Genomic DNA, 115,343 nt, shown 5'->3' on the forward strand with positions numbered 1-115,343 from the left:
AGCGGATACGGTCTTCCCTGTCGCGGATGGCGATCAACACCTTGCCCAGCCGGCTCCTGAGAATGAAGCGGCCCGCCAGCACCGCGCACAGCAGCAGCACACAGGTGACGTAGTACATGATCAGCGTCGCCGTGTTGCTCTGGACGCTGTACCCCATGAAGGTCGGCAGATTAGTGATGCCGTTGACGCCGCCCGTATACCCTTGCTGGCCGATGATCACGATCGACATGATCGACGCCAGCGCCAGCGTGACGATCGAGAAATACACGCCACCCACGCGCTTCCTGAAATTGGCATAACCCAGCACGAATGCGATGACCGTCGGGATGATCAGGATCGCCGGGAGTGCGAACCATCCGTGCTCGAACGGGGCCCACCACCATGGCAGCTTGTCGATGCTGTTCCACGTCATGAAATCGGGCACGGGTGGACCGCTGCCCCCGAACACGGCGGCCGCCGGATCGTTCGAACTCGCCTCGAGCTTCATGTACATCGCCATCATGTAGCTGCCGAGCCCGAAGAAGATACCCTGGCCAAGACTGAGAATGCCGCCATAACCCCAGGTCAGGACGAGTCCGACGGCACAGAATGCGAAGCTCAGATATTTCGCGAAGAGGCCCAGACGGAACGCGCCCGTCAGCGCCGGGATTGCAATCAGCAACAGCAGCGCCAGGATCAGGACCGAATACTTGTCCAGCAAGAGCGCGCCGCGCCAGCCGGCAGGCGTTGCCACTGCGTTCGTTGCGTCTCCGCGTGTCGAAGAGAGAGGAAGATCTTTCATGTTTCTGCGTTGCCTCGATTTCAGTGTGTCCGGTGGACCGGAAGTCAAAGCGCCAAAGCTTGCGTACGCCTCTGTATTGCGCTTTGATCGCCTGCGGACGCGGAAAAAAAAGCCCGACAGCCAGGGCTAACCTGGCTGTCGGGCTTTTTGGCCGATGTCACCCGAGACGCCTTTGTCTCGGGTGACGGAATGGATGTGAACGCACGGGTGAAACCACCACCGGTGCGCTCGGCGCGAGGGGACTATCGGCGGACCGACCGTACACTCACGCGCTTTTTGTTTTGCAAGAGCCGTGCCATCGGCAATCGGCAGTGCTGGCCGGTGTCATTGCTGGAAACGGGTGAAGCGGGATCACCAAGCTGGGGTTTATGCGCACATTAGTCGTGCGCACTACGCTTCATTCTGCACAAAGAAGGAAAGTCGATACACATCAGAAATGCAAACTCTCATGCGCCTTGATGATGATTTCCGCGGTCGCTTCGAGTGACTGCCGCTGCTCCATCGCGCGCGAACGCAACAGCTCGTACGCGTCCGGTTCAGTCAGCTTGCGTGAGCTCATCAGGATCGATTTGGCGCGCTGGATTTGACGCTGGTCGGCGAATTTTTCCGCGACGCGTTGCGCATAGCGCTCGAGCGCCAGGCGGTTTTTATGCTGATGAAGCGAGACGGCGATCGCAGTCAGTACGCCAAACGAGCGCACCGGCGAAGGCACCGTGCAATAAGCATTCAATTGCATGACCACGTCGATGAAAATCGGATTCTCGTAGCTGACGACCGGGATCACGGGTGGCGCATCCGGGCCCTCGAGCCACGCCGGCTTGCACGCCAGCGCCTCTGGGCGCACCGCTATGAAGACAATATTGGTCTCCGCAGGAAGCACCGCCGGTGCGGGCCAGAAACGGCACACGCGGCAGCCGATACGGCGTAGCTGCGCCAGCAACTCCTCGCCGTCCTGGTCGAGCGGATGGATAGCCACGACCTTCAGCGAGCGAATATCGCGAAGGCCCTGAGGCGTGTTCGGCAAAGGATGGCGTTTCATCGCTACACCTCCTGACGGTTTTCGTCTCGCGCATTGAAGACGAACAACTGCGTCGACCAGTCTCTTGCGAGTGACAATGTTTTCATCTGCGTTCGGCCCGCAGGGAAGGTTCGGTATGAAGTGATCCGGCGATCGGCCGGTGCACCTTGGTGAAGCGCGGCGGCGTTGCCGGAGCCCGGTCGCGCCAACGGGCGAAAGCTGTGCCACCGCCCTCGTCCGCTTTTCACGGCGACTCATACGCGCCGCCAAATCGGGAGCGCCAGAGCTTGATGCCGGCCAAGATACTGGCGCCATCCGCCTATATAAGCGGACTGTCAGGCACGGACAACCGGCGAACAGGCTTGCGCTCTTGCGTTCAGCCTCCGGCTGTTGGCAACTCCCTGCTCGCCTGGATTCGCCGAACCTTCGCTGACGCGTAGTATGCACACGACGTTATTGTCATGCAATATTAATTCCTGCCGTGAAACCTCACAATCATGCCGCAGCGCTTGCCGGTCTTGCGATGTTGGTAATAATAAGGCCACTCCGGTCGGCGCCCGCGGAGAACACACCGGTCGCGATGGAAAGCCGGCAATAGGCGTTTCGGTTCTGTCGCCGTAAGGAAGGCGGGCGTGCATAAGCAATTTATAATGTTATTTTCGCCCGCACCGCGAGATGGGATTCGAGTTCCCGTGTTCTGGGGTTAGCGTTCGGGCTGGTGCCGCTGTGCTTGCATCCCGGCCTAAAGATCCAGCACGAGTTCGCGGCTTGACGCCCTCGATACGCATGTAGTCAGATATTCCTGCTTCTCGTCGTCGCCGAGAATGCAGTCGTTGTGCTCGACCTCGCCCGATAAATATCGCACCTTGCATGTGCCGCACAATCCGGCCCGGCACGAAGTTTCAATCGCTACGCCCGCCTCTTCCAACGCATCGGCAATGCTCTGGTCGCCTGACACCGGTATCTGCTGGCCCGTGCTGGCAATCTTCACAATGAACTCGCCCACAGCCGCCGCAACGGTTTCGCTCACGGCCCGTTCGGGCGCCTTGAAATGTTCGAAGTGAACCGTTCCGGGCGTCCAGTGCCCGGTCGCCGCAGCGCACGCTTTCATAAAGCCACCGGGACCGCAGTAATAGACGTGCACGCCGGGCGCGGTCTCGTTCAACAAGCGCTTTAAATCCAGTCCCTTTGAAGGATCACCGTTATCGAAATGAAATTGCAGCTTGCCGCTTGCATGCATGGGTGCAAGTTCGGCCGCGAATGCCGTACAGCTTTCATCCTTCGCGCAGTAGTGCATTTCATAGTCGATGCCCACTTCTTCCAGCCGATGCGCCATCGATTTCAATGGCGTCACGCCAATACCGCCGGCCAGCAGAATGACCTTGCTGGCATCGGCGGCGAGTTCGAAGTTATTGCGCGGATAACTGATGCGCACCTTGTCTTGCACGCGCAATCTGTCGTGCAACGCTTTCGAGCCGCCCCGGCCCGATTCGTCACGCAGTACCGCGATCACATAGCGATGACGCTCGTTGGGTGAATTGCTCAACGAGTATTGACGGACGAAGCCGTCGTTCAAGTGGATATCGATGTGCGCGCCCGCAGTGAACGCGGGTAACGCTTCGCCTGATGGATCAACGAACTCATATGAGTTGATGCCCCTGCCTTCGAAGCGGATCTGGCGCACCATCAACTCAAGGATGCGAGCGTCCGCCGGTTTATCTGAACTTGCCATTACCATTTCCTTGCACGACCTGGCCCGCAGGTCTTTATAAGGGCCGGGGAACTCGCGTTGCCCGGCCCCTTCCAGGAAGATCCTTTCAACCCTTGACCGACGCCTCGAGCGCATCGAACTTTTCACGCACAAACGCGGCCCGCTCTTCGCCCTTCAGCGTCTCGCTGTCCGTCAGGATCGCGACGATACGCTTCGTCACAGTGCGGCGATTCGCCACCTCCTGTTCGACGGTCTCGCCTTCGGGGATATCGAACACATTGCCCGAGCAATAACTATTCGGCGCGCCCGCGTTGGCACGGAACCATTCAGCAAAGTTATCCGCCGACGCGGCCGGGTTCGTACCCCGTACCGCATCACGCAGCATCTTGCGGAACAGGAACAAGCCGGCGTCGAACTTCGTCGGATTCTCCAGCGCATGCACGGCGATCGGCCGCTGGCTGATGATGGCCTCGTAATCGCCGGGCGCGTACTGAGCGTCCTTGTAGTTCTCGCGCTCGCGATGGTTCGGCGGAATGGGCGGCAAGTCCTCCAGCTTGTATTTGCCGAAGCGCTCAGGACGACGCATGGCAACTTGCCCTTCAAGGAAGTCGATCGACTCGTAGCCGACCAGCGATTTATCGCAGATACCGCGCGTATCAATGCCCGGCCCCATCACGCGCCAGCCGATCATCTTGCTGTTTTCATCGTCGACAGGAACGGTCCAGCGAATGATGTGGAAGCGGCTGAACAGCTTCTTCTTCGAACCATCTTCCGACGTATAGGCATGCAGGCTGAGATTAGGCAGGACCTGATGCTGGACGCGCACGAACAGCCTGTCTTTATCGACCCGGCGTGCCCCCGCGCAGGCAAGACTGCGGCCTTGCTGCACCGGCACGAAATGCATGTCGGGCGCGACTTCCATGGACTTCGCGCCGACTTCGTCGAACGTCGTGCCCTGGTACTTGCCGTTCACCACATTCTTGCCTGCGTGGAGAGCAGTCGGATGGTAGTTGTCCGCGGCGTTGTCCTGAACCTGCAGCCAGTTGCAATGCTGGAAGTTGCTGTAGGCCACGAGTTCATCGCCGGGCGCGACGGTGAAGTCACCTTCCCATTCCGGGAACGGCGGCTCCTTGTCGGGCGGCCCCATGTACGCAAACACCAGGCCGTTGCGCTCGACAGCCTTGTACGCGCCCTGCTGGATCGAGCACGCATATTTCTCGGCTTCCTTTTCTTCACCATTCGGAAACGGTACGTGAAGACAGGTGCCGTCCACGTCGAAGACCATGCCGTGATAGCAGCACTTGATACCGTGCTCCTGGATCGCTCCATATTCCAGCGATGCCCCGCGATGCACGCAATGCGCATGCAGCACGCCCACGCGACCGCTGCCATCGCGAAACGCGACCAGCTCTTCGCACAGGATCTTCAGGAAGCGCGGGGTATCGGTGAGTTCGATCGACATGCAGACGGGATGCCAGAACGCCCGCATGTATTCACCCATCGGTGTGCCGGGGCCTGTCTCGGTCAACTCCGGATCGTGGCCCGGAACCTTGCTGGTGTAATAGCCGCCAAACGGCACCAGCTTCTTCTGTACCACGCCGCCACCTGCACTTTTCTGACCTTCTGCTTTGTCTGACTTGATGTTCATGGGGATCCTCTGCTGGGTTTATCCATCGTGCCGAGCCGGGTTGTGGTCCGTCTCGCTTGTCTTCGTTCTCTTCATGCTTTAAATTCTGAACTCCGAACTCTGTATACAAAGATACAATTCGCAATGCCGGCCTGTCTCTACAGGTAAACGCTTGGTGCCCTTGGTTTCCGCTATCCAGTCAATCCGTTTGACGCTGTCCGGCACCAGCCTGTAACCTGTTGAACTCAGTATCCAAACTTATCGAGAGCCATCATGGTCGCCAAACTTCTGAAGCTTCAGGCACGTACCGACTATGTCGATGAAGTCTATAAAGTGCTGCTCGACGCCATCAGCGAAGGATCGCTCGCACCGGGAACCCGCATCACGCAGGAAGAAATTGCCGAGCAGCTTGCCGTGTCCCGGTCGCCCGTCTTGCAGGCGCTGCGCCTGCTCAAGAAAGACGGGCTCGTGCAGGACGCGCCGGGGCGCGGACTTCTTGTCACCCCGCTCGATCCCACCTGGATCGCCCATCTCTATGAAATCCGCGGCGCGCTCGATTCCCTCGCCGCGGGTCTTGCGGCGCAACGCGGCGCGAGACTCGATAAAGCGTTGATCACGCAAGGCCGCCGCGCGTCGAAGGGCGACGACGTGAAAGCCATGATCGACACAGACTGGGCTTTTCATTCCGCCATCTACCTCGCATCGGGCAATCCGTTGATTGCGGAAACCGCGCATCTTCATTGGGTTCATCTGCGACGTGTGATGGGCGCCGTGCTGCAATCGTCGGCTCAACGCAAATCCATCTGGGATGAACACGCGGCGATTGCCGAGGCCATCGCCGCAGGCGACGCACACCGTGCCTCGGAACTCACCGACCTCCACACCAGCCGCGCTCGTGAGAACCTGGTACGACGGCTGGGTGAAGTGTTGGGCGAAGAACTCGAGGACGCGGCGCACTTGCGTTGAACAACCCGTTTTAAGCCCGTGTCTGCGCGCCACTTTCGATCACGTGTTCCATGTTCTTCAACGCTTCGCGCTTGCGGCTGTTCACGAGTTTGGCGGGCACTGTGAACACGAGCGCGCTGCCAATGATCAAGCTCACCGCGAGCCCCAACACGCCGTTTCCTGTTGATCCCGTCGCGGTCTGGATCAACCCGATCACATAGGGGCTGACCACACCCGAGATGCTGCCTACCGAGTTGGCAACAGCCAGCCCGGCCGCTGCGGCCGCACCGCCCAGAATGGCTGGCGGCAGGACCCAGAACTGCGAGATCGTGGTCATCACACCCATCGTGCCGACGGTCAGTGCAATCATTGCAATCGGCGTGGAATGCGCATAAGAGACGCTGAAATACAGCCCCAACGCTCCCACAATACCCGGCAACGCAAGGTGCCAGCGGCGCTCGCCGCGAGCATCCGAACTGTGGCTGACGAGCAGCATGGTGACGGCCGCCGCGGCATAGGGAATGGCACTCAGCAGGCCGATGTCCAGCGGATCGGCCACGCCACTCGCCTTGATCAGCGTAGGTAGCCAGAAGCTCACGCCGTAGAGGCCCATCGTGAAGAAGAAATAGATCAGGCTGAGCAGCAAGACCTTCGGATGCAGCAGACCATCCTTCACGGAATGCAGCACGTGCGCCGAACGTTCCTCAATCAATGCGCTTTCAAGGAAGGCTCGCTGTGGTACGGAGAGCCACTTGGCATCGCTGACTTTGTCGTCGAGATAGACCAGCGCGATCAGCCCGAGAATCGCCGTCGGAATGCCTTCGAGCACGAACAGCCATTGCCATCCGGCAAGCCCATGCGCGCCGCCCATGTGGTTCATGATCCAGCCGGACAGCGGACCGCCGACTACTCCCGACATGGGGATACCGGTCATGAACAACGCCGTCACCTTGCTGCGTCGTGACGAGGGGAACCAGTACGTGAGATAGAACAGGATTGCTGGAATGAAACCCGCTTCCGCCACGCCGAGCAGGAAGCGCACGATGTAGAAACTCGTTGGCGTGGTGACGAACATCATGCCGGCAGAGATGATGCCCCACGTGATCATGATCCGCGCGATCCAGCGCCGGGCGCCCACTTTCAACAACAGCAAGTTGCTGGGCACTTCGAACAACAGGTAGCCGACGAAGAACACGCCCGCGCCTGCGCCATAGACGGCATCGCTGAAATTGAGGTCCTTGAGCATTTGCAGCTTGGCAAACGCCACGTTGATGCGGTCCAGATAAGCGCACAAATAACATAGGAACAGGAACGGTAATAGTCGCCACGTAATCCTGGAAAACGTGGACGCTTCGTCGCGTTTGCTGAATGCGGCCGGACTAGCTGGATTCATGTCTTGTCTCCTGGGGACGGATAAAACGGGACGCCAGCCCTCTCTTGACGGTGGCTGTGTCGTCCCTGCCTAAAGCGATACGGGCTGCATGAACTACGTTTAAAGCATGGCGCGATCAATCAGTCGAACATGTCGGGCTGCTTGGCGATGAGGTCATTCCAGATCGTCTGGAAATGCAGCCAGCCGATGTATTCGCTACCCACATGCTCGCGGCTATAGCGGGCGCGTTCCGGCGTGACGAGCCTCGGCGCAACGCCGGTTGCATCGATCAACAATTGCTGCTGGCAGCACCGTTCCAGCGCAATAAACCAGAACGCGGCGGACTCTATGCTGTGACGGCTCGCCGTCAGCAACCCGTGATTCTGGTGAATGGCCGCTTTCACGCCCTTGAATGCGTTCGCGACTTTGTGACCCGCCTTCACTTCGACCGCGACCTGACCGGCTTCGTCGCCGATCACCACGTGGTCTTCGAAAAATGCAGCGGCATCCTGCGTAATCGGCTCGAGCTTTTTGCCGAGCGCCGCGAACGCGGTGCCATATACCGTGTGCGCATGGCACATCGCCACAATGTCCTGATGCATTTCGTGAACGGCTGCGTGCAACACGAAACCCGCCCGATTGATCGCATGATTGCCTTCGACCACACGCCCTTCGTGATCCGCGCAAATCAGGTTCGACACTTTCACTTGCGAGAAGTGAATGGCCATCGGATTCGTCCAATACAAGCCGGGGTCTTCGGGATCGCGCACGGTCAGGTGACCGGCAAAGCCGTAATCGAAGCCCTGTTGCGCGAACGCCCTGCATGCTCCGACCAGGCGTTCCTTCAAGTGCTGCCGTTGCGCCGCCGCGTTCGCGAACGTGGGCAACTCCGGGAAGATCAGCTCTTCCTGCTCCGGCTGATAGATCGATACCTTGCCCTCCTTCACCAGCTTTTCCGGCGCGTCGGGACGCGCTTCCATGACAGCTGCCATTTGTTTATCTCCTGTAGAACAAGTGGGATTGTTTTCAGGGCTTAATGGTCGTCCGCGTGACCCTCATTGACAAACGATGACTGTTCATAGAAAGATGAACAGGATTCATGCATTGACGAAAAACATTCCAACGGAGACGGCACGCGCATGCGACGGATACCGAATTTCGTGCTGCTGCGCGCTTTCGAAGCGGCTGCACGACTCGAAAGCTTCACGCTGGCAGCGGAGGAATTGCATCTGTCGCAGTCCGCGATCAGTCATCAGGTCAAGGAACTGGAGACGTATTTCGGCTTGCCTTTATTTCATCGACGCAACCGGCGCGTTGAAACCACGGCCGAAGGCAGAAGGCTTTTCGACAGCCTCGGGCGCGTATTCGATGTAATCGAGGCCGCGTGCAGCGAAGTCGCTTTATCGCCGCAGGCACAGGTATTGGCCGTTCATTGCGCACCGAGTCTTGCGGTGAAATGGCTCGGTCCGCGCCTGCCTAAATTCATGCAGGCACATCCCGACATCACGATCCGGCTGTCATCGGGCGCGGAGCCGATCGACCTTACGCGCGTGCATGAAGTCGATATCGCCATCTCTTACGGCATGGCGGTCGAGCGTCCCGGTCTGCACGTGTACCCGCTAGGCGCGGAGCGGATCGTGCCAATGTGCTCACCCGCCATGTTGCGCGAAGGGGTTTCTCTCGAGCAACAGATTGTCGACTTCACGCTGATCGATTCGCAACTCAGCAGAGTGACCTGGCGAGACTGGTTCACGCTGAACGGACTGGCGTTCCCGAACAAGCCTCGCCCTTCGTTTGATCGCGGAGCACTGGCCATATCGGCCGCGGTCGACGGCATGGGTATCGCGCTGGAAACCACGCGTCTCGCCGAACGGGAATTCGCGCGCGGGGAACTGATCGAGTTCGGCGAAGGACACTTCAAACCCTTCCTGCGCGAGACGCATTTCCTGTCGTACCGAACGAACGAACGCAACCTCGACAAGGTCAAGTTGTTCAGGCTCTGGCTCGCCGACATAGCGGGAATGACTGCACAGTGGCAAGCCGATACCGCGTTGTAAGCGGCTCTCGCCACGAATGTGGTTTCATTCCACGGCCTCATTCCTGATATTGCATTTCTAAATATAAAAATGCAAAATAGGGCGCATGGAAAACACCCGCAGTTTTATCTCTGATGCGCGGTTGACGACCGGTAACGCGTCTCTTCGTTTTGTCGACCTGCCGGGCATATTCGGGGAAACGCTCTACCGCCTACCCGTCGTGCTGCGCCTGCTGCTCGAGAACGTGATTCGAAATATGAGTGGCGATGAGCGTCGGCTTGCGGTCGAGGGCATCGTTAACTGGCTGGAAAGTGGCACGAGCGAGGTTGAGATCGCTTTCCAGCCTGATCGCGTGCTGATGCACGACACGACCAGTACGCCGGCGCTGGTCGATATCGCCGCCATGCGCGACGCGCTGGCCGAAGCCGGGGCAGACCCGGGCGCGCTCAACCCCGTTCTTCCGGTCGACGCCTCGGTCGATCACTCCCTGGCAGTCGAGTATTTCGCCCGGCCTGACGCCGCGCCAATGAATCTGCAACAGGAACTTCGCCGCAACGCGGAGCGCTACCGCTTCCTGCGCTGGGCATCGCGGGCATTGAGCGGAGTACGCATCCATCCACCCGGCACCGGGATCATGCACACCATCAACCTGGAGCAACTGGCGACCGTCGTATCGGTCCAGGAACGCGACGGTGAGTCTTGGGCTGTCCCAGACACGCTGATCGGTACGGACAGCCACACGCCCATGATTAACGGCATTGGCGTGCTTGGTTGGGGCGTGGGCGGCCTCGAAGCGCAGACCGTGATGTTCGGCATGCCGGTCATGCAGCGCATTCCGGACGTGGTGGGTGTGCGCCTGACGGGTGCGCTCAAGCCTGGGGCGCTTGCTACCGACCTGGCGCTGACGGTGACGCAACGGCTGCGAGAGATTGGTGTTGCCGGCGAATTCGTCGAGTTTTTCGGTCCGGGCGTCGCCACGCTGACTGCTGGTGAACGCGCTGTCGTGGCGAACATGGCGCCAGAATATGGCGCTTCCACGGGCTTTTTCCCCGTCGACAACACCACGCTGGATTACTTGCGCGCGACCAACCGCAACGCCGCTGCGATTGCGCTCGTCGAAGTGTTCGCCAAGCGGGCAGGTCTGTGGTTCGATCCTTCTGCGCAGCCGGTTTTCACGCGCACCATCGAGATCGACCTGAACGCGATCGGCATGCATGTCGCCGGTCCGCGGCGCCCCCAGGATCTGCTCGATTTCTCTGCCACATCGGCGGCACTCGAAACGTTAGCGTTCGTGCCTGAGGCCAATGTGCCCGGCATGCCGAAGCACCCTGTCGCAATCGCTGCCATCACAAGTTGCACGAACACGTCGGACCCGGCCTTGCTCATCGCTGCCGGGCTCCTGGCCCGCAAAGCGCGCAAGCTGGGCCTGACAGTGCCGGGGTGGATCAAGGCTTCGCTTGGGCCCGGCTCGCCCGCAGCGGCGTTGTATCTGGAGCGCGCCGGGCTGATTGACGATCTGTCGGCACTGGGTTTCGATATCGTAGGTTATGGCTGCACCACGTGCATCGGCAACTCGGGCCAGCTCACCGAACCCGTGAAAGCCGCGCTGGCAGCCAAGGCAATTTATCCGGTCGCCATGTTGTCCGGGAACCGGAATTTCCCTGGCCGCATTCATCCCGACCTGGATCTCGGCTTCGTCATGTCGCCGCCGCTGGTCGTTGCATTTGCGCTGTCGGGCGACGCGCAAGCTGATCTCAGCCGCGACCCTCTGCAGACCACACCGGACGGCACACCAGTCTTCCTGAGCGATCTATGGCCTACGCGAGAAGAGGTCGCGACGCTGCTTGAACAGGCGGCGGAACCGGCCGATTATCCGCGCGCGTTCGCGATCGCCAGCGCGAATCCCGCGTGGCATGGCATTGATGCTCCTACCACCGCGCAGTTCCCGTGGGACCCGCGATCGAACGCGCTAAGGCGTCCGCCGTTCGCAGCCGTGACCGAAGGCACGCAGTTGGGAACGTACAGCGCCTACCCATTGCTCGTCCTCGGCGACGACATTACGACCGACCATATCTCGCCCGCCAGCGCCATCCCGAAGGACAGCTTCGTTGCGGACTTCCTCGTTGCCCGTGGCGATGACCGCGACGACCTGAACGTCTTTGCATCGCGTCGCGGCAACTGGGAAGTCATGATCCGCGCGGCGTTCTATAACAAGTCGCTGGTCAACCTCCTGCAACCCGGCGCGCCGGTCGCCCATACGCTGCACGTTCCGAGCGGCGACATCAAGCCGATTCACGAAGTCGCCGCGCGGTATCGAGCGCAAGGCGATGCTGTCGTGCTCATCGCAGGCGAACGATACGGCACGGGTTCTTCCCGCGACTGGGCGGCAAAAGGCCAGCGCCTGCTTGGAATTCGCGCCGTGCTGGCGGCAAGCTTTGAACGGATTCACCGGTCGAACCTGATCGGCATGGGCATCTTGCCGCTTCGATGGCCAGCAGGTATCAACCCCGCCACGCTGAACATCCAGCCCGGTGACAAGGTGGAAGTGAACGCGCCGCCCGATACCCTCGCGCCGCGTTGCAGGGTCGATGTAAAGATCGTGAGGGCGGATGCAAGCGTCGAATCATTCGCCGTCACGGCTGCAGTCGAAACGCAACTGGAAGTCACATTACTGCGCTGTGGCGGCGTCATTCCGCTTATCTTGCAGAAGACCCTGGCGGCTCAAAGCGAAAAAGAGAAGCATGAACGATAGATCGATAGCCGCCCAAATCGTCGAGTGGATCAGGACAGAAGAGATGGAAATGGGCAGTCATCTGCCCGCGCAGAAGATAGCGGACCTTCTTCGGCTGTCCCGCTCGCCGGTCAACGAAGCCCTCTCGCTGCTGCATGAAAAGGGCGTGCTGAGCCGCGAGCGCAATCGCGGATTTTTCGTGGCAGACCTTGCGATTGAATGGGTGACGGAAACCGCCGGCGCGACCGGTTTGAGTGACCCGGACGCGGTCACGAACGCGTATTTCCGCATAGCCGATGACCGCCTGAAAAGTGCGTTGCCCGACGAGGTGTCGGAGCAAATGCTGAAGACCCGTTACGGCCTCACGGCGACGCAGCTCACGGCCGTTCTGGGACGCATCGCGCAGGAAGGCTGGGCCGAGCGCAAACCGGGATATGGATGGCAATTCTCGACCATGCTGACGACGCCCGACAGCTTGATGAAATCGTACCGCTTGCGTCTGGCGCTCGAACCGGCGGCGCTTCTTGAGCCCGGTTACCGGCTGGAGCCCAAAGTGCTTGAGCGCTGCCGCGCGGCGGAACGGCATCTGCTCGACGGCGGTATCGAGACGGACACAGCGGATCAGTTGCACGATCGCGGCGTCCGCTTTCACGAATCGCTGGTCGAGGCGTCCGGCAACGCGTTTTTTATCGACACGATCAAGCGCGTGAACCGCGTACGCCGACTGCTTTCATATAGATCGATGCAGCACCGCGGGCGGTACAAGAAACATTGCAAGCAGCATCTGCATATCCTGGCGCTGCTTGAGAAGGAACGTAACGAAGAAGCCTCCGAGGCGCTGCGCGAACATCTTCAACACACGCTCGACGCACTTTCGCGCATCGGCGACATTCTCAAACCCTAGGTTCGGTTTACGCCAACCTTCCATTGCTCAAGACTCCATGACAACCGACTCATCCGTGCTGTCCGCTTTCGCTCCCACCGGCACGCTGCGCGCGTCCATCAACCTGGGCAATCCGATTCTCGCCAACAAGGATGCCGTCACCGGCGAGCCGGCCGGTGTTTCTATCGACCTGGCGAGGGAACTCGGCAAGCGGCTGGGTCTGTCCGTGGATCTCGTGGTCTTCGATACCGCCGGAAAATCGGTTGAAGCAGTCAGCGACGAACGCGCGGATATCGGGTTCTTTGCAATCGATCCGGCGCGAGGAGCAAGCATTGCGTTCACTGCGCCGTATGTGCTGATCGAAGGTTTTTATATGGTCCGCAGCGACTCTGCAATACAGCACAACAGCGAGGTCGATAGCGCCAATACGCGCGTCGCGGTCGGTAAAGGCAGCGCTTATGATCTGTTTCTATCGCGGGAACTGAAGCACGCACAGATCGTTCGTGCGCCTTCGTCGCCCACCGTGGTACAGACGTTTCTCGAACAGGAGCTGGAGGTCGCAGCAGGCGTAAAACAACAACTCGAAAGCGATGCCGCCAGAACGCCGGGCCTTCGATTGCTCGATCAACGCTTCATGGTGATCCAGCAAGCAATGGGGTTGCCGAAGAGCCGTGGTAATGCCGCGGCTGACTATCTCCGGCGTTTCGTGGAAGAGATGAAAGTCTCGGGCTTCGTTGCGGACTCGTTGCAGCGGCACAAGATCAACGGTGCATCGGTGGCACCCGCGTCCTGATCATGTGCGTGTGGCTGTCCACGCATCAACGCGGCCAAGCACGCGAAGATATGGCGATTCAATCACGCGCATGCACCTCTCAACAAAGCCACAGCCGAACGCGCCCAACGCGATAAGTTTTCCTTTCACGGAATATCATGGTTGCAGTTGACGATTAAAAAATTGGTCAATTATTTAATCTGGCTTCCTAACTTATTATTCAATCCCCTTCCCGGCTGAGCACGGCATCTGATAGGGGCAACAATGCCGCAATCCTATGTCGAAAAAATTTCGAAAGAAAGAACACTTCTGACGATCATGATCTGCATGCCCGATACCCTGTTTTCCCTTGCTGCACGATCACTCTCGCCCAACGTCAAGACACATCAATAAACGCGTGTCTAGTGCTGTTTTCCCGGGCGATCCGAATATCGGCCGCCGATCGGCAGGACTGCTCTTCCCAACGCGAATATGAGCTTCTACGATCGCTTCCTATCCATTCATCGCATGGTTGTAGCGTTGTGCAATCCCCTTCCCGAAGGACTTTTTGATGGCAATTCCCGCGTCTCCCACCCCTCGCCAGCTTGTAGCGCGCCGCGTGGGAAATCGTTGGGCTTCGTCCATGAAGCGCGCAGCAATGACGGGGGCGCTGGCAGTCCTGGCGGCCCTGCCCGCCAGCGGATGGGCACAGCCAAGCGCCGCTGCCCCGACGTTTCCTGAAATCCGTTTTGCCATCAACACCGACACCACGACGTCCATGCCGGGCAACGTGTTACGCAATACATTTACGGACGAGATCCTCGCTAACGTGGTTGAGTCGCTGGTGGCGCTCAAGGGCGACTTGTCGGTGGCGCCCGTGCTTGCTGACAGTTGGGACATTTCGCCGGACGGAAAACAATACACGTTTCACTTGCGTCACGGCGTGCTGTTCCACAACGGCACGCCGTTCACCTCCGCCGATGTCAAATGGAGCTACGAGTACTTCATGAAGCCGCAGTCCGGCTACGTCTGCCGCGGCAACTATGACGGACACCGGGGTCCGAAGGTGCTGGCCGTGACCACACCCGATCCGCATACCGTGGTGTTCGAACTGGACCGGCCGTCCGCACTCTTTCTCACTCACATGACGGAACCGCGCTGCCCGCTCGCCATCCTGAGTCCTGCAAGCCTCGACAAGAACGGCGCGTGGCTGAAGCCGGTGGGAACCGGTCCGTTCGTATTCAGCGAGTGGAAACAAGGGCAGTACGTCCTGCTGAAACCGTTCGCGCAATACCAGTCACGCACTGAGTTGCCAAGCGGACTGGCAGGCGCGAGTCATGCGCGGGCGAACGTGCGCTTCGTGGCCATTCCGGACGAGGCGGCGCAAGTCTCCGCGCTCATGTCCGGACAGATCGACGAGATGAACATATCGGAGAACAACCTGCCGCCCGCCGATCCTCACTGGCATGTGATCGTAGGACCGGGAGCCGATCCCGCTGCGTTGCTGATGCAAACACACGACCCCTTGCTTGCCGATGTCCGCATCCGGCGCGCAATCGCGCTTGCTGTCGATCTGCCGGGCGTGGTGAACGCGGTCAGCGGCGGCCTGGCGCGCTACAACTCATCGCTGACCCCGGATGCCGAAGCGTTCTATACCTCCGGCGACGCAGTAGGATATAAACAGGACCTGCCCGAGGTCAAGCGTCTGCTCGCGGCAGCCGGTTATGCGGGCCAGACGCTGACGCTCGAAACCAATCGCCGTTATCCGCACATGTACTCGGCCGCGGTGTATATGCAATCACTGCTCTCGCAGGCGGGGATCAACGTGAAGTTGCTGGTAGTCGAATGGGGCACCCAGGTGAACGACTTCCGCTCGGGGCATTTCCAGTTGATGTCCTTTGGTTACTCGACGCGCATCGAGCCTGCGCTGATGTATGGCGATGTACTTGGCGACAAGTCCAGGAATCCCATGGTGCAATGGGAGAACCCCAAGGCGCGCGCGCTGCTGCGCAGTATCGACGGCGTGACCGACCCCGCCGCCCGAAAGCGGATCTTCGAACAGTTGCACCAGATGATGATGGACGACGTGCCCATGATCGTGCTGTACGACTCTCCCGATCTGACACTTGTGAGCGACCGGCTGCAGGGGGTCACGACCTGGCCCCTGCGCCTGAAGCGTTTTTCCAACGTGACGAAGAACTAGGCAAGCCGATGCTCAGCTACATCATCAAGCGACTATCGATGGCGGTCCCGACAGTCTTCATCGTGACCCTGCTCGTATTCGGCATGATTCGCGCCATTCCCGGCGACCCGGCTTCGCTCATGCTCGGCGACCTCAACGACCCTGTGCTGCTGCAGCAAATGCGCCATTCGTTTGGTCTCGATCAGTCCATCCCCGCGCAATTCGCGATCTGGGTTTCGCATCTGCTCTCGGGCGACTTCGGTATGTCGATCGTTCGGCATCAGCCTGTGCTGGAACTGATCCGCGAAACCTTTCCGGTGACCGCCGAGATCGTGCTTGCGGCTACTTTCCTCGCGTGTCTGATCGCGATTCCCGCCGGCTTGTTCGCTGCCTGGATGCAAAACCGCCGTGGCGATCTCGCGGTGGTCATGGGCAGCATCATGCTGGTATCCATACCGAGTTTCTGGGCCGGCATCATGCTCATCTGGTTGTTCGGCGTGAAGCTGCACCTGCTGCCTACCTTCGGCTACCAATCGTTTTCGCAAGCAGGCTGGGGATCGTTCAAATACCTCGTGCTGCCGGTCATAGCGGTCACGCTGGGAGAAATCGCGGTCGTGACACGCATGATGCGGGCAAGCAGCATCGAGGTCCTGCGGCTGGAATATATCGCTCACGCACGCGCCAAAGGTTTGTCGGAACGGCGCGTGCTGTTGCGCCATACGCTACCTAACGCGTTCGGTCCCACCCTCACCGTGATCGGTCTTGTGCTCGGCCACCTGCTCGCGGGAGGCGCCGTGATCGAGACGGTATTCACGCTGCCGGGCATGGGCCGCCTGCTCGTGGAAAGCATTTATTCGCGCGATTATCCCGTCGTGCAGGGATGCCTGCTTGTGATCGCGCTGCTGTATGTGCTGACCAATCTTGTGGTCGACCTGCTGTACCCGATCTTCGATCCACGCCTCAAGCTCTGACTCGCCCATGCCCTCCTCTCCCAAGCGCGCCCGGCGCGCCAACCTCGTGATCGGAGCCGTACTTGTCGGCCTTCTGCTGCTCATCGCGGTGGTCAATCTCGTCTATACGCCCTACGGTCCCCTCGACGTGAATATTCATGCGCGTTACGCGCCGCCGTCGCTGCATCACTGGTTCGGCACCGACGAATTCGGCCGTGACATCCTGTCCCGGATCATGTCGGGCGCTGGCGTCAGCACTACTGTCAGCGTCTGCTCCGTGCTGTTCGCGCTGCTCGCCGGAACATCGATAGGCGCCGTCTGCGGTTACGCGGGCGGATGGTTCGACCGGCTGGCGGCCATGTTGATCGATGCACTGATGGCGTTCCCTGGCTTACTGCTCGCACTGGGCATCATGACGGTCGTCGGGCCGTCGAAATGGGGCGTGGTGGTCGCGCTCGGCCTGGCTTATACGCCGTCAGTCAGCCGCATTGCGCGCGGCGCGGCGCTGTCTTTGCGCCAGCGCGACTTCGTGGTCGCGTCGCGAACCATGGGCAATAGCGGCGCATGGACCCTTCTTCGCCATGTCCTGCCGCATTGCGTGGCGCCGTTGCTGGTGTTTTCCACTTCACTGTTCGGCTCGGCGCTGCTTGCCGAAAGCGCGCTCAGTTTTCTCGGACTCGGCGTGCCCGCGCCCGAGCCGACCTGGGGCGGCATGCTTGCCGACGGGCGCACGGCTATCGATCAGGCGATCTGGGTCGTGCTATTTCCGGGCGCGGCTATCTCGCTTGCCTTGTTCGGCATCAATCTGTTCGGCGATGGCGTGCGCGATCTGCTCGACCCGCGCATGAAGGGGGGAATGTGATGACGGCTCCTGTTGAACACCCACTGCTGACGGTGAGCAACCTGACCATCGGTTTCCCCGACAAGACAGGCGCGATCAAACAGGTCACGCACGACGTGAGCTTCACGTTGAACGCAGGCGAGTCGCTTGCACTTGTGGGCGAGTCCGGCAGCGGCAAGACCATGGTCGGCCGCGCGTTGCTCGGCTTGCTGCCCGAACGTGCGGAGATCGTCTCGGGGACCATCAGCTTCGAGGATCGTGACGTCCTCGGCAATACGCCGGCGCAATGGCTGGCTACGCGCGGCACGGGCATTGGCATGGTGTTTCAGGAACCCATGGTCTCGCTCAATCCGGCCATCCGCATTGGCGACCAGTTGACGGAGGCGCTCATGCGGCGGCGTTCCATCGCGCGCGACGCGGCCCGTTTGCAGGCTATCGCCATGCTCGAACGGGTTCGCGTGCGAGATCCGGTCGGCTGCATGAAACGATATCCCCACGAGTTTTCCGGCGGCATGCGGCAACGCATCCTGCTCGCCGCGGTCATGTTGCTGCGCCCCAAGCTTCTCATCGCGGACGAGCCGACGACAGCCCTCGATTGCGTGGTGCAGAAAGAAGTGCTCGACCTGATGATCGAACTCACGCGCGAGGAAGGCACCGCGCTGATCTTCATCAGCCACAATCTTGCGTTGGTAACGGCTTATACGGAACAAGTGCTCGTGATGCAACGCGGGGCCGTCATGGAAACCGGCGCGGTGGCGACGGTACTGGCACGCCCCTCGCATGAATACACGCTGAAGCTGCTCGAAGCGCTGCCAAGGCGAGCCGATACCGAGGACGCGTTGAGCCCACCAAGCTCGTCCGCTCCGCCGGTCATCGAAGTGAAGGACGTGGCGATCGATTACCGGGTGCCGGGCTTGTGGTTCAGGAAGATTCTCGCGCGGGCCGTGCATCCGACATCGTTCAGCGTGCAGGCGGGTGAGACCGTGGCGATCGTCGGTGAATCGGGCAGCGGGAAAACCAGTATCGCCAAGGCGATCCTCGGGCTTGCGCCCACCGCGCAAGGGCAGATTCTGCTCAACGGCCGGCAGTTTCTCGACGCGGGGCATGAGGCCATGCAGGCCGCGCGCCGCTCGGTCCAGATGGTGTTCCAGGATCCCTACTCCTCGCTCGATCCACGCATGCGGGTCGACGCGCTCATTAGCGAGGCGCTACGCCTCGACAAGACCCTGAGCCGCGCGCAACGCGCCCAGCGGGTCGCGGACGCGCTGGATGACGTGGGCCTGGGCGAGTTCGCCAATCGCCTCGTCCATCAGCTCTCCGGCGGCCAGCGCCAGCGTGTGGCGATTGCACGCGCGTTGGCGAGCAGACCTGCCGTGATCATCGCGGACGAGCCGGTGTCCGCGCTCGATGTCACCGTGCAGAAGCAGATCCTCGACATGCTCGTTTCCCTGCAGCAGCGCTACCGGTTTGCGTGTCTGCTGATATCGCATGATCTCGGCGTGGTCGAGCAGATTGCCGACCGCGTGCTGGTGATGTTCCGGGGCCATATTGTTGAAGAGGGAACGCGCGATGCCGTCTTCGATAACCCGGTGCACCCCTACACCCGCAGACTCCTGCAAGCCGTGCCCGAGCTGCGAGGCAATCGCGATGATGGCTTCAAGGTCATCACGCGAACCGTGCCTGACGACATCGATCCGTCCCGCAAGTATTTCAACGCCGAGCTCGCGGGACGCGACATGCCTGTGCTGGTCGACGTCGCAGCGCCTGCGCTCAGGTCCACACCAACTTTTGTGGATCACCGCATCGCGCTTGAAGCAGTGCATTCGTCATGACGCTGATCCAGCTTCGGGCATTTTGTTCGGTCGTCGAACAAGGCAGTTTTCGTGCGGCAGCAAGAGCGCTCGACATTGCGCAAAGCACACTAACGCAGGCGATCCAAAGCCTCGAAGCGGAGCTGGGCGTCATTCTGCTGAACCGGTCGCATCAAGGCATCAGCCTGACCGCTCTGGGTGAAAACTTCCTGGTCCGTGCCAATGCGATCATCCGCGACTGCGAGCGTGCCACGCAGGACATGAGGCCTTTGACGGAAGAACCGCAGGGACACATCGCACTCGGCGTGACCTCCGAGCCGCTTGCGGAATTCCTGCTGCCGGTACTCAAGCGTTTCATCGAACGGTTTCCGCGCGTGCGGGTGCATGTGTCCAGCGGCTACGCGAAGATGCTGATCGAAAAAATCCGCGATGGCGCGCTCGACTTCGCGCTGTGTCCGCTTGCACCCCATGTAAGCGATGTCGATCTCAGCATCGAGCGCATGTACCGGTCGGACGCGGGCGTGATTGCGCGCAAGGGTCATCCGCAAGCGCATGTCACCACGGTGCGTGAGCTGGTGGAATGCGACTGGGTCAGTATCCGGCCTGCGGGTATTGCCGGTGGTGCGGAAAACCGTCTGATCAGTCTCTTCAAGGCGGAAGCGCTCGGGGTTCCACGAATCGTCTTCACGGCGGAGTCGTTGCTGGAAACGCTGCACATTGTTTCCGAAACCGACTGCCTGACCATCGAGCCAGCGGTACTCTCGGAGTTCAAGCTGTTTTCACCGTCGCTCGTCACCATCCCGATTCGCGAAGCGTTCGATCCGCGTGACGTCTGCCTCATCAGCCGCCGCGCATCGCCATTGACCACGGTTGCGCATGAGCTTGTGAGCATGCTCTTGTCTTACTCGCGCCTTCTGCGGGGGACGAGCGCCTGATCGCGATGGCGAAACAAACCCGCAATCTGGTTCGTGCGGCGGGCGATCTGCCAGCCTGATCCCGATCGGTCAGACCGCCTTCTGCGCCGCGTGAACTCCCCGTAAGATGACCTTGCCGCCACTACGAGCCCTTTTTCTTCCCATGAACAGCACTTCCCATGCCTTGCCCCACGCGACTGCTGGCGCCGCGTACCATCTGACAAGTCAGCAGTTCGGGACGATTGGTAATAAGAAGGTATACATCCAGGCCGGCCTGCATGCCGATGAAACGCCGGGCGTGATGGTTGCACTCACGCTGCTCGAACAGTTGCGCCGCCTAGAAGACGACGGCAAGCTTCGGGGCGAAATCGTGCTGGTCTGCAACGCCAATCCGCTTGGACTGAGCCAGTGGTTGTTCGGCGCGCCCGTCGGCCGTTTCGAGTTCGCGAGCGGCCGCAACTACAACCGCGACTTCCCGATGCTCGCCGGCAAGATTGCGGCGACGCTCGAAGGCAGGCTCACGCAAGATGTGAACGAAAATCTCGTCATCATTCGTCAAGCCTGGAAAGCAGCGCTGACCGCGCAGCAACCGGCCACATTGTTCGACGGCTTGCAACGCCAGCTCATGCTGTTGGCACACGATGCGGACGTGGTGCTGGACCTGCATTGCTCGCGCGAAGCCGCCATGCATATCTACACCGGCCAGGCGATCTGGAACGAGGCCGAACCGCTTGCGCGGTATCTCGGTGCGGTGGCTTCGCTGCTGGCGTACGACTCCGGCGCCAACTCCTTCGATGAAGCGCAGAGCCTGACATGGTGGCAACTGAAGCAGCAATTCGGTGCCTGCTATCCGATTCCGACCGGCACGGTATCCGTCACGCTCGAGCATCGCGGGCAGCGTGATGTCTCGTATGAGATGGCGCGGCAGGACGCGCAGGCGATCATCGACTACCTCACGCATCAGGGCTTCATAGACGGCATTGCGCCGCCCTTGCCCGAGCTTGCCGGCCCAGCAACCCCTCTTGCCGGCAGCGAACAGTTTCTCGCGCCCGTAAGCGGCATCCTCGTGCATCGCGCTCAGCTTGGCGACGTAATCGAGGTGGGCCAGCCGCTCTTCGACGTGATCGACGCAAACACCGGCGAGACCACCACCGTCCACAGCAAAACCCGCGGCGTGTTCTACATGCGCCGCGACGTGCGTTTCGTGAAGCACGGCGATCCGCTTGGCCGCGTCACGGGTGCCACGCCTCAACGCACCGGCAAGCTGCTCGGCGCCTGACTTCCGAACCCGGTAAAACGCAACGCACTTCAACACACCCATGTAGCCCCTCAAATTCATTTCATCGTTCAGGAACGCACCATGACTCGATATATCGACGTCAACGACATCAGGCAACTGCTTCGCACCATCGGCCCGGAAACCTTCATCCACACCCTCGCCGACTACATCCGCGCCGACTACCTGCGCTGGCCCGAGTTCGACAAGTCACCTCGCACTGCAGCGCATTCGCCCGAGGGTGTCATTGAACTGATGCCCGTTGCCGATCACGCGCTCTACGGCTTCAAGTACGTGAACGGGCATCCCAACAATACCCGCGCCAACATGCTGACCGTGATGGCGTTCGGCGTACTCGCCGACGTTGCCACCGGTTTCCCCCTGCTCCTCAGCGAGTTCACCATCATGACGGCGCTGCGCACGGCGGCCACCTCCGCGCTCGCCGCAAGTGTCCTTGCGCGGCCGGGATCGAAGTCGATGGCATTGATCGGCAATGGCGCGCAAAGCGAGTTCCAGGCGCTGGCGTTCAAGAATATGCTGGGCATCGAGCATATTCATGTGTTCGACACGGACCCTGCCGCTACCGAGAAACTCATTCGCAACCTCTCCGGCATCAAGGGGCTGACGCTCACGCGCGCAGCATCGATACGCGAGGCCGTACAAGGCGCCGATATTGTCACCACCGTGACCGCCGATAAAACCAACGCGACCATTCTCACACCCGACATGATTGAAGCGGGGATGCATATCAACGCCGTGGGCGGTGATTGTCCCGGCAAGACCGAGTTGCATGCAGACGTGCTGAACGGCGCGCGCGTGATGGTGGAGTTCGAACCGCAGACACGCATAGAAGGCGACATCCAGCAGCTGCCCGCCGACTCGCCCGTGATCGAGTTCTGGCGCGTGCTCGCCGGGCAAGTGCAAGGCCGCGAATCAGATGCACAGGTGACCGTATTCGATTCAGTCGGGTTCGCGCTGGAAGACTTTTCGGCGCTGCGTTACCTGAACGATCTCGTGCGTACCGAGGGAATTGGCACGCGGATCGACCTGATCGCGCAGCCGTCGAACTGCAAGGACCTCTACTCGCTCGTGGCATCGTCCAGCTCTGCTTCTCAAAGCGACGAACGCGTACACGGTCTCTTTCAGGCTGCCTGAGGTATCGGGGCATCGGTGCATCGGAATTCAGCGGTACACGTTGGCTTTCTGGAAGGCTATGCTTGGCACAAGCCGAACGCATCGCTCCGGCCTGCATGGCATAGGACCGGGCGAGCGCTGCACTTATTTCAGAGGGTTTTTCATGACGTTGATCCAGCTCCGGGTGTTTTGCGCGGTCGTGGAGCAAGGCAGCTTCCGTGCTGCCGCAAGAGCGCTCGACATCGGACAAAGCACCCTCACGCAAGCTATCCAGAGCCTTGAAGCAGAGCTTGGCGTGACGCTGCTAAACCGTTCGCATCAGGGTATCAGCGTGACCAGCCTGGGCGAGACCTTCCTCATTCGCGCGAACGCGATCATTCGTGATTGCGAACGCGCGATGCAGGACATGCAGCAGTCGTCGGGAGAACCCGAAGGACAGATCGCGCTCGGTGTCACGTCCGAGCCGCTGGCAGAATCCCTGCTGCCGGTACTCAAGCGTTTTATTGCCCGCTTTCCGCGCGTACGCGTGCATGTGTCCAGCGGCTATTCGAAGATGCTGATAGAGAAGATCCGCGACGGCCGGCTCGACTTCGCGCTGTGTCCGCTCGCGCCGCAAGTCAGCGATGTCGATCTCGACATAGAACGCCTCTACCGGTCGGTGCCGGGCGTGATCGCACGCAAGGGTCACCCCCAGGCGCATGCCACCTCCGTTCGCGATCTGAAGGATTGCGACTGGGTCAGCATCCGGCCGGCGGGAATTGTCGGTGGGGCGGAGAACCGCCTGACCAGCCTCTTTCGAGCAGAGGGACTGGGGGAGCCCAGGATCGTTGTTACCGCGGAATCGCTGCTGGAGACGCTGCATATTGTTTGCGAATCCGACTACCTGACCATCGAGCCGCGCGTGCTGGTCGAGTTGAAGCTGTTCTCGAATTCGATCGTCAACATCCCGATTCGTGAAGTGTTCGATCCACGCGATGTCTGTCTTATCAGCCGGCGGTCTTCGCCGCTGACCATGGTCGCGCAGGAGCTCGCCAGCATGCTGGTGTCCTATTCACGCCTGCTGCATGGCGCCGGTTCGTGACGCGTGCCATGGGCTTACTTTCCTTGTTGGTATCGGCCTAACTCGCAAGTGAGCCGGTCAAATCCTCATGCCGCAACGCACCACCGTTGATGTTCACTTCGCGCTTGAAGGTGATTGTCTTGCCCGAGAATTCGCAGATCACCGTATCGCGAAAAGCGGTCTCGGGGAAGATCCAGGTCATTTGAAGGCGCGTGTTATCCAGCCAGCATGCACCGGCGACGACCGGACTGTTATGGAACTGGTAACCGTGGTGAAGATCGCTGCCGGGCATGTCGGTGCGGCCCTCGAGCCACCGGCCTAACCCGGCGGCAATGACATGTTCGCCTTGCGCGTCGATAAGACGAAATACGCATGTCTCGCCGGTGAATTCGAATTGCAATTCGCTCACGCCCTGGTGGTTGGGCTGCATCAGGAAGCGGTCCGTCTGTCCGGGTGCGCGTACTCCATCCGTGACAGCACCGGCCCGTTGAAAAGGCTCTTTCCACGTTGCCGGGGCGTCCGGACTTTGCCAGTCGGCAAGTCTCGCTTTGAGCCGCGCATCGGCAGAGGCGCCGTCTTCGATGTGATCGCGAATCTGATCACAAAAGGCCGCCGGAAAATACCGGTCGATATGCGCGAATAACTTCGCGCTGCCCTTGATTGCGCCGGTAACGGCAAGCGTTGCGCCGTGCAACGGGAACACCGTCGTCATCTGGACGAACTTGCCAATTGCGCTATATGTGCCATCGGGCCGGGTCCACCAGTGATAGCCGTATTTCACGGGCTCGCCGTGCGCCTTGGTTGCGGCAGCGACCCAGCTTTCGGGAAGCAGCCGCCGGCCCTCCCATACACCGTTTTGCGCATGCAGCACGCCGAGTTTCAACAGATCCGCGGTTCGCGCGATGAGGCCGTTGCCACCCGGATTGACGCCGTCCGGGCCGATATCCCAGGATTCCCCTTCAATGCCCATCGGCTCGAAGATTCGCGGCTTGAGATACTCATGCAGCGTCACGCCCGTCACGCGACTCAGTATGGCCGACAACATGTAGCTGGCAGCGCTCGTGTACAGGAACGCCGTTCCCGGTTCTTGCACGATCGGGATCTTGAAGAACTCCGCGATCCAGCTTGTAGTCAGCGATCGCCACTCTGCCCCGGATGTTTCGCCCGCGTGACCTACGCGCATCGTCAGGAGGTCTTCTATGGTCATCTCCGTCAGCCAGTGCTGGACCGGTTCCGCGATGACCTCGGGGAAAAACGAGACCACCTTGTCGTCGAGCTTGAAAAGCCCCTGGTCAAGCGCCAGCCCGATCGCACAGGCGGTGAAACTCTTGACGACGGAGTGCAGGTTTCGCGGCCGGTCAGGCCGATACGGCCAGCGCCAGCCCTCGGCAACCACGTGGCCGTTGCGGTGAAGCATGAAGGCGTGCAGGTCGAGGCCGGCTGCTTCGACGTCGTTCAGGAAGGCGACGATGGCATCGGCATCCACGCCGGCCACGGAAGGGTCGGCGCGCGTCAGGCCATCGGCTTGCTGAGCCGCGATGAGGTTCGCTTCAGACGCTGCGCCGCACTCCACGAAATTGTCCGGCATCGTCCTCTCCTGGTGTTTGAAAAATGGGGCTGGCTTTGAGCGTCGGCTCGGTTTGTAGTTGCAGCATCGCCGGGGTGAGACTGCACGCATCACGCGATGCTATGTGCAACAGCACTCTCAAGGAAGCCCGTTTCGACCGATCACTCACAGAAATCCTGATCACCGATCGGTTGATTTCGCTCGCGCCGGTGGATGGTTCTGGGCCGGTGGTTGGGGGTTAGCGAACCGGGGTTGACGGCAGGTTGCCAAGTTCCACGGGTAGCGGTTCTAGGTCAATGCCGGGTTGTGGGAACGGCGTTTGAGGTATCGACCAACCGGGAAAATGCCGACGCGCGAAGGACGACGCTATTCAGGCGAAGGGCCAACGTTATTTTTAGACAAGACCCTATATCCGTCGTATTCGACCCAGGCCTCCCCGCCAAAGCTTGCCGTTAGCACCGCGATTTTTTTCGGTGGCAAGCCCCGGCCAAATGGCGTAGATCGATCCAGAATCTGACGGGCGGCTATGAACTTTGGCGAAGTAAAATCGGATAGCAAATCTATCGAGTAGACGATATTTTCCATTCCGTAGTCCGTGACAAGGCATCGCGTTGCATCCATGAAAATGATCGTTTTGTGCTCCCTAAAATCGTCTGAGAGCAAATCAAGATGAACCGTGCCGCTTCGCTTATCTGCGCAAATTCCCGCGAAAATCCAATCGTGGAACGAGTGAAATCTATCAAAGTTATCAAGCATTTTTAGCGGCTCCAAGGGCTGAAAGGTACAACGTCAAGCCCTTTCGCTCGACCGTCTTCCGTCCAATTGTGGGCGTGGGGTTGCATTCCCAGGTGTATGTGATCGAAGTCTAGATCAACTACAGGCGCGCCCGTATCACCATACAAGCGCATTTGTCCGCTTCCGGGGTTCGTGTACCACGTTCCCGGCTCGCCTTCGTTCGGCGTTTTCGCAATGTCGAAACTATCGCCAAAGCTGGGCATAGCGCCAAGCTCAAACGGCGAGGCGTCGCCTAACGGCGTTGACCCGATGCTAGCGTCTGTTACTTCGCCAAGGTCGAACGCTTGATCCGCTGAAGATGTGAAGGACGCAACTGACGCAAGCAAGGCCGACGCAGCGCGGGCGGCTATGTTTCGCGCACCAGCCTCGGCTATCGTTTCGATATGCTTTGGATAACCGGACTCGCTCAAAATCGCTGCGCGTTCGCGCTTCTCTATTGCCAGAGTTTCCGCTCGCCGCTCGGCGTGATATTGCGCTGACCACGCCTCGTAGTCGCGCGACGGCGTGTCTCGCCTCGTCTCTCGCGCTGGCGAGTCAAGCGTAAAGCCGCCGTTCTCGAAAACGCTGGTGGTCGCGCCCTCTTCCTCCAAGACAATCACCGCGCCATCACGCACGTAAGAGAGCAACGTTTGAAGGGTTTCCCGTCCGCCTTTCGGCGATTTCGAATACCACGAGAAGCCTCCCTGCAAGAACGATTCGACGCGCGCCACAAGCAACGCGTTCGATTCCCAAACGTACATATCGGCGTACATCAACATAGCACGGCCCGCTTTGATTTTTTCGACGTCGTCGGTGAAGCTTCGCCCCTTGCGTAGCACGTACCGATGGCCGTTATAGCAGGTTAGTTCCGTTGTCATGCGGTTGCGTCTCCTTTGGTTGCAACGGGGCTACGCTAACGCACTTTACGCTGCCGCCATCCCAAAAAGACAGCCGGCAAACGGCAACGCTAATCAGGCGACGGATTAGCCGATCCTGCTATGCCGCCATCGGGCGCTGGTGTGACGAAAACATACTGTTTTAGTTCGGGATGCGATACAACCAGCGCGGCGATAAGACTAGCGCCTAGCCGTCGTGCGAATTCGTCATCGAGACGATGGTTAAATTCATCCAGAAAAATCGGGAACGTAAGCTTTTTTATATCCAGCGCCTCGATCGGGGCGCTCTCCATATTCTGAATTTTGATCGCTTCGTCATCCGGCGAATAGGACACGACGAGCGAGGTTGCTGCCAATGTGGTCATACTAAAATCCCCTGCACGTTTGATAGTCTTGAAAAGCATTTTGCTTGCACAGTGCCAGGCCGCGCATTCCGCTGCCCATCATGCCTGCGAGCGCATTACATATGTCCATATCCCTTTCGTACTGGTAGAAGCAATCCGCCTCGACTGACTCGCCAAAGCCGCGCGCCGCCATAGACAATACATCATCGCCCGTTGCGCTCTTGACGAACTCAAACGGCGCGGCATCGCCTAGCGGGGTTGACCCGCCGCCGATGCCTGTTACCTCCCCTATGTCAATTCCGCTTCCTGTCTCGCTGGGCCGTATCACGCCCATGCTCGCCAGCGTCGCGAGCGCTTGAATACCGCCTACGAGCGCATCTAAGCGCCCGCCACCGCTCGAAACCGCGCTAACGCCGCTTTGTGCGTAAGGTGCCGCACCTGACGCCACGCCGCCAAGCTCCCCGCCGTATCCCCCCGATTGCGCCGCCAAGCCCGAACGAGCAAGCGCGCCTGACCCGAACGCCTGCCTTGGCGTCATCGCACGCGGTCGATACACCGGCTCGGCTGGTGGCACTGACCCTCCTGAATACGACCCCGCGCGGCCTCCAACGGGATTTTCTACCACCAGAATATCGCCCCGTCGTATCCCGATGCTCACTTCAAACACGGTTGACGATGCGCTCTGCGTTCTGTTCGAAGTTCTTAGATAACGCTTCGCGTGTTTGATGAACTGTTCATTCTCAGCCAGACGAAAAGAGTTCACCCCATCGAACATCTCTTGAGCGGCCTTTGATTCGGCAAGGACTTCTGCGTTGTGTCTGTAAAAACACGCTGATTCCAGCTTGTACCGCGTGCCCCGATAGTGGAAATAATCGTCCGTCATCTCAGTTATTTTGTTGTTGCGACGGGTTGACGCTAACGCACTTTCCCGCGCGTCCATCTCAATAAAAGGACGGGCGCGGGCAGGTAACTTACATGGGACTTTGCATCAAGGGTTTTGCAGCAACGCGCGGATGGCATCGACGCGCCAGAAGACGGACCGAGAAGGCAAGCCGATGGCCCCCCGCGGTGGAACCGTATCGATGCTCGCAGAGGGCGTCGCGCCCTTTGATACGGCGGACACTTACGAGGAGCACCTGGCGGCGTGGGAACCGCCGCTAACATCGCCTGATATCGTCGCCCCTCCCCAATTAACCGCCCTTGCCTTTCGCCAGCGTGCCAGCACTGTCGGTGCCACCGAACAGTTGCGTCAGGTACTGCGAATTCTTGTTCATCGTCGCCATGACCGTGTTGAGCGCGGTGAACTGCGCCTGGTACTGCTGAGTCAACTGGGCCGCGTAGCTCGCCAAGGTGTCCTGCTGCGTGCCGATGCCCTTGAGGTCCGCGTTGAGCGGGTCCTGGTTATTCGCAATCAGCCCGCCCTCTCCCAGGAATCCATTAAGGCTCTTTGTCATCTTCGCGGCCACGCCGGTCGTCGAATTGAACAGGGCCGCCATTCCCTCCGGATTGCTCGTCAGTTCGCTGGCCATCTTCGTACTGTCGGCGGTAAGCGTCCCGTCCTTGTTCAGAGCAATGCCGATCGCGCCGAGCGAGATGCTGGAGCTGCCGTTCTTGACGCCACCGCTGATAATACTTGCGAGCGTGCTCTTGATCGTGTTGAACATCGAGTTGCCGAGCAACGGGCCGCCTTGCGCGCCCTTGGCTTTCGAACTGTCGAAACCGGCAACCTGGCCATAGGTCGTGACCAGGGTGTTATAGAGGTCGACGAAGTTGTTGATAGCGGTCGATGCCGACGTGGTGTCCTGTGCCACGGTCAGCGTCTGCGGCGTGCCGGCAGGCACGCCAATGGCCGCCGCAGTCAGGTTCAGCGTGACACCCTGGATCGCGGTGGTTACCGTGTTGCCTGAACTCGTGCCAGCCGTGCCGTCGATGGCGAACATGGCATCTTTGGCGGATTCGGTCTGCGTCCACGGACTGGCGGCCGACACCGACGCAATGGTCGACGGGTCCGCGGCGCTGGGACCGGCCGTGGATGTTACGCCGAGACTGGACAGCCCGGCATCGTCGGTCACAGTGCCCACTGAAACGTCAATCGTGTTCGATGCACCCGTGGCCGACGAACGCAAGATCAAGTGCGCGCCGTCCGTGCCGCTCACGACAGTTGCCGTGACGCCGGGATTGCTCGACGACAAGTTGATCGCGCTCGCAATGCCGCTCACGGTGTTGTTCGCCGACGTGATGTCGACGCTCATCGACTTGTCTCCGACCGAGACGTTCATCGTGCCGGTGCCCAGTGCGGTTGTTGCGCCGAACGCGGCCGACGAGAGCGTCTGCGCGCTGGCAATTTGCGTCACCGCGATGGAATAGCTGCCCGTCGCCGCGCCGCTGCTGCCGCTCGCCGTTAGCCCCGTGCCATCCGCGGTCACGGTGAATTGCCCAAGAGCAGTACCGTTCGATAGCGGCGCAATGCCCGCCTGCAACGCCGACAACCCGGCCTGCAAAGCACCGATCGCCGAGAGTTTGGTGTTGTCGTTTCGTTGCCGTGCGATCAGCGAGCCGGTCTGGCCGGCCACCTTCGCGTTGACGAGGCTCGTGACCAGCGACGACACATCCAGTGACGCGTTGCCCGTCGAACCGCTGATGACGGACTGCGCGGCCGATGCCCTGGCCGCGTTGGCGGCAGCCGTCGTGTCGGCGGCAGTCGAGATGGCGTTGGCCGAGGTGGGTACGCTCGAAGCGCTGGAAATCGTCGACATTAAAATGCTCCGTACGTCAGGTTTGTTTTTGAGCCTGCATGAGAACCGCCCGTGGACTGCCCGCTGGAGGCAAGCATCAGGAAGCGCGATGCGACATGGCAGCCGCGTGTTGCCCGGGCTGGACATCGTGTATTCACGCAGTCATGGTTGCGCACTTCCGCCACGGGTGAAACGGCGAGCAACACGCGCGTCCGGCGAGTTCTTTCCAAATCTTTAAAAAGATTTCCACACGTATGTCCAGGCGGCTCGAGTCAGTCAGTGCCCGACGCGACAAGCGATCCGCGGCGGTAACAAGGATCCGCCTTCCGCCGCGGCTTGTACCTATGGCAGCCGCTTTTTCGAACGTGAACCTGCCGATCACCCACGCGTTCCTGCTCGGCATACTCGAAGCTTTCACGGCGGCAACGTTCAGTCGCTTTTTGATCGAGGCACCGTTCTTGCGGCTCAAGTAGGGTCTCGCGATCCGCCTTTCAGCGCAGTCCGGTGAGCGAGCAGGGCCGGATGAGCGCGCCATCTGAGGGAGTGCGGCCAAAGCCGGCGAAGTAAAATCGGCGCGCGCCTGCGTGCGTTTCGCGTACGGCGCGTCTAAGCGATGCAACCGGTCGCACTGAATTGTGACGTCCGTTAGTTCGCTTTTACAAATCGCGATAAAACAGCAAATGGAAATAAACTTGCGGCTTTGAGGGCCGCAACCATAAGCGAACGAACTTCTGAAAATTCAACCGCTTATGCGGGAATCGAAGACGGGTAAACTGACGCGTCGCCGTTTCGGCGGCCGTATCCGGCAGTCGCCTGCCCGGCGCGGCCGGGTAAAACGGTCGATCGTCGTTTGTTTGTTTTCGAAGCTGACCCACCGATCCAGTACACTTATTACATCGAAAGCAATGGTCCAGACCAGAGATCCTTGGTCCGGTGTTTGATAGTTAAGAGGGAGAAACGTACGTGGCTAATGACAAGATGCTGGCGCAAATGAGTAACAAACCGGGGTTTATCGCGGCCCTCGACCAGAGTGGCGGATCCACCCCCGGCGCCCTGCGGGCGTATGGAATTCCAGAGAGCGACTACAGCGGCGACGCTGAGATGTTCAAGCTGATGCACGAGATGCGGGTACGCATCATGACCGCACCCGCCTTCACCGGTGACAAGGTCATCGGCGCCATTCTCTTCGAAGCCACCATGGACGGACAGGCAGAAGGAAAGTCCGTTCCGGCCTTCCTGTGGGAAGACCGTGGCGTCGTTCCTTTCCTGAAAGTGGACAAGGGGCTCGAAGCAGAAGCGAACGGCGTGCGTCTGATGAAACCGATCCCCGGGCTGGACCCGCTGCTCGAGCGGGCGGTCAAGCTGGGCGTGTTCGGCACGAAGATGCGCTCGGTTATCGACCATGCGTCGCAGGAAGGGATCGCGGCAATCGCCAAGCAGCAGTTTGAAGTCGCCGCGCAAATCCAGGCGCACGGTCTCGTGCCAATCCTGGAACCCGAGGTGTCGATCAACAGCCCGGACAAGGCGGCAGCGGAAACCATCCTCCTGGCTGAGCTGCTCAAGGGCCTCGCGGCGTTGCCCGATGGCAGCCAGGTCATGATCAAGCTGACCATCCCGGACGTGACGGATCTCTATCGCCCGCTGATCGAGCACCCGGCCGTCGTACGCGTGGTGGCGCTCTCGGGCGGCTACGCGCGGACCGACGCGTGCACGCGCCTCGCGAAGAATCACGGCATGATCGCCAGCTTCTCCCGGGCGTTGATCAACGAGCTCAAGAAGTCAATGAGCGACAGCGAGTTCGACGCAACGCTGGCAACGTCTGTCGATGAGATCTATCAGGCCTCGGTCGTAAAGGTCTGATTTTTAGGTTTCAACGCAGGTTTCAACGCAGGTTTCAACGCAAGGTTTGATACAGGCCGCACTCGAAGCATGAGTGCGGCCTGTCTGTCATGCCGCGTGAGCAACCCTCGCTTGCGGCAGTTCAAGACGGCGCGACCACGTGGCAAGGTGGCGGAAAGCGACTGGCGGTTTGCTCAGAATCGCGCTGTCGTACAGCTTGCCCGCGAACCTGACGAAGTTTTCTATCCGGAAGCCCTGGCCCCGGTAAAACGCAATCAAATGTGCAGCGGGTTGCGGTGTATCCAGCGCAAGCTCAGCGTAACCGCGAATAGCGGCCCAGTGATCCGCATAGGCCAATAACGACTTCCCGATCCCCCTGCTCTGATAGGCAGGATCGACGCCGAACTGGCGAACGCTCGCAATATCATCCCGCCGATAAAACCCGCATAACGACTCGCAATCCTGTGCGTAAAGCGTCATGGTTCCAACCAGCCGTCCGTTGCATACCGCGACATAACAGTCGCCGCGCATGGCACGCGCGCGGGTAACAAGCGCGGACTGGTCAACGCATGTGCAATTAAGCCCCATGCCGCCAAGCCGCGCAAACGAGCGGTGCAGCATCAGGGTCAACTCATCGAACGAATCACATGCTGGATCAAAGCGCCTCAGTACTACGCTGCCTACGCCACGATGAACGTAGCTGATACGCGTGTGATTCTTCGTTGCTGTGCGTTGCTTCGACATGACACCTCCGGCCTCATCAGTTGCCAGAAGTGTAGGATTGCTCGTCGGTTGATAACAAGAAAAAATCCCGTAAATATTCGCGTTTTACGGCATATATATGCAGGCCGTTCAGGGCTTTACGGAATTTTTATTTGCGATGGCGCAGGTCTTTATTTAAACGATGTAATGCCGAATGCGTCGGCATCGTCTCGCGGGCCTGAGGGTGCTTGCGCCCATCGATCTTCCGGTCCACTGCCTGTGCCAATCGCATCGTTTCACGCGAGCGCTCAGGAAACGCGTACGCTTTCCGCGTTCATTTTTTCGACAGTGAGATTCACCGATCGCGGAGTCAAAGGGCTCGTCCGATGCCTGACGCCGGCCGGTACAGTCAACATCTCGCCCGGCTTCAGTTCATATCGCGCGGTTTCCAGTTCAACAAGCAAGACCCCCTCGAGAACGATGAACACTTCGTCCGAGTCAGGATGAAAATGCCAGAAAAATGGCGCATCCATCACGCTAAGGTGAACCGCGTGATCGTTCACCTCAGCCAAGACCTGATTGAAATATCCCGCTTTAGTCTGCGCCGCCACTGCGCTCAGGTTTATCGATTTAGCGTCCAAGATCGTCTCCTCCCTACCCACGCGGCGAAGTGCATGAGCCACGGCTAAAGATAGCGCGCATGTCTGCCACTAGTCACAAGCCTAACCGCCCCGAACCAGCGCGCAAAGCGAGAAATTTTCACCGCGACGTGAGGTAAATTCACAAAGCGTCAGCGCCTCAGTGCCTATCAGGATCAAGAGACGAAGGTACGAAGATGTGCCCTTCCATGAGCCGGCGCGCCGTCCGGCTCATGATCGCCTTGGTGACGACCCACGTGCCGTCGCGCTGCTCGGCTTCCGCACCCACCGCCATTACGCCTGACGGATGGCCGAAGCGGATCCGGCCAGCCGTCTTGTTCGCCAGAAGCCGATGCACGACCGTGCCGGGAATCACGCCTGCAACCGCGACCGCGACCGCTCCGGTACCGGTCATGGCGTGGTGTAACTTGCCCATGGAGAAAATGCGTGCGTTGATATCGAGCGTCGCCGGGTCGACCGGCTTGCCGCTGGATGCCACATAGGCGGAAGGGGTCGCCACGAACGCGAGTTTCGGCGTGTGGGGCCGAAGGGTCGATGCTTCGTCCGCAGTCCGGGACAGTCCCATTCGAACAGCCGCATGCGCGCGAATTGCCTCGGCCTTCCGTAGCAAATCCGCGTTGCCGTTGATGTCCCGCTGCAGTTCGTTGCCCTTCAGCCCGAGTGTCGCGGCGTCGATGAAAATAGCGGGATTGCCGGCGTTGATCATCGTGAGTTCGATGACGCCGACACCCGGTACGTCGAGCGTGTCGATCGGATTTCCCGTGGGGAACATGCCGCCGCCGGCATCACCGCTGTCGTCTTCGCCCTCGCCGCCGGGGTCCAGGAACTCGATCCTGATTTCGGCCGCGGGGAAGGTCACGCCATCGAGTTCGAAGTCGCCTTCTTCAAGCACTGCGCCATCTTGCATCGGTACATGCGCGATGATTTTTGCGTTGATATTTGCCTGCCAGATACGCACGGTAGCGGTGCCGTCGCGCGGCGCATCGACCAGACCCTGCGCGATCGCGAACGGACCCACCGCCGACGTCAGGTTCCCGCAGTTGCCGGACCAGTCGACGATCGACTTGTCGATCGCCACCTGCCCGAACCAATAGTCGACGTCGCAGTCGTCCCTCGCGGACGGACCCACGAGTACCACCTTGCTGGTGCTCGACGTAGCGGCGCCCATGCCGTCGATCTGCTGGCCATACGGATCGGGACTGCCGATCACGCGCAGCAGGATGCGGTCGCGCAGCGCCCTATCGGACGGGAGTGAATCCGCACGGAAAAAGACACCTTTGCTTGTGCCTCCACGCATATAGGTTGCCGGAATCTTTCTTTGCACCTTGATCTCCTGAGATTGAGCCCGCGTGCTGCCGGGGCCGGTCGCTTTACTTCAAGCGACAGAGGAAAACGGTTTGCGACGCAAAACCGTGTGAGGCCCCGAAGCACTACCTCAAGAATGATAAGCCTGTCTGGCGCTGACAGTTCCCTGTTAGTTAAAGGCACGGCTCCCTCGCCCCATCCGCGATAAAGCTCGCCGTAAGGTTTGCCGGCTGATCCCCAAACTGTGAACGAGAACCAAACGGGAACCTGCAGCGTGCGGAACATCACGAGCGCATCAATGACAAGATTCAGGCGTACGCTGTCATAAAACTCATCACGCCGCCTGAACTTACCGTCAAAGGATCCCCTCATGCGAATCGAAACGTCATTCCTGTTCGACCTCGACGGAACGCTGGTCGACAGCGTCTACCAGCACGTACTTGCATGGAAGGAAGCGCTCGATGCAGAAGGTATCGAGCTGTCGGTATGGCGTATCCATCGCAAGATCGGCATGAGCGGGGGCCTCTTCACGAACCAGTTGCTGCGTGAAACGCACGGGGAGATCAGTCCCGAGCGCGTGGAGCGTTTGCGCCGCACGCATGCGGACGTTTATCAGCGCCTGCGTGCACAGGTTTGCCCGTTGCCCGGCGCACGCGAGTTGCTCGCCGCGCTCACCGAAGCGGGCACGCGCTGGGCCATTGCGACCAGCGGCCGCATGGAAACGGCGGCCGTGAATCTGGAAGCGCTCGGTGTCGATCCCGCGAAGTCCGTGGTCGTCACGCGCGACGACGTGAAGTACGCCAAACCTGACCCCGACCTCTTCATTGCAGCGGCGTCGCGTCTGGGCGTGTCGATCGAGCATACCGTCGTGGTGGGCGACAGCATCTGGGACATGCTCGCCGCGCGGCGCTGCCGCTCGCTCGGCGTGGGACTGCTGTCCGGCGGATACGGAATGGATGAACTGGAACGCGCCGGCGCGCTGCGCGTGTACGAAGATCCGGCGGACTTGCTGCTGCATCTGGATGAAGTTGCCGCACGGCCTTAGGCCTTGAAGGCGAAGGGCCGCCGGCCAATGGGTTCCGCCGTATGGACAGACCGTTGCACCGAATACGCGCGCACAGGTCTCCAAGCGCTTGTGCCTGCAGAGCAGGATGGCCAGCTTGCGTATCTGGATGCCGCACTTTATTCGTATGACTAAGCATTAAGGCATGGCTCTTGCGAGTCCTGTCGGGCCTGGGAGACTCTAGCAAGAGGCCGCGCAGTAAAGCGTTGCGCCGCCGAGCGGCAAACGAATCTGGTCGAAACGTCACCCATGGATCGTCAACGCGCGCTGATCAACCAATCGCCAATCAGACGCTATAAGCAAGTCGCAATCCGCCCCAATGACGGCCTCCGACCATGATCGGCGCGGACACGTCTTTCATCAGCGCATATTCCCCGGCGCCCATATCGCGTCGATATGTCTGCAACAAGAACGGCTTGGTATGCGACCCTGAAGCCAGGCCGGTACGGTCATTGAAGATGCGCCGGTTACGCGAATGAGCGGCGTTCCAGGCGGGATCGGAGCCTTGAGATTGCGAAAACTTCTTGTTGTGCGTGGGCAAGTAACCCTTGGTATCGACGGCTGCACAGAACACCACGCGTTCATCCAGCGCCAGCAAGGGCTCCTGGATTTCCGGCAGGATGCGATCGGCAAGCTGGATATAGCGGGTCGTGAATTGCTCAGGATTGGTACCGGCAATCGGGTTATAGGCATGATCGAAAAGGTCCGCAGCCGAGATCTCACCGCGCGAAATGGCCTGCTCGAATGCCCGGCCAATCTTCTGCGCGGCAGTCATGACCGCGTCTATAAACCGCGTATCGGGTGTCTCTATCCCCGCTTCCGCCGTCAACTCGATCAAGGTTTCGGACACGCCCAACAGCTTGCTCAACTGATCGCGCGCCTTCGTGAAGCTGCCGCTTGACTGCTCGACGCCTCCGACCATCTCGGAGACTTGAGACGCAAGCCCGCTGCATTGCTGGTCGATCGCTTCGGTCTGCAAAGCGATTTGCTCCGCTTCAACACTCAACTCAGTGATCGCTTTCCCCGTTGCCAATACAACGTCGCCGATCGCATGCGTGCCCTCCTTGACTCGCTGTGCACGTACCGCGCTGGCGGACCCTTCGGCCATCAACAGGTCGGCCTGACCCGACAATCTGGTGAGTGTTGTCCCGATCTCCGACGTGGCCCGCGCGGTCTTGGCTGACAATGCCTTCACTTCAGCCGCGACCACGGCAAAGCTTTTACCGGACTCGCCCGCACGGGCCGCTTCTATCGCGGCGTTCAAGGCCAATAGATTAGTCTGACGCGCGATGATCGAAATTTCTTCGGAGATCTTGCTGACGTCGCTCAATGACTCTCGCAAGGTCTCGATCTCCGCCGCCATCACCGAGACGCTGTCCACCAGGCTATGGATGTCTGCCAGCGACACCCTGACCGTCTCCTGGGACTGGCTGACGCCGGATGCGGCCTGATCTGCCACGATACGCATCTGACGCGCCGCCGCGGCAATCCGCTGGTTGCCCTCCATGGTCGACATTGCCGAACGCTGCAAGCCGTGGCACAAATCCGCCTGACGCGTAGCGCGGGCCGCCACTTCCTCGACGTGCCCCGATACATCGCAAATCTCGATACCCAGCTTGCCCGCATGCTCGGCGATCTTGCCGACCGCCGTCAGCGTGCGCCCGCGTTGTCCGAATCCGAAACCCGTCATCCCTTGCCTCCGGTGTTTTAATTTGCGTGGAATTCCCCGGCTGCGTCTCGACATGCCGGGTTCGCGAATTCCGCGTGACGTCCCTCGGTATATCGTCCGATTGCAGGAAAAACTAAAGGGGTGCGAGGCAACGGATGCGATACATCGGGTTTGCCCGGGGGTGTGGGCGGCGGCTCGGCTCACCGGCTTCATGCAGACCGCCGGATTCAATCGCGATCGGCAGGCGCTCCCAGCGGAAACAACGGCCGATACGGCCGCGCCTCGTCAACCGCGCGCGCGAATGACGGACGCGCCAGCAGTCGTTGCCGGTACGCAATCACGTGAGGAAACGACGCGTCAATCCGATGTGTCCAGTCTGCATAAAACAGGAACGGCGCGGCGCCGCAATCGGCCAGGCTGAAGTGATCGCCAGCGGCCCATTCGCGCGCGGCCATGAGTCCATTGAGCCAGCCATAAGCGGTGTCGAGCATTGCGCGCGCGTCGGCCACGCCTCGTGGATCCCGTTCCGTTTGCGGCCGCAAGCTGTCGCCCACGATCTTCTGCTGCGGAGTCGAGATGTAGTTGTCGAAGAAACGATCCATGCCGCGAACTTCCATTGCGCTGCGGGCATCTTCAGGCAGCAGCGGCACGGGGCCCGGATGATACAGCCCCAGATGCTCAATGATAATGCTCGCCTCGACCACGGTGCGGCCACCATCCACGAGCACGGGAAAGCGATTCATTGGCCAGAGCGCCGTGAGCTCCTCCATCACCTGCGGGTTCTCATGCGACAACGCTCGCCATTCGAACGGCGTGCCATTCTCGTACAGCGCAACCAGGACCTTCTGGCAGTAAGACGAGAACGGATGGGCGTAGAGCTTTAATGTCATTGGATCACCTCGGGTTGAGAAAGGCTGGTTTCTCTAACGACGAACGAGGTTGCCGAAAATCGACATCCACTCTGAAGCATTTTAAAATCCCTGCCGCTGCAAGCGGTTTTCTTTACAAAGCTATTTCGGAAGCAGGGCTTATAGCGAAGCAAAGCGAACGCCGGGAAGTGTTCGCTTCATCCTGGCGGCAAATGACCCGGGCTTGAGAATGCCGCGAGACACGCCAGCCGCACCCGCTCGACAGCCGTGGACCAACTCTCATCGGCGGCTTGCCGGAACAGCCGCAACGTCTGCGGATACCACGGCGAATCTTCACGCTCGCGCATCCAGCGCCAGTCGATGTCTTCTCGCGGCAGCAACACCCAGCACGGCTTGCCCAGCGACGCAGCAATATGCGCCGCGGAGGTGTCCACGCAGATCACCAGATCGAGCTCTCCGATGATCGCGGCGGTATCGGCGAAATCGGTCAGGTCTGTCCCGAGGTGCAACAGCGGAAGACCCGCAGGCGGCGACTGTCCCTCTTCTTCTCCCTGCCCTTTTTGCAGGCTTACGAAGCTGACCCCGGGCACGCTCCAGAGAGGCGCAAGCGTTGCAAGCGACGGCAGCGAACGGTTCGCATCGTTGTGATGTTTGGGATTGCCTTTCCAGACCAGACCGATCTTGCGGCCGGGTGGAAGCGTCGCCAGCCGCGTGCGCCAGTGCTCAACGAGCAACGCGTCAAGCGTCAGGCGGATGGGATCGGGAATGGTGTCCGTGGTCGTGCGCAGATGCAGCGGCACGCTCATCGGGCTCGTCCAATAGTCGTACCCAGAGGCCCGGCTTAGCGCGGTTTCGTGGTCGAGGACCGCGTCGACGCCCTCCAAAGCCGCGAATAACCGATGCAGCGCCGGCGCGCAGGCAAACGCGATATGTACCGCGCCCTGTGCCTTGAGCAACGCGAAGTAGCGGCCGAACTGGACCATGTCGCCAAGACCATCTTCCTGCCAGACCAGCAACGACTTGCCCGCAAGCGCTTCGCCTCGCCATCGCGGACACTGCAGCAAGGACTGCGTCTGGTGATGAATGAATCCCGGCTGATCGTAACGGGAATCGTAAAGCTGCCATCCCTCTTCGAATTCGCCCATGCTGAGCAGCAGCGTTGCAAGACTGACTTTCGCATCGTGATAGTCCGCGCGGATCGCGAGCGCGCGCCGGAAAGCTGCCTCGGCGTCGGTCAGATTGCCGAGTTCCTTCAGCACGTTGCCAAGGTTGTGGTGCGCTTCAGCGAGATCAGGGCGAAGAGCAAGCGCTCGCCGGTAAGCCGCAACGGCGTCAGGCGAACGACGCAGTGCCCACAGCACGTTGCCCAGGTTGTTATGAGCTTCAACAATATCCGGGCGGATCAGCAGCGCTTGCCGGTACGCCGCCTCGGCCTCGGGCAGCCGGTCGAGCGTCTGCAACACAATGCCCAGGTTGTAGTGAGCTTCAGCATAGTCGGGCCGGACTGCGAGTGCCTGCCGGTAAGACGCCTCGGCTTCCGGAAGACGGTTTAGGGCACCCATCAAGGCGCCCAGGTTAAGGTGAGCTTCGGCGTAATCGGAGCGGATAGTCAGTGCCATCCGGCAAGCCAGTTCGGCCTCGGGCAAGCGGCCCATTTCCTTGAGCACGTTCGCCAGGTTACTGAGCGCTTCGGCGTATTGAGGCCTGAGGATCAGCGCCTGCCGGTACGCCGCCTCGGCTTCTGGCAAGCGGGCGAGTTCCTTGAGCACGTTGCCCAGGTTGTTGTAAGCCCCTGCATCGGGCGATAGAACCAATGCCTGCCTATAGGCACTCTCCGCTTCGTGCCAACGGCGCAGGTCATAGAGCACGATGCCCAGGTTGTAGTGAGCCTGCGGGTAATCTGCACGGATCGCAAGCGCATGCCGGTAAGCCGCCTCGGCGTCATGCAGGCGTCCGAGATCGTAGAGCACCGCGCCGAGGTTGTTGCTGGCCTCTGCAAGGTCCGGGCGAATGTCCAGCAGTTGCCGATAGACAACCACCGCCTCCGTCAGAGAGCCAAGTCCCTTGAGCAGCATGCCGAGGTTGTTATAAGCATCGACGAAATCAGGCTTGGCCTCGATAGCCTGCCGCCAATACGCTTGCGCGTCGGCCAGTTGGCTCAGGCCTAGCGAAGAGACCGCCGCTATATTCAAGGCATCCGCCAGCGCGCTTCCCGTCAACGCCCGATGCGGGTCAAGCATCGGCTTAACCATCGACAACGCTTGCGCATAGTGTCCGGCCAGGCATAGCGAAGCAGCCGACTGATGCCAGTCCGCAGTGTGAGGTGCGCTTGTTGGGACAGTTGTCATGGGTCGGCCGTCGAGGCTTGGGTTCAGTGGATGCTGCCGGGGTGCGATCCCCTTTTTTCACCCGGCATGGAATTGATGCGCCATGGTTCGAACGTCTGCGGGAAAGGGGACGCGCCCACCACATCACTGAGGTTACGACAGTCGCCATCTGCGTGACGGCGGGAAATGAGCGCATTGCTGCACGCTATTCGGAGGATGAGGGCGCTAAAGAGCGTTTAGATAGCCTTAGGGACGTAGCGCAATAGCGTCTGGTCCGCGGCTTAAAGGTCTTGGTGAATCGCGATCGCCGTATTCAGCTTGGCCGAGTCGAAGCTTACAAACATGCTTAGGGATTCTTCGAAACAGCCCAATGCGCAGACGCACCATTTCGTTCTCCCTTCAAGAACGATCGTCTGCGCTTGAAGGGAACGCGTCGGCATCGGGTTGCTTACTACACGATCGCTTAGTGCTGCGCGCCGCTCGTTACGCCATAGCGCGCCGCCGGCAGCCGACGCGAAAGGTTAGGCACCAACGCCTGGCGAGCCGCCTCGAACGTGTTCCAGTCGGCCGCTTCCGGCAGCGAAGGAATTGTGACCAGCTCGCCCTGATCGAGGCCAGCAAGCGCTGCGTCCACCATGTCTTCCGACGTCATCACGATACCCTCCGGCAGATAGCTCACCGGCGTGCCCGCAATGTCCCAGAACTCCGTGCTGGTTGCGCCCGGCAACACGGCCTGGACCCGCACGCCCTTCGCGCCAAGTTCATGGTGCAACGACTGTGTCAACGCGAGCACGTACGCCTTGCTGCCGCCGTACACACCGTTCAGCGTCTCCGGCGACACAGCGACAATCGATGAAATGTTCACGATCGTTCCGCCGCCACGCGCGACAAAACCCGGCACGACAGCCTTCGTCAAATGCGTGAGCGCGACCACGTTGAGCGTGATCATCGCGTCCATTTTGTCGATGTCCGAGTCCACGAGCGGCGCGGTCGCGCCCACGCCGGCATTGTTCACGAGCATCGTGATGCTGGAGTCATTACGCAGGACGTCTTCAACCTTCCGCACGCCTTCAGGTGTCCCCAAATCCGCGACGACAACCTCGAAATTCCGTCCGGTGGACGTTGTGAGCGTCGTTGCCAGCGCGTTAAGGCGGTCGCGATTGCGCGCCACCAGGATGACGTCGTAACCGCGTTCGGCAAGCCGTTTCGCGTAGATCGCGCCAATGCCGGTCGAAGCGCCCGTCACCAATGCCGTGCCTTTGTTCGCTACATTGCTCATTTCCGTTCTCCAGTTTTTCAAGTGTTCCGGCGGAAGCGCCGGTGTGTGAACGGAATAGTAGAAGTATGAGATCATGTCCTCAATGACATAGATACAACTTTTTAGGACATCGGCCGGAATCCCGTTCCCGGCGCGCAGGAGGCCATGTGAAAACGATCGGAATCATTGTTTATCCGGACTTTCAGGTGCTGGGGCTGGCGGTCTCGACCGTGTTCGAATTTGCCAACGCAACCGTCGGACAAACCGCGTACGAGGTGCAGTTGTTGTCGGAACACGGCGGTTCCGTGCGCTCCTCGCTAGGCTTCGGCATCGAGACCGCGAGCTTCAAGGGCAGCGAGTTCCACACCCTGATCGTCACCGGCGACAACATAGGCACGCCTCATTCGGCCGGCGTGGCGGCATTTCTTCGCGACGCCCTGAAGACATCGCAACGCATTGCGGCGACCTGCACAGGCGCGTTTGTACTGGCCGAGGCGGGCTTGCTGGACGGCCGCCGCGCGACCACGCACTGGTACTACGCGCGGGCGCTTCAGCGCGCGTATCCGCAGGTCAAGATGGAGGAGGACCGGATCTTTATCGTCGACGGCCCGATCTGGACGTCCGCCGGTGCGAGTGCCGGGATTGATCTTGCGCTGGCGCTCGTCGAGAAAGACCTGGGTACGGAAACGGCGCGGCTCGTGGCGAAAAAACTGGTGGTTTATCATCGGCGCGCCGGCGGCCAGTCGCAGTATTCCGCGCTGCTCGAACTCGACGCGAAATCGGATCGGGTGCAGACCGCGCTGGCCTATGCAAAATCCAACCTGACCGCGAAGCTGTCGATTGAAGAGCTGGCGGAAGTTGCCCACCTCAGTCCGCGCCAGTTCAGCAGGGTTTTCACCGACGAGACCGGACAGTCGCCCGCCCGGGCCATAGAAAATCTGCGGGTGGAGGCCGCTCGCCTGATGATGGAAGCGGGACGGCATTCAGTCGATGTAGTCGCACGCGAGACTGGTTTCGGTGACCGTGAACGAATGCGGCGTGCATTTCTGCGTGCGTTCGGGCAGTCGCCGCAAGCAATGCGGCGGATGACGGAATCGCAGCTGGTTTGATGAAGGGCCGGTTTTGCGCGGCGGATGGATCATGGACTGATTAAGGAGCCGTCAAACACGCTCGCTGAATCAACAAGGGTTGAGCTCGCGTATTCATACCCTGGCTGGCGCTTATACCGTGGGCGCCAACTGTGTGAGCACGGTCGTCATGCTCATGACCTGCTGGTCACTATCTGAAATTCCCGCGTCATGGGCAGCCTTGGCCAATTGAGCATTGGTTAGTCTGGCAAGGCCGTCGAAACTATCGCGGACAATTGTCGCAGTCGTGGCAGGGCTGGTCCGACGCTCCCACGTCTTGTCTTCGACAAGCCGTCGAAGCACGTATTCGCGAGCAGCCGTTTTCGCGGCAAGAATGCCGCGCGCTTGTTCTTCCGTCATGGTGTTCTCCCCGAGTTCGCCCTCGTTTTATAGCAACGCGGCGTGCCCCTGGCGGTTCGGAAGAACACACTTGGACGGATTTTTTTCGGGTGCGCTCCCGGGCAATGATCTTCTTCGGGTCACTAACCGTATTCCGCGTATTCCGGCTAACCCGAAGAGGACCTGCAGACTGCCTGTCCGAGTCTTTAGTCCGAGGCCAGACGTGCGATCGCACGCTCCACGCCACCGCGGCCGAACGGAACACCCTGCACGGTCATGGCGGCTTCAACGCCGCCGAGACATCCAAGGATCATCGCGGGGTTAATGTCGCCGAGATGCCCGATACGGAATGCGCGGCCCGCAAGCGGCCCGAGACCACCGGCGATGGCAACTTCGAAGCGCTCGCGTGCGACGCTACGGATTGCTTCCGGATCGATACCCGCGTTCACCTCGATGGTCGTCACGGACACCGAACGCGCAGCCGGCACCTCGCAGAAAAACCGTAACGCACCCGTCTCGCTCCAGCATTCCACCGCGGCATGCACCGCTTCCGCGATTCGCCGATGGCGTTCCAGCACCTCGGTCAAGCCTTCCCGGAAGATCAGCCCAAGCGACGCCTCCAGCCCTGCGATCAGGCTTTGCGGCGGGGTGCCGCAAAACTTGCGGTACGACAGCGGACTTCTCCGCCGCTCCCAGTCCCAGTAGAAACGCGGCGTGGAGTTGCGGCGCGAGACCTCCATTGCCGTTGCGTCGACCGCGACAAACGCGAGTCCGGGCGGCACCATCAACGCCTTCTGACTCGCGCCAAGAACTACGTTGATGCGCGTTGCATCCATGGCGAACGGCGCGGCTGCAAGCGACGCAACCACGTCGACCACGAGCAGCGCGGCGTGATCGGCCCGATCGATCGCCGCCCGCATGGCCGGCAGATCGTTGGTGATGCCGCTTGCAGTGTCCGTGTGAACGATGAAGACCGCGACGATCTCGCGTTTCACATCGTCCCGCAGCACGGCTTCGATATCCGCTGGATCGATTGGACGTCCCTCTACCCAGGGTGTCCGAATCACGCGACCGCCCATTGCCTCGGCCTGCACCGCCCACGATTCCGAGAAGTGGCCCGTGCCAGCCACCAGCACCGCCTGACCCGGCGCAATCAGGTTGGCGATGACCGCTTCCCACGCACCGTGCCCGTTCGCGGCATAGAGGAAGACGTCCGACTGCTCCGTCTGCAGCACGCGCTTCAGGCCGGCTTCACACGCGGCAATACAGCGATCCAGACGAGGGTCGGCCAGGTCCATCGGCTGACGGCTCATTGCGTGCAGGACTTCATCCGGAACGCGGCTAGGTCCCGGCGAATGCAGAAAGCGGTGACCGGGCAAACGGGCAAAGTCGTTCATGCGAGAAGGATTCGAAATGAGTGATTGCTGCTGGAATTTGAGCGCGCTTGAGCTTTGTCGTCAGTCAGTTTCATTGCAACCCTGGCTAATTGTTGGTCAAAAAGATTCTACAGGGCTGCGCGGGCGCATGCACTTTCGATTCGCTTTAGCGGCGCATGCGGGACCGCGCGTTCGCCCTAAAGCTCGAAGCTTGCGCTCAAATGCAATCTGATGAACACGTCGCGCCTGTTCGGCGTTATCGCGATCCCAACGCAGGGCGGATACAATGAATGCCAGAAATTCGCGGTCTACGGCGGTCTACAAATACACCGAGGCGTTGCGCATGGGACGGGAGATTGAGGATGCGTCTGTGAGTGCTGCCTGTGTTTATCCCCGAGGTGTTGCGACCCGGATCGCAACCGCGTCACGGGCGCGCCCCCCGCAGGGCCGGTTCTTTAGTGCCAATGGAGTGGCTCCAGACGATTGCAGACGGACCGCTGACAACACCTGCTTCCCAACTCGCCCAATAGTCGCGATGAACACATGAACCGCGAACGACTCACCCGCGAGCAAGCCCGCGAACAAACGCGCCAACGTCTGCTCGACGCTTCTCAGATCATTTTCACAAAGCAAGGATTCATCGCGGGAAGCGTTGAAGAGATCGTATTGGCCGCAGGTTATACGCGTGGCGCGTTCTATTCGAATTTTCGCAGCAAGCAGGAAGTGCTAATCGAACTTCTCAAACGCGATCACCTTGCCATGCAAGCGGGCTTGCACGACCTTATGCAAGGACAAGTCACGCGTGAGGATCTGGAAGACCGCGCATTGCTTTTTTACAGCCATTTATATCGTGACAACAAGAACTTCCTGCTATGGGTCGAAGCGCAACTGCTGGCGTCGCGCGACGCTCACTTCCGCGTTATCTTCAACGCTTTCCTGCGTGAAAAGCTCGACCAGTTAACTTTACATATCCGCGAGTTTTCAGTGCGCGCGGGTACACCGTTGCCCGCTGAAACGCTTGCGCTTGGGTTGATGGCGTTATGCAATGGCGTGCGGTTCTTCTATTCGATCAATCCGCAGGCCGTAACGGGGGAGCTGGCCGAATCCGTTCTGGCGCACTTCTTCTCGCGCGTGGTGTTCGGACGCAGCATGCAGGTCATCGAAGGGGCTACACCGGTTCACCTCGCCGGGCACTGATGCGTGGTTAATCTTGCAACATTCATGCTGGTCCACGGACAGCGTCGCGATCAATCGCGTTCATGGACTGAGGATGGGCGCCTTGTACGACCGTCCTTCATTGCCAAGCGATTCCCAATGATCGTAGTCCGAACGATATCCGCGCACATAGACCATGGTGTTGACGGCGGATGACCCCGCCAATGCCTTGCCGCGCGGCTGATAGCCCTTGCGACCGTCAAGGCCCGCCTGCGGCAACGTTTCGAAAGCCCAGTTGTTGACGTGAGTCGGCGCGCGCCACGCCGCGGCCGTTTTGTTCACGTCATACGCTTGATCAGCCGCAGCATCAGGTCGAAGGTCTTGCCGTAAGGGGGATGGAAAAGGCGGGTGCCATTCAGGCGCGCCTGGTAGAAAACGGGTTTCTCTTTGCTGAATGTACGGAAACCCCATTCGCCGTGGTAAGCGCCCATGCCGCTCGGGCCGACTCCGCCGAACGGCTGCGCTTCCTGCGCCAGATGCCAAAGACAATCATTGATTGTGACGCCGCCTGACGCGGTCTCGTGCAGCACCCGGTCGCGATTGACGACGCTCCGGCCGAACCAATAAAGCGCGAGCGGCCGGTTGCCCTGGTTCACCATGGCAATGGCCTGGTCAAGCCCGTCGTATTCGACAATGGGTAGCAGCGGGCCAAAGATTTCCTCTCGCATCAGACGCGAGCTTGCGGCCGCACCGACCACCAGCGTCGGTGGAAGTTTTCGTGTACCTTCGTCGAAACGTTCGCCGGCTGGATTGACTTCGACAATGCGCGAACCGCCATCACGCGCTTCCTCGAGTATCGCAAGCAGCCGCTCGCGATGCCTCGCGCTGATGATCGCCGTATAGTCCGGGTTCGAGATCAGCGTGGGATAAAGACGCGTAATTGCCGCCTTGAGCTGATCGGCGACGCTGTCGGCCAGACCCGCCGGCACGAGAACATAGTCCGGTGCAATGCAGGTCTGTCCAGCGTTCAGGAACTTGCCATAGGCAATGCTCGCCACGGCGGCAGCAATGTCGCAGGAGGCATCGATTATTGCAGGTGATTTCCCGCCGAGTTCCAGCGTCACCGGCGTAAGGTTTGCCGCAGCGGCCAGGGCGACCTGCCGGCCGACCTGGGTCGATCCGGTAAAGAACAGGTGATCGAACGGCAGACTGGCAAAAGCCTGACCTACGTCCACGCCGCCGTTCACCACACTCAGCTCATCGGGCGCAAACGAAGCGCTAACCAGCCGGTCCAGCAATTCGGAGAATCGGGGAGTGAGTTCGGAGGGTTTGAGGAGCACCCGGTTGCCAGCGGCGATGGCCGCCAACGCCGGCCCCAACGATAATTGAATAGGATAGTTCCACGGCGATACGATACCGACCACACCAAGCGGTTGCCGCAACAGGCGGTTATAGCCAGGCCGAAAGTGCAAACTGGTCGCGACTCGTTGCGGACTTATCCAGTGCTTCAGGTGTTTGCGTGCGTGACGGATTCCGGCGCGCACGACAAACAACTCGGCGATCCGCGTTTCATGAGCGGACCGCCCGCCGAAGTCGTCATCGATCGCGCACACAAATTCACTCTCATGATCCTCCGTCAACGCAAGCAGCCGGTTCAGCCGGTCCATGCGAACGCGCAGCGGCGGATTCGATTCCGCCGCGAACGCCTGGCGTTGCGCCTCGAAGCGTTCTTCCATGAAAGAAGGCGGGCTGACCTGCATGGTCTGTTTCCTGTGTTTGGAATGACGCTAGCTTACCCGTTTCATACCGGCGGAAGTTGCAGCGTGCGAGCGACCTTGCCGCCCTTTGAGCTGCTCGCGCAACTGATGCGTAACCACCTTGAGTTTTATCCAGCAGGACATTGTTGGGGCGCGAGCTGCACGCGTTACGCGACCGGTCTGTTCGTCGATCAACGCAAAAGACCTGGTGTCCGGGGATGGCTAACTCAGACTCTCGATTGCAATCCATTCATCAGTAGACCAAACATGATCTATTCAGTCTTTGTCTTGTCGAGCAGCAAACCGTCTATCCGTTCCCTGTTTTCATCGCCCCAGGCACAGAGTGGCATGAGCGCTTTCGCCAGCGTCTTGCCGAACTCGGTCATTTCATAATCGACCCTGGGTGGCACTTCCCGATAATCACGCCGCACGATAATGCCATCCTCGGCCAACTCGCGAACTTGCTGGATCAAGACCTTCTCACTGATACCGGCGACAAGACGCTTCAATTCGCCGAACCGACGCGGCCCACTGTTCAGATGAAACAGCACGATCGGCTTCCACTTCCCGCCGACAACCGAGAGTGCGATCTCGAGTCCGCAGCTATATGCCCGGTTTTCCATAAAAAGAATCTCCATACATACCTTTAGGTAGGTACTAGCCTAACAGAATGCACCCGACCATAATGAATCTTCAAACTCGATCAGGAGATTTCAGATGGGTAAGCTCAGTGGAAAAGTGGCCGTGATAACGGGTGCAAACAGCGGAATTGGCCTCGCGACGGCAAAGCGCTTTGCACAGGAAGGGGCGCGGGTTTTCATGAGCGGCCGGCGCCAGAAGGAACTCGATGCGGCCGTTGCCGAGGTTGGAGAAAATGCGCGCGGCATTCAGGGCGACGTGTCCATCCTCGCCGACCTCGACCGCCTGTTTGCCATCGTAAAAGAGGAAGCAGGAACGATCGACGTCCTGTTCGCCAACGCCGGCGGTGGAGAATTTTCAGCGCTTGGCGAGATCACGGAGGAGCACTTCGATAAAACCTTCGCGACCAACGTAAAGGGCACGCTTTTCACGGTGCAGAAGGCACTTCCATTGCTCAAGGACGGCGGGTCGGTCATACTCACCGGATCAACTACCGAGGTCACTGGCGCCCCGTCATTCAGCGTCTACAGTGCGAGCAAGGCAGCGATCCGCAACTTCGCGCGAAGCTGGATCCTCGATCTCGCGCCGCGCAAGATCCGCGTCAATGTGCTGGTGCCGGGCGCCACCTCCACACCGGGATGGCATGGCCTCGCCACCTCGGAAGCGGCGAGCAAGGAGATGATCAAGTTCGTGCAGACTACGACGCCGCTTGGCCGCCTCGGTGAACCCGCGGAGACCGCGAGCGCGGCACTGTTCCTGGCTTCCGACGACAGCAGCTTTGTCACCGGAAGCGAACTGTTCGTCGACGGCGGGTCCGCGCAGATTTAGCGAACACGCGAGCCGCAAGCGGTCCACAAGACCACGGTTCACGAATGCACTCGAACCGTGAGCAAAAACCGTTTGCCTGCTATGGCAGGCATCCGGGGTTTCGACCGGCCTATCATGCGTGTCGAAAATACTCAGTAAAATCCATCCTGCACGGGCAATGCCAACCTGCCGCCCATCCTGGATACTCCCGCCACTGTGACAAGCACACTAGAACAACTTCGCGCCGGACAACTAGCCGGTACACAACGGCTGGCGCTAGCCTGCGGCCTGACCGAATTTCCACGCGAGATATTCGATCTGTCCGACACGCTGGAAATCCTCGACCTGTCCGGCAACGCGCTTTCGTCGCTGCCCGACGATTTGGCGCGCCTGACGAATCTGCACACGATCTTCTGCTCGAACAACCGGTTCATCGAGCTGCCGGAAGTGCTCGGGCAGTGCACGCAATTGAGCATGGTCGGGTTCAAGGCAAACCGCATACGCAAGGTATCCGGCGCGTCATTACCGCCTCAACTTCGCTGGCTGATCCTGACCGACAATGAAGTTGAGGCGCTGCCACCCGAGATTGGAAACTGCGCTCAGCTACAAAAGCTGATGTTGGCCGGCAATCAGTTGCGCACGCTGCCAGTAGAGTTAGCCGCATGCTCTCGCCTCGAATTGATCCGGCTGGCAGCTAATCGGCTTGCCGAACTGCCGGTCTGGATCGCGTCCTTGCCCCGGCTATCGTGGCTGGCATACGCAGGGAATCCATTCAACGAACAACGGGAAGCCCAGGCAATAACGGATACGCCCGTTGCCGATATCCCGTGGCAGGCGCTGGATCTGCAGCATCGGTTGGGCGAAGGCGCATCGGGCGTCATTCATCGTGCAGAACATCGGCCGGAATATCCGGCGACTGGCAGCGAAAACGTGCCCGTCGCAGTCAAGCTATTCAAGGGCGCTGTCACCAGCGATGGTCTGCCGCACTGCGAGATGGCTGCTTGCATTGCTGCGGGTACGCATCCCAATCTGATCCCGGTACTCGGCAAGATAAAGGGCCATCCCACTGGCGTCCATGGCCTCGTGATGACGCTGATCGACCCGCAGCTCAGGAACCTCGCGGGGCCGCCGAGCCTGGCGTCCTGCACGCGCGATATCTATGACATCGATACCCGCTTCGACCTGGCTTCAGCGCTAAGCGTTGCACATGGGATCGCATCGGCGGCATGGCATTTGCATCAGCAGGGCATCATGCATGGCGACCTGTACGCCCACAACATCCTGCATGGCGGACAGGGTCAGGCGCTGATGGGAGACTTTGGCGCGGCATCGTTCTATGCAACCGACGATCAAGCGCTGGCCGACGCACTCCAGCGCCTTGAAGTAAGAGCGTTCGGTTGCCTGCTCGAAGAATTGATCGATCGATGCGATGCGCAGGCGTCCGCGCAAAGCAGCATGGCGGTGCTCGCAAGCCTGAAAAACAATTGCCTGGACGAGCAAGCCGCCGACCGGCCGCTGTTCGGCGAAATCGTGAATACCTTGTCTGTGCTGAGGGATTCACATCGAAACGAGGCAACTTCAGCTTAAATTCAGGCGCTTTAGAACGTGCTTTAAACCGTATACTCGTCCTCGGTGGATGGCGGCATCCGCAGCGGACAGGACATGCTGAAAGCGGTGGCGCTCGGCGCAAAGGGCACGCTGATCGGCCGACGTTTCCTGTACGGGCCGGGCGCAATGGGGGAGGCGGGTGTCGAGGGACAAGAACTTTCATGCGACTTCCACGCAATGGGTTCGGACCACGCGAACGCTTCCTCTCGCTCGATCAACCATTTCAACTCCCCGAAATATCGAAATCGAAATAGCGGTGCTCGATTTTTTGATAGGTTCCGTCCTTCATCATCGCGTCGATCACGTGGTCCAGTAACAACGCCATACCAGCAAGTGCCTTTTTCATGGATGCTCCAGTTCGATGGAATAGCCGCATCGTTGAATGCGTTGCCGCCAAGGTTGATAAGACCGCTGCTAAAGCGGGTCGCGCGATGTAGCCATGCGTGGATTCAATGCGTGCCGTGCTTGGCTAGGCTGTCTGCAATGCCAGGAGCCCACGCTCAAAAATCTGTCGCGTGCGTAGCTGGGTGAGTTCGCGCCAGTCCCGATCCGCGGGGTAGAAATGTTCCGCCAACGCAGCCTTGATCCGGCGTCCCGTTTCGTCTTCAGGATCGCCGTACAGATGCAGCCAGTGATCGTCTCTTAACGTGCGATGTCCCTGGACGCCGTCATAGGTCCCGCATTCGATAACCAATTGCATCAGGTCGGTGCCGGGCAGTGAATCCAGCAGCGCCTGTGACGTATAACCGGTCGCAGTCGCCGCGATTCCTGAATCGGTCGTCGCAGCGGGTCCGGTGATGACCGTGTAAAGCCATGGGCCGAAAACCAACTGTGACCTGGCGAGTGCGGGGTAGCTTTCCTGCGCCACCGCCATCAACATGGCATGACCGAACGCGCCTGCTCCGGTATGCAGGTCGAAACACATTGCTGTACGCGCGCCTTCCATAAAACGCTTCGCGATGGCGCGCAACGTACGGTTGCTCCAGGTGGCATGCTGACCACCGAAGAAGATGCCGTCGGCATGAGCGTACTGCCCCGCCTCGATAATGCTCATTACCGTGGCGAGACCTAGTCTTTCAATCTCATCGGCCAGCCGTTCGTCCGCACGGCGGCGAGCGGGACCGTCAAGGTCGCGGCACAAATAGAGAGTGTGAAAAGCCTCATAGCGCGCGTTGTCCGGCAGCGGCGCGTTAAACGCGACGTAGTTCCGGTTGAGGTCGACGTTGTCCTCATTCACCCGACGTAACCAGGCCGTTCCCCAGGGATTGATCAGGTGCACCATGACCACGCAGACGTCGGCTGGCAGCGCGCGTTTTTGCAATGAATGAAGGAATGCGATCTGCGATTCGGAGCCGTAATACCCTTCAATGCCATGTGTGCCAGAGACGACGATGAACCGCTTGGGCGCAAGCGGATCGCCGATCACCGCTACGTCGGTGGCGAGCATTTCACGGCGAGGGCCGCGCATCGGATGCTCGAACTCCGTAAGCTCGGCCTCGGCAGCCCGCGCGGCTTCGATAAAACGTTCACGCTGAGCGGTAAAGCCTGGGGCTTCAATAAAATGCCGGTTCATGTTCTCGTTCCAGAATTTATAATCGTTGCCGGAAAAAGTAGTTTGCTTTACTAATCAAACCGCTCAACCAATGCGTAGAGTGACAGCGGTCGACGGCCTTGCACAACACAGCAGCACTTCGCCGTCGCGCGGTTCATCGAGCGGTTGCTCGAAGTATTCGACCGTGCCATCGATCAACTGGCTGGCACAACATCCGCACAATCCTGCGCGGCAACTGAACGGCGGTTTAAAGCCCTCAGCTTCGGCAAAATCCAGCAATGAATGGCATGACGCGTCCCATGTAACCGTCTTGCCGGAGGGCGCAAAACAAACCGTGGGCACGGACGCTTCGGATGTGTCCGAAGGCTTGGGCGAACACGGCACGTTGATCTCGCCCAGCTCAAGCATCGAAGCGGGCCCGAAGAATTCATGCCGGATACGGGCTTGATCGACACCAAGGCTACGCAGCAAACACCAGTTCGTCTGCATGAAGGGCGTTGGGCCGCATAGATACACGTCGTAGTCGTCGAGCGGCAGCAGGCGTTGCATGGTCTCGCGCGTGATCAGGCCGTGGCTGTCAAAGCGCCGCCCGGCGACGTCCAATGGTTCAGGCATGCGATAACAGATATGCGTCAGGACACCCTCCCTGCTCGCCTGCAAGCGCGCCACTTCATCCCGAAACGCATGCACGGCGCCGTTTTCGCATGCGTGGATAAAATAGACACGACGCCTCGATGTCGCACACAGGCGATGCAACATGCTAAGCATCGGCGTCACGCCAACACCACCGCTTAACAACACGACTGGGCGATCGCCAAGCTCATCGAGTGCGAACGCACCGGCTGGACCCGCGACATCAAGCATAGCGCCCGCCTCGATACCCCCATGCAGATGACTCGATACCAGCCCGTCAGGCAGCTCGCCCCGATCCGCCGGCGCCAATTGATGCTTGACCGAAATACGCCAGCGTGTGCGTTCGGCAGGATCGCCGGACAGGCTGTAATGCCGCAACAAGCGCTGCCCGTCCGGCCCGGTGAGACGCACCTGAACAAATTGTCCCGGTAGGAAAACCGGCAGCAATGCACCGTCCGCCGCTTCAAGCACGAACGACTTGATGACGCTGCTTTCCCGCTGTACGTCAACTACGCGCATCCGCTTGAACGCTCGCGGTTCTGTAGCGTCCTGCATGGCTATCGGACGCAGTCGAGCGTGGCAGGTTCCCGAGCCTGCATCTCCGCGTCGATCAGCCGTTGCAGGCTGCGTCGAAAGCGCAACGGCCCGGCGTCAAGCGGTAGGTCGAAATTAGGCGTTTGCCTGTTCGCCATGCCCGCGTGGACGGCCGTCAGGATCACGCGGTCCTCTTCGAATGCGTGACGGACGTCCTCGTTGAACTGACGCGACACGTTTTCATCGCGTTGATCGAAGTTGCGCATCTGGAACCAGAAATAGCGCGTGTTCGATTCGTCGATCGGCGTCATGAAGTTGTATGAGTTCATCAGGAAGACGTGCTCGTGCAGCGGACCTTCGTCGGTACCCGTGCCTGCCGGCGTGAACACCGCTTTGATGATCGCATGCGATGGAAACCGCACTTCGTAATGCTGCTTGCGATCGCAGCGTCCCGAGAATTTCACGAAGCGCGCATAGAAGGGCGCCACGTCCACGTCTCGCATCCAGCGTGACACGATTACGCCTTCATTAGTCACCGTGGTTTTCAGCGGCTCGGATTCGCATGCCGCGTTGCCGAACGAGGACGGATGAACCCATGCAACATGTGATGGATCAAGCAGGTTATCCGTCACATACAGATAGTTGCACGCGACCGTCATTGCATCGCCCTGGTTCATGCACCAGGCAGGATCGTCCCATTCCTCGACTGCGAAAATAGTGTCTGCGTTCGCCTGCTCCGGCGAGCCCATCCAGATCCAGACCAAACCGTAACGCTCTTCGACAGGGTAGCTTCGAACCCGCGCGGCCGATGGAATCCTCGCCATGCCCGGTGCTCGTACGCAGGCTCCCGAGCAATCGAATGTGAGGCCGTGGTAACCGCATTCAATCTGTCCGTCCTGCAGGCGTCCCATCGACAAAGGCAGCTTCCGGTGCGGGCAAGCGTCTTCAAGTCCAACCAGCGCGCCTCCGGGTTTGCGATATAAAACCACCGGCTCGCCAAGCAGGATCAACGGATGCAGGCCGTCGCCAATCTCGCTGCTCCATGCCGCCACGTACCATGCATTTCTTAAGAACATTGCCCCCCTCCGTTCCATTCGGAAGACAACCGTTGAGGCCGTTCTATCCGTTCTCATCCCTTGGGACTTAAGCTTAGAAACCCAAAATTGAAAAGAACAGAGGGCTTGAACTTTGACATCGTTTAGAATTTCTAAAACGACCTGGGCCCCACCCGCTAATCATGGACACACTTCCGCCACTGCGAGCGTTACAGGTATTCGACACCCTGGGCCGTTGCGGAGGCGTAGTCGAGACGGCGCGCCGCCTCGGCGTCTCGCCGGGTGCGGTCAGCCAGCAGATCAAGATCCTGGAAGATTCCTTGGGCATGCGGCTGCTGGCGAGAGAAGGCAAACGGCTGCGTCTGACCGCAGCCGGCGTGCGTTACCACGAGACCTGCGCAGCGGCGTTCGAAAGCCTGCGTGTAGCGGGCGCCGAGATCGAGCGAGTCAGGAACAGGCGCAGCTTGAGCGTGAGCGCGCTGCCCTCGCTGCTGACAAAGTGGCTCGCGCCGCGCATCTACGAGTGGCAAAGCGAGCATCCGGAACTGGATGTGTATCTGGACGGCACGCATTCGGAGCCGTCGCCCGATGGTCCCGAGATCGACTTCCGCGTTACCTACGGCGAGCGCATCGATCATGCAGGCACGACGGTGGAGTTGTTTCGTGACAGTGTCGTACCCGTATGCAGCCCTCGGTTGCTCAACACCGGGCAACCGCTCGTCAAACTGGACGACATCTTGGCTTACCCGTTGCTGTCGATAGACTGGTTTCCCAAGTTCTCCTCGCCGCCGTCCTGGCGCGAGTGGTTTGCGGCCAAAGGCATTGATTGCCCCGAGGATGTGCGCAGCAATCGCCTTGTGTTTTCGTTGTCAGGACTCGCGATACAGGCCGCTATTGAAGGTCATGGTTTCGTGCTGGCGCAGACATCAATGATCGTCGATGACCTGAGCGCAGGGCGCCTCGTGTTGCCGTTTCCGGTCGGCGTTGCACTGCCTTCGCCCTATTTTTTGACCTGGCAGGCCAGCAGCTTCGACCAGCCGCACTGCCGCGTTTTCCATCGCTGGATTCTCACGCGCAGCCGCGAACAGCAAGCGATTAACGACCGGTTGCTCGGTCCTGGGTAAGCGCCGTGCCGAGAAGCTTTCAGGATGCAAACGCGCAGATTTTGCCCGCGGCCTTCCCGGACGCCCTACATACTGCCCATGAATTTGCCGAGGCAGTACTTTCCATACACCCGGCAATAGCCGGTGACGACCCAGTGTTTTTCAACGCTGATAGGCGACTGCGCCGATACCTGAATCAGGTTGGAAGTAAACGACCGCGTAGTGGGGTTGAGAATGGCGACTAGCAGAAGAACAAGCAGCCCTATCAAGCGGCGCGCCAGGCTGATTGTGCGGCCAAGCTGATTTTGGTCCATCACCAATCCTTCGTCGGCTATTGCATTGATTGCGCGCTTCAATAGAGCGGACATGGCACCGTCATAACGAACGGAGCCGCGCCCGCGCATTGCTCCTAGTGCAACCAGATCATCTGCACGACCTTTACCACCACCAGCCCAACCGCCACGATCAGGTAACCGCGAAGCACACCCATCCAGATCCGCTTTGTCAGCGTGAGGTTCGGCGGCGGCAGCTCATTCAGAGGCGGCATGCGCCACGTATCCCGCGTTTCCTTCAGATAGCGCTGCTCCGTGCGCCCTTGTGTGCCATCCGATACTTCGTGGCCACGTTTGCGAAAGACCACCATGGCCAGATATCCCACCACGGCCAATGCAGTTCCACCACCCAGCAATTCAAGAATAGTCTCGCCGCCGATGTCCGGATACACAACGGATGCCGTCAGGATAATCGACAACATCACCAGGACCCAAATAACAGCGCCCGTGAAAACGTTGAGCTTCTTCGAGTTGGCCCACGGTCCCAGCACCGCCTGGTCGTTGCACAATAACAGCAGGAAAACCGTTGCGCCAGGCAACAAAACGCCCGCGAGTGTTTGCACGGCTTCCGTCAGCAGTCCAAGCGGGCTGCCGGGAATGAGCACGAGTGCGGCAGCCGCCGCCACAATGCCGAAATAAACCAGATAGAAACCCTTTGCGTCCGACACACCACGATGCAGCGAGTGACGAATCTTGAATACGTCGCCAATGGCATAGGCAGTCGACAGCGACACCGCAGCAGCGCCAATGATGCATGCGTCGAGCAAGGCCACGGCGAACAGCGTGGCGCTCGTGCGTCCCGCGTATTTGCTCAAGTCCGCAATCACCGCGCCGGCGTCGGTGAAGTTACCGAACTCGGACTTGCCGGCGTACAGCGCCGCGCAAAAGGACATCATTGCCACGCCGCCGATCATCACGAAGACAATACCAATCCACAGGTCGGCTTTCTCATACTTCATGAAACGCGGCGTAATACGCTTGTCGACTATATAGCTTTGCTGGAAAAACAATTGCCACGGTGCAACGGTGGTGCCAACAATACCGATCACGAGCAACATTACGTCGCTCAGTTTGGACTGTGCCGGCCAGGTCGGTACAAAGAAGTTGCTTGCCATCTGCGACACGGGCGGATGGATCGACACGAGCACGGGAACAAGCAGCAAGCTCAACAGACATAGAACAATCGCAAAGCGCTCGAAACGTCTGAAGCTTCCGGTACTAACGGCCGCCATGGTCAGCGCTGCGGCAATGCACACACCCAGTATTTTGGAAATGCCGAAGAAATCCAGGACAAACGTAATGCCGATAAATTCGGTCACAATAGTGAGCGCGTTGAGAATAAACAGGTCGATGACGCTAAAGGCGCCCCAGAATTTTCCAAAGCGTTCGAAGATCAGGCGGGCGTGACCGACTCCGGTAACGGCTCCCAGACGCAGCACCATTTCCTGGTTAACGAATAGAACCGGAACCAGCAGCAGCAACGTCCATAGCAAGGTTGTTCCGTAGTTTTGACCCGCTTGTGTATAGGTGCCGAAAGCGCCGGCGTCATTGTCGCCCACCATCACGATCAGGCCGGGGCCGAGAATGGCCATGAGCGTGCGGATGCGTGCCCACCAACTGGTGCGTGCGCCTGTGTCGTGTTGGGCGATCGTGCCGAGTGCACCCTTGATGTCGCCAACGTGCGCATCATCGAGCACAGCGCTGCGTGGTGGTAGAACTTGGGATGGAGTGGACATTATTATTTTCCAGAAAGCGTGGGTGGCCGATAGGGATGTGCCGTGCTTATCCCGTGTACGAACGACGCGAGTCATCCCTTGATGAAGCCCGGGAGACCCCGCGCGGTGTACACGGGAACGTTATTAATCAGGCGTGAAAGATGAATTTGCGAAATGCGCGCCATGCGCTAGCGCAGCGATGCCGGTTGGTAGATTCCAGCGACAGCATGGCGTTGTAGTGAAGGCGTGATTCCTGGACGTGCGGACGGTGTGAGACGAGCAAACCGAAGTTCATGATGCTTCTCCGACTATTGGCTTTTCAGTGGTTGGAAAGCCAGCAGGACGGAATTCGGACACGCAATGCGTGTGACGAAAAGGATCTACTCGCCTTCCCTGGCAAAAGTGAAAGTGCTGCGGCGTATGGGATAACTGTCACTGTCCGGCATGGCGGCTCCTTTGTTGCGTATGCACGCACGTCATCATCCGCACGGCGCACTTTCTATTCCAAAGGCGCGAGCGGAACCAGTCACGAGTGTTAGCTCGCAACGCGATTCGTATGGACGCGAGCAATCCTGGCGTCAATACGCTTGTTTCAAGGTGAACGGATTATTTACTGCGGCGCGCACCGTCTGCCTGCTGGCAAGACGGCGGCTAGGGAATCAAGCGCGAACGTCCTGCCGGTCAGGCAGAGAAAAACTTCGAAGGTCGACTACTACAACTGTCCAAGGCATTAGCCCCGTTTGTTACGATGCCCGGATTCTAGGCGCGCGCTAAATATCAAGTCAACCCCATTCGTTAAGCAGAGCAGAAATAGTTTTAACGCGTTGTCGATGCGTGGTTATTACATCCTTAAGGCTTCATTTTTCGCACCAAAAGCAATACGCGGGCAATGTATGCGTAAGCATAATGAAACGAATTACTGGCTGACGTCGGCGTTGCTCCCGACTTAAAGAGAACGTCGACTGTGCTGCTTTTCACTGAGTTGAACCCAGCTCGCTGCCGGCGATCTCTTAGTGGGTACACGCGTAGAACTGCCGCTCGTCGGATGAAACCAATCGGCGTATGGTGGAGTAACCGTGGAGCACGCAATAAGGACACGCGTAAGGAAAAGGCGAGACACGGCCCACGCCGCAATCAACCGAAGGAGGCGACCATGAACATCGCGAATTCGTCCGCCGCGCCGCTCGATGCAAGCGCCGGTTTGCCGCGTTATTCATCCGCGCAGATCGCTCTGCACTGGGTAATCGGGTTGGCGATCATCGTCATGCTCGGTATTGGTCTCTACATGGCCGGGCTGCCGAAAGGCCTCGCTTTCAAGTCGAGCCTGACCAACTTCCACAAGTCGCTTGGGATGACCGTCTTCCTGCTTGTGCTGATTCGCATCGTGGTTCGCCTGGTTGCAGGCCGGCCTCCGCTTCCCCCGATGCCAGCATGGCAACGCGTCGCCGCGAGCATGACGCAAGGTCTTTTATACGTGGCGATGATCGTCATGCCGCTGACGGGTTATCTCGGATCATCATTCAACAAGTTCAGCACGCGCTTCTGGGGCGTCCCGCTGCCAATGTGGGCCTGGGACGACCCTGGCTTGCGAAAGATTTTTTTCACGGTGCATATGGTCAGTGCCTGGGTGTTGATCGCACTGATCGTTCTGCATGTGGCCGGTGCGCTCAAACATCAGTTGATGGACCGCGATCGACTGATGGAAAGGATGCTGCCATGACGAAGCCCGACAGATCTTTGAGTGACGGACACAGCAAGGGTCCCGTCGGATGAAAATCGAAATGCTTGGTTCGTCTTAACTATTTCGCAACCCTTATTAATTGATAGAAAGCTCTACCATAAACAATCCCCTGGTTTCGACGCGCGTCCTGGCATCGGCACTCGCTGCGCGACTGCCGGCACAGACCGCCGGACGTCCCCTCCATGCGAGGCATTGAACGCGGTCGCGGCAAGAATCTCCACGCACATGGAGCACCTTGCCGCAGCCAACCACAATCCGCTACTTCAACTCATATAGCCAAGATGCTCGGCCAGGATCACCGACCCGATAACAACAAGAATGAGCCCGCCCGCAATCTCCGCGCGCTGTCCCACGGCCTTGCCCAGAAAACGTCCGACCATCACGCCCAGGGTCACCATGATCAGCGTCGCCAATCCGATAGTCGCGGCGGTCGACAAGATATTCACATCGATAAAAGCGAGTCCCGCTCCCACCGCCATCGCGTCGATACTCGTGGCGAACCCGGTGAGCGCCAGCAGCCAGAAACCGTGACTGTTGGGCTTCTCGACGTCCGGCGTGGGCGCGCGCAGGCCCGAGGTGATCATACGGACGCCGAGCACGAGCAGCAGGCTGAACGCGATCCAGTGATCCCATGAGGCGACATACGGAGCGGCGGTCTTGCCGAGCGCCCAGCCGACCAGCGGCGTGATGGCTTCAATCACGCCGAAGATCAGGCCGGTACGAAGCGCCTCGCGAATCCGCGGACGATGCAGTGTGGCGCCCTTGCCGACCGCAGCGGCGAAGGCGTCCGTCGACATGGCGAAGGCGAGCAGGAGAGTAGAAGCAATATTCATGGAGATGTCAGGATGTCGTTATGGCATTCGGGTCGGGCGAGAACATGCGATGCAGCGGCGAGCCCGACCGGTCTCGCCGACACATCGATGGTCTTGCCAACCCAAAAACTAACGGCTGCTCATGCCACGGTTCGATCGAACCAAGCGTGTTGACATGAGCGCTTCCAGCAAGTGGAAGCCGGCTACTCCCCAAAGACGGACGGAGGCTACCATGTCCGAAATGAATTTGTAAGCTTTCCCCGGCGAGATGAAGGGACACTCCCGGCCGGTTCTGTCATGCCCGTTGAGACGGATCAAGGCTCCGCACCGGTCCACACCGCGGACCAACCCAGATAATTTTGCCGGTCCGCAAAGCGGTCACCAAAGTCCAGGCCAATACAATGCGGCCGGCCAAGCATGGCAAGCCTCCCGATCGAACCGCCGGGCAATACCAATCGCCGAAAGCGTCCAGACCCGCTCCCGCAATAGCAAACACATGATTTGCAAGGATTTTTCTCGTCGGTATAATGCGACCTTCCTTTCCAAGGCCACTTCCCCATGAGCAGACTCCTTTGGCTTGCTGCGCTGACGTTCGGCGCGATGCTAGGACCGGTGCAGGGCGCGGTGGCTCAGGAACGTGCCCCGGAAGCCGCCCCGCAAGACGCAGCAGCCAGCGACGCCACCGCCGAAGCCACTCATCAGGTCTCCCGCCTGATCTCCCAGAAGTTCGGCGTGGCGCGCGCAAAAGCGGAGCAGATTTCAGCCGCGGTCATGTCAGCCGCATCGAAATACTCGCTCCCTCCCGCCCTCCTCCTCGCCATCATCTCCGTTGAATCCCGCTTCAAGGAAAAAGCCCGAGGCGCCAATGGCGCAACCGGGCTGATGCAGGTCGTGCCGGCCGCTCACAGGCAACTCGTGCGCAACATCGACTTGACGGAAGCAACCGCGAATATTGAAGCGGGATCGGCGATTCTTCACGGTTATGTCCAGTCCGCTCGCGGCGATGTGGGCGCAGCCCTGAAGAGCTACGGCGGTTCGAAAGCCTACGCGGAAAAGATCAGCCTGCGAGCCAAGGCGTTCGCTCCTCAATTCGGCTCCGATGCCGATGCCGGTACCGATGCCAGCAGCAACACCGGAACGACCGGCGACTGACTCTCCACTTCAGCGCTCTGCAGTAACGTAACCACCACCGCTCACCTCTCTCTCATTGCCCGGCGCGAAGCGATCCTTGCTGATCTTGCACAAGGCCGCCCTCACCTCCCATGGGCATCAATGAAGGAAACAATAATCCCATTGCCGCCGTCCCTGTCCGACGCGGGATATCTCGGACTACTCAGCAATTTTTTCACGCCGAATACCGCGTCGATGAGTTAGCGCAGCACCAGTTCCCGCAGTTCGTCGATATTAAACGGCTTCGCAAGAATGGTCACCCCGGTGTGGCGTGCGCGTTCGAATTCGTCGGCATAACCGGTCATCAATACAATCCGTTGCAAGGGCCAGGTACCGCGCACTTTCTCAGCCAGGTCGATGCCGTTTAACCGGCCAGGCATTTGTATATCCGACAACACCAGGTCGAAGCGGCTGCCTTCGCTGAGCAGGTCGAAGGCTTTGTCGGCGGTGAGTTCGTGGCGCACATCGCAGCCAAAGGTGGCGAGCACCGCCGCCACGCCCGCCGCAACTTCCTCGTTGTCTTCCACCAGCAGGATCGAACCCGGATGCAGCCGCGCGGGCGCAGCCTTGTCCGGCGAATCCAGCGTACCTGGCGAATCCGACGGGTACGTCGCGTCGTCCGGCGCAGTCACCGGCGCGGCGGACGGAGCGTGGTATCGGGGCAGATAAATCCGCACGGTCGTGCCGCGTCCCGGCACGCTGTCAAGGCGCGCGGTACCACCCGCCTGCTCGCATGCCGCCAGCACTTGCGCCAACCCCAGGCCCGTGCCTGAGCCGCTGAGCTTGGTCGTGAAAAGCGGCTCGAATGCACGCCGTGCGGTCGTTTCGGGCATGCCCTCGCCGCTGTCGGTGAAGGCGAGCAGCGCATATTCGCCGTCGGGCAAAACGTTGTCGGCGGTCACGCGAACATTCTGGCTGCGGATGACAAAACGGCCGCCGTGGGGCATCGCATCGCGGGCATTCACAACAATGTTGATGATCGCGAACTCGAGTTCGGTAGCGTCCGCGCGAACCTGCCACATGTCCGGCGGCACGTGCACTTTCACCTGGACCTTCTCCCCCGCCGCCGTTTCGATCAGCCCGGCCGCCGCGGGCAGCCAGACAGCGAGGTCGATCGGCGCCTGCTTGAGCGGTTGCTTGCGTGCGACGCTGAGCAAGCGTCGTGCGAGCGCTTCGGCACCGGCGGTCGCGCGCTCCACTGCCAGGACTTCCCTTTCAAGCCCATTGAAATTCTTGCGCCGTGCAAGCTCCATATTCGCCGCCACCACCATCAGCAGATTATTGAAGTCGTGCGCCACGTTGGCCACCAGATTGCCGAGCGCACCCATGCGCCGCAATTGCCGGCTGGATGCCTCGGCCGAAAGCCGCATGGCGACTTCCGCCTGCCAGCGCTCCCATGCGACCTGCTGGGCTCGCAACTGGCGCAGCGAAAACAGCACAAGCAGCCAGACCGCGATGCACGGCGCCGCCGTGATCACCGCGATCAACGTGTAGTACTGCCGCCATTGCGCGAGGATTGCGGAGGCCGGAATGGCGCTTGTCACGTAAAGCGGGTAGTCCCCCACACGACGAAACGCCACCACGCGCTCCACGCCGTCAATACTTGAGCGTATCCGCAAGCGCCCGAACAGTTCGTTGTTGCGCATGGCGCTGGTGAAAGCCGTGTCGTGAGCGTGGGTAATGCCGGCGCGGTTGGGCGGCTCGCGCACGAGAATGCCGCCGTCGCGGCGAAACAGGCCGACGCTCATGCCGGACTCACCATTCGACAGATCGCGATAGAAGCCCGCGAAATAATCGCGTTTGAGCGCGATCGACACGACGCCGGCAAAACGGCCGTCGTTCAGGCTGCGCCCGACGCTGGTCGTGAATACGTCGGCTTGCTGGACGCTGCCGAGGAGCGGCAGGGAAAAATACGGGTCCGGGCGGATGGAGCGAGCAGAGGTAAAGTCCTCGCGATCGGCAATCGACACGGCCGGCACCGGAAAATAGCGGTTGCTGGCGAGCATCTCACCCGTCACGCCGAAAATGGTGATGCCCGCTACTTGGGCGAACGATTCGCCGATCGCGCTCAGGCGGTCGTGGATGGCTTTCTGATTTGCGTGGATCTGGGCGTCGTCGCTATCGGCGAGCATTTCGACAATACGCGTCGAGATTTCGCGGTTGAGGTCGAGCACCTTGACGGCTTGTTCATCGGCGACACGGGCCACGCGATCGGCAATGTCATTGGATTCGATCATGCGGCGCTGGTAATCGTAATAACCGTAGCCAAGCAGGAACACGATCGGAAAGAGGATCGATGCCGCCAGCACGACCAGCAGGATTCGCCGGGTCGCGGCGAAATTGCGTAACGGCAATGGCAAGTCGAGTGCGGCGGAATCCGAAGAGTGCAAAGCGTCAGGGCTCCAAGGTTGGTTCGCTCGCGCCAGGGTTGGCCAGCAACGCGCTCGGGGCGGATCTGCCGGCGCTCAGCGACCGGCAGAATCCGTCAGCCCGATTCCCCAAGGACCCAGGCGAAACACCCAACCCTGTTACTGCGGCTTTGACATTGTCCCACTACCATTTGGTGATGCAGCGGTCGAGTTGTTATTTGTGCTCGAACTATTCCCCATGTTAGGCGTGGAGCCTGTCCCGGTTCCCATCCCGCCGCCCACTGCGGTGCCTCCCGGCGCACCACTCATTCCCGCGCCGTTGGCGCCGCCGGCATTGGCTCCGCCCACCCCTCCTCCGCCGCCGCCCACGCCTGCACCACCGGCCGACCCGCCACCTGATGAACCACCGCCCGCACCGCCACCGCCTGCACCACCACCTGCGCCACCTCCCCCACCCGCCTGCGCATAAACACTGCCCGCACCACCCGACAGGCCCAGTACCAGCGCAGACACCAAAATCTTCTTCGTTACGTGTTTCATTGCAGCCTCCTTGAAATACCGTTGAGTGCGTTGCGCAGGACTGACGTCGCAACGCTCGCTCTCATTCCAGTGCAAGGGGCATGCCGCGCAAGCGGCTGTTCCACGGGCGGTAACGCTTGCCTGGCGGGCATTCCGGGGATCGTGGGCCAGCAGTATTTGTGACCTTGGATTGGTTTCTTGACCAGCTTTTGCCCCACACGTCGATTCGCGCGGGGACTCGGCAAAATAAAAAACCGGGCTTGGCGGCCCGGTTTTGTCATCTCGAAGTGATTCGGTTTTACCAGCCTTGTTGCTGGTAATAACCCTGCTGCGGCGGCGGTCCGCACGGTACATACGCACGGCGGTAATTATCGAAGCAGTATCCCGGCGGCGGGCCAGGTTGCGCGTAGGCCGGCTGTGCATAGACGGGTTGCGCATAGACCGGCTGATATACCGGCTGTGCATAGACAGGTTGTGCGTACGTCGGCTGAGCCACAGCGGCCCCCACCACCGCGCCAATCACCGCGCCGCCCAGCAGCGCGCCGACGACCGCACCACCGTCTCCGCCACCCCCGTGTGCGGACGCCTGACCTGACATGGCAAGACTTCCGGCCAACACCAACACTGCTGCTACGCGTTTCATTTGAGTTCTCCAGATCCCGCGGTCGGGACTATGGAACTGATCTTATGCGGGTACAGAAGAAATAACTGATGCAGTTGGTAACGGATCATTTCAGCGGATACATATTCACGAGTCGCTATTCACGCACCAGACCCCGTGCGTCCTTCACGCCTCGGTCGATGCCCGCCGGATAGCACGCTCCACCGCGCCAGTCTCGCCGTGCGGCACGAAGATGTAGCCCTGTCCCCAGACCGTCTGGACATAGCGCGGATCGGATGGATCGGCCTCCAGCAAGCGTCTCAGCCGCCATATGGATACGTCGAGGCTGCGGTCCCGGTACGTTCCCGCCTGACCGCGCAGTTTCTCGTTCAATTGCGCACGCGTGAGCACGACCATCTCGTTTTTCACGAAGATCTTCAGCGTGGCGAATTCACCGGAACGCAATGGCACACGTTCGCCGTTGTGACGCAGTTCACGCGCGGCAAAATCGACTTCATAGGGACCGAAGCGATAAGGCGGCCGGTCCTCCGGCGCACCGGGCGACGCCGCGTCGCGACGTCTCAGGACCGTGCGGATGCGGGCGAGCAGTTCGCGTGGATCGAAGGGTTTGGCGAGGTAATCGTCCGCACCCAGTTCGAGACCGATCACGCGGTCGATCACATCCGAGCGCGCCGTGAGGAAGATCACGGGAATGTCGTCGCCCGCCGCCCGCAATTCGCGCAACGCACTGATGCCATCCAGCTCCGGCATCATCACGTCGAGCACGACAATGGATGGCCGCTCGACGTCAAGACGTCGTTTAAGCCCCGTACCGTCGTGCAGCACCGACACTGCAAGGCCGTTGCCTTGCAGGTATTCGCGAACGAGGTCGCGCACTACGGGGTCGTCGTCGACGAGAAGAACATGATGGGTCATGCGATTCATTCTAAGACGCCAACACGCCTTTTCGCGACGCTGATTCCTTTCCGCTTCTTTCATCGAATTGCACGGAAAACGAGGGCTCGATACGTAGGATCAAAGCGCCGAGCCGCCCGGGTCAATGCATACGGGCTTTTCAAGCCGCCCCGTCAGGTCATTTTGCGGGAGTTTCGAGTAAGAATCGGTAACCATCTTTGAGTGGATGAAAAACCGTATTTTTACGATGCCAGCTAAAATTTCACTATGACTACATCTGTATTGATCGTCGATGACGACCCGGCGGTATGCGACCTGCTCAGCCGCTTCCTGAAAGCGCGCGGGCTGGACGTTTCCGTCCTTCACGATGGCGCCGGCCTGCGCCGGGAGCTGGAATATGTACGCCCGTCCATCGTGGTGCTCGACATCATGATGCCGGGCATGGACGGCCTCGCTGCGCTGCGCCAGGTGCGCGCCGCCGGTGACGACATCCCCGTGATCTTCGTCACCGCGCGCGACAGCGTGACGGACAAGGTGGAAGGGCTGGAACTCGGCGCGGACGATTACCTGCCGAAACCCTTCGACCCGCGCGAACTGCTCGCCCGTATAGACACCGTGTTGCGGCGGCGCGCGCCCGCATCAACAGGACGGCCGGAAGCCTGCGCGAGCGAACGCTTCGGCCGCTTCGAGCTCGACTTCGTCACGCGTGCGCTGGTGAGCGGCAACGAGCGCGTGCCGCTGCGCGACAGCGAATTCGCGTTGCTCAAGGTGCTCGTACGGCATCCGTACAAAGTCTTGTCCCGCGTGCTGATCCACGATCTTGTACATCGCGACGACAGCACCTTCAGCGACCGCAGCCTCGACGTGCCAATCTGGCGGTTGCGCAGAATTATCGAGGAAGATCCGGCCAGCCCGCGCCATGTGCAGACGGTGCGCGGCCAGGGTTACGTGTTCATTCCCGATCCCGACGGTGCGCGCAACACGCAGCCGGCGCCCGCCACGCCCGATCACGCGTCTACGGTATGAGACTCTTCGGCACGGCGCGGGGTCACGATTCACGCGGCAGCAAACTCGCCCGCGCCGGGTCGGCTCGCGCCTGGAATCGCAACGGATCGGGTCGCGGCAATCCGTTCAACACGCTGTTCGGTCGCATGGCGCTTATTTCGCTGGTCGTGCTGTTTGCCGTGCAGGCCTGCTGGTTCGCGGTGCTCACCGTGCAGCGGCCGCATCACGACGCGGAAGGTTACGCACGTGGATTGATGCTTGTACTCGCCGCAGCCAACGACGACGCGCGTCAAGGCGTGCGGCTCGCGCCCGCCTTGAGCGTGCAGTTGGTGTTGTCATCGAACCTGCCCGAAGGCATCACGCTGCGCGAGCCCGACAACGGTCCGGTCGTGCATTTGTTGCGTGAGTTGAGGAACGTGCTGCCGCCGGGCACGCGCCTCGCCGTCGATGGCCCCCGGCACGCGCAGCGTCTCTGGGTGCGTTATCCGAACAGTCCGAACTGGATCGTGACGCCGGTCGACCTGCCGCCCGCGCCGCCTATCCTGATTGAATCGGTGGGTATGTTGCTGGCGGCGGTCATCCTGTCGCTGGTCGCGGCGTGGCAATTGCAGCGGCCGTTGTCGCGCGTGGCGCAGGGCGCGCGTCAGTTTGGCGCGGGCGAGCGGCCGGTCCCGGTGGACGAACGTGGACCGCGTGAGCTGCGCGACCTGATCCGCGCGTTCAACCAGATGATGCGGCGGATCAACGACGCCGACGACGAGAAAGCCGTCATGCTCGCCGGCATCGCGCATGATCTGAAAGCGCCGCTCACCCGGCTAAAGCTGCGGGCGAGCGTCCTGGTGCAGGACGACGCCGAGCGCTCGCATTTCATTCGCGACATCGACTCCCTGACGCGCATCGTGCAGCAGTTCCTGGAATTCGCGGCCAACGCGCCGACGAGCGGACCGGCTATCAACGTGGACGGTTTTCTCGCGGAGCAGTTTGCGCAGGACGAAGCAGGAGACACGCCCCTGTTCCGCCTCGACCTGGGCGCCGGCGATGCATTTCACTTGCCGCGCACCTTGCTGGACCGGCTGGTGACCAATCTGGTGGATAACGCGCTGGAACACGGCGCCCCGCCCGTCGACATCAGCACGGGCAAGCGCAACGGCGAGTGGTTCATCACGGTGCGCGATTACGGCGAGGGGATCCCGCCCGAGCGTCTGGACGATGCCCGCAAGCCGTTTGTGCGCCTGGACCCGGCGCGCGCGGGCGATGGTCATTGCGGACTGGGACTCGCCATCGTCGGACGCCTCGCGCACGAACTTGGCGGCCGCTGCGATATCGGCAACGCGGCCGACGGTGGCCTCAGCGTGAGGATCGTCATTCCGATGGCCGAACCCGCCCGCGTGGGCTGCGCCGCGGCTTTACACACCGGCGGCGTGCCCGACGCCGTCATGGCTTCCTGAACACCGCCTGTTCGAGTTCATCGAAGTTGAATGGCTTCGGCAGCAGGGTCGCGCCGCTCAGCTCGTCGCCAAGCTCAGCTGCAATGCCCGTCCCATAACCCGATGCCAGCACCACATGCACGCGCGGCTGCAAACGCTTCATCGCGCGTGCCAGGTCGAGGCCCGACATGCCGGGCATGCGGACATCGGTGAGCAGGACATCGAATAATTGCTGCGCGATCAGGTCGAGCGCGGCCTGCGCACTGTCCACCGCCAGCACTTTCGCGTCGAGCAATTCCAGCAGCTCGCGCGTCGCTTCGCGGGTGTTGGCGTCGTCCTCCACAATCAGGACCCGTAGTGGCTGAGGCTCAAGCGGCTCAGGCGCGCCGGGCGCGTGAGGCACCTCCGGCCCGTCCGGCGTATCGGGCGTGTCGTAAACCCGCGTGCGGAACATCCAGCGCACCTTGCGGGCCAGTGCATCCCGTCGATACGGCTTGCTGATCAACGCCACCCCCGGATCGAGCCGGCCACCGTGCACGATCGCGTTTTCGGTGTAGCCCGATGTGAACAGCACTTCCAGCGCCGGCAGCATTTCCTTCGCGCGTCGAGCCAGTTCGACGCTGCGCATCGGCCCCGGCATCACGACGTCGCTGAACAGCAAATCGACGTGCACGCCGCTTTCGAGCACACTCAGCGCGCTCTGTGCATCCACGGCTTTGAGCACCCGGTAACCCAGCTGGGTCAGCATGTCCACGGCGGTCGCGCGCACGTTCGGGTCGTCCTCCACCACCAGGATCGTTTCCCTGCCGCCCGTCACCGGATCATTCGCGGCTTCCACGCGCACAGCCTCGTCTTCCATCGAGCGCGGCAGATAAAGCTTGACCGTCGTACCGTGCCCCGGCTCGCTATAGAGCTTGATATGGCCACCGGTCTGCTTCATGAAGCCATACACCATGCTCAAGCCCAGGCCGGTGCCTCGGCCTTCGGCCTTGGTCGTATAGAAGGGCTCGAAGGCGCGCGCGAGGATCTCCGGCGTCATGCCGCAACCGGTGTCGGAGACGGCGACCATCACGTACTGGCCGCTCGTCAGGTCGTCGTGATGACGGGTGTACTCGTCGTCGAGCATCGCGTTGCCCGCCTCGACGGTCAGGCGGCCCGCGCCGTCCATCGCGTCACGCGCGTTGATCGCCAGATTCACGATCACGTTCTGCAAATGATTCGGATCAGCAAGCGTGTTCCACAAGCCGCCCGACACCACCGTTTCCAGTTCGATAGTTTCGCCGAGCACGCGGCGCAGCATGTCGTCGGAACTGCGCAGCAGCCGCGAGATATCCAGCGGCACCGGTTCAAGCGGTTGCCGGCGCGCGAACGCCAGCAATTGCGACGCGAGCTTCGCGCCGCGCTCCACCGCTTCATGCGCGCTCGCGAGGCGCCGCGTCAGGGTTTCGTTGCCATTCGATTCCTGCACGGCGAGCTGCAGGTTTCCGCCGATTACCTGCAGCACGTTGTTGAAATCGTGGGCCACGCCGCCGGTCAGCTTGCCGATAGCGTCCATTTTCTGCGACTGCGCCAGCGCAGCCGCCGTTTCGCGCTGTTCTGCTTCGAGCGCCCGAAATGCCTTCGACACCTCATCAATGCGCTCCTCCAGCGTCTCGCGATGCCGTTCCAGCGCCTCGCTCAAGCGCTTTTGCTCCTGCAGCGCGGCATCGAGCGAACGCAGGCCGAGCACGCGCTCGGTGATATCGCGGGAAATCGATACGAACCATTCCACGCCGTCAGGCCCGTTCACCGGCGACACCGACACATCCCAGTATTTCAGCGTGCCTTTCGCGGTCGGCCGGAGCGCTTCGAAGCGCGAATGACGGCCTTGGGCGGCGTTATCGAGCGCTTCTACCACCAGATGCCGCGATTCCTGCGGCCACAGCGACGCCCACGACTCGCCCTTGAGGGGCGCGAAGTCATCGATTTCCATCAGGCAGATGCCGTTGGCGTTCATGAATTCGAGCGTACCGTCGAGCCGCAGGATCTTGATGCAGTCCGTGCTGCCGTTCAGCACGCTCAGGAAAAACCCGCCGGAATCGACCGAAAAGGCAACGTTGTTATCGGACGGGTGATCAGTAGCGGGCTCGGGAGCGGCCGGTATCGCGCCGTGAAAACCGAACGGCTTGTCGGCAGGTGCCTCAGGCTCGGGCTGCTGGACCGGCGGCGGAATGCTGTACGCACCCGTGTCGTCGAGACGTGCGATCGCGGGATCGGGACTAGCTGAGTCGGTCATGAATCGGGCACTGAAGAGAGAACGGCGAGGACAGCGCGAGGCATTTTTCAAGTCGATGCGCTGCAACGTGATCGGGAATGGAAAGCAAGCATTGCGCCAGTGGAGAAAGCGGTGCCGCGCGCGTGGCTGAGGCTTTCGCAGCGACCGCTTCGTGCGGGGATCGCCCGATGGCGTTTACACGGCGCGTGTAAAAACTGACGGGGGCAGGTAGTTATTGCGTGATTGCCCAATTTCGGGATCGCTTCAGCGTGATATTGGAGACACCGGTACAGTCGGTTACGTCGGGAAATTTGTTGGCCTGACCTCGACCTCTTTTCGTAAATGTAAATGTCCTGGCGGCTTTTGCCGGGCGGTGCATGAAAGGGCGTGTTTCGGATCGTTTAGCCACGTCACCGCGGTACGATGCGGGTCCTTGAATCAGGAGACGGAGGCGCCGTGCGCGCTTCTTGCTCACCTAAATGCTTCGCTCCCCGATCGCGCGGCGCCTGTCGCGGCCGTCAGGGCCGGAACGCCGATCGCCCCTTTCTCGTCAGGTGTTTTTCGACGCGTAATTCTCATCATGAATAACCCGCCGCGCGCGCTGCACCGCGGCAACATGGAGACGCCTCATGCCTCAAGCTACGACGCAGGCCGTTCAGTCGCCGCGCTTTTCCTCACCGTTTGCCGCAGCCGTTCATGAAGGCCTCACGCACGCGCCGCAAAAAGAATTGCCATCGATGTATTTGTACGACGAGGTGGGCTCCGCCTTGTTCGAAGTCATCACCGCGTTGCCGGAATACGGCGTGACGCGTGCTGAAGAGCGTGTATTGAACGCGCATGCCGCTGATATCGTCGCCGCGTTGCCGCGAAACGTGACCGTTGCCGAACTGGGCAGCGGCAGCGGCCGGAAGACGCGGCGAATCCTGGAGGCGCTGTGCAAGAAGCGGCCGACCGAATACTGTCCGATCGAAATTTCGCCTACCGCGTTGCAATTGTGCCGGCGGGAGCTGGGCGACATCGAACGAATTTCGATCGTGGGCTATGAGCGCGATTATTTGGCCGGGCTGGCGGAGGTCAGTGCCAACCGGAAAGAGGGCGAAGTATTGCTCGTGCTGTTTCTTGGCAGCACGATCGGAAATTTTGCGCGGCTGGCAGCCACGCGGTTTTTGAAGTCGATTCGCGCCATGCTCAAGCCGGGCGATTCGTTGTTGCTCGGAATGGATTTGCTCAAGCCGCTGGATGTGCTGATTGCGGCTTACGACGATCCTATTGGCGTAACGGCTGCATTTAACCTGAATCTGCTTGCGCGGGTCAATCGCGAACTGGACGCGGACATTCCGCTGGACGCGTTCGAACATCTTGCACGCTTCAATCCCGATGCCCGCAGCGTGGAGATGCATTTGCGGGCAAAGCGCCCGGTGAGGGCCACCATTCGCGCAGCGGGATTGAGCGTTGAATTCCGCCAGGGCGAGACGATCTGGACAGAGAGCAGCCACAAATATCTCGCCGGGGAGGCGGGGCCATTGGCGGCAGATGCGGGATTCGAATGCACGAGGCAGTGGCTGGACGACGAATGGGGATTTGCCGAGAGTTTGCTGGTAGCGCGGTAACGCGGTTGGTTACTCGCGATGGACGTGGAGCGGGGGTTGAAGGCATCGCCCCGGGCTTGTTCGAAGCCCGGGGATTTCGCGTTGTTGTTTTGATTCGATAACGCCCGCTTTGGATAAGTCTGCTTGATGTCACGAGGGTCACGAGGGTCACGACGAATGTAGAAGCGCGAGTCGCTTGAAATTCTACGCCCATCGCTCAGCATTACTGACCAATATGCTACTCTGATCGATTCACCTTCCCGGCATCGCCGATACGAGTTAGCCTTCGTAGAACGACCATGAACGATGCAGTCCCGGCGACGACGAAAACAGGAATAGCGAAATACAAGCTCGAAAAAGGCAGAAGGCCGCACGGGGCGGCCTTCTGTCTCTTTGGCGTCATAGGGTCCTGAGGGCTGTCGGAAAACCGAGAGCAAAACAAGACTTATTCCCAGCGCTTACGAGAAAGATCATACCGCAATGAACAGTTTGAAGCAAATCCACGTTGCGAGCGCGGTGAAGGCGTTATCTCACGCAAGATTAAGTAACTACCGCACTTTTTTTGCCGCTGCCGACGACCGCGCGGCCTAGGGCCTCTACTGCTGGAACGAGGCGATCTCGTCTGCGCTCTCGAAAGTACTTGGGTTTACCGAGATCGCGCTGCGCAATCAATTTCACGCGGCCTTGAGCAGTCGCTATGGCGTGGGCACAACGCTCTCGCGCGACTGGTACACACATCTTCGCTTAAACCAGAAATCAGCGGATTCGGTCCGCAAAATTACGCACGGGCGCCGCCGGGTGGGAGGAGCATTCCAACTGGTTCCACGCATCCCGGCACCTTCCCCTGATGACGTCGTATCGAAACTCACCTTCGGTTTCTGGCCGCATATTCTCGACGTTACCCACGACAACGGCAATCAACTGCTGGACTGGTCCGCCATCCTGGTCGATGTTGCGCCAGGACATCGACACAGCTCCAACGCGTTTTGGAGCCGGCAAAAACATCGAGACGCATTGTTTGCACGGATCGATTTTTGTAAAGACTTGCGAAACCGCATTGCCCATCTGGAACCGGTGTGGAAAGCCGGTCCGCTGATGACCGAGGGGCGCCCCCGAACAGGCGTGGTTATCCGTGTGGAGCATTCGGCGCCATCAACACCCGGCGAGGCCTTATCTCGTCTGCAAACGGGATATGACCGCGTCCTCGACTTATTAAAGTGGCTGTCACCGGACCTGCACAATGTCTATATGGCGGGGGAGGCCCACCCACGTTTCACGGCGCTCAACCAGATCCCCGCGCTCGAAGCGTACAAGCGACATGGTGGTCATCGGCGCGTTGCGCCCGTGGATTTGAACGCGCATCGTTCGTTGCGGCGCTTGAAGAAGGCATTCAGGAACGTGAGCCCACGTCATGGCGCCGCTGAAGTTTGTCACAATGGACGGCCAATCGCCTGGTGGATTCCGATTGGATAACCGGCGGAGTAGCTAGTTGAGTAACTAGCTGATTAACCGGCACACGGCGAAAGTCGCCGGCATGCTCAAACCACCCTTTCAGTGCTGCTCAAACCGTTCAAACCGCTTCTCGATATACCGCTCCTCGCTGGCCAGATCCGTGACCCGCGCGTGCGGCGGCCCCCTGCGCAGCCATTCGAGCATCAGGTCGACCTGATTCGCCGGTCCCTGGATCATCGCTTCAACCGACCCGTCCTCCAGGTTGGCCACCCAGCCGCGAACACCCAGCGCATGCGCCCGGCGCACCGTTGCGTGGCGGAATCCCACGCCTTGCACCAAGCCCTTCACGTGCACGTAATACGTCTCTATTCGAGTATCCAGGTCTGGACTCGGCATCTTTGCTTCTCCCGATTAGTGCTGATTCGCCACGCCGCCAGATTTGTGCCGAAGGCACACCCCGGCAAACGCCATCAGGCCGCATTTTAGACAAGACCAGAAAAACCGGCAGTGCGCATGGGAATAGCGGCGTCCGCACAGCGCGAAATCAGTGCATGGGGCGAAGCAAGGGCCGACGCACCCGCAGCCTCATCCCAGCCGGAACGGCTGTGCACCCTCGGCCGTGTCTCCGCCCACCCGCCGCGCCACCGCTTCGCGCGGCAACGTCACTTCGAATACCGTGCCGCTCTCCGCGTCGGAGCGTACGTCCACTCGCCCGCCATGCATCTGGGTAATCTCGCGCGTGATATAGAGCCCAAGTCCAAGCCCGCCGGTTTCCTGCTGCGGCCGCCCCGACCGATACGGCGCGAAAATGGTCGGCAATACATCGACGGGAATCTCGCCTGCGTTTTGCACGCTGATCAGAACGTCGTCGGCAGCGTCGCCGTTCAGACGTACCTGAATGGCCGAGCCGTCACGCCCGTGCGTCAGCGCGTTGCCGATCAAATTCGAAAACACCTGCGACAACAGATCGCCATCGCCCTGCAACAGCGTATCGCCATCGCGGAAAATGAAGATGCGGCCCTTACCCACCCGCGCTTCGTATTCTTCAACAATATTTTTCGCCAGCGTCATCAACTCCACTGACCGCGGCTGCAGCGTCACGCGCCCGCCGCGCAGCCGCGCGAGATTGAGCAACTGGTCGACCATGCGCACCATCCGCATGCCGCTGCTCTTGATGCGCGTGCCAATGTTCGCGACGTTCTCGTCCGGCACGAACCGAGCAAGATATTCCGCCGATGCAATCACCGCCGACAACGGCGTGCGCAGGTCGTGGCCGAGCACGGCCATGAGCATTTCGTTGGCGTCGAGGAGTTGCTGGACGGTCGCGAGTTGCGTGGCGAGCTGCTGCTTCTGCTTCTCGATCTGGATGAACACATCCACCTTCGAATTCAGGATCCGCGAGTCGTACGGCTTGTACAGGAAGTCCACCGCGCCCGCCTCATAACCGCGAAACGTGCGCCCGGTGTCCTGCGCGGTCGCGGTCAGGAAGATGATCGGCACATGCGCGGTGCGCGGGCTGCCGCGCATCAGTTCGGCGAGTTCGAAGCCGTCCATGCCGGGCATGTTGACATCGAGAATGGCGAGCGCGACTTCGTGCTTGAGCAACAGTTCGAGCGCCGCCGGCCCCGAACCGGCCGCGAGCACCGAGATGTCCGGCCGCGCCAGCGACGCTTCCAGCGCAGTGATGTTGTTCTGCACATCGTCCACGATCAGGACGTAAATGGGCGGCCTGAGCGGCTGCCTGACAGATTGCCTGATGTGTTCCATTAGCGGAGTTCCATTAGCGTGTCAGCTCCAAGTCAACCGGGTTCGCGGCGCGTGCCCGCGACCATGCGCGCCAGGCGATCGGCCATGACGTCGAGCGTGAGAATGTCGTGCACGCCGCCGCGCGCGATGGCGCCGCGCGGCATCGCGTCGGCCACGGCGGTATGCGGGTCTTGCACCCAGCAGCGCCCGCCCGCCCGCGAGATCGCGACCAGCCCGCGCGCGCCGTCGTCGTTGGCGCCGGAAAGCACGACGCCGAGCAGCGTATCGGCGAAACATAGTGCCGCCGATTCAAACAGCACATCGACCGACGGCCGCGAAAACCGCACGGGCGGATCGACGGAAAGGGAGATCGTGCAGTCGGGCTCGACCAGCATGTGATACCCCGGCGGCGCAACATAGATCGTGCCGCCGGCGATCTCGTCCTTGTCGTCGGGCTCGACGACCGGCAACTGGCAACGCGCGGAAAACAACGCGGGCAGCAGGCTGGGCGGGGCACTCCTGACATGCATGACCACCAGCACGGCAGGGCGAAAATTGGCCGGCAGCGCGGGCAGAAGGTGGTTCAACGCCTCGACGCCCCCCGCCGATGCCCCAATCACGACAGCTTCGATTGCATCCAGGTAATCGGTCGACGGTGTCATCGCTAGACCTTTTGATACAACCGCTCGCGCGCATCGAAATCGGCGAAACTGCCCGCGTGTTTTGAAAACCGCAGGCTCTCTTTGCTGCCCAGTCCGAGAAACCCGCGCCGCACCAGCGAATCGCTGAACAGACCCAGCGCGCGGTCCTGCAACGCGCGGTCGAAATAGATCAGTACGTTACGGCACGACACGAGATGCGCTTCGAGAAACACGCTGTCGGTCGCGAGGCTGTGATCGGCGAACACCACGCGCGACTTGAGCGTCTGCGAAAATTTCGCCGCGCCGTAGGCCGCGTGGTAGTAATCGGAGAGGGAGCGTTTGCCCCCCGCCGCCAGGTAATTCTGGCTGAAACTGGCCAGCCGATCCAGCGGGTAAATACCGCTTTCGGCCTGGCGCAAGGCGTCGGCGTTGATATCGGTGGCGTACAAAACCGTACGGTCCGCAATGTTCTCCTCAGCGAACAGAATCGCGAGCGACCACAGTTCCTCGCCGCTGCTGCATCCCGCCACCCACACCTTGATCGACGGATAGGTCTGCAAGATCGGCACGACCTGTTCACGGATGGCGCGAAAATACGTTGGGTCGCGAAACATCTCGCTGACCTGCACCGTCAGGTACTGGAACAGGCGCGAGAACAGCGTGGCGTCGCGGAGAATCCGCTCCTGCAACTGCGACAGCGTTGTAAAGCCCAGATCGCGCAGCGCCTGCGTCAGGCGGCGCCGCAGCGAACTCACCGAATAATGGCGAAAGTCGTGCTGATACTTCAGGTAAACGGCTTCGAGCAACAGCTTCAACTCGATGTCGAAGATCGCTTCTTCCGTGTGCTTGAGGGTTCGATGTGGCATGACGGAAACGCGGCTATCGTTGGCGCAGCCAGACACGACATAACGACACCAGCTTGTCGACGTCGATCGGCTTCGAAATATAGTCGTCCGCGCCGGCTTCCAGACACTTCTGGCGATCGCTCGCCATCGCTTTCGCGGTCAGCGCGATGATCGGCAGCCGTGCATGGTCGGCGTTCTTGCGAATCTCGGTCATGGCGGTGAGCCCGTCCATTTCCGGCATCATGATGTCCATCAGCACGAGGTCAATGTCCGGATGGCGGGCAAGCGAATCCAGCGCCTCGCGGCCATTACGCGCGATTTCCAGCTTCGCCCCCAGCGGCTCGATTACATGCGACAACGCGAAGATATTACGAACATCGTCTTCGGCCAGCAGGATCGTGCGGCCCTCGAATACGTCGTCGCGCTGGCGCGCCGCACGCAACATGCGCTGCTGCTCGGGCGGCAACGCGCTCTCCACGCTGTGCAGGAACAACGTCACTTCGTCCACCAGCCGTTCCGGCGACTTTGCGCCCTTGATGATGATCGACCTGGAATAACGGCGCAGACGCTGCTCCTCGTCCGGCGACAACACGCGCCCCGTGTACACGATCACCGGCGGCGACGCATGCTCGTGCGACGTGGATACCCGTTCCAGCAAGTCATAACCTGAACCATCCGGCAAGGCCAGGTCCATCACGATGCAGTCGAAGGTCGCGCGGTTCATCTGCTCCAGCGCCTCTGCAATCGTCCCGGCTTCCACGATCTCGACCGTCGCGCTTTTCAGCAACGCGTGGATGCTCTCGCGTAATGCGGGGTCGTCCTCGACCACCAGTACGCGCCGGGTGCCTTGCGCCGAACGCGCTTCGAGCTTGCGGATCGCGCCCGCCAGCGTGTCGCGTGCGCTCGGTTTGAGCGTATAGCCGATCGCGCCGAGATGCAGCGCGACATCGGCATGATCCGTCGACGAGACGATGTGAATCGGAATGTGACGCGTAAGCGGATCGTGCTTGAGCCATTCGAGCACGGTCAGGCCCGACTGGTCGGGCAAACCGACATCGAGCAGGATACCGTTCGGCTGGAGGTCGCGGGCCAGTTCCACGCCTTGCGACGCGGTGGTCGCGTGCACGAAGTCGAATTCGAGTTCATGCGCGAGGTCGTGCAGGATGTGCGCGAAACGCAAGTCGTCTTCAATCGCGAGGATCACGCGATCCGGGCGCTTGCGATTGGCGCGGTCATCGGCTATGGGTTGCGGCGCCGGGTAGCTCGCATTCGGCGCGCGCCAGGACGACGGCTCAAGAGAGGACGAAGCCGACGCCATTGCCGCGAGGTGCGCCGGCGCGTGGCTCTGTACAGGAGCGACACTCGCCGCCACGGACGTATCCGCTTCCAAGCCAGCCTCCGGCTCGCTCATATGCCCGATCACATCAAGTTTCGCGGTGACCGTGCCTTCTTGAACGGCCAGCGGCAGCGTGACCGAAAACACGCTGCCCTTGCCCGGCTCGCTCGATACGCTCACTGAACCGCCCAGCAACCGCGAGAATTCCCGCGATATCGACAAACCCAGCCCGCTGCCGCCGTACTTGCGGCTGGTCGTGCCATCGGCTTGCTGAAACGCCTGAAAAATAAGGTCCTGCTTGTCACGCGGAATGCCGATGCCGGAATCGCGCACATCGAAGCGCAACGCGTGGTCGTCGTTGCTCGCCTTGTGCACGGAGACCGTCACCTGACCGTGCTCGGTGAACTTGAACGCGTTCGACAACAAGTTGCGCAGGACTTGCTGAAGCCGCTGGTTATCGGTGACGAAATACTCCGGCACGCCTTCCGCGCGCTCCGTCACGAACGTCAGGCGCTTCGAGTCGGCGATCGGCGCGAAGGATTGCCGCAACGACTGCAACATCCCGTCGATGGCAACCGGCGCGAACTGCACGTCCATCTGCCCCGCTTCCACCTTCGACAGATCCAGGATGTCGTTGATGAGCGACAGCAGATCGCTGTTCGACGAATGAATGGTCGCGGCGTAACGCACCTGTTCGTCGGAGAGATTGCCGTGCTTGTTGTCCTGCAAAAGCTTCGCGAGGATCAGCGAACTGTTCAGCGGCGTGCGCAATTCGTGCGACATGTTCGCGAGGAATTCGGACTTGTACTGGCTCGCTCGTTCCAGCGCCAGCGCATTCGATTCCAGTTCCTTTTGCGCGCGCACCAGTTCCGTTTTCTGCCGCTCAAGGTGCTGCGTGTATTCCTCGAGATGCACGTTGGTCTGCTCGAGTTCGGCCTGTTGCGTTTCCAGCCGCGCCTGCGTTTCCATCAAGACCCGGCCGCGCTCCTCAAGCTCTTCATTCGAAACCCGCAGCTCTTCCTGCTGAACCTGCAATTCCTCGCTCTGGCGCTGCGTTTGCTCCAGCAGCTCGACCATCCGCGAGCGATACTGCGCCGAGCGCAGCGCCATGCCCATGGCCTCAGCGGCATTTTCGAGCAGCTCGCGGGTATCGTCGACCGCGTTTTCATCGCCGATAAAACCCACTTCCAGCACGCCGATCACGTCGCCATCGGCCATCATGGGCGCGATCACGCAGTGGGTCGCAGGCGCCGATGCCAGCGCCGAGCCGACCGTCAGGAAATCCGATCGCGCGCCCCGGATCTCGATTGCCCGTTTCTCGTCGAGCACTTGCCCGAGCAGCCCCTGGCCTCGCGCAATCCGCTGCGGCACGGCGTTTTCGTCAGGCAGCGCCCACGCAGCGATGCGCTCCAGCGCATCGCCTTCACGGGTGTACAGCACGGCGACATGCGCGCCCACATAAGGCACGAGCGAGTGGAGAATGCCGTGGCCGACCGCTGCGGGGGCGAGATCGCCGCGCATCTGCAAGCCGATCTGGACTTCGCCCTGCTTGAGCCACGCGCTGCGTTGCAGGTTCAGCCGCGTTTTGATATAGAGATGCCCCACGCCGGCAAGCACGAACATCACGATCACGCCGATCACGCGGTTGAGCTGCAACACGATCGGGCCGGTGAGCGCGTCCGCGTTCGAAAGGATATAACCCGTGAACATCAACACGGAGGCGACGCCGGCGGTGATAAACGGTACGTTGGGGCGGTCGACCCACATGCAGAGCGCGACCGGCAGGATGTAGAACACCCAGATGGCGACGCGCAACGGCGTCAGCCAGTCGACCGCAAAGACGATCAGCAGCAACATCGCGATCGCGAAGTACAGCCATACGGATCGATTTCGACTGTCTATGAACATTGGCTAAAGATTTTCTTTAAATTTGAGGTCCGGCGGACTTAAGTAGCACCGGACCATAGCACGAGCCGCAAGCCCTTGTCACATATGGGTTGGCGGCTGATCGACACGCTTCGGAAGACGCGCAACTGTTACCTTTGCAAGACCAACAAGAGGCAAAAATGACTGACCCGTTAAGTGGGTTCGCCCGTGGGCGCGTGCTGGTCACCGGCGCATCCGGATTCGTCGGATCGGCGGTCGCGCGCATCGCGCGGGAACGCGGTTTTGACGTGCGCGTAGTCATACGCAAGACCAGTTCCCGGCAGAATCTTGAAGGACTCGACGCCGAAGTCGTGATCGGCGACATGCGCGACGAAGCCTCCATGCGAGCCGCGATGAAGGGCGTGCGTTACCTGCTGCACGTTGCCGCCGACTACCGCATCTGGGCACGCGATCCGGGCGAGATCGAGCGCGCGAACCTGGAGGGCACCGAGGCCACCATGCGCGCGGCGCTGGCCGAGGGGGTCGAGCGGATCGTGTATACGAGCAGCGTGGCGACGCTGAAGGTGAGCCCGGCGGGAGATATTGTCGATGAAACGAAGCCTGCCGAGGCTCATCAGACCATTGGCGCGTACAAGCGCAGCAAGGTGCTGGCGGAACGCGCGGTCGAGCGCATGGTCGCCCATGACGGCCTGCCGGCGGTGATCGTGAATCCGTCCACGCCGATCGGTCCGCGCGACGTCAAGCCGACGCCGACCGGGCGGATCATCGTGGAAGCGGCGACGGGCAAGATCCCCGCGTTCGTCGATACCGGCCTGAACCTCGTGCACGTGGACGACGTGGCGAACGGCCATTTGCTGGCGCTTGCGCGCGGGGTGATCGGCGAACGCTATATTCTCGGCGGCGAAAACCTGTCGCTGCAGCAGATGCTGGCGGACATTGCCGGCCTCGCCGGGCGCAAGCCGCCGACCATCAAGCTGCCGCGCGGCCCGCTGTATCCGCTTGCATTCGGCGCGGAGCTTTACGCGAAGTTCAGCGGCAAGGAGCCGTTTGTCACCGTCGATGGCTTGAGGATGTCGAAGAACAAGATGTACTTCACGTCGGCGAAAGCGGAGCGGGAACTGGGGTATCAAGCACGGCCGTATGGCGAAGGCCTGAGCCACGCGCTGGACTGGTTTCGCGCGAACGGCTATCTGAAAAAATGAAGCAATGACGCGTGGCGCGCATTGCCTGTTGTTTTGATGGCATTTTTAGCGTCATACACGCATTTTGTTACAACGTGTGGCGTCGTTGCCCGGTACGCAGCAGTTAAAATCGCAGGTTCGACGCAAGGCTAGCAAGGCAAACAACGCATGAACTTAACCGACCAGCTCGGCGCGCTGGAATCAAGCCTCGATGAGCTGATTCTGGCCGCCGCTTCCATTCCAGCTTCTCCCGAATCTTCCCCTGATTCTGTTGCTGACTCTCTAGCTGACGCGGCTGTTGAACCGGCAACGGCGGCGGCACCCGTAGTTGAAGGAAAACCGCTCGTGGCTGAAGAAAAACCCACGCTGAACGTCTCGCGCCCTGAAAAGAACGTGATCGAGATGACAATCGGCGGGAAGTCGGTGGCATTGAGCCCCGAAGGGGTATCGGAGTTGATCGAGGAATTATCGAACGCGCGCGCTTCGATGGACGTCGAACAGCCAGGTGGCCTGCCGCCCGGCTGGCGCTTTGTCGCGACGAAAAACCCGGTGATGGCTACGCAACGCTATGCAAACGGCGATCAGTTGCTGGTGTTGCGCCATACCGGACACGGCTGGGTGCCGTTCTCTTTCTCGCCCAACATGGTGATCGAGATGTACGCGATGCTGACCAAGCGGTGAGTCGAACCGTATGGGTGGACCTGCCCATACGACTTATCTTCATCTCCTCAAGGCGCCTGGACCCGCGCCTTCCACTGCCCGCCCTTCCCGCGCCAGAACCGTATTGCCGAGCCAACCGTCGCGCTGACATAAAACAGCGCGATCACCGGCAATAGCGGCGCCCAAAGTATGGAGCGGCGGTAGTAGCGCAGCATCGGCGAATACGCGCAGCACATGGCGAGCCACGCGAGCCACGCCGGCCATCCCTTCGCGCCAAGCGTCAACGCGAGCACCGGCGGCGCGAGATAGATCACGCACATCGCGAGCACCGTCCCGACCAGCAACAGCGCCGAATAACGCAACTGCGTGAACGCCGTGCGCGCAATCATGTTCCAGACTTCACGCCAGTTGTCGTAGGGCCGCAGCGATTCGCTGTCATCGGCAAGATCCAGACGGATCGGCCGCGCCGCGTTCACGCCGTTGCGAAACTTGATGCGCGAAGCAAGGCTGCAATCGTCGATCAATTCGCCGCGAATCGATTCGATCCCGCCCGCCTCCACCAGCGCCGCGCGCCGCAGCATCATGCAACCGCCCGCGGCCGCCGCCGTGCGGTTGCTCACGTTGTTCACCCACGCGAACGGATACAGCTTCGCGAAGAAGAATACGAACGCGGGAATCAGCGCTTTTTCCCACGTTGAGTCGCAGCGCAGCCGCACCATCAGCGAGACCAGATCGCGATCTTCCAGAATCGCGCGCGCGACGAGTTGCGAGGCGGCGTCCGCCGGATGGCGGATGTCGGCGTCGGTGAGCAGCAGGTAATCGGCCGGAAAACCCAGCCCGTCGATAGCCGCAATACCTTGCGACTGCGCCCACACCTTGCCCGACCAGCCGGACGGCAAGGGTGCGGCCGTCAGCACGGTCAGGCGGTCTTCGAAACCGCCGTCGCGCGCGGCGGCCTGAGCGGCGTCGGCGGTGCCGTCGGTGCTGTGGTCGTCGACGACAATCAGATGGAACGAACCCGCGTAATCCTGTGCGAGCAGCGATGTCACCGCGCGGCCGATCACATCGGCTTCATTGCGCGCCGGCACGACCGCGACCACCGCCGGCCACGCGCCGCGACGCGCAATCTCCGCCTGGCCGACAGCGTGAACCGTGCTTTCGCTGAGCGGTTCGAGGGCTTGCGCGCGCCAGAAACCGCCGCGGCCAAACAGCAGGACAAGCCAGATGAGGAGGGACAACCAGGCAATCAGGAGCATCGTCAATTCAGGGCAGGTCGATGAAGCAGGTCAATGAGTAAGCAGATTCAACATCAGGAGGGGCGCCAAACCGGATCAGGTCAGCTTTCGACCGAGCGCAATTGCACACCCACCCGGCCACGCAGCCGCATCGCAAGCGAGCGCACGGCGATTACCGCCCAGTCCGGCCCTTTCAGCACCGGGCGCTTGCGGAATACGTCGTAGCCGGCCTGTTCGATTTTTTCGAGGACTCGCAAACCGCCGTGCACGACGCTGCACAGTTCCAGCCCGAACCGGCCGGGCATACGCACGGCAAGCGCCGCGCCGCCAACGATCATTGCACGCGCGTGGTCGACTTCATGACGCATCAGCGCGCGCCAGGCGTCGTCGCAGATTTGCTCGTCGATATGCCGTTCGGTTACGCCGAAACGCTCCAGATCGGACAGCGGCATGTAGATTCGGCTCTTCTTCCAGTCGATACCCACGTCCTGCCAGAAGTTGATGAGCTGCAATGCGGTGCAGATCGCGTCGGAATCGGCGAGATTCTCGGGCGTGCTGGCGTCGAAGAGATGCAGCATCAGCCGCCCGACCGGATTCGCCGAGCGCCGGCAATAGTCCATCAGCGCAGGCCAGTCGGCGTAACGCGTGGTGTCGATATCCTGATCGAACGCCGAGACGAGATCGTAAAAGGGCCCGAGCGGCAGCCCGTATTGCGCGACGGTGCCGGCAAGTTTCTCGAACAGCATGGGATGAACCGGCGCCGGATGGCCGGCGGCGACGGCGTCCAGCCCGGCGCGGAAATCGGCGAGACGGGCGTGGCGCTCGGCCGGGTCGAAGACGCCTTCGTCAGCAATGTCGTCCGCCGTGCGCGCGACGTGATAAATCACGCCGACCGGCGCGCGCAGCCGTTTTGGCAGCAATATGCTGGCTACCGGAAAATTTTCGTAGTGATCGACTTCCATAAGACGGTCCAGGTATTCGACACGGCGCGCGGATGCCAAAATGGACATCGACGCACGCAGGTCGTGCGTGGCGGATCGCTGACGCGTAACAACATTCCGCTCATAAACCGGCGAAAAAACCGGCGAAAATGTTGGATAAGCGCAACGACTCGACACGGTATAAATTCTTATCGTGCGCTGCCCGAAAACCCGTTGGAGAACAGACCCGGCGCGGACCCCAAGCGAATCCGGTTCGCTCATGCCACCCGCTCATGCAACTTATGTGGCATCCGCCCCAATGCGGGTCGGGCTTTGCTTTCGCTTCGGCTTTCGGTTTAATCCTGCTGCCAGGATCAATGCTTCGACTGCCGCGGACCCCCGGCGTTCTGCCCGGCGAGCCGCTTGTGCGGGGTTTTCATCGTGCCTCGCAGCGCCCGCCCCGCCAACTCCCCAGCGCGCGGTATAGCCGCTTGAAAGCCGCCTCAAGGCCGCCTCAAAGGCCACGTCAAGATCCGGTTCACGGCAGCGCCATGGCGACCTCAAGGCCGCTTCGCGGGAAACGCGGCGAAGCGCTAGTTTACCGGCTTCCGCGTCCGCACAGTAATTCAACCCTGCCGGTAGAAACGGAAACACCCTCTTACAAGCATCCAAAAACTGAACGAGTTAGAATACGCGGTCAAGTTCGGCCTTAAAGTTGAAACGAATGGCGCATTTGCAGCCAGTTGTTTCCCAAAGCTTTTTCCGAGAAGCTTTAATTTTGCTTACAACAAATCAACCGGATTTGATCGAAGCTTATAGCCGGTTCCATTCGAAACCCGCGCCAGTCGGAGTTCGCCCGAATATGCGTATTATCCTTGCTCAACCCCGCGGCTTTTGTGCGGGCGTGGTCCGCGCGATCGAGATTGTCGATCGCGCTCTTGAACGACATGGCGCGCCCGTCTACGTGCGCCATGAGATCGTTCACAACCGGCACGTCGTCGACAACCTGCGTAGCAAGGGCGCGCGTTTCGTCGAAGAACTCGACGAAGTGCCGCACGGCGCCGTTGCTATTTTCAGCGCGCATGGCGTAGCGCAAACGGTGGAAGCCGACGCGGAAGCGCGTGGTCTGGACGTGCTCGACGCCACGTGCCCGCTGGTGACGAAGGTCCATGTACAGGGCCGGCAATATGTCGCGCAGGGCCGCACGCTGATCCTGATCGGCCATGCGGGGCACCCGGAGGTGGAAGGGACCATCGGCCAGATTCCCGGCACGGTGGTGCTCGTGCAAAGCGAAGCTGAAGTGGCGACGCTCGCGCTGCCTGTCGATGCCCCCGTCGCGTATGTCACGCAGACCACGTTGTCGGTGGACGATACGCGCGACATCATCGACGCGCTGCATCGCCGTTTCACGGACATCGTCGGCCCGGATACGCGCGACATCTGCTACGCCACGCAAAACCGGCAGGCAGCGGTGCGCGAGCTGAGCAAGCAAGTGGACGTTTTGCTCGTGGTTGGGGCAACCAACAGTTCCAACTCGAATCGGCTGTGCGAGATCGGCGCCGAAACCGGCGTGCCGAGCTACCTCGTGGCGGACGGCTCGGAATTGAAACCTGACTGGTTTGCGAACGCGCAGACTGTCGGGATTACGGCCGGTGCGTCTGCGCCGGAAGAAATGGTCAAGCACGTTATTAATGCACTGCGCGCGCTGGGTCCCGTCGAAGTCACGACGATGTCCGGCCGCGAAGAGAAAGTTGAATTCAAACTCCCCGCGAAGCTGACGAAGCCGCTGGCTGTGGCAACGGCATCCGCCGGCGCCCTTCGCGAAGATTAAGGAGCACACGCAATTGTCTATTCCGATGCTGCAAAAAGTCCGGGTTGGCGCTTACATCGCGCGCCAGCATTTCATGCGCAACAAGCGCTATCCGCTCGCGCTGATGCTCGAGCCGCTGTTCCGCTGCAACCTGGCGTGTAACGGCTGCGGCAAGATCGATTATCCGGACCCCATCCTGAACCAGCGCATCTCGATGGCGGACTGCCTCGCGGCTGTCGACGAATGCGGTGCACCGGTGGTCTCCATCGCCGGCGGCGAACCGCTGCTGCACAAGGAAATGCCCCAGATCGTGAAGGGCATCATCGCGCGCAAGAAGTTCGTTTATCTCTGCACGAACGCGCTGCTGATGGAAAAGAAAATGGACGACTACGAGCCGAATCCGTATTTCGTCTGGTCGGTTCACCTCGACGGCGACAAGCAGGCACATGACCATTCGGTCTCGCAAGACGGCGTGTACGAGAAGGCCGTTGCAGCGATCAAGGAAGCGAAGCGCCGTGGTTTCCGCGTGAACATCAACTGCACGCTGTTCAACGACGCCGACCCGGAACGTGTAGCGAATTTCTTCGACACGCTTGGGCCCATGGGCGTGGACGGCATCACGGTGTCGCCGGGTTATGCGTATGAACGCGCGCCGGATCAGCAGCACTTCCTGAACCGCGAAAAGACGAAGTCGTTGTTCCGCGACATCTTCAAGCGCGGCGATAACGGCAAGCGCTGGTCGTTCAGCCAGTCGAGCATGTTCCTCGACTTCCTGGCCGGCAACCAGACCTACGAATGCACGCCCTGGGGCAACCCGGCGCGTACCGTGTTCGGCTGGCAGCGTCCGTGTTATCTGCTCGGTGAAGGGTATGTGAAGACCTTCAAGGAATTGATGGAAACCACCGAGTGGGATAAATACGGCACGGGCAAGTACGAGAAATGTGCTGACTGCATGGTGCATTGCGGCTTCGAAGCCACCGCCGTGATGGACACGGTTGCGCATCCGCTGAAGGCCGCGCTTGTCGCCTTGCGTGGTCCGCGTACCGAAGGTGCTTATGCGAAAGACCTGCCGGTCGACAAGCAACGCCCGGCGGAATTCGTCTTCTCGAAGCACGTCGAGATCAAGCTGGAAGAAATTGGCCGCGCGAAGGGCAACAAGGGCGGCAAGCAGACGACGATCGCGGCTTGAGTTTGAATACGTGAACTCGGGCTGTGGTGTAAGGCTCGAGCTTATGGCTGCGGCAAAAGGAACGGGTGGATAAGGTCGCGATGAGCGGCGTTATCCACCCGTTTTGTATTTCAAGATGCATGTGTGGCGCACCCGTGTAGCATCGCGGGTTTTCAAAGCAAACAAGCAGGAAGCAATGGCTGACTTCAGCGTAATGATCAATCTCGGCAAAGCCGATCTGGACGACTACTCTCTCTTGGCGAAGATGCTGCGCAAGACCGGCTTCAGCGAGACAAAAGCGGCGCAAGTGGCAGCGGACTATCGGCTGCTGCCCGCTTCGTTCAGGTACTCCAGCGAGACCGAAAACATGACCGCGGTGAGAGAGAAAGCGCTGAAGTCAGCGAAGAGCGTTTCATCGAAGGCGATGGTGCTCGTGTCGGAATGCTGAGGCGGGGTTAAGACCGCGAGCGCGAAACTTGCTGCGCATAAAGTTTCGGCGGTGCCTGGGTGCCGGAGTTTGCCAAGCAAGTTAACGTGCGTATCCAGACACGATCACCATGCCGCCGCCCAGTCATCTTCCCCCGCTGGGTCCATCGGATTGTCGTAACGCAATAGCGAGCCGCGTAGAAGATCGAGCGGGTCCCGCGCATCCGTTTGATACGGCCGCAACTCCAAGGTTGGCTGCCCAAGGTCAGTCACGATCAAGCTCTCCCCCGATGACTCCACCAACCTGAAGAATCAGATGCTTTCGCTTTGAATTCGGATTTCGATACTCGTCGATTTGGCATTTTGTGCTCGGGGCATAAGGTCGATGCTCATCTTGGCGGATGAGGCGAGACTTTGTAAGAGCCATTAGCGTTAAAAACAGCGGCGCAAAAAAAGGCGCTCCCGGCTTTTCGCCAGTTGCGCCTGTTGGCCCCGCTGCTCCGTAGTGCCTCAGACTCGCTCACCCACGCTTCATTTGCGAATCCAGGCTCTACCCCTTCCTCACTCCGCCGTCCGCGCGTTATGCGCGGTCAGGAACTTGATCAACCCGTCGACGCCACCCTTCGACAACTGACCCGCGAATTGCGTCTGGTACACCTGGATCAGCCACGCGCCCATCATGTCGATGTCGTAGATCTTCCAGCCGTCCGGCGTCTTTTCCAGGCGATAACGCACCGGGTTATCGCCGCCGCTCGAGTACACGTGCGACTGGACGACAGCGTCTTTCCCGCCGGCATCGAGCGTCGGGGCGTCGAATTTGAACTTGACGTCTTCATCGCGTAATTGCGACAGCGACGAGGTGTAGGTGCGCACCAGCAGCGTCTGGAATTGCTCGTAGAGCGCCTTCTGCTGGTCGGGCGTCGCCGTGCTCCATGCCTTACCTACGGCAATCCGCGTGGTGCGCTGGAAATCGGTTGCCGGCACGAAACGCGTCTGCACCAATTGCGTGATCTTGGCCATGTCGCCGCCACGCGCGGCAGGATCAGCCTTCATCGCGTCGACAGTGCCTTCCACAGCGCTTTTAACGACAGCATCAGGGCTCGTCTGCGCAAACGAAGCGCTGGAAAACAGCGCCGCCGACAAAGCCAGGGCGAATAGGGCAACACGGACAGGCAAATAGCGTTTCATACGACCGATATCGAGTAATGGAGGGCGGCGTTCAGCCCGACGCGCCGGCTTAGCTGAAAAACGCAGTAAGTATATCGACCCGCGCCTGCCGTGACAGTTCAGCACGTTCGAAGGATTGTCCGTCTGCGGCTGGCGCGAGAGCCAGGGGAAACGAAAAACCGCGGATCGCCGGCTCTTCTGCGCCTCGCGGCTCTTGAGAATCTGTTCCAGCCGCCGCGAGTTGGTAAACATGGAGGCGACCGCAGCGGCTTAGTTAGCGCGCTTCCGGGCGGCGGATCGGCATAGGGTCATCGTGTGCGGCGAAGCCGCCACGAAATGTGTTGAGGTTGGGGTTACGGCGAGTCGGTCTTGACGCCGCCGTCAAACCTGCGGACTCGGCCCGCGCTCCAGATATGTCGTCAACGCGATGTAACTGCGCGTGCCGGTGAACCCTTCTATCGAATGAATGCGCTCAAGCAGATGTTCGAGTGTTTGCGTGTCACGGGTTCGCACTTTCAGCAGCATCGCGCTTTCGCCGGTCACCGTATGGATCTCTTCGACGTCCGGAAACTCGGCCAGTTGCAGTAACTGACGCGTGACGGCCCAACTGGAGGTATCGACGTGAACGAACGCCAGCAGCGGCCGGCCAATGCTTGCGCCGTCCAGCGTCGCCACGGTCGCCTTGACAACGCCATCTTGCTTCAAGCGCTTCGCGCGTTCGTGAACGGCGGGCGCGGACAAATGCAGCAGGCGGCCAAGCTCGGCGTAGGTCCGCGTGGCATCTTCGGCGAGCAACGCCAGCAGCTTGCGATCGGTCGCGTCGAGAATGCCTTGCGGCTTGCGCTTGGGCGGGGCCATCTCCGAGGTCATTCGCAGGTCCTCATGGCTTGGCCGAAGTGTTCAGACCCGGCAACGCCGCCCGTAATTCCTTGCGCATCACTTTGCCGGTCGGCGTCATCGGCAACGCGCCGACAAACCTGACCTCGCGCGGATATTCATGCGCGGCCAGCCGCGTCCTGACGTGCTGCTGAAGTTCGCGCACAAGCGTTTCATCCGGGACGAACCCTGCATTCAGTACGATGAACGCCATCACGATCTCCGTGCGCGCCGCGTCCGGCGCACCCACAACCGCCGCCATGCTGACGGCGGGATGGCGCAGCAAACAATCCTCAATAGGCGCGGGACCGATCCGATAACCCGCGCTGGTAATCACGTCGTCGTTGCGGCCGACGAAGCGGATAAAACCATCGGCGTCGCATGAACCGAGGTCGCCGGTCAGCAGGAACTGGCCGCGGAATTTATCGCGCGTGGCCGGCTCGTTGTTCCAGTAGCGCAGGAACATGACCGGGTCGGGCGGTGCAATCGCAATATTGCCCGGTGTGCCGGGCGGAAGTTCTGTGCCTTCATCGTCGACGATGGCCACGCGATGTCCCGGCACGCCGCGCCCGATCGCCCCCGGGCGAGGCTCGAACAACGCAGAACACGACGACACCACCACGTTGCACTCGGTCTGCCCGTAGAACTCGTTGATGGTCACGCCAAGCGCCGCCCGGCCCCAGGCGATCAGCTCCTCGCCCAGCGATTCGCCGCCGCTCGCCACCGCGCGCAACGACAACCGCCACTGCTCGGGACGGGCCACCGAGCGCATCATCTTGAGCGCGGTCGGCGGCAGAAAGGTGTGCGTGACGCCGTGACGCGCCATCAGGTCGAAAGCGGCCGGGCCATCGAATTTTTCGAAGCGCCGCGCAAGCACCGCCACGCCGTGATGCCAGGCGGGCAGCAAGACATCGAACAGGCCTCCAATCCACGCCCAGTCGGCGGGCGTCCACATCAGCCGGGCGTGCGCCGGGAAAAGACCTTGCGACATCTCGACGCCCGGTAAATGACCCAGCAACGCCCGATGGGCAAGCAACGCGCCCTTGGGCTTTCCCGTCGTGCCGGACGTATAGATGATTGCGGCGGGGTCGTCGCAGGAGGTATCAACGGGGATGAAGACGTCCGTTTCCGCGCGTAGCGAATCCCAGAAGGAATGGGCATTTGCGTGGGTGGTGGTATCGACGCAATAGGCATTTTTCAGGTCTGGTAGCGTCTCGCGAACCTGCGCCAGCTTGTCGAAACCCGCGTGGTCGGTGATCAGCGCCGCTGCGCCGCTATCGGCGAGCCGGTACTGGATGGCATCGACGCCGAATAGCTGAAACAGCGGCACCGCGATATAACCCGCCTTGTAGATGGCCAGATGCGCGATGGCCGTCTCCGGCGACTGCGGCAAGAATATTCCCACGCGGTCGCCGCGCTTCAATCCCGCGCGGGCAAGCGCGTTGGCGAACTGGTTGGAGAGCGCCTTGAGGTTATCGAAAGTGAAACGCGTTTCCGAACCTTCGCGGGTCTCGTAGATGAGCGCGAGGCGGCCGGAACCGTCAGCCCATTTATCGCAGGCGTCCACGCCGATGTTGTACTGCGCGGGCACCTTCCACGTGAATGCCGCGGCGAGGGTTTCATATGAATCGGCTGCGGGAAGCATCGCTTCTCCCTGGTTTCTGGTTAAGGCTCATTCGACGGCGGCTTGATCGTCGGATCTGTCTTCGGCGGCCAATTCCTGCAACCCCGCAGGCGGCCGATAACGCGAAAACCCGTTGAATTCCAGCGTACGCCCAGCGGCCGCCAAGGGCCACGAATGCCGTGCGTTCGGCACGCCGCCATCGACGCGAATCACCGTCCCATTGATGAACGCTGACGCCTCAGAAAGCAAAAATACCGCCGCCGCCGCGAGTTCCGATTCGGTCCCAAAACGCTGCAACGGCACCTTGTGCTTGAGTTCGCGCAACAACGCACGATAGCGTTCGTCGTAACTATCCATGCCCGCCGATGCAATCCATCCCGGCGCCACGGCATTCACCCGCACGCCGGCGTAACCCCATTCGCACGCGGCCGTTTCCGTGAAGTTCCAGACGCCGGCGCGCGCGGCGCCCGAATGGCCCATGCCGGGCATGCCGCCCCAGATGTCCGCGAGCATGTTGACGATCGCGCCGCCGTGATCGCGCATCCATTGCGTAAAACATTCGCGCGACATCAGGAAAGTGCCGTGCAGGTTATTGCGCACGACAGCGTCCCAGCCATTCAGGGAAATCTTGTCGAGCGGCGCGGGGAACTGGCCGCCCGCGCAATTGAAGAGGCTGTCGAGCCGGTTGAAATCGGCGAGTGCGGTAGCGACGACTTGTTTGACGCTCGCTTCGTCGCGGATGTCGCAGGCGTAGCAGCGCACGCGTTCGACGCTTTCAGGGTAGTCCTCGGCCAACTCGTCGCGCACGGTTTCCAGCTTCGCCAGGGTTCGTCCGATCAGGATCACCGAAGCCCCCAGCGACACGAGTTCGTGCGCTGTGCATCGGCCCAGACCGCTGCCGGCGCCCGTTACCATGACAACCTTGCCGGCGAACAAGCCGGGACGGAAGACGGAGCGGTATTGATGCTGACCGCGGGGATCGTTCGGATTGGATTCCATGACTCTCAACTTGGCTGGACGCGTGCGTTTCAATGAGTTTGAGTAAAACTCAACTACGTGACAACGTCAAGCCGGTTAAACCTTGATATCCCTCATAAAATTGCTGAAATTCCACTATTAATCCGATTGAGCTACACTCAAAATATTACTTCTGACGATCGACTTTCAGCGCCTATATGATCCAGCCCAAAACTCTCCCCGTACGTCGCGCACCGTCGAGCATCAAGTCTGAACAACGCATCAAGGACATCCTGCTCGTGGCGCGGCAAGTGTTCTCGGAGCGCGGATATGCATCGGCGACGACGATCGATATGGCGCGTCGGCTGGGGGTATCGGAGGCAACGGTGTTCACGTATTTCTCCGGCAAGCGCGACCTGTGCGTGCGGGTGATCTGCGACTGGTACGACGAGATCATCGCGGAGATCGAAACCACGCTGCCGCACATCACGGGCACGCGCGCAAAGCTGTTTTTCCTGATCCGCACGCATTTGTATCGGCTGATGATCGACGGGCCGGGGCTGTGCGCACTGATCCTGTCCGAAGGGCGCGCGAAAGACGACACATTCGGCGATGAAATCGTGCAACTCCAGCGGCGCTATACCGCGCCGCTGATGCAAGTGCTGTCGGACGGCGTGGCAGCCGGCGATATCCGCGACGACCTGCCCTTGAGCCTGCTGCGCTCCAGCATCTATGGACCGATGGAACACGTGCTGTGGGACGCGATCAGCAAGAAAACGGTGGATATTGAAGAAACGTCGAAACGGTTGTCCCTGCTCCTTTGGCAGGGTTTGCAGCCGCCCGATCCCAAAGTCGCGGCTCTGGGGCAATTGCAGCGCGACATGGCGGCGGCGCTCAGGGTGTTTGAGGACACCTCACGCTCGCCTGAATGAAAGCTCTGTTTTCGTAGCTTTCATCCGATGATTACGGTTGACCGCGACCTGCGCGACAACATCCGTGGCCTTCCATACTCCGGCATAACCCCTCTTATCCCCGCCCCATAACGCTCCGCCCTCCACGGTGCGTTTTATTTCCCTCGATAAAACCGCCCCGCAGAAATCGCGGGGCCTTTGTCCGTCAGCTATCCGCATAGTTCCCGATATCGTATTGAAAACAATTCTTAACTGTGTAATGATATTGATTCGTATTTCGGAACTACTAAGGGAAACGGCGCGCATCTGTCGCAATGATGGACTGCTCCTTCGGCCGCGCCCTTTGCCAACCGCTCACGCCGCCGCGGGCATCGCGGAAGTAATTGACCGGCATGACGCAACAGCGCCGGCTTTTCGACCATCCAATACTCGGGGAAACACATGTTGAGGAAGACACCGCTTGCCGCGGCGATCATGACCGCGCTGGCGGCTCCTGCTGCCATTCCGCTCTATGCTCATGCGCAGGCCGCGCCGGTCAGCAAGACCGATCAAACCGCCCAGGCGGAACAAGCCGCACAAGTCGCACCCCTCGTCGAAAACGCCGCGCTGCCGGCCGTGCATGTCTCCGGTCAGGCCATCACACCCGATTTCCAGCCTGAAAAATCGAGCGTAGGCGCCAAGGTCCCCACCGCGTTGCGCGATATCCCCCAAGCGGCCGTGGTGGTCCCGAAAGCCGTGCTGCAGTCCCAGGCAGCCACGTCTTTCTCCGATGCCCTTCGCAACGTCCCCGGTGTCACCATTGGCGCGGCGGAAGGCGGGCAGATCGGCAACAACATCAATTTGCGCGGTTTCTCGGCGCGCACGGATATTTATCTCGATGGCTTCCGCGACCGCGGCCAGTACTATCGGGACACGTTCGACCTTGAATCCATCGATGTGCTGTATGGTCCGTCATCACTCTATTTCGGGCGCGGCTCCACGGGCGGCGTGATCAACCAGGTGAGCAAGCAGGCAGAGCTGAAAGCGCACGCATCGGTGTCCGTGATGGCCGGCACGAGCGACCGCTACCGCACCACCGTCGACATCAACCAGCCGCTGTCCGATACATCCGCCGTGCGGCTCAACGCGTTCGGTCAGGATCTCGGCTCGACCCGCGACGTGATGAAGAGCAAGGACTACGGCTTCGCGCCGACGGTGCGCTTCGGCATTGGAACGCCGACGGAAGTCACTTTGTCAGCGTTGATCCAGCACAACCGCGACCAGCCGGACTACGGCATTCCGCCGGTGAACGGTGCGCCGGTCCCGGTCAGCAAGAGCCAGTTCTACGGTTTCGAAGGCGATCGGACGATCCAGGACGTGCAGACGTTCTCGGCGCGCATCCAGCATCGTTTCGACGACAACCTCACGCTGCGCAACCAGACCCAGTTCAGCCACTACGGCACCGAAGCGACCGCGACCAACGCCGCGGCGGTCCTGACCGGACCGCTCGGGACATCGACGGCACTCGCCAACGGGAATTACACGTCGTTGCCGTTGTCGTCGTTGTACGTGAAGTTGCAGGGCAAGGACCGCAACATCAACGATCACTCGGTCTACAACACGACCGATATCGATTACAAGTTCAACACCGGATTCCTCAAGCATGAGGTGATTGCAGGCATTGACCTCAGCCACGAGACCTACAGCAACCAGTCGTTCACCGCGACCGCGCCGGGCCTGCCGTCGAATACCATCGCGATCGTGCCGCTGCTCAATCCACAATACACCACGCGACCGGCCAACACGCAGGAAGTGGCGACCAACCTGGCGGAATCGAGTGCGAACGGCGTGGGCATTTATGCCAACGATACGGTCTCTGTCGGCCAGTACTGGAAGGTGGTGGGCGGCTTGCGCTGGGATCGTTACGAAGCGTCGATCAAGAACACCCTCAACGCGCCGTCTTACGCCACGCAGACCAATTACTTCACCAGCGTGCGCGGCGGGATCATTTTCCAGCCGACAGACTGGCAGTCGTACTACGTTTCATACGGCACGTCGTTCAATCCGTCGCTGGAAGCGCTGACGCTGACCAACAACCAGCAGAACACGCCGCCGGAATCGAACCGTTCGTATGAAGTCGGCACGAAGTGGGACTTGCTGAACGGCGGGTTGTCGGTGACGCAGTCGCTGTTCAATATCGATAAAACCAATGCCCGCACGCTCCAGGCCGACGGCAGCTACACGCTCGACGGCGACGTGCGCGTGCGCGGTTATCAACTCGGGCTGGCTGGCCACATCACCAACAAGTGGCAAGTCTTTGGCGGCTATACGTACATGAACGGCCAGGTGGTGAAGGCGCTGGACAACACCAACGGCAAGACCCTGGCGAACACGCCGCGCAACATGATCACGTTGTGGACGACGTATGACCTCACGCCGCACTGGACCTTCGGCGGCGGCCCGGTGTACACCTCGTCGCGATATGCCGCCAGCAACGACTTGGTGCAGGTGCCTGCGTACACGCGCTGGGACGCAATGGCCGCGTTCCACCAGAAACATTACGACATCCAGTTCAACGTCCAGAACCTGACCAACAAGCACTACTACGACGCGCTGATTCCATCGGATGGCGGTCGCGCGGTGCCGGGTTACGGCCGGACATTCCTCGCGACGCTAAACTACCGGTTCTATTGATCGACTGCAGGACACGTGAGCCGCGCGATGCAAATCGCGCGGCCGCTGGCCCCCAAAAAAACATGATCCTTTCGATACCCAACGTCCTCAGCCCCGAAGACGCTGCCGCCATGCGTCAGCGGCTTGAAGCGTCGGATGCGTGGGTGGACGGCCGCGCGACGGCCGGCTATCAGGGCGCGCCGGTGAAGCGCAACCAGCAGATCGCGCAGGAAGCGCCGATTGCGTTCGAACTCGGCGATGTCATCGTCCGCTCGCTGGAACGGCATCCGCTGTTCATCAGCGGCGTGCTGCCCAACAAGCTGTATCCGCCGCTCTTCAACCGGTACGAAGGCGGGATGCATTTCGGCAGTCATGTGGATGGGGCAATCCGGCTCGTGCCGGGACATGGCACGCGAGTGCGAACCGATGTATCGATCACGCTGTTCCTCACACCGCCGGAGGACTACGACGGCGGCGAACTGGTAATCGAGGATACCTACGGTGTGCAGGAAGTGAAGCTGCCGGCGGGGCATGCGATTGTTTATCCGGCGACCAGCTTGCATGAGGTACGGCCGGTAACGCGGGGAATGCGGGTATCGAGTTTCTTCTGGGCGCAGAGCCTCGTTCGCGACGATACCCGCCGCAGCCTGCTATTCGATATGGACAACGCCATTCAACGGCTGAACGCACAGAACGCCGACGACGCCGCGAGGCGAACGCTCGTGGGCTGTTATCACAACCTGCTGAGGCTTTGGAGCGAGACGTAGGCGTTGGCGTTGGCGTTGGCGTTGGCGTTGGCGTTGGCGTTGGCGTTGGCGTTGGCGTTGGCGTTGGCGTTGGCGTTGGCGTTGGCGTTGGTTAGACGGCGAAGACTTCCTGCAAGGTCCGCAATGCGACCGAGAGCGTATTGGCCGGTACAGCGCCGAGCTTCTTCACCAGACGGGTTTTGTCGATCGTGCGAATCTGATCGAGCAGGACCAGTCCTTTCTTCTGGCTGAATACCACGGATACACGGTAAGGCGCGGGCCGGCTTTTGGTCGTCATGGGCGCGACGATCACCGTGCGCAAATGGTCATGCAACTCAGGCGGCGATATCACCACGCAAGGCCGGGTTTTCTGAATCTCGCTGCCGGCGGTAGGGTCCAGCTCATCCAGTTTAATGAGCCAGACCTCTCCGCGCACTACCACGCAAGCTCCGAATCATCGGCGTTCGGAAACTCGCCCAGCACAAGCTCGTCGTCGCCGGCTTGGGCTATTGCCTTGCTTGCGTCAGACCACCCTTGGCGGGGCTTCTTTTGCGGCTTTCTTAAAACAATTGCGTCGTTTTCCACTTCCATCTCCACTTCGTCCTCCAGCCCAAGTTGGGCCAGGATGGGTTTCGGAATCAACACGCCTTGCGAATTACCCATCCTGCGAATCGTTGTTTTCATCGCTTCACCGTAATGACAATGTTAGTCCGAAAACGAACTGAGCGGCCGCACAATGTTAGTACAATTTGTCATTAAGCGTGCGCTGACCTCGGTGCCTATCCGGACCCGGCTCGCAATCGGCTAAAGCGATCGAAAAATTTTTGTCCGCCGGCCACGCCAGCCCGCAAACCGTAGCGCGAACGCGCCTTCTGCAAGCATCTCCTCACGCCCGGTATACTCACGCGGCGCCTCACGGCCCCCTGTCCAGACAGCCAAACATCAGAACAAGCCCTCCGAGGCATCCGTCTTCATGCTCACGCCTCTCATTGCCCGTCTCGTCACATTATCGATTCGCCGACCCGGCTGGATCATCGTTTTGTCGCTGCTGATCGCCGTGCTGAGCGGCTATTACGTGGTACATCACTTCAAGATCAGCACCGACATCAGCCAGTTGATCGAGACAGAGCCCGACTGGGCCGCGCGCAGCCACGCGATTGACGAAGCCTTTCCGCAACGGGGATCGACGGTGCTCGTGGTGATCGAAGCCCAAGCGCCTGAATTCGCCGACGCCGCCGCCAATGAGCTGGCCGCCGCGCTGGCCAAGAACACGGTTCACTTCACGGCGGTGTCGCAACCCTCGGGCGGCGACTTCTTCGAGCACAACGGCCTGCTCTACCTCTCCACCGATAAAGTCGCCGACACCACCCAGCAACTCGTGAAAGCGCGGCCGCTGATCAACGCGCTGGCCCACGACCCCACGCTCACCGGCCTTGCCGGCACGCTCAACACCAGCCTCAACCTGCCGTTGCAACTTGGTCAAGTGACGCTCGGGCAAATGTCGAAGCTGCTGGGCCAGAGCGCAGACGTGCTCGATAAAGTCCTCGCCGATCAACCCGCCGTGTTCTCTTGGCGCAATCTGGTCGATACCTCGGCCACGCAACCCGCGCGTGCATTCGTCACCGTACAGCCGGTGGTGGACTACAACGCGCTGGAACCCGGCGCGAGCGGATCGAATGCGATTCGCGCGACAGCAAATGAGCTGAAGTTATCGGAGAAATATGGGGCGGTCGTGCGGCTGACCGGCGAACAGCCACTCTCCGATGAAGAATTCGCGTCGCTGAAAGACGGCGCCGTGCTCAATGGCATCCTGACGTTCATCGTCGTGCTGGTGATCCTCTGGCTCGCGCTGCGCTCGGGAAAGATGATCATCTCGGTGTTCGTCACGCTGTTCGTCGGACTGACGATCACGGCCGCGCTCGGCCTGCTCATGGTTCACGCGCTGAACCTGATTTCGATCGCCTTCATGGTGCTGTTCGTCGGGCTCGGGGTGGATTTCGGCATTCAGTTCGGCGTGCGGTATCGCGAGGAACGCTTCAAGGACGACCGGCTGGACGTTGCGCTGGTGAATACCGCGCGCCACGTTGGCGTGCCGCTGACGCTCGCCGCCGCCGCGACAGCCGCGAGTTTCTTCTCGTTTTTGCCAACCGCGTATCGGGGCGTGTCCGAACTCGGGCAGATTGCGGGCGTCGGCATGCTGGTCGCGTATTTCACCAACATGACCTTGTTTCCGGCGCTGATCAAGGTGTTCGCGCCGGTTGGCGAAGCAGGCTCGCCGGGCTTTCCGAAGCTCGCGCCGGTGGACGATTTTCTCGCGCGCAATCGCACGCCGGTGCTGATCGGTACGCTGGCAGTCGTGATCTGCGCGCTACCGTTGCTGCTGCATCTGCGTTTCGACTTCAATCCGCTGAACCTGAAGGACCCGAAAACGGAGTCCATGGCGACGCTGCTCTCGCTGAAAGACGCGCCCGAAGCGGCCGTGAACGACGTGAAGGTGCTCGCGCCCTCGCTTGAGGAAGCGGACAAGATCGCGGCGAAGCTCGAGAAGCTGCCGGAAGTGGAGCGCGCGACGACCTTGTCGACGCTCATTCCCGCTGATCAGCCGCAAAAGCTCGATTTGATTGCCGCTGCGGCCACGCAGCTTTTGCCTTCGCTGGACCAGCGGGTTGCCACGCCTGCGAACGATGCCGTGCGCGTCGCTACGCTCAAGCGGCTATCAAACTCGCTTGCCCTCGCCGCCGATGAACATCCCGGCCCCGGCGAAAACGAAGCGCGTCACCTCGCGGCAGCGCTGAAAAAGCTCGCCGCAGCCGATGCCGCCACCCGCGAGCGCGCCGAGCACGCCATGTCCGACCCGCTGCGCATTGCGCTGGGCCAGATGCGTGCGCTGCTGCAACCGTCGCCGATCACGCTGGCGTCGCTGCCTAAGTCGATGACCGAAGGCTGGCTCGCCGCCGACGGCCACGCCCTCGTGGAAGCGTCGCCCAAAGCGCTGGACGGCAAGAGCCGCGACGACGACAAATCGCTCGCCCGCTTCGCGAATGCCGTGCAGAAAGTCGAGCCGAACGCGATCGGCGGCCCGATCTCGGTGCTGCATTCGGCCAATACGATCATCAAGGCGTTCGAGCAGGCGGCGGCGTTGTCGCTGATCGCCATCACGATCCTGCTGTGGCTGACTTTGCGCCGTATCGGCGATGTTTTGAGAACTTTGATACCGTTGCTCGTTTCCGCCGTCGTCACGCTGGAGTTATGCGTGGTGTTCGACATGCCGTTGAACTTCGCGAACATCATTGCGTTGCCGTTGATGCTGGGCATTGGCGTGGCGTTCAAGATCTATTTCGTGATGGCGTGGCGCTCCGGACAAACCGGCCTGCTGCACTCCAGCCTCACGCACGCCGTGTTGTTCAGCGCCGCGACCACGGCGACGGCGTTCGGCAGCTTGTGGTTTTCGCATCATCCAGGCACATCGAGCATGGGCAGGCTCCTGGTCCTGGCGCTTTTTACGACGTTAATCGGCGCCGTGGTATTTCAGCCGGTTCTAATGGGAAAACCCCGGGTGCAGCCAAAAGCGGCCGACGCCGTTTAGACCGTCCCTCTTTGAACCGTCCCATAACGCACTAACTACTCACGCACGACCCTAAGGAAACCGACCCATGAGGATGGCAAAAACGCCCGATGCCGCCCGCACTTTGCGAGCGCGCTCCGGCGGCGTGTTGCTCGCCGCTGCTTTCGCCCTGTCCGGTTGCGCCACCGGCCCCACTGCCAAGCCGGGCGATCCGCTGGAGCCGATGAACCGCGAGATTTTCAAGTTCAACGACGCCGCCGACAAATACGTCGCCCGCCCGATTGCGACCGGCTATGTGAAGGTCACGCCGGCCCCGATCCGCACGGCGGTCAGCAGCTTCTTTTCGAATATTGGCGACATTGGCAACTTCGCGAACAACCTGCTGCAGTTGAAGATCACCGACGCGACCGAAGACCTGATGCGCCTGGTGATCAACTCCACGTTCGGGATTGGCGGCCTGATCGACTGGGCGACGCCTGCCGGGCTGCCAAAGCACAACCAGGACTTCGGGCTGACACTGGGCCATTACGGCGTGCCGTCGGGACCGTATCTGGTCTTGCCGCTGCTCGGGCCGAGTTCGGTACGCGATTCAACGAACTGGATCGCGAGCTATCCGCTCAATCCGGGGACTTATTTGAGTACGGAAGCGAGTGTGTCGTTGTTCGTCGCGCAGTTTGTGAGCGCGCGGGCGGACCTGCTGGGTGCAACCGATATCCTGTCGCAAGCCGCGCTGGATAAATATGCATTCGTCCGCGATGCCTATACGCAGCGCCGCCAATATCTGCTGACGGGCGCGGCGAACGCGGCACTGCCGGATTACGGCGATGAAAGTGGCGCCACCGCAGCGCCGGCGGGTGCCGCAAGCGCGACGGTTGCGCCGGCGAAGCCGGGCATGGGTGGGAGCAGCAGCTCACAGGGCTTGCCGAACTACTCCGATCCGGCAGCCCCGGCACCGGCCGGCAAGTAACCCGGTTTGCGATACGGCGTGCTCGCCGTATCGCAAATTCCTTAAATCGAGCGTTGCGCCTGGCGTTGCCGCCATCGCCTGATTGGAGAAATGTTTCTATTGGGCAAGGCGGCGGCGCGTATTGGTCGCGAAGTACCGTTCGCGGAGTCTCCTTGCTTGTCATTCACCAGCACTTGCTGATTGCCATCGGCGTGAAAGAGATCCGCAAATGCGGGCCGCTGACAAACAAGTGCCCGATGTGATGCTCAACTCCGAAGGAACGGCAGCGCACACTCGAGCAGCAACTCGGGCGCTTCCTCCGGAATGTAGTGACCGCATGGCAGCGAGTGGCCGCTGACGTTATCGGAGAAATGACGCCACTCGGCGATAGGATCGAAGCACTTTTCGATCACGCCTTCCGCGCCCCATAGCGCGAGAAAATCGCAGGTTATCTTATGGCCCTTCGCCAGCGACTCGCGATCATGTTCCAGATCGATGGTAACGCTCGCGCGATAGTCCTCGCAGATGCCATGAGGGGTTCCCGGCTGTTGCAGGCAACGCAGATATTCCGCGTACGCCTCGGGCGTGAACGGCTTCAACCCCGCACTGCGCGCGCCGATAGTCTGCTTCAGATACAGGTCGGCGTCCGCGCGGATCAGTGTCTCGGGGAACGGCGCGGGACGCACCAGGAAAAACCAGTGCCAATAAGCGCGAGCGAATTCGAACGAGGTTTTCTCGTACATCGCGAGCGTCGGCGCTACGTCGAGCGTGATCAGTTTCTTGACGACCGCTGGATGATCCAGCGCCATCCGCACCGCCACCCGGCCGCCGCGATCATGAGCGAGCATCGCGAACGACTCGTAACCCAGCGAGCGCATCAGGTCGACCTGATCCTGCGCCATACGGCGCTTCGAATAATTGCTGTGATCGGGGAGGCCTTCTGGTTTGCCGCTATCGCCATAACCGCGCAGATCCGTCGCCACGACGGTGAAGTGTTTCGTCAGCTCGGGCACGACCTTGTGCCAGATAGCGTGGGTTTGGGGATGGCCATGCAACAGCAGCAGCGCCTGCCCATTGCCGCCTTGTATCGCCTTGATCCTGACGCCATCGATCGTTGCCGATACGTCCTTGAAGTCATCGAACATCGCTGTCTCCCGCAGTTTTATGAAGTTTAATTGATGCATTGGCCGATATAGTATCTATTCGGGCAATCCAGACTTAACTTCCAGGAACTAATCGATGGACGGTTTTTCGGACCTCAACCTGTTCATGCTCGTCGCACGGCATCGCAATCTGGCGGCGGCTGCGCGTGATCTCGGCGTGACGCCGCCTTCCATCAGCAAGCGTCTCGCGCAACTCGAGCGACGGCTCGGCGTGCGGCTTTTAAACCGCACCACGCGGCGCGTCAGCCTCACGCCCGAAGGCGAGTTGTATCTGGCGAACGGCTCGCGCATCCTCGATGAACTCGCCGAACTGGAACAGCTCGTCACGAAAAGCCAGGCGGAGCCGACGGGTTTGCTGCGCGTGAATGCATCGTTTGGATTTGGGCGCAGCCGGATTTCGCCGGCGGTGTCGAAATTCATCGAGCGCTATCCGGCGATCAAGATTCAGCTTCATTTGTCGGACCGGCCGGTGAATTTGCAGGAGGAAGGGTTCGACCTGGGCATCCGTTTCGGCGATGTCCCGGACGCCCGCATCAACGCGCGTTTGCTGCTCAGGAACCGGCGGATTGTGTGTGCATCGCCGGGATATGTGGCGAAATACGGGCTGCCCGCGACGCCCCACGACCTGACGAGGCACGCGTGCCTCGTGCTGCGCGAGAACGAATCCGCTTATGGGACGTGGCATTTCACGCGCGGCAAAAAGGTGGAGACCGTCAAGGTCGATGGCCCGCTCAGCAGCAATGACGGCACCGCGGTGCTGCAATGGGCGCTGGACGGACGCGGCATTGCCGTGCGCTCGCAATGGGAGACGGAGGCGCTGGTGCGTGACGGGAAACTTGTCGTTCTGCTAAACGACTGGGCGCTGCCGAATGCGGATATCCACGCAATTTATTTAGAGCGGCATCAGTTGTCCGCGAAGTTGCGGACGTTTGTGGAGTTCCTGGGGGAAGAGTTACGCGCGACGGTGGGCCAGACAAGCGCTGCTCAATATCGATAAGTCGAACTTGCGCGTGTCTTGGGACAACGACGCGAGACTACGAGCCACTTGCCACCGCCCGATGCGTAATCGTTTTCATGAGTGACGTTCACCAATCTTTCATCGCCGGGGATTGTTTTATTCGACGCGACTGTCGACCGGGCAAATTGGGCAGAAAAAGGCAGCGTTTAATTAATTGATTTAACGTGATGGTTTGTATCGCAAATGAGCAATGCCGATATTTAACGCGCCCGCTTTTCGACGGGCGTGTTTTATCGATACCTGCACGGTTTGTTTCAAAGCGGCTTGGCGTTGACCTTCGGTTTGGACAGCCGGATTTATGCGGCCCGATCGAAAGACTGCTGCATTACTCGCTGTTGTGGCGCATGCCGACGTTCGTCTATTTCCGCCATGCCATACGCAAGGGCAAACTTACGGGCATCGACAGGGCACGGGAAATGGCCCAGCACGCCAGTCGCGCGCTGCATGCCATCAACCTCCCTGACGATAAGCATAGCTGCGTACAAGCCATCGTCGTACGCGGCCAGCGGAATCAAGACGACATTCTCGTAAGCGATCTCAGCGTATTGCATGACTGAATCCCCCAAGTTGACGACTTACTACTCTCTCAGCGCACCAGTTGGTCTGGCACGACATTGTGTTTAGGCATTATCAATAAGCAGAAAATAAGAATCAACTGGATTTTCCCTATTACGGGTTTATACGTGGAATTACCCCGATGTTATGTGGCGACTACTTCATTTTATTCATTTATTTGGTGCATGCAGCAGGTGAAAGGACGCTTGTACAGACAGAGTATGTCAATTTGATGAGATACGTGGGGCAACGCATGGAGGCACTGTTGTCGTGCGGTCGATGCTTATGGTGGCGGTCGGCTGTTTCTTGCGGTTGGAGCTGGCGAAGGGTCTGGGCGTCGTCGTCGAGCTTGGATTTGTCTTGGCGCGGAACCGGGCGTTTGCGGGTGTTGCGGTTCCCGGTCGCTTCGAAGACATGCAGCGCGCTTCGCGCAGGGAGATTCTGGAATGCCGTTTTATCTTGGCGTATGTGACGACGTTTTGGGGCGCTTTGATCTCGATATCAGGCACGTGATATGCGCGCAATCCTTACACCGACAGCAATGTCCTGATGATCTATGGGGGAGCTTGTGAAACTCGATCCGACTGCATGGTTTCCGTTGAGCGATTACACACCGGTGCGCGACGGATGGTACGAGGTGCAACTCGCGAGCGGCGAAACAGCATTCGCGAAGTATGGTACGGACGGATGGACCGAAAAACCGATGCTCGTATTTACTCACTGGCGCGGCCTTTCTGGCGATCCGGGTAAGGTTGAGGGTGCGGAGAGTATTGATGCTGAAGCGACCGCAGCGGAAGGAGTTAGAGCGGTTTGGGATACGTTCTTCCCCGGGTCAGGAGCGGAGCCGCATAAACCGTTGGACGCGGGGCATAGTAAATAGGAGCGGTGTAGTTTGAGGACCCGGTAGGGATGGATAGACTGGCGAGCGTGGGTGGCTCGCCAGTTTTTTTGGTTTTGGGTTTGTTACGGTGAGGGCGGCAGGCAAGTGGCTTCTTGATTTTAAGTTCCGCGCGCGCCGCTACTACGCGGAAAAGACCTATCAGCGTTGAGAGTTCGGGAAGATGCAGCCTCGATGCAAATCCGGTACGAATAGTCCCAATAGACGACGGAGCCGATGACGGCAAGTAACGCCGCGACTCCGAGAACTGAAATCACACGTTTAATCAAAATTGCCATTCTTTATAGCGGCCAACTCGGTTAAAAATCATGTGCCCGTCACAGCCCGGTCGCGTAAGACTTCAGTTCCTGGACAATGAAACTCGACGCGATCTGGTTATACGCAATATCGGTACCCGCCAGCAGCGTAATCGGCACGCTCTGTCCGGCTACGGCATAGGTTGCGGCATACACCCCAGCGTTTAGTTGTGCATAGCCAGATGCTGGTGCGTTCCCGCTCATGCCTGTCAGATAAGAGACGTCTCCTAACGTAGCGACCGTTCCGCCAAACTGCTGTTGCAGTTGCGCAAGAGTTTGTGAATTGGCGACCGCCCCACTTTGCACGACGAGCATCGGCGCGCTCGCGGTGATTTGCGTTGAATAGCGAATCGATCCGCCTGGCATTGCCGCCGTGTCTGTGGCAAGCACATGCGCGACGCCGCCATCCGTATCATTGGCCACGGCCGAAATCGATTGGCCGGAGACGTCCGATGGCGTCAGCGTTGCCCGAAAGACATCGGCGGAGCCGCCAAGACCGAACGTGAAACCGGTCGAATCCTGGTCGAACATCTGGATGTCGTTGCCAAGTCCCAACGTGCTGAAATCGCCGGCCGCCGTGACGATTGTCTGGCGTGCAAGCGTCGCGCTGTATTGCCCGATGACTGCGCTGGTTTGCTCGTTAAACACAGTGCTGCTTGCGGTCGATATCGACAGTTGCTCGCTTGCGACGCCCGTGTATTGAGAGGACGTGCTCTTGCTGCTGACGAAGCTGACATAACCGGTCCCGCCTGGCTGCAGAAATATCGATGAGATAAATGCCGATGCAGAACTTGGTATAGACCCGCCTGTGGCGCCGCTGGCGCCCGTCTCGGCCGTATTGTTGACGTTGCCATTATTGCCGGTGTCTCCACCGCCTCCGCATGCCCCGAGTGCGCTTAGCGATATCGCGGCAAATAACCTGGAGAGGGGCAGAGCGAAATAGCCTGACGAACTTTTTCGTGATGTCATGGTTGTTCAGTATTGGTAGATGACCTGGATGCCAGCGGTCGCGCGGGCCGTCGGATAATTCGATGGCTTGTATACCGGCGTGCCCACGAAGAAGTCGTAGCTGACGGCACCGGCAACGCCGGCCTTGCCACCGCGAATGCCGAGCACCGCACCAGCGAGTTGCTTGCCAAGCAGCGCGGCGACGCTGGGCCCGTACACATGGCCGTAGTCAAGGCCCACATACACGACCTGACCGCTATTGCCCACCGGCAATTCAAGATCGTTGCGCCAGTAGAAGCCCTTCTCCGCGCTCAGGAGATATTCACCGTCGAATCCGCGCACGCTATAGAAGCTGCCGATGGAGATATCGTCGATATAAAACAAACGTTGATTCGTGAACTGCCCACGGAAGGTGCTCGCATATCGAAACGGAACGTCGCCGAGTTTGAACGGTACGGACAACGACGCATCGAGCGTCGCCATTTTGTAGAGATACGTCTGCGGGAGCGTCTGCCCGGTGTACGGATCATGGAGATCACCTTGCGCGCCGAACCAGGGCACGCCTTGCTTATAAGCAAGTGTTGCGTCGAGCGTGGCGCTACCTGCATGCTGACGACGCGTCAGGCCAACCTCGAAAAACGTGTTGTCGCGATGTTGCGCGTCAATCTCCGTATCTTCGATGAAGCTGCGTCCATAGCGACGCGAAAGTTGCATTTCGACGCCTGTCTTGCTGGTTTGATCGCGATACAACAACCGGTCGATACGGAAGTTGAATGACTTCGTATCGCCTTGGGATATGAACGTCTGATTCGCGCCCGCTATATGCTGAAAGTAGCTGCTTTTGTTGCCCGAGAGCGAAAAATTCCAGTTTCCCCGAGGCACCGAGTAATACGCGTTCAGTCCATGTGTGCCGTACTTCTTGTCGGTGAAATAGAGGTCGTTCGATACGCCGATACTGAGAAGGTCGTTAAGACCAAGCGGATTGTCCAGGCCGAACGTGGCGGTCCCCTGAAACTTTCCGGTCTCGCGGGTTCCGGAGTTATCTATTCCCAACACGAGCTTCCACGGTTTTGAGCGCTGTACCGCGATAACGATGTCACTCGTACCTGCTTCGGCCGCCGGCTCGATCTTCATGTCCGCTTCCTGGCTCGCGACACGCTTCATCTGCTCCAGCCCCTGTTCGATGTCACGGAGGTTCAGCAAATCACCGGGACGGCTTGGGAAGGCCGAACGCCACGTACCGCGGATTGTGGGATCGGCAAAGCGGATATCGTGGATGGTTCCCGGCAGCAGTTCGAAGCGCAAAGCGCCCTTCGACAAGTCCTGATCCGACAGCAGCACGCGAGTCGTTACAAAACCGCGTGCAAGGATCTGCGCGAGCACGCCCTTGCGCAGGAGTTCGATGCCATGTTGCCCGACGCACTGGCCCGCGTACCGATTTAGCCACTGGCGTGCGAAGGAAAACGCGTCGTGTAGCGAGGCGGGATCGTTGAAGGATTGGATGCGATCAGGAAGGGTCGCAGGAACGTCGAGCGTTATGGTGTCGAGTTTGAAACACGGCGCTTCCGATGGCAAGACAGCGGGGATCGGCTCGCTGCTTACAGGAAGCCGGACGTCCGGCGTCTGCCACTGGCGGTCCCGCTCCTGCGCTCGCTCGCGTTCTTGCTGCAGTTGATCTTGAAGTGCGGAAGTACGTGCCGCTGCGGCTGCGTTTGGATCGGGTTGCGTTTGGGCAAGCGCAATCAGAGGCATCGCCAGGAGAGCCATCGTGATCGGGCGATATACGTGTCGCGACATTGTTATTGATTGGGTCTTTATGTTTATAGTTTTGGCGCGATGTGACCAGCGATCCATACCCATTGCGAACCGTCCCAATGCCAATAACCACCGACCCAAGCGACGCCTGGCAAGTTAGGCGACATCTCTGCGATGGGGGATGGCTTTGGGGGTGCGTTTGGTGGAGCTGATTCGCATGCGGAGAGTAATGCCACGGTGACTGCGATCAAGATGTTTTTGTGGAGGCGAAATGTAAAAATATGTATTCCTAATTCATTCGTATGCGCTTTGGGAAAAAAGGCAGCGGCGTTAGCTAAGTAGAAAATTTACGTCCAAATTCTTTCGGTGCGTCTTTTGTTCGCAATGTGCGAGTTTGACAGAAGGTGCACTTCGCCCATCTCAATATGTTTATGCTGCCCGCTGAGATACACGCCGCCCGGGGAACTTTCTTCGAGCGTGCCGTGCGCGATAGCGACTTGTTGGCCGGTCCTACAGCACCTACCTGATGCATAGGTCCACTATTCCGCCGGCCGGCTGAGGTCATACGATGCTCTATCGGGATGTCGTTCTTCGCAACCAGAACTGTGTTCTGCTCGCTGCTGATCACTCCACCATTAACGAACTGGGCTAAGGTCGGATTGATTGTTACTGCTGCTTGTCTTGATCGTCGTCTTTCACTTTGTAGCTCTCTCGGGCTTTCTTGTAGCCGTTGTCGAATGACTTGATTTTCAGCAACGCAGCACTGCCTTGCGTGTCCGTGCTTTGCGACGTGGTGATGTTCACATCGTGACCTGCTTGCAGCGCCACGACGTCAGTACCAACCACCGCGCTTCCACGAACGTTGATATCGTGACCTGCGCCAATCGCCACCGAGTCGCCCGACACGAGCGAGCCCGTCGCGTTGTCACCGGTAAACATTCTCTGCGTATCCGTTGTTGACCGCGATAACAAGCTCTTCGATGACGAATGCGATGTGTCGCTGGATCACTACAGGAGTTGACCATGGCTCACGCCAATCTTAAATCAAGCTCGACCGTTACCGAACGCTTTATGGCCTGCGAGAGCGCCGCTCGTTAGACCGACTACCCGCTGCATCGGACACCGCCCAAGCAACGGCCTATCCCGCGTATTCGGCTCATGGGCCGCGGGCTTGAGCAAGCTGGATTCAAACCCGATAGCCGCGTTTGCGTTCACGTCGAAGACGGCAAGTTGATCATCACGCCAGCATGATCCAAGCTACACAAACAACGAACCCTGCTACGGCCGGGTTCGTTGTTTAAGGAATTTAGCGACCCGGACTTTTTTTGGCGTAAAGCCAAGTTACCGTACCGGCAAAGAAGCCCATAAATAGCACGAACAGCGCTGCCCGACCCATACGATGCAACGTTGGTAATCTACAGGGGACGTCATGAAATAACCATTGAAGTGCTGGACCCGCCAGAAACTCTCCAATCAGCCCGATGCAACTTGTGCTCAGTAGAAACACAATCACAAAGTACGCCCAGCGCTTCAATTCAACTCCGGTCCTTGGATTCATTTTGTGCCATTAACCTTGTTCTGCGCAGCACCACCGCCGAGCTCCTGAATCACTCCCGCACCGGTTGCACCAGACCATGACGGGACAGGATTTTTCGGCACAGGCACTGACATTCCCATGCCAATCTCTTTCCATTCCTGGCGATACCACGGATTCAATACGTTGTTTAGACTCCCTTCGATTTTTGTGCCAATTGGATAGCCAATTGCGGTACCCACTGCGGCGCCAGCCATCAAAGCATTCGGATTCTGACCACCGATCGCTGAACCAGCCAGCGCTCCACCTGCATTGATAAGAAGCGCAGGAACAAATCCCATTCCTGTCGAAACGCCGCCAGTCAACCCAGCCATACCGAAACTTGCCCAGTCGAACGGCTGCCCGTTGTATATCTGGACACCACCATTAGCACCCATCCCGATCGCCGAACCCGCGCCCATCATTCCTAGTGTAGCGAGTCCTCCGCCGGTCACTGCACCTAGGGTGACCATCCCCGCGCCCGCAATTGCTGTGCTTACGGGATTGTTCTTCACGTTGTTCGTCACTAGCTCGTTATACGTCTGGCCGCTGCCAATCTGACTCTGCCCGGCGTTATACGCCGACTGATTGCTTGCGATGGATCTAGCGACCAGATGTTTTTTTGTCATAAAACCAAGACACGGTGCCAGCAAAGAAACCAATGAACGCCACAAACAGCGCCATTCGCCTCACACGATCCCACGACGGCAATTGGTAAGCCGCGTCATTCAGTAGCCATTGCAACACCGGACCAATAGCAACTTCAATGATCGTGACCCCGAGCGCCATCACGATTAGCCACAGCACCACGAGGTGCAGCCACCGAAATAGTTCAAAGCTAGTCTTAGACTTCATTTTTTGCCTTCGACCTTATTTTGCGCAGCCCCACCAGCCTTTTCTTGCGCCACTCCGCCTACAGCGCCTCCCGTCCAAGAAGGTATAGGGTTCTTCGGTACAGATACTGAGATTCCCATGCCTATGTCTTTCCATTGTTGCCTGTACCAAGGGTTCAACACGCTATTAAGGCCGGCCTCTGCTCCAGCGCCGAGCGGATAGCCGACAGCGGTTCCAGCCGCCGCACCAGCCATTGAGGCGTTCGGGTTTTGACCGGTGACAGCAGAGCCAGCCAATGCCCCACCCACGTTGACCAGCACCGCCGGAACAAAGCCCATCCCCGACGACGCGGCACCGGTCACACCCGCAAAGACGAAGCTCGTCCAGTCGAAGGGTTGACCACCAGCCACTTGTACGCCGCCGTTGGCCGCAAGACTGATGGTCGAGCCTGTTGCCATCGTCACTGCGGTAGCTAAGCCGCCCCCAGTGGCTACGCCTAGACCAATTATTCCAACTCCAGCCAGCGTCGCGCCAACAGGATCGTTCTTTATGTTGGACTTCACCAGATCGTTATATGTCTGGCCCGTCCCAATCTGGCTCTGCCCCGCGTTATACGCCGACTGATTGCTCGCGATGTACTGGCTGTTGTAGTCGTGATTAGCGTAGTTCGAATCGGTTTTGTAGCCGTCGCAATTCAGATTCTGGCAACCAATGATGCTGCGCACTTCGTAATCGTGCTTGCCGCCAGACCCAGCCGCCGTCTGCTGATCCGAATTACTCAATATCTCCGCCACAATCCGGCCTTCGGCTTCTTGCACACTGATCCCAAGTGCCTTGGCAACGATCGGCGCATCCTTCTTCGCCATCGCATATTCATCAGGATGCAACTGCCGGTTGTAGATCTCGTTATTGGACGCTGAGCCAGCCCCAGCAAGCGCCCCTTGCCCACCCGCCAACGACCCCGCGGCCGCTCCACCCGCTGTCGCCACAACAACGTTCAGCGCATTACGCGCCGCTTCCTGCGACCCCGGCGGCAATCCACTGACTGCCTGATCGATGATCGGTTTGACAAGCGCCGTCAACGCATCGCCCGTCAGCGAGCCGCCAACTGCTCCAGCAATATTGCCGCCCGAGATTGCAGCCCCAATCGCGGCGACCGCCGCGTGCATCGCATCACGTCCGGGTTTGCCTTCTCCGAACACCTCTGGATTGCTCTTCGCCAGTTCTCCAGCCGCTTCAGCCATCGCGTACGTCGCAGTCTTCCCAAACGCCTGCGCAAACGCCAGATCGTTTTGCGTCTCCCGCAGATTGAACGTGTTCTGAACCGTCTGATTCGCATTCGTCGTGTCACGCGAGAGCCCAGCCGTGCTATCCGTGCCGCTGGCTTCATCCGACTTCACCGTGATCGTGCCGGGACTGATCGCAGCGTACGTCGTGCCGTTGGCGTTATCGCTCGTTTGCGCCGCTTGCGGACCGCCCACCGTCCCCGTGTTAAGCGTCACGCCCGTCGTCGATCCCGACGACTCAAACGTGTTGGCAATGTTGCTGAAGCCGAAGGTCCCTGTGGTCAAGCTGTTCTTGTCCGCGCTCGCCGAGCTCGCAATCTGCGCCCCATTCAACTGCGTATGCCCAGCCACATTCACATCAAACCCGCCCTCACCCGCAACAATACCCGTCTGCTGACCCACCGCATCGAAGTTGCTGTCAATCTTCGTGCGGCTCGCGAACGCACTGCCCGAGAGCCCGCCCGCGCCAAACGTATAGCTCAAGCCACCGCCCGCGCTGCTTTGTCGCTCAGCGTAGTTCGACGTGTCTTTCTCGCTCGTCATCGTCAGGTCGCGACCTACATCCACACTCACCGCATTGCCCGAGGCCTGCGCACCATCAAGCGTCGTATCCCGCCCCGAGTGGATCGTGAGCGCATTACCTGCCGCCACCGTCGTGTTCTCCTGCGTCACGCTCTCGCCGTTGCCATGCCCGCTCGCCGCATAACCGCTGGCAAACACGCTGATCCCCGCACCGCCCTTGGAACTCACCCCAATCCCGACACCCGCATTCCACCCGGTCGAACCATTCGTGCTCGAATCCTGCTCCGTACTCTGCGCACTTTTCAGCGTCACATCGTTGTTCGCCCACATATCGACGTCCCTGCCCATCACGTTCGCGCCGGTCATCGTGATATTGCCCGTTCCCGCCGCGCCGTTTTCTCCGGTCGCCGTAATACTCACGTTACCGTTGCCAACAATCGATGACCCGCGCGCCTGCGAGATCGACGTGCTCGACGCCTGGCTGTTCTGGCTCGATCCAATGCTCAACTGCAACTGAACACCCGATGCGTTCGCAACATTGCCGCCGCTCGCCAACGCGTCCGCCGTGCCTGCAATCTGGCCACGATTCTGATACGCCGCTTCCGCCGCCGCCAACCCCTGCACCGCAGCCAGTCGCGAATCGCCCGATTGCGTCCCAGACTTCACATCGGCGACCATGGTTTGAGCCGTATCCAACACTCCGCCGCCGATACCCACCGTCAGCCCTGACTGCTTCGACCTTTGCGTCTGTGCATCCTGATACGTGTCATACGCAGCATTCACCGTGACGTTCTGACCTTTGATCGCCACGTCCTGACCTGCCACCACCTGGCTGCCCGTGAGCGTCACATCATGACCGGCGTTAATCGATACATCGCCTGCCGATGCGCCGATCGTGCTGCCGTGGTTCGTCACGCTTGATGATTGATCCGTCTGCGCCAACGACCGGCTGCCAATCGTCACGCCCAAGCCACCGCTACCCATCAAGCCTGACTTGCTCGATTGGTACCCACTGCTTTGCGTGTCCGTGCTTTGCGACGTGGTGATGTTCACATCGTGCCCGGCACTCAGCCCCACAGCGTCGGTACCGACCACCGCGCTTCCACGAACATTGATATCGTGACCTGCGCCAATCGCCACCGAGTCGCCCGACACGAGTGAGCCCGTCGCGTTGTCGCCGGTAAACATTCTCTGCGTATCCGTTGTTGACCGCGATAACAAGCTCTTCGATGACGAGTGCGATGTGTCGCTGAAACTGGTCTTGTCGTGCGCTTCGACCACGTTCACATCGCCCGTCGCCCCCATCACCACCTGACTGTTTCCCGCGCCATTCGTGCCCGCAACAATCGACGAACCCTGAAGGGTCAGGTCTTTCGCCGGTGCACTTCCAGCACTCGGCAAGACCAGATTACCGTTCGCATCCGACTGCGCACCGGCCAGTACCGTGACATTGCCGCCCGCCGACAGCGAGCTGGCCGCATTCGTCTCGACGCTCGAATGCACCGTCTCCCAGGAGCGGCGAGATTCCGAGTGCCCATCGTTCGTGGTCGTGTTGGTCGCGCTCACAATGCTCACGTTCCCAGCTCCCGCGACCACCATGCTCCCCCCGGCGTTCAACTGACTGCCGGCTACATTGATATCGCCGCCGCTGACAACGCCAAGATTTCCACCCGCCGATATCGTGCTTCCCGCCGCCTGCGTCGAGACAGTGTGCTCAGTGTTTTTGCCCGCCTGCGTGGCAATGTCCGAGCCCGTGTCCACCGCCGCAATGTTCACCGCATGTCCCGCCGACATCCCGATCCCCGCACCTGCCGTGATCTGCGCACCTTGAACCGTGATGTCATTGCCGGCGCTCATCAACGTCGTCCCGCCCGACTGAATCTGCGCCACCTGTCCAATCGACGTGTGAGACGACACGCCGCTCGCCGAGGCCGACCATTCCGTGTCCGTCACGGACCGATTGACGATGTCATGCCCCGCCTGCATCCCGACGTTACCGCCCGAGATCAAACCGCCGATGTTCTGGATATCGTTGTTCGCCACCAATACCGTGTTCTGCGTGCTGCTGATCGCGCCACCGTTGTTCGTGATATTGGCGCCACTGATGCCAACCGAATTGCCTGCGATCAACGCGCCGGTCGGCGGGAGCGTGGCGTCATCCGTCCTGGCGAGATAGACCTGTGGCACGAGAACGGTTTGCCGGGTGCCATCGGGCATGGTCACCGTCTGGTTGACGAGCCATACGATGTCCTCAGTCAACGCAGCCATCTGCGCGTCCGTGAGCGCAACGCCGGGTTGCAGGCTGAACTGCTTTTGGACCGCCACACCGCTCAACATCAGTTGCTGATATTGCTGCTCGGCACTGGTGTCGCCAGGCAGATATTTGCGCCCTGTCAAACTCGTTACCTGATTCTGAACCAGTTGCGTCTCATAGAAACCATCGCCCAGGCGCTTTTGCGTCTGTTCGGGATTGATACCGAGCAGACTGAGCATGTAGTCACTGGAAATGAATGTGCCATAGCTCGTGAAACGTGGGTCGGTCTGCACCAAATAGCTCTGGCCCGGCGTATCGCTGACTTTATACAACCCACTCGTTGGCAGTACCGGACTCAACAGGGCGGCACGCGCACCATCGACGTTTCGTACCGCACCCGACACCGCCGCGGCAGCGCTCGCGCCACCCGTTGCGTTGATCGTGCCGGTGTTGGTCATCACCGCACCCTGGGCACCATTGGCCGCGCTGCCTGCTGCACCGGCCGTGCCCGTTCCTCCAATCGAACCGCCCGCGCCAGCAGCACCGGCCATGCCCACCGAACCCGATGCACCCGCCGTAGTGATTGTGTCGCCTGTGCCCACCGCGCCTGCGAGCGTCACATTACCCAGGCCCAGTGCCTGCGCGCTGGCGCCAGCAACACCACCCGCCGCCGACACGCTGTTGTTCGTGATGTCGCCACCGTTGATCGACACGGTCTGATTGCTCGTGATCGTGCCGCCGGCAATGCCGGTGTTTTGGGTAATGGACGGATTGGTCCATGTGACCCACTGAACCGGCGCGGTCGGATCGGACGCCCATGGGCTGCTATAGCCCGAGCGATTCGAAAATGAATACGTCGTGCTCAGTTGCGTACTAGTGTTGTTGATCGCTGCGTTGCTGCTGCCGTTCGTGCCATTGGCGACCTGCTGCTGGTTGACGTTCAGGTCGCCGCCCGCAGCCACCGTGCCGTTGTCGTTATTGAACTGGCTGCCAATAACCAGGTTCATCGCCGACCCGGCGGTCATTAGCGCAGGTGCACCGCTCGCGGCAGACAACGTGGTCTCCGCGACGGTCTGTGTCGCTTGCCGCTCGACTTCCGTTGGATACGAACCCGGACCGCTGCCCGCGCGGCGCTGCTCGGTCGCCTTGATGATCTGCGTAGTCGGTTCCGTGTAACCCGGATACGTTTCAAGCCTCACGCAGGAGGTCGTGCAGTCTCCGTATTGATTCGAATAGGAAATGGTACCGATCTGGTTGGAGACCGTATCAAGGCCGTGATCTGGAAACGCAGTGCTTGCGCCGGTCTGGTCCGGGTTCGACTGGCCG

General features: G+C 60.3%; 96 protein-coding genes, 5 pseudogenes and 1 riboswitch (2 of these 102 running past the window's edge). Of the genes and pseudogenes, 41 read left to right on the forward strand and 60 right to left on the reverse strand.

From position 1 onward, the window contains the following. The 4 genes from urtC to HB376_RS13680 form a co-directional block, all read right to left on the reverse strand. Window positions 1-781: the 5' portion of an urea ABC transporter permease subunit UrtC gene (urtC, locus tag HB376_RS13665; protein WP_213764199.1), read on the reverse strand. The gene continues 383 nt to the left of window position 1, outside the view; only the first 781 of its 1,164 coding nucleotides appear in the window; its start codon is at window positions 779-781; the stop codon falls past the left edge of the window. A gap of 430 nt (window positions 782-1,211) precedes the next feature. After that, window positions 1,212-1,820, reverse strand: coding sequence for an ANTAR domain-containing protein (locus HB376_RS13670; RefSeq protein ID WP_213764200.1), 609 nt, complete (start codon window positions 1,818-1,820; stop codon window positions 1,212-1,214). A gap of 721 nt (window positions 1,821-2,541) precedes the next feature. Continuing rightward, window positions 2,542-3,531: a PDR/VanB family oxidoreductase gene (locus HB376_RS13675; protein WP_213764201.1), complete on the reverse strand. Its 990-nt coding sequence runs from the start codon at window positions 3,529-3,531 to the stop codon at window positions 2,542-2,544. 85 nt (window positions 3,532-3,616) lie between these two features. After that, window positions 3,617-5,158: a Rieske 2Fe-2S domain-containing protein gene (locus tag HB376_RS13680; RefSeq protein ID WP_213764202.1), complete on the reverse strand. Its 1,542-nt coding sequence runs from the start codon at window positions 5,156-5,158 to the stop codon at window positions 3,617-3,619. A gap of 252 nt (window positions 5,159-5,410) precedes the next feature. Here HB376_RS13680 and HB376_RS13685 point away from each other — a divergent pair, with 252 nt between their 5' ends. Further along, window positions 5,411-6,103 carry a GntR family transcriptional regulator gene (locus HB376_RS13685; protein WP_213764203.1) on the forward strand — a complete coding sequence of 231 codons (693 nt, stop codon included), beginning with the start codon at window positions 5,411-5,413 and terminating at the stop codon, window positions 6,101-6,103. 10 nt (window positions 6,104-6,113) lie between these two features. Here HB376_RS13685 and HB376_RS13690 read toward each other — a convergent pair whose 3' ends face one another. Next, the gene (locus HB376_RS13690) at window positions 6,114-7,475 is read right to left on the reverse strand and encodes an MFS transporter (RefSeq protein ID WP_213764204.1); all 1,362 of its coding nucleotides are present in this window, start codon (window positions 7,473-7,475) and stop codon (window positions 6,114-6,116) included. A 119-nt stretch (window positions 7,476-7,594) separates the two neighbouring features. Then, window positions 7,595-8,446 carry a class II aldolase/adducin family protein gene (locus HB376_RS13695; RefSeq protein WP_213764205.1) on the reverse strand — a complete coding sequence of 284 codons (852 nt, stop codon included), beginning with the start codon at window positions 8,444-8,446 and terminating at the stop codon, window positions 7,595-7,597. Window positions 8,447-8,593: 147 nt separating this feature from the next. On the opposite strand from HB376_RS13695, the gene HB376_RS13700 reads away from it, so the two are divergent. The 12 genes from HB376_RS13700 (at window position 8,594) to HB376_RS13755 (ending at window position 24,044) form a co-directional block, all read left to right on the forward strand. Continuing rightward, on the forward strand, window positions 8,594-9,511 hold the full coding sequence (locus HB376_RS13700; protein WP_213764206.1) for a LysR substrate-binding domain-containing protein: 918 nt from the start codon (window positions 8,594-8,596) through the stop codon (window positions 9,509-9,511). An 85-nt stretch (window positions 9,512-9,596) separates the two neighbouring features. Beyond that, complete coding sequence (gene acnA / locus HB376_RS13705; RefSeq protein ID WP_213764207.1) at window positions 9,597-12,242, forward strand: aconitate hydratase AcnA; 2,646 nt, start codon at window positions 9,597-9,599, stop codon at window positions 12,240-12,242. After that, on the forward strand, window positions 12,232-13,125 hold the full coding sequence (locus HB376_RS13710; protein WP_213764208.1) for a GntR family transcriptional regulator: 894 nt from the start codon (window positions 12,232-12,234) through the stop codon (window positions 13,123-13,125). Before acnA ends, HB376_RS13710 begins: the two co-directional genes overlap by 11 nt. A 37-nt stretch (window positions 13,126-13,162) precedes the next feature. Next, window positions 13,163-13,897: an ABC transporter substrate-binding protein gene (locus HB376_RS13715; RefSeq protein WP_213764209.1), complete on the forward strand. Its 735-nt coding sequence runs from the start codon at window positions 13,163-13,165 to the stop codon at window positions 13,895-13,897. Window positions 13,898-14,426: 529 nt separating this feature from the next. Continuing rightward, complete coding sequence (locus tag HB376_RS13720) at window positions 14,427-16,058, forward strand: ABC transporter substrate-binding protein (RefSeq protein WP_276572811.1); 1,632 nt, start codon at window positions 14,427-14,429, stop codon at window positions 16,056-16,058. Between the two features lie 8 nt (window positions 16,059-16,066). Then, window positions 16,067-17,008 carry an ABC transporter permease gene (locus HB376_RS13725; RefSeq protein ID WP_213764210.1) on the forward strand — a complete coding sequence of 314 codons (942 nt, stop codon included), beginning with the start codon at window positions 16,067-16,069 and terminating at the stop codon, window positions 17,006-17,008. 7 nt (window positions 17,009-17,015) lie between these two features. Continuing rightward, on the forward strand, window positions 17,016-17,849 hold the full coding sequence (locus HB376_RS13730) for an ABC transporter permease (RefSeq protein ID WP_165104702.1): 834 nt from the start codon (window positions 17,016-17,018) through the stop codon (window positions 17,847-17,849). After that, the gene (locus tag HB376_RS13735) at window positions 17,849-19,660 is read left to right on the forward strand and encodes an ABC transporter ATP-binding protein (protein ID WP_213764211.1); all 1,812 of its coding nucleotides are present in this window, start codon (window positions 17,849-17,851) and stop codon (window positions 19,658-19,660) included. The genes HB376_RS13730 and HB376_RS13735 overlap by 1 nt, the downstream gene beginning before the upstream one ends. Beyond that, window positions 19,657-20,574, forward strand: a complete 918-nt coding sequence (locus HB376_RS13740) for a LysR substrate-binding domain-containing protein (RefSeq protein WP_213764212.1) — start codon at window positions 19,657-19,659, stop codon at window positions 20,572-20,574. Before HB376_RS13735 ends, HB376_RS13740 begins: the two co-directional genes overlap by 4 nt. 142 nt (window positions 20,575-20,716) lie before the next feature. Further along, entirely contained in the window at window positions 20,717-21,832 is a 1,116-nt protein-coding gene (locus HB376_RS13745; RefSeq protein ID WP_213764213.1) for a succinylglutamate desuccinylase/aspartoacylase family protein, read from the forward strand. Between the two features lie 81 nt (window positions 21,833-21,913). Then, complete coding sequence (locus HB376_RS13750) at window positions 21,914-22,984, forward strand: ornithine cyclodeaminase (RefSeq protein ID WP_213764214.1); 1,071 nt, start codon at window positions 21,914-21,916, stop codon at window positions 22,982-22,984. 142 nt (window positions 22,985-23,126) lie between these two features. Continuing rightward, complete coding sequence (locus HB376_RS13755) at window positions 23,127-24,044, forward strand: LysR substrate-binding domain-containing protein (protein WP_213764215.1); 918 nt, start codon at window positions 23,127-23,129, stop codon at window positions 24,042-24,044. 37 nt (window positions 24,045-24,081) lie between these two features. On the opposite strand, the gene HB376_RS13760 is transcribed toward HB376_RS13755, so the two are convergent. The 6 genes from HB376_RS13760 to fliD all read right to left on the reverse strand — a co-directional run bounded on the left by HB376_RS13760 (window position 24,082) and on the right by fliD (window position 30,360). Then, on the reverse strand, window positions 24,082-25,611 hold the full coding sequence (locus HB376_RS13760; RefSeq protein WP_213764216.1) for a serine hydrolase: 1,530 nt from the start codon (window positions 25,609-25,611) through the stop codon (window positions 24,082-24,084). A 345-nt stretch (window positions 25,612-25,956) separates the two neighbouring features. Continuing rightward, window positions 25,957-26,346: a hypothetical protein gene (locus HB376_RS13765; protein WP_213764217.1), complete on the reverse strand. Its 390-nt coding sequence runs from the start codon at window positions 26,344-26,346 to the stop codon at window positions 25,957-25,959. Window positions 26,347-26,348: 2 nt separating this feature from the next. After that, the gene (locus HB376_RS13770) at window positions 26,349-27,242 is read right to left on the reverse strand and encodes a hypothetical protein (RefSeq protein WP_213764218.1); all 894 of its coding nucleotides are present in this window, start codon (window positions 27,240-27,242) and stop codon (window positions 26,349-26,351) included. Window positions 27,243-27,331: 89 nt separating this feature from the next. Continuing rightward, the gene (locus HB376_RS13775) at window positions 27,332-27,625 is read right to left on the reverse strand and encodes a hypothetical protein (RefSeq protein ID WP_213764219.1); all 294 of its coding nucleotides are present in this window, start codon (window positions 27,623-27,625) and stop codon (window positions 27,332-27,334) included. A 1-nt stretch (window position 27,626) separates the two neighbouring features. After that, complete coding sequence (locus tag HB376_RS13780) at window positions 27,627-28,487, reverse strand: hypothetical protein (RefSeq protein ID WP_213764220.1); 861 nt, start codon at window positions 28,485-28,487, stop codon at window positions 27,627-27,629. A 307-nt stretch (window positions 28,488-28,794) separates the two neighbouring features. Beyond that, entirely contained in the window at window positions 28,795-30,360 is a 1,566-nt protein-coding gene (gene fliD, locus HB376_RS13785) for a flagellar filament capping protein FliD (RefSeq protein ID WP_213764221.1), read from the reverse strand. Between the two features lie 335 nt (window positions 30,361-30,695). Between fliD and HB376_RS40980 the strand changes: the two are divergent. Together HB376_RS40980 and HB376_RS13790 are read left to right on the forward strand one after the other, a co-directional pair. After that, window positions 30,696-30,809, forward strand: a pseudogene (locus HB376_RS40980) (acyltransferase); the annotation flags it as partial. Window positions 30,810-31,317: 508 nt separating this feature from the next. After that, a complete protein-coding gene (locus HB376_RS13790; protein WP_218627256.1) occupies window positions 31,318-32,199 on the forward strand; it encodes a fructose bisphosphate aldolase in 882 nt (293 codons plus the stop codon). A gap of 87 nt (window positions 32,200-32,286) precedes the next feature. Here HB376_RS13790 and HB376_RS13795 read toward each other — a convergent pair whose 3' ends face one another. The 3 genes from HB376_RS13795 to prpF all read right to left on the reverse strand — a co-directional run bounded on the left by HB376_RS13795 (window position 32,287) and on the right by prpF (window position 34,863). Further along, window positions 32,287-32,922 (reverse strand): GNAT family N-acetyltransferase, encoded by a 636-nt coding sequence (locus tag HB376_RS13795; RefSeq protein ID WP_213764223.1) that lies wholly within the window; start codon window positions 32,920-32,922, stop codon window positions 32,287-32,289. A 266-nt stretch (window positions 32,923-33,188) separates the two neighbouring features. Further along, the gene (locus HB376_RS13800; protein WP_213764224.1) at window positions 33,189-33,521 is read right to left on the reverse strand and encodes a cupin domain-containing protein; all 333 of its coding nucleotides are present in this window, start codon (window positions 33,519-33,521) and stop codon (window positions 33,189-33,191) included. A 157-nt stretch (window positions 33,522-33,678) separates the two neighbouring features. Beyond that, on the reverse strand, window positions 33,679-34,863 hold the full coding sequence (gene prpF / locus HB376_RS13805) for a 2-methylaconitate cis-trans isomerase PrpF (protein ID WP_346730492.1): 1,185 nt from the start codon (window positions 34,861-34,863) through the stop codon (window positions 33,679-33,681). A 351-nt stretch (window positions 34,864-35,214) separates the two neighbouring features. On the opposite strand from prpF, the gene HB376_RS13810 reads away from it, so the two are divergent. Next, window positions 35,215-35,889, forward strand: a complete 675-nt coding sequence (locus tag HB376_RS13810; protein ID WP_213764225.1) for an HAD family hydrolase — start codon at window positions 35,215-35,217, stop codon at window positions 35,887-35,889. Between the two features lie 304 nt (window positions 35,890-36,193). Here the strand turns inward: HB376_RS13810 and HB376_RS13815 are convergent, their stop codons facing one another. The 4 genes from HB376_RS13815 to HB376_RS13830 form a co-directional block, all read right to left on the reverse strand. Then, a complete protein-coding gene (locus HB376_RS13815; RefSeq protein ID WP_213764226.1) occupies window positions 36,194-37,597 on the reverse strand; it encodes a methyl-accepting chemotaxis protein in 1,404 nt (467 codons plus the stop codon). 206 nt (window positions 37,598-37,803) lie between these two features. Next, a complete protein-coding gene (locus HB376_RS13820) occupies window positions 37,804-38,466 on the reverse strand; it encodes a glutathione S-transferase family protein (protein WP_213764227.1) in 663 nt (220 codons plus the stop codon). Window positions 38,467-38,642: 176 nt separating this feature from the next. Then, window positions 38,643-40,793 (reverse strand): tetratricopeptide repeat protein, encoded by a 2,151-nt coding sequence (locus tag HB376_RS13825; protein ID WP_213764228.1) that lies wholly within the window; start codon window positions 40,791-40,793, stop codon window positions 38,643-38,645. 442 nt (window positions 40,794-41,235) lie between these two features. Continuing rightward, window positions 41,236-42,051, reverse strand: coding sequence for an SDR family oxidoreductase (locus HB376_RS13830; protein WP_213764229.1), 816 nt, complete (start codon window positions 42,049-42,051; stop codon window positions 41,236-41,238). Between the two features lie 146 nt (window positions 42,052-42,197). Here HB376_RS13830 and HB376_RS13835 point away from each other — a divergent pair, with 146 nt between their 5' ends. Continuing rightward, complete coding sequence (locus HB376_RS13835; protein ID WP_213764230.1) at window positions 42,198-43,139, forward strand: helix-turn-helix domain-containing protein; 942 nt, start codon at window positions 42,198-42,200, stop codon at window positions 43,137-43,139. 111 nt (window positions 43,140-43,250) lie between these two features. Here HB376_RS13835 and HB376_RS13840 read toward each other — a convergent pair whose 3' ends face one another. Together HB376_RS13840 and HB376_RS13845 are read right to left on the reverse strand one after the other, a co-directional pair. Then, entirely contained in the window at window positions 43,251-43,517 is a 267-nt protein-coding gene (locus HB376_RS13840) for a hypothetical protein (RefSeq protein ID WP_213764231.1), read from the reverse strand. Between the two features lie 185 nt (window positions 43,518-43,702). After that, window positions 43,703-44,893, reverse strand: a complete 1,191-nt coding sequence (locus HB376_RS13845) for an aminotransferase class V-fold PLP-dependent enzyme (RefSeq protein ID WP_255631334.1) — start codon at window positions 44,891-44,893, stop codon at window positions 43,703-43,705. Window positions 44,894-45,097: 204 nt separating this feature from the next. On the opposite strand from HB376_RS13845, the pseudogene HB376_RS40985 reads away from it, so the two are divergent. Next, window positions 45,098-45,302, forward strand: a pseudogene (locus tag HB376_RS40985) (short-chain dehydrogenase); the annotation flags it as partial. 113 nt (window positions 45,303-45,415) lie between these two features. Further along, entirely contained in the window at window positions 45,416-46,069 is a 654-nt protein-coding gene (locus tag HB376_RS13850) for a TetR family transcriptional regulator (RefSeq protein ID WP_213764232.1), read from the forward strand. A gap of 84 nt (window positions 46,070-46,153) precedes the next feature. Here HB376_RS13850 and HB376_RS40695 read toward each other — a convergent pair. From HB376_RS40695 to HB376_RS13865, 3 genes and pseudogenes are all read right to left on the reverse strand, one after another. Beyond that, window positions 46,154-46,339, reverse strand: a pseudogene (locus tag HB376_RS40695) (GMC family oxidoreductase N-terminal domain-containing protein); the annotation flags it as partial. A gap of 26 nt (window positions 46,340-46,365) precedes the next feature. Then, window positions 46,366-47,787, reverse strand: coding sequence for a coniferyl aldehyde dehydrogenase (locus tag HB376_RS13860; RefSeq protein ID WP_213764233.1), 1,422 nt, complete (start codon window positions 47,785-47,787; stop codon window positions 46,366-46,368). Between the two features lie 269 nt (window positions 47,788-48,056). Continuing rightward, window positions 48,057-48,407, reverse strand: a complete 351-nt coding sequence (locus HB376_RS13865) for a helix-turn-helix domain-containing protein (RefSeq protein WP_213764234.1) — start codon at window positions 48,405-48,407, stop codon at window positions 48,057-48,059. 94 nt (window positions 48,408-48,501) lie between these two features. Between HB376_RS13865 and HB376_RS13870 the strand changes: the two genes are divergently transcribed. The 3 genes and pseudogenes from HB376_RS13870 to HB376_RS13880 form a co-directional block, all read left to right on the forward strand. Next, entirely contained in the window at window positions 48,502-49,251 is a 750-nt protein-coding gene (locus HB376_RS13870) for an SDR family oxidoreductase (protein ID WP_213764235.1), read from the forward strand. Window positions 49,252-49,446: 195 nt separating this feature from the next. After that, on the forward strand, window positions 49,447-50,817 hold the full coding sequence (locus tag HB376_RS13875; RefSeq protein ID WP_213764236.1) for a protein kinase: 1,371 nt from the start codon (window positions 49,447-49,449) through the stop codon (window positions 50,815-50,817). 45 nt (window positions 50,818-50,862) lie between these two features. Then, window positions 50,863-50,982, forward strand: a pseudogene (locus HB376_RS13880) (alpha-hydroxy-acid oxidizing protein); the annotation flags it as partial. Window positions 50,983-51,061: 79 nt separating this feature from the next. Here HB376_RS13880 and HB376_RS40990 read toward each other — a convergent pair. From HB376_RS40990 to HB376_RS13895, 4 genes are all read right to left on the reverse strand, one after another. Continuing rightward, on the reverse strand, window positions 51,062-51,184 hold the full coding sequence (locus HB376_RS40990; RefSeq protein WP_255631352.1) for a hypothetical protein: 123 nt from the start codon (window positions 51,182-51,184) through the stop codon (window positions 51,062-51,064). Window positions 51,185-51,307: 123 nt separating this feature from the next. Continuing rightward, window positions 51,308-52,411: a DUF2817 domain-containing protein gene (locus HB376_RS13885; RefSeq protein WP_213764237.1), complete on the reverse strand. Its 1,104-nt coding sequence runs from the start codon at window positions 52,409-52,411 to the stop codon at window positions 51,308-51,310. A 63-nt stretch (window positions 52,412-52,474) separates the two neighbouring features. Further along, window positions 52,475-53,578 carry a 2Fe-2S iron-sulfur cluster-binding protein gene (locus tag HB376_RS13890; RefSeq protein WP_213764238.1) on the reverse strand — a complete coding sequence of 368 codons (1,104 nt, stop codon included), beginning with the start codon at window positions 53,576-53,578 and terminating at the stop codon, window positions 52,475-52,477. A 2-nt stretch (window positions 53,579-53,580) separates the two neighbouring features. Then, the gene (locus HB376_RS13895; protein WP_213764239.1) at window positions 53,581-54,633 is read right to left on the reverse strand and encodes an aromatic ring-hydroxylating dioxygenase subunit alpha; all 1,053 of its coding nucleotides are present in this window, start codon (window positions 54,631-54,633) and stop codon (window positions 53,581-53,583) included. A gap of 161 nt (window positions 54,634-54,794) precedes the next feature. On the opposite strand from HB376_RS13895, the gene HB376_RS13900 reads away from it, so the two are divergent. After that, the gene (locus HB376_RS13900; protein WP_213764240.1) at window positions 54,795-55,736 is read left to right on the forward strand and encodes a LysR substrate-binding domain-containing protein; all 942 of its coding nucleotides are present in this window, start codon (window positions 54,795-54,797) and stop codon (window positions 55,734-55,736) included. 65 nt (window positions 55,737-55,801) lie between these two features. Here the strand turns inward: HB376_RS13900 and HB376_RS13905 are convergent, their stop codons facing one another. The 3 genes from HB376_RS13905 to HB376_RS13915 all read right to left on the reverse strand — a co-directional run bounded on the left by HB376_RS13905 (window position 55,802) and on the right by HB376_RS13915 (window position 58,057). Continuing rightward, window positions 55,802-56,083, reverse strand: coding sequence for a hypothetical protein (locus HB376_RS13905; RefSeq protein WP_213764241.1), 282 nt, complete (start codon window positions 56,081-56,083; stop codon window positions 55,802-55,804). Window positions 56,084-56,124: 41 nt separating this feature from the next. Further along, entirely contained in the window at window positions 56,125-57,783 is a 1,659-nt protein-coding gene (locus HB376_RS13910) for an Nramp family divalent metal transporter (RefSeq protein WP_213764242.1), read from the reverse strand. Between the two features lie 127 nt (window positions 57,784-57,910). Further along, complete coding sequence (locus HB376_RS13915) at window positions 57,911-58,057, reverse strand: hypothetical protein (RefSeq protein ID WP_213764243.1); 147 nt, start codon at window positions 58,055-58,057, stop codon at window positions 57,911-57,913. Between the two features lie 858 nt (window positions 58,058-58,915). On the opposite strand from HB376_RS13915, the gene HB376_RS13920 reads away from it, so the two are divergent. Then, window positions 58,916-59,482: a cytochrome b gene (locus HB376_RS13920; RefSeq protein WP_213764244.1), complete on the forward strand. Its 567-nt coding sequence runs from the start codon at window positions 58,916-58,918 to the stop codon at window positions 59,480-59,482. 284 nt (window positions 59,483-59,766) lie between these two features. Here HB376_RS13920 and mntP read toward each other — a convergent pair whose 3' ends face one another. Beyond that, window positions 59,767-60,336: a manganese efflux pump MntP gene (gene mntP, locus HB376_RS13925; RefSeq protein WP_213764245.1), complete on the reverse strand. Its 570-nt coding sequence runs from the start codon at window positions 60,334-60,336 to the stop codon at window positions 59,767-59,769. 26 nt (window positions 60,337-60,362) lie between these two features. Then, a riboswitch (yybP-ykoY riboswitch) is annotated at window positions 60,363-60,539 on the reverse strand. 334 nt (window positions 60,540-60,873) lie between these two features. On the opposite strand from mntP, the gene HB376_RS13930 reads away from it, so the two are divergent. Continuing rightward, entirely contained in the window at window positions 60,874-61,467 is a 594-nt protein-coding gene (locus tag HB376_RS13930; RefSeq protein ID WP_213764246.1) for a transglycosylase SLT domain-containing protein, read from the forward strand. A gap of 218 nt (window positions 61,468-61,685) precedes the next feature. Here the strand turns inward: HB376_RS13930 and HB376_RS13935 are convergent, their stop codons facing one another. The 4 genes from HB376_RS13935 to HB376_RS13950 form a co-directional block, all read right to left on the reverse strand. After that, complete coding sequence (locus HB376_RS13935) at window positions 61,686-63,875, reverse strand: hybrid sensor histidine kinase/response regulator (protein ID WP_213764247.1); 2,190 nt, start codon at window positions 63,873-63,875, stop codon at window positions 61,686-61,688. Between the two features lie 138 nt (window positions 63,876-64,013). Further along, complete coding sequence (locus HB376_RS13940; RefSeq protein ID WP_213764248.1) at window positions 64,014-64,394, reverse strand: hypothetical protein; 381 nt, start codon at window positions 64,392-64,394, stop codon at window positions 64,014-64,016. Between the two features lie 277 nt (window positions 64,395-64,671). After that, a complete protein-coding gene (locus HB376_RS13945) occupies window positions 64,672-65,016 on the reverse strand; it encodes a hypothetical protein (RefSeq protein ID WP_213764249.1) in 345 nt (114 codons plus the stop codon). Window positions 65,017-65,160: 144 nt separating this feature from the next. After that, entirely contained in the window at window positions 65,161-65,910 is a 750-nt protein-coding gene (locus HB376_RS13950) for a response regulator (RefSeq protein ID WP_213764250.1), read from the reverse strand. A 246-nt stretch (window positions 65,911-66,156) separates the two neighbouring features. Here HB376_RS13950 and HB376_RS13955 point away from each other — a divergent pair, with 246 nt between their 5' ends. Together HB376_RS13955 and HB376_RS13960 are read left to right on the forward strand one after the other, a co-directional pair. Beyond that, entirely contained in the window at window positions 66,157-66,915 is a 759-nt protein-coding gene (locus tag HB376_RS13955; RefSeq protein ID WP_213764251.1) for a response regulator, read from the forward strand. A 125-nt stretch (window positions 66,916-67,040) separates the two neighbouring features. After that, the gene (locus HB376_RS13960) at window positions 67,041-68,342 is read left to right on the forward strand and encodes an ATP-binding protein (RefSeq protein ID WP_255631345.1); all 1,302 of its coding nucleotides are present in this window, start codon (window positions 67,041-67,043) and stop codon (window positions 68,340-68,342) included. On the opposite strand, the gene HB376_RS13965 is transcribed toward HB376_RS13960, so the two are convergent. Then, window positions 68,329-70,596 carry a response regulator gene (locus tag HB376_RS13965; RefSeq protein WP_213764253.1) on the reverse strand — a complete coding sequence of 756 codons (2,268 nt, stop codon included), beginning with the start codon at window positions 70,594-70,596 and terminating at the stop codon, window positions 68,329-68,331. The genes HB376_RS13960 and HB376_RS13965 overlap by 14 nt on opposite strands. Window positions 70,597-71,204: 608 nt before the next feature. Here HB376_RS13965 and egtD point away from each other — a divergent pair. Then, window positions 71,205-72,185 carry an L-histidine N(alpha)-methyltransferase gene (gene egtD, locus HB376_RS13970; protein ID WP_213764254.1) on the forward strand — a complete coding sequence of 327 codons (981 nt, stop codon included), beginning with the start codon at window positions 71,205-71,207 and terminating at the stop codon, window positions 72,183-72,185. 681 nt (window positions 72,186-72,866) lie between these two features. Further along, entirely contained in the window at window positions 72,867-73,637 is a 771-nt protein-coding gene (locus HB376_RS13975; RefSeq protein ID WP_213764255.1) for a hypothetical protein, read from the forward strand. Between the two features lie 78 nt (window positions 73,638-73,715). On the opposite strand, the gene HB376_RS13980 is transcribed toward HB376_RS13975, so the two are convergent. The 5 genes from HB376_RS13980 to HB376_RS14000 form a co-directional block, all read right to left on the reverse strand. Further along, complete coding sequence (locus HB376_RS13980; RefSeq protein ID WP_213764256.1) at window positions 73,716-74,012, reverse strand: acylphosphatase; 297 nt, start codon at window positions 74,010-74,012, stop codon at window positions 73,716-73,718. Between the two features lie 189 nt (window positions 74,013-74,201). After that, entirely contained in the window at window positions 74,202-75,383 is a 1,182-nt protein-coding gene (locus HB376_RS13985) for a hybrid sensor histidine kinase/response regulator (protein WP_213764257.1), read from the reverse strand. A 32-nt stretch (window positions 75,384-75,415) separates the two neighbouring features. Further along, window positions 75,416-76,024: a chemotaxis protein CheB gene (locus HB376_RS13990; RefSeq protein ID WP_213764258.1), complete on the reverse strand. Its 609-nt coding sequence runs from the start codon at window positions 76,022-76,024 to the stop codon at window positions 75,416-75,418. Between the two features lie 2 nt (window positions 76,025-76,026). Further along, window positions 76,027-76,869, reverse strand: coding sequence for a CheR family methyltransferase (locus HB376_RS13995; protein WP_213764259.1), 843 nt, complete (start codon window positions 76,867-76,869; stop codon window positions 76,027-76,029). A 13-nt stretch (window positions 76,870-76,882) separates the two neighbouring features. Continuing rightward, window positions 76,883-80,092, reverse strand: a complete 3,210-nt coding sequence (locus HB376_RS14000) for a response regulator (protein ID WP_213764260.1) — start codon at window positions 80,090-80,092, stop codon at window positions 76,883-76,885. 158 nt (window positions 80,093-80,250) lie between these two features. Here HB376_RS14000 and hpnA point away from each other — a divergent pair, with 158 nt between their 5' ends. Together hpnA and HB376_RS14010 are read left to right on the forward strand one after the other, a co-directional pair. After that, on the forward strand, window positions 80,251-81,273 hold the full coding sequence (gene hpnA / locus HB376_RS14005; RefSeq protein ID WP_213764261.1) for a hopanoid-associated sugar epimerase: 1,023 nt from the start codon (window positions 80,251-80,253) through the stop codon (window positions 81,271-81,273). A 147-nt stretch (window positions 81,274-81,420) separates the two neighbouring features. After that, on the forward strand, window positions 81,421-81,933 hold the full coding sequence (locus HB376_RS14010; RefSeq protein WP_213764262.1) for a hypothetical protein: 513 nt from the start codon (window positions 81,421-81,423) through the stop codon (window positions 81,931-81,933). A 47-nt stretch (window positions 81,934-81,980) separates the two neighbouring features. On the opposite strand, the gene HB376_RS14015 is transcribed toward HB376_RS14010, so the two are convergent. Both HB376_RS14015 and hpnC read right to left on the reverse strand, forming a co-directional pair. Then, the gene (locus HB376_RS14015) at window positions 81,981-83,168 is read right to left on the reverse strand and encodes a glycosyltransferase (RefSeq protein ID WP_213764263.1); all 1,188 of its coding nucleotides are present in this window, start codon (window positions 83,166-83,168) and stop codon (window positions 81,981-81,983) included. A gap of 80 nt (window positions 83,169-83,248) precedes the next feature. Continuing rightward, on the reverse strand, window positions 83,249-84,109 hold the full coding sequence (gene hpnC / locus HB376_RS14020; RefSeq protein ID WP_213764383.1) for a squalene synthase HpnC: 861 nt from the start codon (window positions 84,107-84,109) through the stop codon (window positions 83,249-83,251). Window positions 84,110-84,929: 820 nt separating this feature from the next. On the opposite strand from hpnC, the gene ispH reads away from it, so the two are divergent. The 3 genes from ispH (at window position 84,930) to HB376_RS14035 (ending at window position 87,493) form a co-directional block, all read left to right on the forward strand. Then, window positions 84,930-85,898: a 4-hydroxy-3-methylbut-2-enyl diphosphate reductase gene (gene ispH / locus HB376_RS14025; protein WP_213764264.1), complete on the forward strand. Its 969-nt coding sequence runs from the start codon at window positions 84,930-84,932 to the stop codon at window positions 85,896-85,898. Window positions 85,899-85,911: 13 nt separating this feature from the next. Continuing rightward, complete coding sequence (gene hpnH / locus HB376_RS14030) at window positions 85,912-87,066, forward strand: adenosyl-hopene transferase HpnH (protein WP_213764265.1); 1,155 nt, start codon at window positions 85,912-85,914, stop codon at window positions 87,064-87,066. Window positions 87,067-87,241: 175 nt separating this feature from the next. Beyond that, window positions 87,242-87,493 carry a hypothetical protein gene (locus HB376_RS14035; protein WP_213764266.1) on the forward strand — a complete coding sequence of 84 codons (252 nt, stop codon included), beginning with the start codon at window positions 87,242-87,244 and terminating at the stop codon, window positions 87,491-87,493. Between the two features lie 104 nt (window positions 87,494-87,597). Here HB376_RS14035 and HB376_RS14040 read toward each other — a convergent pair. From HB376_RS14040 to HB376_RS14060, 5 genes and pseudogenes are all read right to left on the reverse strand, one after another. Then, window positions 87,598-87,833 (reverse strand): annotated as a pseudogene (locus HB376_RS14040) (type II toxin-antitoxin system Phd/YefM family antitoxin). A gap of 199 nt (window positions 87,834-88,032) precedes the next feature. Further along, a complete protein-coding gene (locus HB376_RS14045) occupies window positions 88,033-88,659 on the reverse strand; it encodes an ABC transporter substrate-binding protein (RefSeq protein ID WP_213764267.1) in 627 nt (208 codons plus the stop codon). Between the two features lie 360 nt (window positions 88,660-89,019). After that, window positions 89,020-89,508, reverse strand: coding sequence for an Lrp/AsnC family transcriptional regulator (locus HB376_RS14050; RefSeq protein WP_213764268.1), 489 nt, complete (start codon window positions 89,506-89,508; stop codon window positions 89,020-89,022). Window positions 89,509-89,518: 10 nt separating this feature from the next. Continuing rightward, window positions 89,519-91,159 carry an acyl-CoA synthetase gene (locus tag HB376_RS14055; RefSeq protein WP_213764269.1) on the reverse strand — a complete coding sequence of 547 codons (1,641 nt, stop codon included), beginning with the start codon at window positions 91,157-91,159 and terminating at the stop codon, window positions 89,519-89,521. Window positions 91,160-91,186: 27 nt separating this feature from the next. Next, window positions 91,187-92,137 (reverse strand): SDR family oxidoreductase, encoded by a 951-nt coding sequence (locus HB376_RS14060; RefSeq protein WP_213764270.1) that lies wholly within the window; start codon window positions 92,135-92,137, stop codon window positions 91,187-91,189. Window positions 92,138-92,313: 176 nt separating this feature from the next. Here HB376_RS14060 and HB376_RS14065 point away from each other — a divergent pair, with 176 nt between their 5' ends. The 3 genes from HB376_RS14065 to HB376_RS14075 all read left to right on the forward strand — a co-directional run bounded on the left by HB376_RS14065 (window position 92,314) and on the right by HB376_RS14075 (window position 96,425). Then, entirely contained in the window at window positions 92,314-93,027 is a 714-nt protein-coding gene (locus HB376_RS14065; protein WP_213764271.1) for a TetR/AcrR family transcriptional regulator, read from the forward strand. A gap of 420 nt (window positions 93,028-93,447) precedes the next feature. Continuing rightward, window positions 93,448-95,679, forward strand: coding sequence for a TonB-dependent siderophore receptor (locus HB376_RS14070; protein ID WP_213764272.1), 2,232 nt, complete (start codon window positions 93,448-93,450; stop codon window positions 95,677-95,679). A gap of 62 nt (window positions 95,680-95,741) precedes the next feature. After that, window positions 95,742-96,425 carry a Fe2+-dependent dioxygenase gene (locus HB376_RS14075; protein WP_213764273.1) on the forward strand — a complete coding sequence of 228 codons (684 nt, stop codon included), beginning with the start codon at window positions 95,742-95,744 and terminating at the stop codon, window positions 96,423-96,425. A gap of 91 nt (window positions 96,426-96,516) precedes the next feature. Here HB376_RS14075 and HB376_RS14080 read toward each other — a convergent pair whose 3' ends face one another. Continuing rightward, complete coding sequence (locus HB376_RS14080; protein WP_213764274.1) at window positions 96,517-96,846, reverse strand: type II toxin-antitoxin system PemK/MazF family toxin; 330 nt, start codon at window positions 96,844-96,846, stop codon at window positions 96,517-96,519. Next, entirely contained in the window at window positions 96,840-97,088 is a 249-nt protein-coding gene (locus tag HB376_RS14085) for an AbrB/MazE/SpoVT family DNA-binding domain-containing protein (RefSeq protein ID WP_213764275.1), read from the reverse strand. The genes HB376_RS14080 and HB376_RS14085 overlap by 7 nt, the downstream gene beginning before the upstream one ends. A 289-nt stretch (window positions 97,089-97,377) precedes the next feature. Between HB376_RS14085 and HB376_RS14090 the strand changes: the two genes are divergently transcribed. Both HB376_RS14090 and HB376_RS14095 read left to right on the forward strand, forming a co-directional pair. Continuing rightward, the gene (locus HB376_RS14090) at window positions 97,378-99,990 is read left to right on the forward strand and encodes an MMPL family transporter (RefSeq protein WP_213764276.1); all 2,613 of its coding nucleotides are present in this window, start codon (window positions 97,378-97,380) and stop codon (window positions 99,988-99,990) included. A gap of 67 nt (window positions 99,991-100,057) precedes the next feature. Further along, entirely contained in the window at window positions 100,058-100,936 is an 879-nt protein-coding gene (locus HB376_RS14095) for a VacJ family lipoprotein (RefSeq protein WP_255631335.1), read from the forward strand. 245 nt (window positions 100,937-101,181) lie between these two features. Here HB376_RS14095 and HB376_RS14100 read toward each other — a convergent pair whose 3' ends face one another. Next, window positions 101,182-102,060 (reverse strand): alpha/beta hydrolase, encoded by an 879-nt coding sequence (locus tag HB376_RS14100; RefSeq protein ID WP_213764277.1) that lies wholly within the window; start codon window positions 102,058-102,060, stop codon window positions 101,182-101,184. A gap of 94 nt (window positions 102,061-102,154) precedes the next feature. Between HB376_RS14100 and HB376_RS14105 the strand changes: the two genes are divergently transcribed. Continuing rightward, window positions 102,155-103,075 (forward strand): LysR family transcriptional regulator, encoded by a 921-nt coding sequence (locus HB376_RS14105; protein WP_213764278.1) that lies wholly within the window; start codon window positions 102,155-102,157, stop codon window positions 103,073-103,075. Window positions 103,076-103,392: 317 nt separating this feature from the next. Here HB376_RS14105 and HB376_RS14110 read toward each other — a convergent pair whose 3' ends face one another. Beyond that, window positions 103,393-103,647, reverse strand: coding sequence for a hypothetical protein (locus HB376_RS14110; RefSeq protein ID WP_213764279.1), 255 nt, complete (start codon window positions 103,645-103,647; stop codon window positions 103,393-103,395). 560 nt (window positions 103,648-104,207) lie between these two features. Here HB376_RS14110 and HB376_RS14115 point away from each other — a divergent pair. Further along, window positions 104,208-104,531: a hypothetical protein gene (locus HB376_RS14115; RefSeq protein ID WP_213764280.1), complete on the forward strand. Its 324-nt coding sequence runs from the start codon at window positions 104,208-104,210 to the stop codon at window positions 104,529-104,531. Between the two features lie 335 nt (window positions 104,532-104,866). On the opposite strand, the gene HB376_RS14120 is transcribed toward HB376_RS14115, so the two are convergent. The 7 genes from HB376_RS14120 to HB376_RS41635 all read right to left on the reverse strand — a co-directional run. After that, window positions 104,867-105,814 carry a hypothetical protein gene (locus HB376_RS14120; protein ID WP_213764281.1) on the reverse strand — a complete coding sequence of 316 codons (948 nt, stop codon included), beginning with the start codon at window positions 105,812-105,814 and terminating at the stop codon, window positions 104,867-104,869. Between the two features lie 6 nt (window positions 105,815-105,820). Further along, window positions 105,821-107,590 carry a ShlB/FhaC/HecB family hemolysin secretion/activation protein gene (locus HB376_RS14125; RefSeq protein WP_213764282.1) on the reverse strand — a complete coding sequence of 590 codons (1,770 nt, stop codon included), beginning with the start codon at window positions 107,588-107,590 and terminating at the stop codon, window positions 105,821-105,823. Between the two features lie 23 nt (window positions 107,591-107,613). Beyond that, window positions 107,614-107,784 carry a hypothetical protein gene (locus HB376_RS14130; RefSeq protein ID WP_346730496.1) on the reverse strand — a complete coding sequence of 57 codons (171 nt, stop codon included), beginning with the start codon at window positions 107,782-107,784 and terminating at the stop codon, window positions 107,614-107,616. Window positions 107,785-108,214: 430 nt separating this feature from the next. Continuing rightward, entirely contained in the window at window positions 108,215-108,487 is a 273-nt protein-coding gene (locus HB376_RS14135; protein ID WP_213764283.1) for a hemagglutinin repeat-containing protein, read from the reverse strand. A 615-nt stretch (window positions 108,488-109,102) separates the two neighbouring features. Further along, a complete protein-coding gene (locus HB376_RS14145) occupies window positions 109,103-109,750 on the reverse strand; it encodes a hypothetical protein (protein WP_213764285.1) in 648 nt (215 codons plus the stop codon). Further along, window positions 109,725-109,976, reverse strand: coding sequence for a hypothetical protein (locus HB376_RS14150; protein WP_213764286.1), 252 nt, complete (start codon window positions 109,974-109,976; stop codon window positions 109,725-109,727). Before HB376_RS14150 ends, HB376_RS14145 begins: the two co-directional genes overlap by 26 nt. After that, window positions 109,973-115,343, reverse strand: partial view of a hemagglutinin repeat-containing protein gene (locus tag HB376_RS41635; RefSeq protein WP_346730493.1) — the final stretch only. The gene runs 6,314 nt beyond the window's last position; only the last 5,371 of its 11,685 coding nucleotides appear in the window; its start codon lies off the right edge, out of view; the stop codon is at window positions 109,973-109,975. The genes HB376_RS14150 and HB376_RS41635 overlap by 4 nt, the downstream gene beginning before the upstream one ends.

The sequence above is a fragment of the Caballeronia sp. dw_19 genome, from assembly GCF_018449515.1.
Classification (GTDB): domain Bacteria; phylum Pseudomonadota; class Gammaproteobacteria; order Burkholderiales; family Burkholderiaceae; genus Caballeronia.

Coding starts and splice junctions, on each gene's coding strand:
- HB376_RS13670 (WP_213764200.1), bottom strand. CDS start 1,820: ATGAAACGCCATCCTTTGCCGAACACGCCTCAGGGCCTTCGCGATATT.
- HB376_RS13675 (WP_213764201.1), bottom strand. CDS start 3,531: ATGGCAAGTTCAGATAAACCGGCGGACGCTCGCATCCTTGAGTTGATG.
- HB376_RS13680 (WP_213764202.1), bottom strand. CDS start 5,158: ATGAACATCAAGTCAGACAAAGCAGAAGGTCAGAAAAGTGCAGGTGGC.
- HB376_RS13685 (WP_213764203.1), top strand. CDS start 5,411: ATGGTCGCCAAACTTCTGAAGCTTCAGGCACGTACCGACTATGTCGAT.
- HB376_RS13690 (WP_213764204.1), bottom strand. CDS start 7,475: ATGAATCCAGCTAGTCCGGCCGCATTCAGCAAACGCGACGAAGCGTCC.
- HB376_RS13695 (WP_213764205.1), bottom strand. CDS start 8,446: ATGGCAGCTGTCATGGAAGCGCGTCCCGACGCGCCGGAAAAGCTGGTG.
- HB376_RS13700 (WP_213764206.1), top strand. CDS start 8,594: ATGCGACGGATACCGAATTTCGTGCTGCTGCGCGCTTTCGAAGCGGCT.
- acnA (WP_213764207.1), top strand. CDS start 9,597: ATGGAAAACACCCGCAGTTTTATCTCTGATGCGCGGTTGACGACCGGT.
- HB376_RS13710 (WP_213764208.1), top strand. CDS start 12,232: ATGAACGATAGATCGATAGCCGCCCAAATCGTCGAGTGGATCAGGACA.
- HB376_RS13715 (WP_213764209.1), top strand. CDS start 13,163: ATGACAACCGACTCATCCGTGCTGTCCGCTTTCGCTCCCACCGGCACG.
- HB376_RS13720 (WP_276572811.1), top strand. CDS start 14,427: ATGGCAATTCCCGCGTCTCCCACCCCTCGCCAGCTTGTAGCGCGCCGC.
- HB376_RS13725 (WP_213764210.1), top strand. CDS start 16,067: ATGCTCAGCTACATCATCAAGCGACTATCGATGGCGGTCCCGACAGTC.
- HB376_RS13730 (WP_165104702.1), top strand. CDS start 17,016: ATGCCCTCCTCTCCCAAGCGCGCCCGGCGCGCCAACCTCGTGATCGGA.
- HB376_RS13735 (WP_213764211.1), top strand. CDS start 17,849: ATGACGGCTCCTGTTGAACACCCACTGCTGACGGTGAGCAACCTGACC.
- HB376_RS13740 (WP_213764212.1), top strand. CDS start 19,657: ATGACGCTGATCCAGCTTCGGGCATTTTGTTCGGTCGTCGAACAAGGC.
- HB376_RS13745 (WP_213764213.1), top strand. CDS start 20,717: ATGAACAGCACTTCCCATGCCTTGCCCCACGCGACTGCTGGCGCCGCG.
- HB376_RS13750 (WP_213764214.1), top strand. CDS start 21,914: ATGACTCGATATATCGACGTCAACGACATCAGGCAACTGCTTCGCACC.
- HB376_RS13755 (WP_213764215.1), top strand. CDS start 23,127: ATGACGTTGATCCAGCTCCGGGTGTTTTGCGCGGTCGTGGAGCAAGGC.
- HB376_RS13760 (WP_213764216.1), bottom strand. CDS start 25,611: ATGCCGGACAATTTCGTGGAGTGCGGCGCAGCGTCTGAAGCGAACCTC.
- HB376_RS13765 (WP_213764217.1), bottom strand. CDS start 26,346: ATGCTTGATAACTTTGATAGATTTCACTCGTTCCACGATTGGATTTTC.
- HB376_RS13770 (WP_213764218.1), bottom strand. CDS start 27,242: ATGACAACGGAACTAACCTGCTATAACGGCCATCGGTACGTGCTACGC.
- HB376_RS13775 (WP_213764219.1), bottom strand. CDS start 27,625: ATGACCACATTGGCAGCAACCTCGCTCGTCGTGTCCTATTCGCCGGAT.
- HB376_RS13780 (WP_213764220.1), bottom strand. CDS start 28,487: ATGACGGACGATTATTTCCACTATCGGGGCACGCGGTACAAGCTGGAA.
- fliD (WP_213764221.1), bottom strand. CDS start 30,360: ATGTCGACGATTTCCAGCGCTTCGAGCGTACCCACCTCGGCCAACGCC.
- HB376_RS13790 (WP_218627256.1), top strand. CDS start 31,318: ATGCTGGCGCAAATGAGTAACAAACCGGGGTTTATCGCGGCCCTCGAC.
- HB376_RS13795 (WP_213764223.1), bottom strand. CDS start 32,922: ATGTCGAAGCAACGCACAGCAACGAAGAATCACACGCGTATCAGCTAC.
- HB376_RS13810 (WP_213764225.1), top strand. CDS start 35,215: ATGCGAATCGAAACGTCATTCCTGTTCGACCTCGACGGAACGCTGGTC.
- HB376_RS13815 (WP_213764226.1), bottom strand. CDS start 37,597: ATGACGGGTTTCGGATTCGGACAACGCGGGCGCACGCTGACGGCGGTC.
- HB376_RS13820 (WP_213764227.1), bottom strand. CDS start 38,466: ATGACATTAAAGCTCTACGCCCATCCGTTCTCGTCTTACTGCCAGAAG.
- HB376_RS13825 (WP_213764228.1), bottom strand. CDS start 40,793: ATGACAACTGTCCCAACAAGCGCACCTCACACTGCGGACTGGCATCAG.
- HB376_RS13830 (WP_213764229.1), bottom strand. CDS start 42,051: ATGAGCAATGTAGCGAACAAAGGCACGGCATTGGTGACGGGCGCTTCG.
- HB376_RS13840 (WP_213764231.1), bottom strand. CDS start 43,517: ATGACGGAAGAACAAGCGCGCGGCATTCTTGCCGCGAAAACGGCTGCT.
- HB376_RS13845 (WP_255631334.1), bottom strand. CDS start 44,893: ATGAACGACTTTGCCCGTTTGCCCGGTCACCGCTTTCTGCATTCGCCG.
- HB376_RS13850 (WP_213764232.1), top strand. CDS start 45,416: ATGAACCGCGAACGACTCACCCGCGAGCAAGCCCGCGAACAAACGCGC.
- HB376_RS13860 (WP_213764233.1), bottom strand. CDS start 47,787: ATGCAGGTCAGCCCGCCTTCTTTCATGGAAGAACGCTTCGAGGCGCAA.
- HB376_RS13865 (WP_213764234.1), bottom strand. CDS start 48,407: ATGGAAAACCGGGCATATAGCTGCGGACTCGAGATCGCACTCTCGGTT.
- HB376_RS13870 (WP_213764235.1), top strand. CDS start 48,502: ATGGGTAAGCTCAGTGGAAAAGTGGCCGTGATAACGGGTGCAAACAGC.
- HB376_RS40990 (WP_255631352.1), bottom strand. CDS start 51,184: ATGAAAAAGGCACTTGCTGGTATGGCGTTGTTACTGGACCACGTGATC.
- HB376_RS13885 (WP_213764237.1), bottom strand. CDS start 52,411: ATGAACCGGCATTTTATTGAAGCCCCAGGCTTTACCGCTCAGCGTGAA.
- HB376_RS13890 (WP_213764238.1), bottom strand. CDS start 53,578: ATGCAGGACGCTACAGAACCGCGAGCGTTCAAGCGGATGCGCGTAGTT.
- HB376_RS13895 (WP_213764239.1), bottom strand. CDS start 54,633: ATGTTCTTAAGAAATGCATGGTACGTGGCGGCATGGAGCAGCGAGATT.
- HB376_RS13900 (WP_213764240.1), top strand. CDS start 54,795: ATGGACACACTTCCGCCACTGCGAGCGTTACAGGTATTCGACACCCTG.
- HB376_RS13905 (WP_213764241.1), bottom strand. CDS start 56,083: ATGTCCGCTCTATTGAAGCGCGCAATCAATGCAATAGCCGACGAAGGA.
- HB376_RS13910 (WP_213764242.1), bottom strand. CDS start 57,783: ATGTCCACTCCATCCCAAGTTCTACCACCACGCAGCGCTGTGCTCGAT.
- HB376_RS13915 (WP_213764243.1), bottom strand. CDS start 58,057: ATGAACTTCGGTTTGCTCGTCTCACACCGTCCGCACGTCCAGGAATCA.
- HB376_RS13920 (WP_213764244.1), top strand. CDS start 58,916: ATGAACATCGCGAATTCGTCCGCCGCGCCGCTCGATGCAAGCGCCGGT.
- mntP (WP_213764245.1), bottom strand. CDS start 60,336: ATGAATATTGCTTCTACTCTCCTGCTCGCCTTCGCCATGTCGACGGAC.
- HB376_RS13930 (WP_213764246.1), top strand. CDS start 60,874: ATGAGCAGACTCCTTTGGCTTGCTGCGCTGACGTTCGGCGCGATGCTA.
- HB376_RS13940 (WP_213764248.1), bottom strand. CDS start 64,394: ATGAAACACGTAACGAAGAAGATTTTGGTGTCTGCGCTGGTACTGGGC.
- HB376_RS13945 (WP_213764249.1), bottom strand. CDS start 65,016: ATGAAACGCGTAGCAGCAGTGTTGGTGTTGGCCGGAAGTCTTGCCATG.
- HB376_RS13950 (WP_213764250.1), bottom strand. CDS start 65,910: ATGACCCATCATGTTCTTCTCGTCGACGACGACCCCGTAGTGCGCGAC.
- HB376_RS13955 (WP_213764251.1), top strand. CDS start 66,157: ATGACTACATCTGTATTGATCGTCGATGACGACCCGGCGGTATGCGAC.
- HB376_RS13960 (WP_255631345.1), top strand. CDS start 67,041: ATGGCGCTTATTTCGCTGGTCGTGCTGTTTGCCGTGCAGGCCTGCTGG.
- HB376_RS13965 (WP_213764253.1), bottom strand. CDS start 70,596: ATGACCGACTCAGCTAGTCCCGATCCCGCGATCGCACGTCTCGACGAC.
- egtD (WP_213764254.1), top strand. CDS start 71,205: ATGCCTCAAGCTACGACGCAGGCCGTTCAGTCGCCGCGCTTTTCCTCA.
- HB376_RS13980 (WP_213764256.1), bottom strand. CDS start 74,012: ATGCCGAGTCCAGACCTGGATACTCGAATAGAGACGTATTACGTGCAC.
- HB376_RS13985 (WP_213764257.1), bottom strand. CDS start 75,383: ATGGAACACATCAGGCAATCTGTCAGGCAGCCGCTCAGGCCGCCCATT.
- HB376_RS13990 (WP_213764258.1), bottom strand. CDS start 76,024: ATGACACCGTCGACCGATTACCTGGATGCAATCGAAGCTGTCGTGATT.
- HB376_RS13995 (WP_213764259.1), bottom strand. CDS start 76,869: ATGCCACATCGAACCCTCAAGCACACGGAAGAAGCGATCTTCGACATC.
- HB376_RS14000 (WP_213764260.1), bottom strand. CDS start 80,092: ATGTTCATAGACAGTCGAAATCGATCCGTATGGCTGTACTTCGCGATC.
- hpnA (WP_213764261.1), top strand. CDS start 80,251: ATGACTGACCCGTTAAGTGGGTTCGCCCGTGGGCGCGTGCTGGTCACC.
- HB376_RS14010 (WP_213764262.1), top strand. CDS start 81,421: ATGAACTTAACCGACCAGCTCGGCGCGCTGGAATCAAGCCTCGATGAG.
- HB376_RS14015 (WP_213764263.1), bottom strand. CDS start 83,168: ATGCTCCTGATTGCCTGGTTGTCCCTCCTCATCTGGCTTGTCCTGCTG.
- hpnC (WP_213764383.1), bottom strand. CDS start 84,109: ATGGAAGTCGATCACTACGAAAATTTTCCGGTAGCCAGCATATTGCTG.
- ispH (WP_213764264.1), top strand. CDS start 84,930: ATGCGTATTATCCTTGCTCAACCCCGCGGCTTTTGTGCGGGCGTGGTC.
- HB376_RS14035 (WP_213764266.1), top strand. CDS start 87,242: ATGGCTGACTTCAGCGTAATGATCAATCTCGGCAAAGCCGATCTGGAC.
- HB376_RS14045 (WP_213764267.1), bottom strand. CDS start 88,659: ATGAAACGCTATTTGCCTGTCCGTGTTGCCCTATTCGCCCTGGCTTTG.
- HB376_RS14050 (WP_213764268.1), bottom strand. CDS start 89,508: ATGACCTCGGAGATGGCCCCGCCCAAGCGCAAGCCGCAAGGCATTCTC.
- HB376_RS14055 (WP_213764269.1), bottom strand. CDS start 91,159: ATGCTTCCCGCAGCCGATTCATATGAAACCCTCGCCGCGGCATTCACG.
- HB376_RS14060 (WP_213764270.1), bottom strand. CDS start 92,137: ATGGAATCCAATCCGAACGATCCCCGCGGTCAGCATCAATACCGCTCC.
- HB376_RS14065 (WP_213764271.1), top strand. CDS start 92,314: ATGATCCAGCCCAAAACTCTCCCCGTACGTCGCGCACCGTCGAGCATC.
- HB376_RS14070 (WP_213764272.1), top strand. CDS start 93,448: ATGTTGAGGAAGACACCGCTTGCCGCGGCGATCATGACCGCGCTGGCG.
- HB376_RS14075 (WP_213764273.1), top strand. CDS start 95,742: ATGATCCTTTCGATACCCAACGTCCTCAGCCCCGAAGACGCTGCCGCC.
- HB376_RS14085 (WP_213764275.1), bottom strand. CDS start 97,088: ATGAAAACAACGATTCGCAGGATGGGTAATTCGCAAGGCGTGTTGATT.
- HB376_RS14090 (WP_213764276.1), top strand. CDS start 97,378: ATGCTCACGCCTCTCATTGCCCGTCTCGTCACATTATCGATTCGCCGA.
- HB376_RS14095 (WP_255631335.1), top strand. CDS start 100,058: ATGAGGATGGCAAAAACGCCCGATGCCGCCCGCACTTTGCGAGCGCGC.
- HB376_RS14100 (WP_213764277.1), bottom strand. CDS start 102,060: ATGTTCGATGACTTCAAGGACGTATCGGCAACGATCGATGGCGTCAGG.
- HB376_RS14105 (WP_213764278.1), top strand. CDS start 102,155: ATGGACGGTTTTTCGGACCTCAACCTGTTCATGCTCGTCGCACGGCAT.
- HB376_RS14110 (WP_213764279.1), bottom strand. CDS start 103,647: ATGCAATACGCTGAGATCGCTTACGAGAATGTCGTCTTGATTCCGCTG.
- HB376_RS14115 (WP_213764280.1), top strand. CDS start 104,208: ATGGGGGAGCTTGTGAAACTCGATCCGACTGCATGGTTTCCGTTGAGC.
- HB376_RS14120 (WP_213764281.1), bottom strand. CDS start 105,814: ATGACATCACGAAAAAGTTCGTCAGGCTATTTCGCTCTGCCCCTCTCC.
- HB376_RS14125 (WP_213764282.1), bottom strand. CDS start 107,590: ATGTCGCGACACGTATATCGCCCGATCACGATGGCTCTCCTGGCGATG.
- HB376_RS14135 (WP_213764283.1), bottom strand. CDS start 108,487: ATGTTTACCGGTGACAACGCGACGGGCTCGCTCGTGTCGGGCGACTCG.
- HB376_RS14145 (WP_213764285.1), bottom strand. CDS start 109,750: ATGACAAAAAAACATCTGGTCGCTAGATCCATCGCAAGCAATCAGTCG.
- HB376_RS14150 (WP_213764286.1), bottom strand. CDS start 109,976: ATGAAGTCTAAGACTAGCTTTGAACTATTTCGGTGGCTGCACCTCGTG.